The organism is Actinobacillus pleuropneumoniae, from assembly GCF_003290385.1.
Classification (GTDB): Bacteria; Pseudomonadota; Gammaproteobacteria; order Enterobacterales; family Pasteurellaceae; genus Actinobacillus; species Actinobacillus lignieresii.
Map to the genome: position 1 here is coordinate 519043 of NZ_CP030753.1, position 115343 is coordinate 634385.

A 115343-nucleotide genomic window follows, 5' to 3' on the forward strand; every position below is an offset into this window, starting at 1 on the left:
AATTACAGGATGCAGTAGTAAGTGCAGAAAGTGCGTTACAAGAAATTGTGACAACAGCTGATGGTAAAAAAGCTCAAACTGTTAAAAAAGGTAGTAATGAGGCTAACTTTGTTAGTGGTAAAAATATTACATTAACTCCATCTGATAAAGGCATTACAGTTGCAACTAAAGATGATGTTACTTTTACAACTGTTAATGCAACAACTGTAAATGGTGACACAATTAAATCAGGTAATGTGGTAATTAACAAAGATGGTATTAATGCCGGCGATAAGAAAATTACGCATGTAGCTGATGGTAATGTTACTAACGATAGTAAAGAAGCGGTCAATGGTAGCCAACTTTATGCAACTAACCAGAATGTAACTAATAATACTAACAATATTGCAAAAAATACGGCGGATATTGCTAAAGGTACGGTTTATGCCGGTGATTATGCTAAAGATGACTCGGTGAAAAATGAGTTTACTCAAGCATTAGGTAATCAAACCAATGTTGTAGGGGGCGCATCTAAGGATGATCTGTCAGACAAGAATATTGGTGTTGTATCGGATGGTGTAAATACTTTGACCGTGAAATTGGCGAAAACTTTAGAAGGTTTAACTAGCGCAACTTTCGGTAATGATGCGAATGATCACACCGTTATTAACAAAGATGGTGTGACCATTACGAACAGTACGGATCCAAATAAAACTGTGAGTTTAACTGACGGTGGTTTGAATAATGGCGGTAATAAAATTACTAATGTTGCGGAAGGTAAGGCTGGTACGGATGCGGTGAATGTAGATCAGCTAACTAAAGCGATTACAGATAGCGCATATAACTGGAATATTTCTGATGGTACGAATAACACAGCAGTACCGGATAGCGGTACGGTTGCGGTAAAAGGTTCAGCGAATGCGGATTCTGCAACTAAGAGCGGTATTGTCACTAATCTTATAGGTACGGATATTACAGTTGATTTAAGTGAGAAAGCTAAACAAGAGCTTGAAAATGGTCAAAAACATAGTTCTGTTAGAGGTGACGCGAATGTAGTAGTTACTCAAACAACTACAAATACCGAAGGCGGTAAACAGTTCGATGTAAAATTGGCTGATACGGTTGTGATTGGTAAAGATAAAGTTGATGGTAAACCGGTCACTATTGACGGTACAACTGGTGAAATTAGCGGTTTAACCAATACGACTTGGAATCCTAATGAAACTTATACCGGTGGTAAATCGGCAACTCAAGAACAGTTAAAAGCCGTTTCAGATGTTGCGTATTTAGGTTGGAATGTTCAAACTAATGATACACCTGCCAGCAAAGTAGCACCGGGTGAAACTGTTAAATTTGTTGATGGCAAAAATATCAAAGTTACTAGCAATGGTAAAGAGATTACTATTGCAACCGCAGACAATGTAGTCACAACCGATACGGATAAATACGTAACGGGTGGTAAAGTTGCTTACGATAATCAAGGTAACGGTACAACCACTTTAACATTAAAAGATGGGACTGAAGCGCAAGTTACAGGTGCAAAAAATAACTTTGTAACAAGTGCGACAACCGATGCGAACGGTAAAAAAGCGACCTTAACACGTAATGACGGCGGTACGGTTGATATTGATTTAACCAATACGGTAAATCAAGCGGTAACCGAAGCGACGGATAAAGGTACCAAGTATGCTGGTGATAGAGCAACTGATGCTACTACAGCAAACGAGTTCGGTCGTAAATTGGGTGAAACCACTAATGTGAAAGGCGGTGCGCAAGGTGAATTGTCTGATAACAATATCGGTGTCGTATCAAACGGTGTTGATACCTTAACGGTTAAATTAGCGAAAGCGTTATCAGGTTTAACCAGTGCGACTTTCGGTAGCGATGCAACAGACCAAACTGTTATCAATAAAGACGGCGTAACGATTAATAGCACGACTCCAGATAAAACTGTGAGCTTAACCGAAACCGGCTTAAATAACGGCGGTAATAAAATTACCAATGTGAAAGAAGGTGAAGCGGGTACGGATGCAGTGAATGTGAATCAATTGAATCAAGCGATCACAAATAACGCATATAACTGGAATATTTCTGATGGTACGAATAACACAGCGGTACCGGATAGCGGTACGGTTGCGGTAAAAGGTTCAGCGAATGCGGATTCTGCAAATACCGTCGGCGTTGTGACAGAACTTGAAGGAACCAACGTTAAAGTTGATTTAAGCCAAAAAGCGAAAGACGATATCGCAAATGGTCAAAAACACAGTTCCGTAGCGGGTGATACTAATTTTGTAGTTACTCAAACAACTACAAATCCGGAAGGTGGTAAACAGTACGACATTAAATTAGCGGATAAAGTGGTAATTGGTAAAGATAAACCGGTCACAATTGACGGTACTAACGGTACGGTAAGCGGTTTAACCAATACGACTTGGGATCCAAATACAACTTATACCGGTGGTCAAGCGGCAACACAAGAACAGTTAAAATCTGTTTCGGATGTTGTGCAAAACGGTTGGAATATCCAAGCCAATACGGATACGGCAACCAAAGTGGCTCCGGGAGATACGGTTAAATTTATTGATGGCGAAAACATTAAAATTACCCGTGCAGGTAATGATATTACCGTTGCTACGGCAAAAGACGTGAAATTTGATAGTGTGAAGGTAGGCGACAAAGTCAGTATTAATAACGATGGTATTAATGCCGGTGACACCAAAGTAACGAATGTGACGAACGGAACGTTAGCGGCGGATAGTAAAGATGCGGTAAACGGTAGCCAACTTTATGCAACAAATCAAAATGTCACGAACAACGCGGCTAATATTACGAAGAATGCGGACAATATTGCGAAAGGCACCGTGTATGCGGGTGACCGATTAGACGCAACGGTAACGGGTAAAACCAATAACTTTACTCGTGCTTAGGTGAGCAAACGAATGTAGTAGGTGGCGCAACAGGCGAACTTTCGGACAATAACCTAGCGGTTATCTCGAATGGTACGGATACCTTAACGGTGAAATTAGCGAAATCGTTAACGGATTTAACGAATGCGACATTTGGTAGTACCGATACGGATAAAACGGTTATCAATAAGGACGGCGTGACGGTTTCATCAGATAAACCTGAGAAAGAAGTTAGCTTAACGGATAAAGGCTTAAACAACGGTAATAACCAAATTACTAATGTGACAAGCGGCTTAGTTAAACGTGACGGTAATCCGGTTGAGTTATCGAAAGCGGAAGGTGATGTATTAACTAATGCAGTTAATGTCGGTGACTTGAAAACAACCGTAACCAACCTTACCGAAGAAGGTAAAGGCGGCGGATTCGGTTTAACGGCGGAAGATAATAAAGACGTTAAAGCGGATTTAGGTAAAACGGTGAAAGTACAAGGTGACGGCAGCGTAAAAACCACTGTCGTAGAGAAAGACGGTCAAAGCGCGCTTCAAGTTGGCTTAACAGAAAATGTGACTGTAGGCGGCCAAGACAAACCGGGTACGATTACCGTTAAAGGTGAGAACGGCAAAGACGGCGTATCGATTAACGGCAAAGACGGTTCAATCGGTTTAACCGGTGCACCGGGCAAAGACGGTCAAGATGCACAAGCGACGATTAAAGTGGTCGATGGCACGAAAGGTCTGGACGGTAATAACGGTAAAGACGGTGAATCAAAAACTCGTATCGTTTACGAAAAACCGAACGGCGGCGGCACGGAAGAAATCGCAACGCTTAACGACGGCTTAAACTTTGTCGGCGATAAAGGTCAAGTTATTCAGAAAAAACTGAACGAAACGTTAGCGATTAAAGGTAACTTAGATGCAGCGGCAGTTGTTACGGATAAGAACTTGCGCGTGGATAACGATAAAGACAAAAATGGTGAGTTAATCATCAAGATGGCGAAGTCTTTAACCGATTTAACCAACGCCACCTTCAGTTCGGATGATAGCAATACGGTGATTGGCGGTAACGGCTTAACGATTACGCCTAAAGCCGGCGATGAAGTCAGCCTAACCGATAAAGGTTTAAACAACGGTAACAACACGATTATAAACGTGGCGCCGGGTGTAAACGGCACGGATGCAGTGAATAAAGACCAATTGGATGGCGTGAATGCGACAGCCAATGCGGGTTGGAACCTCACCACAAACGGCGACAACACTAACGCATCGAATGTTGCGCCGAACAGCACGGTTGATTTAGCGAATACGGACGGCAATATCGTTATCACGAAAGCGGGTAATAACGTTACGTTTGACCTAAATAACAACTTAACCGTAGGCGGTCCGGGTAAAGACGGAAAAGACGGTGTGGACGGACAGCTTGGCGTACAAGGTAAAGACGGTAAAACCGGCGTGACCTTAAACGGCAAAGACGGTTCAATCGGTTTAACCGGTCCTAAAGGTGCTGACGGCAAAGACGGAGCGAATGCGACTATCTCTGTGGTTAATGGTCCGGTAGGTGTAGACGGTACGGACGGTAAAGATGGCAAAGACGGCATGACCCGAATTGTTTATACCGACCCGAAAGGTACGACACACAATGTCTCTACCTTGAACGACGGCTTAAACTTTGCCGGTAACCAAGGCGATACTATTGTTAAGAAACTGAATGAAACCTTAACTGTGAAAGGCGCATTGGCAAATACTGCGGACGCAAGTTCAGAGAACTTACGTGTGGATAGCCAAGACGGTGCATTAGTGGTGAAATTAGCGCAGAACTTAGCAAACTTAACGACTGCGACATTCGGTAATACTGATACGGATAAGACGGTGGTAAGCAAAGACGGCGTGACCATTTCAAACGGTAGCGATAAAGATAAAACCGTCAGCTTAACCGATAAAGGCTTAAACAACGGTAATAACCAAATTACCAATGTGACAAGCGGTTTAACCGACAGTACAGGTCAAAAATCCGATTTAGCGAATGCAACGACGACAAATGCAGTGAATGTGGGTGACTTAAAAGACACCGTAAACAACCTCACTAACGCAACCACCGGCGGCTTTGGCTTGAAAGACGATAATAATACCGAAGTGAAACAAGACTTAGGTAAGACTATCCAAATTAAAGGTAAAGACGGCGTTACGGTAACATCAAATGTTGCGGATAAGTCATTAGAAGTTGCTTTACAAGGTGATGTCACGGTAAACGGTAAGGACGGTAAAGACGGTTCAATCGGCGTGAAAGGCGCAGATGGTAAGGACGGCACTAAAATTACTAAAGATGCGGTGGTGTTTAACGGTGTAGATGGCAAAGACGGTAAAGACGGTCAAGTGTCAATCAAAGTTGAACAAGGCGAGAAAGGCATTGCCGGCAACGATGGTGCAAATGGCACAACTAAAACCCGTATCGTTTACGAAAAACCGAATGGTGATAAAGAGCAAGTGGCAACGCTTAACGACGGCTTAAACTTTGTTGGAGATAAAGGTCAAGTTATTCAGAAAAAACTGAACGAAACGTTAGCGATTAAAGGTAACTTAGATGCGAATGCAACGGTGACTGATAAGAACTTACGCGTGGATAATGACAAAGACCAAAATGGTGAGTTAATCATCAAGATGGCAAAATCTTTAACCGATTTAACCAACGCTACTTTCAGTTCAGGTGATATTAATGCGACTATCGGCGGTAACGGTTTAACGATTACCCCTAAAGGTGGCGATGTTGTTAGCTTAACCGATAAAGGTTTAAACAACGGTAATAACACCATTACGAATGTGGCACCGGGTGTGAACGGTACGGATGCGGTGAATAAAGACCAATTGGATGGCGTAAATGCGACAGCCAATGCGGGTTGGAATCTCACGACAAACGGTGATAACACTAACGCCTCGAATGTTGCACCGAACAGCACAGTTGATTTAGCGAATACGGACGGCAACATCGTTATCACGAAAGCGGGTAATAACGTCACATTTGACTTAAATAACAACTTAACCGTAGGCGGTCCGGGTAAAGACGGAAAAGACGGTGTGGACGGACAGCTTGGCGTACAAGGTAAAGACGGTAAAACCGGCGTGACCTTAAACGGCAAAGACGGCGCAATCGGCATCAACGGTAAAGACGGCTCTAACGGCTCTATCACGGTTAAACAAGGTAAACCGGGTGTAGATGGTAAAGACGGCGAAACGAAAACGCGTATCGTATATGAAACCAAAGACGAAACCGGCAAACCGACAACTGAAGAAGTGGCAACCCTTAACGACGGCTTAAAATTCGTAGGTAATGACGGCAAAGTTGTTACTAAGGAATTGAACGAAACTCTAGCGATTAAAGGCGGTATTAACACTGAAGCGGGTTTAACTGCAGCATCCGATCGTAATGTGGGTGTTCGTGAAAACGAGAAAGGTTTAAATATCGTTATCGCAGAACGTCCGACTTTCTCCGGTATTACTGTAGATGGTAAAGACGGCAAGGATGCAGAAGTTAAATTTGCGAAAGACGGTAAAGACGGTATGTCTATCGTTGGCACTCGTGGTGCAGACGGTCAAAACGGTTTAACGTTGAAAGGTGCAAACGGTAAAGACGGCGTATCATTTAAAGAAGATGGTCGTATTACTAACGTAGCTGATGGTAAAGACGGCAAAGATGCTGTGAATAAAGACCAATTAGAGCGTGTAAATGCAACTGCAAACGCAGGTTGGAAATTAACCATTAATAACGGTAACAACCAAACTACGGTAACACCAAATGCAACTGTAGATTTAGCAAATACAGATGGCAACATCGTTATCACTAAAGTGGGTAATAATGTAAACTTCGGTTTAAATAACACCTTAACGGTAGGTAACGATAACAAGCCGGGTACAATGACTGTTAAAGGCGAAAACGGCAAAGACGGCGTTTCTATCAGCGGTAAAGATGGTATCAGCATTAAAGGCGAAAATGGCCAAGATGCAGTATCAATCAATGGTAAAGACGGTAACGGTGCAATTGCAGTTAACGGTAAAGACGGTAAAACCGGTGTTGGTTTAGATGGTGCGAACGGCACAATCGGTATCAACGGTAAAGACGGTTCTAACGGCACCATTACTTTAGCTAAAGGTGAACCGGGTGTTGATGGCAAGGATGGCAAAACCCGTATCGTTTATGAGACTAAAACTCCGGACGGTAAAACGGTGACCGAAGAAGTTGCAACCCTTAAAGATGGCTTAAAATTCGTAGGTAACGACGGTAAAGTAATTACTAAGGAACTTAACGAAACGTTAACCATTAAAGGTAACTTAAGCACTGCGGCAGCAGTTACTGATAAGAACTTACGTGTTGATAACGTAGATGGCGCACTCATCATTAAGATGGCAAGAACGTTAACGGATTTAACGAACGCAACATTTACTAACGCAGGTGGTGATAAATCAGTAGTTGACGGTAACGGCTTAACGATTACTCCGATAAACGGCGGTAAGACAGTAAGCTTAACCACTAAAGGCTTAGATAACGGCGGTAACAAAGTTATTAACGTAGCTGCTGGTGATGTGAATGCAACAAGTACTGATGCAGTAAACGGTAGCCAATTGTATGCGGTCAGCGAAGTGGCGAATAAAGGTTGGAACATTCAAACTAACGGTAGCAATACAACCAACGTTAAACCGGGCGACACTGTAAACTTTGCAAACGGTAAGAACATCGAAATTAATAACGATGGTACAAACGTAACTGTTGGCTTAGCGAAAGATGTTGACTTAGGTAAAGACGGTAGCATTAAAGCTGGCGACACTATCATGAACAATGAGGGTGTGAAAGTTGGTGATAACGTGAGTTTAACCAAAGACGGTTTAAAAGCTGGTAATGTGACCATTTCAGCAACAACCGGCATCAATGCGGGCGACAAACAAATCACCAACGTAGCAAGCGGTTTAGGCGGTAAGAAACTGTCGGAAGCTAAGGGTGATACTTTAACCAATGCGGCGAATATCGGCGACTTACAAACGGCGGTGTCTAGCGTAACGGATGCCTCACAAGGCGGCGGTTTTGGATTAGCGGATGACAAAGGTCAAGAAGTGAAACAAAACTTAGGTAAGACTATCCCTGTGAAAGGTGACGGTAAGAACATCAGTACGGTGGTAAAAGGTGGTGCCTTAACCGTGAACTTGAACAAGGATGTGGACTTGGGTAAAGACGGTAGTCTTACTATCAGTAATACCACTATCAATAGTGATCAAGTGAAAGTAGGTGATGTTACCGTTTCATCAAACGGTAAAGTGAGCGGCGTAGCTGACGGTGATATTTCACCGAATAGTACGGAAGCAATCAATGGTTCGCAGCTTTATGATGCAAACCAAAACATTGCTAACTACTTAGGCGGCGGTTCTAAACTTGATGATAAGGGTAATGTAATTGCTCCGACTTATACGATTACCAAAGTTGATGGCAATACGACAACTGCAAATAATGTCGGTGATGCAATTACCAACTTAAATAATGAAGTGGTTAAACCGCTGACCTTTGAAGGTGATACGGGTGTTGCTTCCAAGCGTAAACTTGGTTCTACCGTAACAATTAAGGGCGGTGTACAAGATTCATCTAAACTCTCTGAAAATAATATCGGGGTAGTTTCTGATGGTAAAGGTACGCTTGCTGTTAAATTGGCTAAAGATATCAAAGTTGATTCTGTGGAAGCGAAAACTGTAAATGCAAATACAGTAAACGCTAATACTGTAAAAGCGGGTGATACGACGATTAATTCTGATGGTGTAACTATCAAAGACGGTCCAAGCGTAACTAAATCGGGTATTAACGCTGCAGGTAATCGAATTACTAACGTTAAAGCTGGTCAAGCCGATACGGATGCTGTGAATGTATCTCAATTAAAAGGTGCGGTTGGTCATGTAAATCAACGTATCAATAAAGTGAACAAAGATTTACGTGCAGGTATTGCGGGTGCGAATGCAGCGGCAGGCTTACCTCAAGCTTATATGCCTGGTAAATCAATGATGGCTGTTGCGGCGGGTACTTATAAGAACGAAAGTGCATTAGCGGTAGGTTATTCACGTTCAAGTGATAACGGAAAAGTTATCTTGAAACTTCAAGGTAACGCTAATACACGAGGCGACTTGGGTGGTTCTGTCGGTGTAGGTTATCAGTGGTAATTAATCGGCTCTTGTAGCTTAACTTAATAAAAATGCAGTCTTCGGACTGCATTTTTTTATGCTCTTTTTCGGTTGAATTTTTTATAATGAAATATACGACAATAGATATTCATTAAATAATAGAGAGAAGTCGATATTGCTTTGATCGGAATGAACTAAACAGAAAAGAAATTAAGAGAAAAATATATGATAATGAAGAAAGGGGATAATGAAATTGAATAGGTTATTTGTAATAAAGGCATAGTAGACAAAAAGGTTGGTAAAAAGTGGGTTAAAGCCTTATAGTACAAGGCTTTAACCCACCTTTTTGAAATATGAATAAAAACTTGCCCTTTTTGTCAATCTTCCAAAACACAAAAGTATGGCTTTAAAAATAAGCTTCAACGTTATAAATGTTCAGCTTGCAATAAAATATTTACCTTAACATCTAAATTAAATTCGACCCAAATTTGGTTGGATTATTCTGTTGGAAAACAAACATATCAACAACTCGCTAATAAATATCAGTGTTCAGTAAGAACGATTCAACGATATTTAGAAAAGGCTCCTAAAGCCTTCTTAAAAGCCCCTCAAAATAAATATTTAAACTTAATTATTGATACTACTTTCTTTCATCGTGATTTTGGCGTGATGGTTTTTATTGATAGCCTTTCAACCAAAGTGGTTTATCACCAAATTGTGAAAACGGAAAAAGATATTTATTACAAGAAAGCCATCAATCATTTAAGAGAAAAAGGCTATATCATTCAATCAATTACCTGTGATGGCAGGCGTGGCTTATTGAAAGATTTAATGAATACGCGCACGCAAATGTGCCAATTTCATTTAGTAGCAATCGTGATGAGAGCATTAAGAAAAAAGCATCAATCGCACGCAGGAAGAGAATTAAAAACGATAATAAAGACGTTAAAAGCCAGTTCAAAAAATGAGTTTTATTTAAAAATACATCACTGGAAAATAAAACATAAAGCCTTTTTAGAGGAACGGTCAGATAAACCGAATGAAAAAGGAAAATATCCTTATAAACATCGTAATGTGAGAAGTGCTTATACAAGTATAAAACGTTATATGGATTATATTTTTACGTATGAAAAGTATCCTGAGTTAAATATTGAAAAGACGACAAATCGAATAGAAGGATTATTTAAAGAATTAAAAGACAAATTACGCCCACATAGCGGATTAACGAGAAAGCATAAGATATTGTTTATACAGGACTTTTTAAATAAAAAGAGTCGGTAAAAATTTCTAAACATAATCATTACCAACCCTTTTGTCCAATAGAGGCATAGTTCGACAAAATACCAACCTTTTTGTCTACTATGCCGTAATAAATAAACGGTCTGATTTGCAAAAAATTTAACAAATCAGACCGCTTGTCATTTATCTCAGTAATGGGATAACTAATTATAGATCGTCAATCACAACGTAGATTTTAGATACCGGACCGTGTACGCCGACCACTTTGATTAATTCAATATCGGCGGTTGCACTCGGACCTGAAATGATATTTACGCAAGACGGCATACGTTCGCCGGCTTGAGCTTTCTCATGTAGAATTTGCGCAAGCTGTGCTACGCGAGGTAATACGGTGCTTTTGCGTACGATGACGATAGATGTTGTTGGTAGTAAGCTGGTTGAACGACCGTTATCTTTAGAGGCGAATAATACGATACCGCCCGATTCCGCTAAACCGTATTCGCCATAGACGATACCGATATTAGCTTGTTCCGAACGAGAAATATTTTCTTCACGATTGGTAAAATCCCAGATATAGCTATCGAATTTCGCTTTTACCGCATCGGTAATGCCTAAAGTTTCAAGGCGAGCATCGTTATTTAATACGATATTTCCACCGCCGTATTTTTCACAAACTTCTAATACGGCTTGTGCTACGTCAGCTTCTTTGGTTTCAACCACATCGACCAATAACACTTTTGCGAAATTCATAAATTCGTTGCAAAGTTCTTGTTGAGAAAGATGGGTTAAACGTGTAGTCGGGTGATTATTTACCGGTGCTTCCATTTGGTCAGGGACTAATTTACGTTCTCTGCCCATACGTTGTGCCAGTTTATTTAAAAAGTTTTCACGATTCTGTAAGTCCATTGTGTTGTCCTAGTTTTGCCACATTATTAATCTTTACTCATATAATAAGCGGTTAGAATTTATTGAATTTTTGCAAACTTTTATCTAAAAATAACCGCTTATTTGCAGAGGCTGTGGTTCAAGTCAAATTATTTACGATTTTTAAACCATTCACGGAAACTTTCACCGTCCGCAGTCGGTAAGTCACGCGCTTTTGTCCACTCGGCTAATGCACCGACTTGAATTGGAGCTTTACCGTTTTTAATGAATTTACCGGCGATCTTCGCCCCGACTTTAACCCCCATATTCCAGACTGACGGATTTGAGTTGGCAAAGGTGAAACCTTTAATTGAAAGACGTTCCGAGAACGGCGTTAAACCGGCTTCGGCAATTTTTTCACGGTGTTTGAGGATCAATTGCGCCAAAGGAATTTTTACTGGACATACGCTGTTACACGCAGTGCATAATGAACACGCATACGGTAATTCTTTAAATTCCTCATAACCGCCAAGTAACGGCGAAATAACCGAACCAATCGGACCCGGATAGATGGAGCCGTAGCCGTGACCGCCGATTTGACGATAAGCAGGACAAGTATTTAAGCACGCACCACAACGAATGCAGCGTAAAACTTCCGAGAATTCGCTTTCTAAAATTTTTGAACGACCGTTATCGACAATAACAAGATGGAAATCTTCCGGACCGTCTGTTTCGCCTTCAAGACGAGGACCGGTCAGCCAAGTGTTATAAGCGGTTAATTTTGCACCTACCGCACTACGACATAACATAGTAATCAGTGCGTCCACTTCTTTGAAAGTCGGAGCGATACGTTCCATCCCCATTACCGCAATATGTGTTTTCGGTAGGGTTGTGGCTAAACGTAAGTTACCTTCATTAGTCACTAAGCAAACGGAACCGGTTTCCGGCACGGCGAAGTTACAACCTGAAATGCCGATATCGGCGGCTAAGAAGTCTTTGCGTAGCGTTTTACGTACGAAAGCGTTCATTTCTTCCGGTTGCTCGGTTCCCTCATAACCTAATACCTCGTGTAATTCTTTGCGGATACGATGACGATCTTTGTGGATCGCCGGTACGACGATGTGAGAAGGTTTATCGCCCACGATTTGAAGCAAGTATTCGCCGAGGTCGGTTTCCACCACTTTCATGCCTTCCGCTTCCAATACGTGGTTCAAGCCGATCTCTTCGGTTACCATTGATTTGGATTTAACGATGGTTTTTGCATTTTTCTCAAGCGCAACTTTACGGATATAAGCGGTCGCTTCTTCAGCGGTTTCTGCAAAAAATACGTGACCGCCGTTTTGGGTGACTTTTTCGCTTAATTGATATAAATAAGCGTCTAAATTGGCTAAAACGTGATTACGGAATTGCTTTGAAAGATCACGCCATTCTTCCCAATTTCCAAGTTCATCCACCATTTTTTGACGGTTTGCGCCGATGGTTTCTTGTGCTTTTACCACCGCCTTGCGCATGATGTCGTTATGAACTTGCTGTTCTACACGTTGCTTAAAGGGTAGGGTACTGGTTTGTAAATGTGACATAGGGCTTCCTTACTCTTGCATTAATACTTCTGCGATGTGCATAACTTTTACGTTTTTACCTTCACGGTTTAAACGACCGGCAATGTTAATTAAGCAACTAACATCCGCTCCAACCAGATATTCAGGTTCCACTTCGGTAATATTAACCACTTTTTCGGTAACCATTTCACCTGAGATTTCAGCCATTTTTACCGAGAACGTGCCGCCGAAACCGCAACAGGTTTGTTGGTTGTGAATCGGAAGTAATTCTAAGCCTTTAACATTTTTTAAAAGGGTGAGAGGTTCGTCCACAATGCCAAGTTTACGACTTAAGCTGCAAGACGGGTGGTAAACCGCTTTACCGGTGAGGCTTGCGCCGACATCCGTTCTTTTTAATACGTTTACGATAAAATCGGTTAAATCGTATAGACGTGCGGCAATTTTTTCCGCACGTTTCGCCCATTCCGGTTCGCCGAAACGGTTTAAGTATTCCGCATAGTTTTTGATTGCATAGACGCATGAACCTGCCGGTGCAACGATAGGGTAGTCGTTTACCTCAAAAGTTTCGATAAGGTTTTTCATACCCGGAATCGCTTGTTTCGCATAGCCGCTGTTCATTGCCGGTTGTCCGCAACAGCCTTGTTTCTCTAAGAAAACAACGTTACAACCCAATTTTTCGAGTAAAAGTACGCTGTTTTTTGCTACGCCGGCTTTGACAATGTCGGCAATACAGGTCACATAGAAATTTACGTTCATAAAGAATTCCCACTTAAATAAAAATAAGAAACAATCGTATTTAAAATGCCAAAAATGACAAAAGGAAGTCAGCTGACTTCCTTTTACTTAATATAGGTAGAAAAAGTTTAAATTTAACCGCTTGTTAGTGTATCACGTCTTTTAGAAATCTTTCTCTACCACTTTGTTATTACACGTTAAAGAAGATTGGAATAATCGTTAAAGCAACGATTGCCGCAATCACGCCGTAGATAAACATCGGTAAGACAGTTTTCTTAAGGATTGCGCCTTCTTGATTTTGAATATTTAATACTGAGTTTACCGCTACGATATTGTTAATACATACCATGTTACCCATTGCGCCGCCTACGGATTGTAATGCAAGCACTAATGAAGTGGATAAGCCGGTAATTTCTGCGGTTGATAACTGTACGCTACCGAAAGTTAAGTTAGATACCGTGTTAGAACCGGAGAAGAACGCACCTACCGCACCTAAGTATGAAGCGAAGATTGTCCAATATTCGCCGGTTGCCGCTGCAAAGCTCTTACCAATGATTTTCACCATTGAACCGTCGTTACCGACTAACATTAAATTCACCATGATTAACGCACCGACTAATGCGATAAATGGGTTTTTGGTTTGTTTAAAGCTACCTGCAAATACGTCTTTTACTTTTGAACCGCTTAACGCAAATAACGGGATACAAATTAATACGGTAATTACAAACGGGATTAATGCCGGCACATAAAGTAATTTATAGTTTGCACTTACCGTCGTACCGAAGATATTTTTTAAACTGAATACTAAACCTTGGCTGATTTCAAATTGACCTAATGAACCTAATTGAGTGCTGATCCAAGCGGTCGTGTTGTTCATCATCGCTTTAAACGGTAACTGTTGGATACGCGTTACGATTAAGAAGCCGATTAGTAAGCCGGTAGGAAGTAATGCTTTTGCGACTTCTTTTGCCGTTACTGACGAGTTATCTAATGTATTTTCAACTTTCGCTAAACCTACACCTTTATTTGCAAGGAAAATCGAAATAAACATACCGATTGCGCCGCCGACTAACGACGGGAATTCGTAGTTTACTTGTGCAAGGAAGAAATAAGGAATAACGCAAGCAAATACGCTTAAATAAACGAATACGATATTTTGACGGATTTCTTTCCAAGTGACGATAAAGCTTAGAGCAATTACTGGAATCACTAATGCGGCAAAAGCATGAATTAATGCGGTCATTGAACCGATTTTAAGAATTTGCGCTTCCGCTAAGTTTAGCGAACCGAAACCGAACCAAGTCGGCGTACCTACCGCACCGAATGATACCGGCACTGAGTTCATAATTAATGCAAGGATCGCCACTTTAATCGGGTTAAAGCCTAAACCGACTAAAATCGGTGCGGCAATTGCCGCCGGCGTACCGAAACCGCTCGCACCTTCAATCATAAATGCGAACGCCCAACCGATGATCATAAGTTGCGCCACCGGATTCGGGTTAATCGTACCTAACCATTTGCGTAATGTATTGGTTACGCCTGACGCTTCGGAGAAGCGGTTGAATAAAATCGCACCGAAGATAACGGTAATCGGAGTAAATACCGACATAATAGCCGATGAGATATTTGCACTGATAATGGTAATATCGGTTGCAAAGAAAAGCAGATGGATAATCAGTACGACTACCGCAACCCACGGTAATGCAATATAGGATGGTAATGCGTTACGTTTTACCATTAAATAAATGAGTAAAACGATTGGGAAAATACTAAGGAATAACGCCATAAAAAGCCTCGTAATGCAATTTAATAATGAATGGTTAAAATAATGTTAAATAGGTAACTGCATTGTATGTAAGATTTTTCAAAAAAATAGAGGGGATGTGTAAATTTATGATGAAGATCACACTTTTTTATAATGATTGATTAAAAAATAACCATTAAAATTAGTGGAGTTTTTACTATTTTTTTGTTTTAACTCTAATGAGTTAGGTAATAAATAGTTATTATGGAAGCACACAAAATTTTGTAGGAAGATGATTTAATTCCTAAACTATGTAATATGAAATGTAGAAATTAATAGGCTTTATTTAAAAATGTAGCATTATAAGTGATGGGGAATATTAAGCGTTAGTCTTTGATATTATAGAGAAATAATTATTGGTTATTTAAAAGATTAATATTGTATAAATTAAGTAAAATAAAAAAACGGGATTAATATTATATTAGTCCCGTTTTTTATGATGAAAAATTATATAGCAAAAGATGCTAAACTTTTACCTTCATCCAGTGCTTTTTGAATCGGGCGAGGCGTACGTCCTTGTCCCGTCCAAGTTTTTTCATTGCCGTTTTCATCAACATATTTGTATTTTGCAGGACGAGGTGCGCGAGGCTCACGTTTCTTGTGTTCCGTGGCATTATTCAATAATGCTACGAGTTCTTCTGCCGAGATTCCGTCCTGTGCTAATAACTCCTTATATTTCTTTAGTCCTTCCATGACTTTCGCTTGCTCAAGTTCTTGCGCTTTTACTAATTCACGCTTTTCTTCAACGACAATCGATACTTTCTCAAGTAAAGATTCCATTTGTTCTAAGGTTGAATCTTTCGCAAGCGCTCTTAGATTACGGATATTTGATAACGTTTTTAAAATTTCTGACATTTTTTATCTCCAAATAAAGACCATATAAAATAATAGAAAATAGTATAATTATTGTGACATTTCAGAATGATAATTATCCTGAAAATATATTTTATATATTAACGGAATAGTTATTTAAGGTAAAGTAAGCGAGTCATTATTTTTTAATTTTATGAAATGGAATAATTTATTATTCGTCTGGTTATTCGCGAAATGTTAATAAAAATATAGCGTTTAGCTATTGGCAATCGAGGCAGATTAAGGTAATCTTACAAAGTCCTACAAATCGTAGAGGTGCAAATCCGATAAGTACTTTTTCTGAGTGGAGAACGAGGAGGAAAAAGGAAAGGCGTATTTGCCGAAATCAGTTAAGCGTCATCTTAATTGGTTGGGGTCGTTACCGAAAGGGACGACACTGTCGTAATCCTTGTATTACGGAGTGCTACTGCTAGGGTCGGTTCTATTCTTATTATTTCAGATTGCCTACCTCATCTTATGCGTTGCATAAATTCTCTCAGTAGATCCTCTTCTTTGTTTGGCTAGTATTTCATTACAAAGTAACTTTTTTAGAGGTTTTATGAATTTAATTGATTATTCAAGTTCGTTGCTGTCGATTATACCGGCATCGCTTGCTTTACTATTAGCTATGGTTACTCGACGAGTATTGCTGTCTTTAAGTGTCGGTATCTTAGTCGGTGCCTTTATGCTTTCGGCAAAATTTGTGGACGGTTTCGTTTATTTAAAAAATATTGCTATCGGTTTGGTTTATGCTGACGGTGAATATTCGTTCGGAAAAGTACAGATCTTAATTTTCTTACTTTTATTAGGCGTGTTTACCTCTTTATTAACTTATTCGGGCAGTAATCAGGCTTTTGCCAATTGGGCGAAGAAACATATTAAAGGGCGCCGCGGTGCGAAATTATTAACCGCCTGTTTAGTTTTCGTGACGTTTATCGACGACTATTTCCATAGTCTGGCTGTTGGGGCGATTGCTCGACCGGTAACGGATAAATTTAAAGTTTCGCGTGCAAAATTAGCTTATATTCTTGATTCGACCGCCGCACCGATGTGCGTGCTTATGCCGGTTTCCAGCTGGGGAGCTTCAATTATCGCAACAATCGGCGGTTTATTGGCGACTTATAATATTACCGAATATACGGCGATCAGCGCATTCGCTTCAATGAGTTTGATGAACTACTATGCGTTATTTGCCTTAATTATGGTGTTTATCGTAGCTTATTTCTCATTTGATATCGGTTCAATGAGTCGTTTTGAAAGAAAAGCGTTGGCTTCGGAAACACATACGAATGAAGATGCGGATGTCGAATCCAAAGGTCGAGTATATGCTTTAATCGTACCGATTCTTGTGTTGATTGTAACCACCGTTACTTCTATGATTTATACCGGAGCGCAGGCATTGGAAGCCTTTAGCTTATTGGGTGCGTTTGAAAATACCAATGTCAATCTCTCTTTAGTTATCGGCGGATCGGCGGGGGTATTGGCAGTAATGCTTTGTACGCTCGGTTTAATTAAAGCGGAAGATTATCCGAAAGCGATTTGGGTAGGTTGCAAATCTATGTTCGGTGCGATTTTAATTTTAACGCTTGCTTGGTTAATCAGTAGTGTCGTAAAAGATATGCATACCGGTGATTATTTATCTACGCTTGTTGCCGGCAATATTAATCCGGCCTTTTTACCTGCTATTTTATTTGTGCTTGCGACCGTTATGGCATTTGCAACCGGTACAAGCTGGGGGACATTTGGGATTATGCTACCGATTGCCGCAGCAATGGCGATTAATGTGGATGCAAGCCTTTTAATTCCGTGTATGTCTGCGGTTATGGCAGGGGCGGTATGTGGCGATCACTGTTCTCCGATTTCTGATACGACGATCCTATCTTCAACCGGCGCACAATGTAACCATATCGATCACGTAACTTCACAGTTACCTTATGCGTTACTTGTTGCGGTTGCTTCCATTATCGGATATTTAGTGCTTGGCTTTACCGGATCCGCCGTATCCGGATTTATTACCACGGCTGTTGTGATGATGGTATTGATTTTTATCTTTAGATCTAAAAAAATGACGGCTTAAGGTTTAATGCAATCCTTTTTGACAAGCGGTGAAATTTGTAAGAATTTTTGCAAATTTCACCGCTTGTTTTTTATTGTTGCTTATTCGTAATGATTTCTGAAATGTGTGAATTATCTCACATTATTTCCCTATTTAATTGTGTACTATCTTTTATATAGTAGTTCTAATTTAAAAGTCTTATTGATAATCTTGAGGGGGGAATAATATGAAAAAATTAGCAATATGTTCATTAGCCGTCGGGATAAGTTTGTCTTCTTCCGTTATCGCTCAAGATACGCTGGGTGTGAGCTTATATCAGTACGACGATAATTTTATTCGATTAATGCATGATGAATTAATCTCATATACGTCAGAAAATCCTTCTCTTTCTCTATTAATGAATGATGCGCAAAATTCGCAATTTGTGCAAAATAACCAAGTACAAACTTTAGTTAATCATAAAGTAGATGTGCTTGCAGTAAATTTAGTTGATCCGAATGCATGGGCAACAGTGATCGGTAAGGCTAAAGATGCGAACTTACCGATTATCTTGTTCAATAAAGATCCGGGTGCGAAAGCAATCAATAGTTATAAAAAGGTTTATTATGTCGGGTCTAATCCGGAAGAAGCAGGAAAAGCACAGGCTAAGATGATTGCCAATCATTGGAAAAGCAGTGAAGCGTTAGATTTAAATCACGACGGCAAAATGCAATATGCGTTATTAAAAGGGGAAGTAGGGCACCCGGATGCGGAAAAACGTACTAAAGCCGTAATTGAAGAATTAAAAACACAGGGTATTAAGACGGAACAATTGGCATTAGAATCCGCCGTATGGAATAAAGAAATTGCGAAAACTAAAGTAAACGCTTGGTTATCGACACCGCAAAATAATATTGAAGTGATTATTTCTAATAACGATAGTATGGCGATAGGTGCGTTAGAGGTGGTAACCGAAAAAAATAAAGCATTGCCTATTTACGGTGTGGATGCGACCCCAGAAGCACTTAATTTAATCAGAAAAGGAAAATTAGCCGGTACGGTCACCAACGATTGGCGTTCTCAAAGTAGAGCGATTATTGATTTTTCTCGCTTACTTGCAAAAGGGGAATTACCGGAAAACAGTCAATGGAAACTTGAGAACAGAGTGTTGCGGATTCCGGCAATGTCTATTGATAGAAGCAATATTAGCGATTTTTAATACTATCTAAAAGATATTAAGGACTGAGGGATGGGATATTTATCGCAACTCAGTCCTTTCGTTTGAACTCAATTGCGGTCATCTTATCATTTTTGCAAATCATTATGAAAAAACGACCGATTATTGAACGAGATTTATTTGTGCAGCAATTCTCTTAATGCGCTACCGATTTCGGCAAGACTTCTCACCGTTTTCACGCCGGCATTCTCTAATGTTTTAAATTTTTCATCTGCCGTGCCTTTACCGCCGCTAATGATTGCACCTGCGTGTCCCATTCGTTTTCCTTTCGGTGCGGTAACGCCGGCGATATAACTGACAACAGGCTTTGTTACGTGCATTTTGATAAATTCGGCCGCTTCTTCTTCGGCGCTACCTCCGATTTCACCAATCATTACGATCGCTTCGGTTTCAGGGTCGGCTTGGAAGAGTTTCAAGATGTCGATAAAACTTGAGCCTGGAATCGGATCACCACCGATACCGACACAGGTAGATTGCCCGAATCCTTCATCCGTGGTTTGTTTTACCGCTTCATAAGTAAGCGTGCCGGAACGAGAAACAATACCGATTTTACCTTTCTTATGAATATGCGCCGGCATAATGCCGATTTTACACTCGTCAGGGGTAATGATTCCCGGACAGTTCGGACCAATCATTCGTACACCGCTTTCTTTTAATTTCTGTTTGACACAAATCATATCTAACGTAGGAATACCTTCGGTAATACAAACGATAAGCTGGATACCTGCATCAATCGCTTCCAAAATCGCATCTTTACAGCCGGGAGCGGGAACGTAAATTACACTTGCAGTCGCACCGGTTTTTTCGACCGCTTCACGTACGGTATCAAATACCGGTAAACCTAAATGCGTTGTACCGCCTTTGTTCGGCGAAACGCCACCGACAAGTTTCGTACCGTATGCTAAAGCCTGTTCGCTATGAAATGTGCCTTGTCCGCCGGTAAAACCTTGGCAAATCACTTTAGTATTCTTATCAATTAAAATCGCCATGTTTATTTTCCTTCCGCTGCTTTGACTGCAAGTTGTGCCGCTTGTGTTAATGTATTTGCCGCAATGAAACGTAAGCCGCTGTTTGCTAAAATTTCACGACCTAATTCCGCATTAGTACCTTCTAAACGCACGATGACCGGAATGTTTATCCCGACTTCATTAACCGCCGCAATAATACCTTCCGCAATTAAATCGCATCTGACGATGCCGCCGAAAATATTGACTAAGACGGCTTTAACATTCTGATCGGAAAGAATCAGTTTAAAGGCTTCCGAAACACGTTCTTTCGTTGCGCCGCCGCCGACATCTAAAAAGTTTGCCGGACGACCACCGTGTAGTTTCACGATATCCATGGTTCCCATGGCTAAGCCTGCACCATTAACCATACAACCGATATTGCCGTCTAATGCGACATAGTTAAGATCCCATTTTGCCGCATCGGCTTCTCGCGCATCTTCTTGGCTTGGATCTTGTAGGGCTTTTAGCTCCGGATGGCGATAAAGCGCATTACTGTCAATTACCATTTTGGCATCTAAACAAAGTAATTGACCTTGTTTGGTCAATACGAGCGGATTTACTTCGAGTAAGGCAAGATCTTTTTCAATAAATAATTTGGCAAGTTGTACAAAAAGATGAGCGAATTGTTTGATTTGATCGCCGGACAGACCGAGTTTAAAAGCTAATTCACGACCCTGAAAAGCTTGCGCACCGGTAAGCGGATCAATGGTTGCTTTATGGATAAGCTCCGGTGTTTGTGCGGCGACATCTTCAATATTCATACCGCCGGCATTTGATGCCATAAAAACAATTTTTTGTGAAGAACGATCAATTACTGCGCCCAAATATAATTCACGTTCTATTAGGCACGTTTCTTCGAGATAAATCGTATTTACCAGTTGTCCGTTTTTATCGGTTTGAAAAGTGACTAAACGCTGTCCCAACCATTGATTACAAAACTCACGAATTTCCGCTTCACTGCGCACTAATTTTATTCCGCCCGCTTTGCCTCTACCGCCGGCGTGAACTTGGCATTTCGCCGCCCAAGTGTCGCCTGCTAATGTGTGAATGGCTGAAACGGCGTCATCGAGAGAATGACAAACAATACCTTTACTTACGGGAAGTCGATATTGTGCAAAAATTTGTTTTGCTTGATATTCGTGTAGATTCATAAGCTTTCCTGTATAGGATAATGATTAGGATAATGTTCAAGAATTTAATCCATCTACTATAAAAAAGCAAACGTTAAAATAGGAGGAGATAGGCAAAAAATCAAAGAAAAAAGACCGCTTGTAAAACGGTCTGTTATTTATGGCTATGAAGACGGCGGTAACGGAAATGTTTGCTGAATGACGTCCGCTAATTTGTCTAACATTTCAAAGCGTTTACGATACATAGAACGTTTTTTACTCGGTACGTCCGTCAAGTCTTTGTTTAAAGCAAGCGGTAATTGCCAGTATTCTTGCAGTAACCCGCCCGATTCGCTGAATAAAGTATCATAATTGACGGTATAACGTTTGCTTTGAATAAAGCGCGACTTATTTTGGTATTTGTGCGGAATACCTAATAACTGGTAGCCGAGCGTATGAGCGAGTAACTTCATGACTTCGATTAATAAATATGCGGGACGTAAGCCGTGACATTGTTTGGTTAAAAACTTAACTAAATCTTTGGCGTTTTCCGTATTGGCGCCTTGAATCGCTCCGATAAGCAGTGATTGTTCTATTTTGCCGAATGTTAATAAATAAACGAGCCGGCGGCTGCTTTTTTGGCGTAATTCCAACGCCCAAAAACCTTCCATCGCTTGATATTCGTTTATATTTAAGCGGATTTCAAAATCAGGAATAAATTCGCCGAAGCTGATCGGTTTAACCCAAAGCGGAGGAAGATGGTACTGCGCAAATTGTTGAGGTAAAAAAGTAAGGTTATCACACACAATTTCCAAGCGTCGTTCCGCATTGAAACGCTTATCCAAAAAACGATGAATGACCGGATAACTATAATTAGGGTAAGCTTTAAGCAACTCGGAAAGTTCAGGGTGTCGGTTTGCAAACCGACTAAATTTTTTGACTTGTGAAGCATGTAAGACGGAACGCAACCAAAAGCGAAAGCGTTTTAGTCGGTAAGACTTATGAGGTTGATCGGGATAAACGTTATTTGCCGTCGGGTAATAATAGGTCATAAATTTCAGTCTAAGTAAGCGTTCTATACATTTACTATAACATAAGTTTACATATCTTACAAATTTCGGTGAATATTACTTTCTTGCAAAAAATAACCGCTTGTTTAAGTACAAGCGGTTAAAAATGAGTGTAAAACGGCAATTAGATTTCAAGTAGTAAACGGGTCGGGTCTTCTAATAAATCTTTGACCGCAACTAAGAAACCAACAGATTCACGTCCATCAATTAAGCGGTGGTCATAAGACAAGGCAAGATACATCATTGGACGAATCACCACTTGGCCGTTTACTGCGACAGGGCGATCTTTAATCGCATGCATACCTAAAATCGCACTTTGCGGCGGATTGATAATCGGAGTGGACATTAACGAACCGAATACGCCGCCGTTAGTAATGGTAAAGTTACCGCCGGTTAGGTCTTCTACGGTTAGTTTACCGTCACGTCCTTTTTCGGCAAGTGCTTTAATGGTTTTCTCAATATCCGCCATCGATAATTTATCGCAGTTACGAATCACCGGCGTGACTAATCCGCGCGGAGTGGATACCGCAATACTAATATCGAAGTAGTTGTGATATACCACATCATCGCCGTCAATCGAAGCATTGATTTCCGGATAACGTTTTAACGCTTCTACCACCGCTTTAATATAGAACGACATAAAGCCTAAACGCACGCCGTGTTGTTTTTCAAATTTCTCACCGTAAGTTTTACGCAATGTCATAATCGGCTGCATATCCACTTCATTGAATGTGGTTAGCATTGCGGTGGTATTTTTTGCTTCTAACAAACGTTCGGCAATACGTTTACGTAAACGTGTCATCGGAACACGTTTTTCGCTACGTGCCGAATAAGCCACGGTACTTACCGTATTGTGTTCGCTTGCCATCGCTTGTTTGGTTTCTTGAGCCTGACGTTGTGCAAGATAGTGTTCGATATCTTCACGGGTAATACGACCGCCGACACCGGTACCTTTGACTAAATGCGCTTCGATATTATGTTCCGCTAATAAACGCCGAATTGCCGGACCTTGAGATTCGGCATCCGAGTGATCATATTCGATGGCGGCGGATTTACGATCGGCGGGAGTCGCTTCGTTAGCTTGTTTGATAGTTTCTTGCGTAAAATCTCCCGCTTGAACGGTTGAGATTTTCCCAAGTAACTGTTTAGAAGTAACGGTTGCGCCTTGCTCTTGGCTGATTTCCGCTAATACGCCGTCATTCGGTGCCGGCACTTCTAAAACGACTTTATCCGTTTCAATTTCAACAAGTACTTCGTCACGTTTAACCGTATCGCCTACTTTTTTGTGCCAAGTCGCAACGGTAGCATCCGCGACGGATTCGGGTAGCACGGGAGTTAAAATTTCAATAGTCATGGTTTGGTTCCTTTCTTAATTTGCCGGTATAGGTTTTACCTAAACCGATAATTGAGTAAGCGGTCGTTTTCGTAAGATTTTTTGCAAAAGTTTATTAAAAATCGACCGCTTATTTATGCTTAAAGTGTTAAGGCGTCATCGACAAGTTGTTTTTGTTGCTGAGCATGTAAAGAGGTATAACCTACCGCCGGTGAAGCCGAAGCAGGACGACCCGCATAGGTTAATTTCGCTTTTTCAGGAATCGAAGCCTCAAAATTATGTTTACTGCAATACCATGCGCCTTGGTTTTGCGGTTCTTCTTGACACCAAACGAAATCTTTCACGTGTACGTAAGGTTCTAATACTTTTTTCATATCCTCGTATGGGAACGGATAAAGTTGCTCAATACGAATAATCGCCACATCAGTTTGTTCGTTTTGACGACGTTGTTCGAGTAAGTCGTAATAAACTTTGCCGGAACACATCACCACACGTTTTACTTTTTTCGCCGTAATATTGCTATCGATTTCACCAATTACATTTTGGAATTCTCCCTCGGTCAGTTCTTCGAGAGATGATACCGCCAGCGGATGACGTAACAGAGATTTCGGTGTAATTGCCACTAACGGACGACGCATTTTACGAATCGCTTGGCGACGTAACATATGGTAAGCCTGTGCCGGCGTGCTCGGTACGCACACTTGCATATTTTGTTGTGCGCAAAGCTGTAAATAACGTTCCAATCTTGCCGAAGAATGTTCCGGACCTTGTCCTTCATAACCGTGCGGCAACAACATCACTAGCCCGCACATTCTGCCCCATTTTTGTTCGCCGGAGCTGATAAATTGGTCGATTACGATTTGCGCACCGTTGGCAAAGTCACCGAATTGCGCTTCCCAAATGGTTAATGTTTTCGGATCGGTTGTCGCATAGCCGTATTCAAACGCTAAGACCGCCTCTTCGGAAAGTACCGAGTCCCATACTTCAAAACGTCCTTGATTAGCGTGTAAATGCGCAAGCGGAACATAGCCCGTACCGTCATTTTGGTTATGTACAACCGCATGTCGGTGGAAGAACGTACCGCGACCGGCATCCTCGCCCGATAAACGTACGTGCGTGCCTTCGTCTAATAGAGTTGCGTACGCCATGGTTTCCGCCATACCCCAATCCAGCAATTTTTTGCCCTCGTACATCTCTTTACGGTCACTATAGATTTTTTCGACACGAGAATGCGGGCGTAAACTTTCAGGGTATTCGCACACACGTTTAGCTAAGGTGTAGAAACGATCTTGCGGGAATTTGCTCTCATAAGGTGCTGTCCAGTCATAATTGAGATATTGCAACCAATCCACCGCCGCCATATCCATTTCGCGCCATTCCGGTACGACACGATCGCCGTTATCCAACGCATCACGGTAGTTGTTCATGATTTCGGTCGCTTGGTCTTGATTTAATACGCCTTCGGCAACCAAACGATCCGCATAGACCTTGCGAGGTGTCGGGTGTTTTTTGATGATACTGTACATCATCGGCTGAGTAGCTAACGGTTCGTCCGCTTCATTGTGACCGTGGCGACGATAAGAAATCAAATCGATAAAAATATCACGTTTGAATAAGGTGCGATATTCGACAGCCATACGAGCGGCAAAAGCGACCGCTTCCGGATCATCACCGTTTACATGGATGATCGGTGCCTGAATCATTTTGGCAATATCGGTACAGAATTCGGTTGAACGAGTGTCGTTCGGGTTAGAGGTGGTAAAACCGATTTGGTTGTTGATCACAATTCGAATAGTACCACCGACTTTATAACCGCGAGCATTCGACATATTTAAAGTTTCTTGTACTACGCCTTGGCCTGCTACCGCAGAATCACCGTGTACCGTGACCGCTAGGACTTTATTATGTTCGGTATCGCGAATACGTTCTTGGCGTGCACGCACCGAGCCGATAACCACCGGACTCACAATTTCCAAATGCGACGGGTTAAAAGCAAGAGTTAAATGCACACGTTCGCCGTCCACATCGAAATCAGACGAGAAGCCTTGGTGATATTTGACGTCGCCGGTACGATTATCATCAGCGTGTTTACCTGCAAACTCATCAAACAGTTCCGCCGGACGTTTACCGAGTACGTTTACCAACATATTTAAACGACCGCGATGCGCCATACCCATTACTACGTCTTTCATACCTTGACGACCGGCATGGCGAATAATCTCTTTCATCATTGGAATAAACGCATCGCTACCTTCTAATGAGAAGCGTTTTGCACCGGGGAATTTCGCACCGAGATAACGCTCAAGCCCGTCGGCAGCAGTTAATTCAGTCAGTAAATTAACTTTTTCGGTATGCGTAAATAACGGTTTATTTAAAGTACTTTCGATTTTAGCTTGTAACCAGTTACGTTGCTCCATATCTTGCACGTGCATAAACTCTAAACCGATTGTGCCTAAATAGGTTTGTTTTAACGCATCGGCGAGCTCACCGAACTTCATGGTTTCTTTGCCGTAAACATATTTGCCGATCGTTACCGTTTCGTTCAAATCCGCCTCGGTAAAACCGTGATGGCGATAATCCAGCTCAGGCACGACGGATATTTTCCAACGATAATAGTTGATTGGGTCAAGTTTGGCTTCTAAATAACCGCGGAAACGATGAGCATTAATCCATTGTAATAGACGAACTTGTTTTGCGCTGGCTTCCGGATCAATCACGGTAACGGATTCGGGGACGTTTTCACGGGCGAGTTTACGGAAATAATCACGTACTTGAGAATGGGGCTGTTCTACGACTTGCGTTTTCGGAAGGGTATCAAAAATGACACGCCAACTAGCATCGACATTTGCCGGATTTTCTAGATATTGTTCGTAGATTTCTTCAACATAAGTCTGGTTGGAACCTCCGAACGGAGAAGACGCTAACCAATCTTCAAAATTTTTATGCTGCATATAGACCTAACCTTGTATTGATGTGTTTACGAGTTATGGGCGTCATTATATACGCTAATGCGAATAAATTGGATTAAAACTCCGTGTAATTAATCAATTTATAAAGCGATATTTATATTATGCCTTAAAATAAAAGAAAAGAATGTGAGCTAAGTCTTGTTTTTAACAAATTGATAACAAAACGGTTAAATTTTGCGTTCTTTTACAAATAATTTTAAAAATTTAACCGCTTGGAAGAAGGACTAATGTTGGCATTCGCATTGACCGCTACATACGTCGCCGTGCAAATTATGATGGTGGTTGTGGTGATGTGAATAAAACGCCACATTTTTAGCGAATTGGTCGCCAAAGAAATGAATAAAATGCGGATCGTTAGTGACCATTTCCGGCGTACCGGCACAACAAATATGTTTATTGACGCATAAAACTTCGTCGGTATTCGCCATTACGATATTCAAATCATGCGAAACCATCAAAATTGCGCAATTTAACCACGAACGAGTATTATTTAATAGTTGATAGAGTTCGGTTTGCCCTGTAATATCCACACCTTGCATCGGCTCGTCCAAAACCAGTAAATGCGGTTTATTTAGTACCGCTCTGGCGAGTAATACGCGTTGAAGTTCGCCGCCCGAGAGTTTTTGCATACTGTTTTGCGCTAAATGCGTAATAGAGAATAGCGAAAGCGCCTCTTGAATCGCTTGCGTCGTAGCGTCAGGTTTCAAGGATAGAAATTTCCAAACGGTGATCGGCATGGAATGATCAAGATGCAATTTTTGCGGTACATAGCCGATTTTTAAGCCTTTTTGGTGAATAACTTTACCGCTGTCAGGCGTAAGTAATTTTAATAATACTTTTAATAAAGTGGATTTACCTCCGCCGTTAGGACCGACAATGGTCGTAATGGAATTAGCATAAATCGCTAAATTGATATTGTGCAGAACCTTTTGCTCGTTAAAGGATACTTCGATTTGTTGAAGCTGAACTAGCGGATGACCTTTGGATTTTTCTTTAGGGACGGGCGTAAGTCGTTTAATTTGCATTATCTAAAAATTTTAGGGATATAATAAATAAGTGACAAATTAGCGGATTTTTTAGATTCTGACAAGAATGAATTTTAAGAAAGAAATTTTGTCGGATTCTCCTGTAAGAAATAAATGATACGATAGGACATATTTTGCAACACGTTATATTGGCAAGAGATCGACGTCGGAAAAAATCTCGGTTAAAAGGTTTGGTTTTTTTGATGGCGATCTTATCAATTTTTATTGGTATTGTACTTGCGTTAAAAAATCAACCTTCTATAAATACAACGGCGAATTACGAACAATACGTTGTATTGGACGAGCAACAAGCGGATCAAAAAGATGATCCGGAACAACCGGAAGAGACGACACAATTAACATCCGCAGAAGATCAGAAACAAGCGGCGGATAAGACATCTACTAATCATGTAAATACGGAAGCTAATGAAGAAGTTTCCGAAGACGAGAAAAATTCGGAATTAACCGCAGAAGATAATTCCGCAACCTCTTATGATGATCTTTTAGCTGAAGATGATGAGGTTGAAGGGCAAGAGGGTGAGATCTCTAAAGTCGAAAATAAAGAGAATGAAGAAAAGTTGCCTCAAGAGGCCGAGAAAGTCTTAAACGATATTTTAGACGTCGCGGACGAAGCGTTACGCATTCAGGATCAATTCAGTTATACCGTCGGTCGCGGTGATAAGCTCAAAGATGTTTTGGAGCAGTCCGGTTTAGGTGCAAGTGATGCCAGAGCTATGATTAAACGTTTTCCGGAATTGGCTAATTTAGACGGCGGTCAGCAATTCTACTGGATTTTGGATAACCACGGCGAGTTGGAATATATGAACTGGTTGGTATCTGAAAAAGAAGAACGTATTTATGAGCGTAAAGATAACGGTAAATGGGTCTTTCAAAAAATAGAGAAGAAAGGCGAATGGCGACAAGATGTGGTACGTGGTGTAATTAGCGGTTCTTTTTCTTCAAGTCTTAAAGAAGTGGGGCTTTCGGAACGGCAAGTAAATCAGTTGGCGGTCGGATTGCAGTCACAAATTGCAACTAATAAACTGAAAAAAGGTGATCGTTTCGCTATCTTGGTAAAACGTGAATACATCAACGGTACGGTAACGGAAGTCGGCAACGTAGAAGGCATCCTGATTGTCAGCGGCAAGAAACGTTATTATGCGATTCAAGCGGATAACGGACGTTATTACAGTAGCCACGGTGAAACCCTCAGCAGAGGATTTGCCCGTATTCCTTTGTTATTTAATGCAAGGGTATCATCGCACTATAATCCTAGACGTTTACATCCGGTCACGCGCAGAGTCAGACCGCATAACGGGGTGGATTTCGGCATACCGACGGGAACGCCGATTATCGCACCGTCGGACGGTGTGGTTGAACATATCGCTTATCAGGCAAAAGGTGCGGGGCGTTATATTAAAATTCGTCACGGTCACATTACCACGGTTTATATGCACTTAAGTAAAACGTTGGTGAGAGTCGGACAAAGTGTGAAAAAAGGTGAGCGTATTGCGTTATCGGGAAATACGGGAGCTTCTACGGGACCTCATTTACACTATGAATTCCATCTTAACGGAAGACCGGTTAATCCGATGACGGTGAAATTACCCGGTTCAAATTCGGGTATGGCGGATAAAGAACGTAAGAAGTTCTTAACGCGTGCTAAATATGTTGAAGCAAAATTAAAATTTTAATTTATAGGATATTTAATCATGAAAAAAAATGTAACGGCATTATTTTCCGTTTCTTTAATGGGCTTATGCGTATCTCCCGTGATGGCTGATGATATGAGCTTGGTAAAAACGTTAGAAGGGATGGGGGCAACGAATGTAAAAATCAGTGATTCGGCGCTGCCCGGTTTTAGAACCGCCGTTTCAAATGAAGGCGTGGTACAAATCAGTGAAAACGGACGTTTTGTGATCCAAGGGCAAATTTTTGAACTGAAAAACGGCAAAGCGGTTAATATTACTAACAAATCATTGTTAGCGGATTTAAATGCATTGGAAAAAGAGATGATTATTTATCCGGCAAAAAATGAGAAGCACGTAGTTACCGTATTTATGGATATTACCTGTCATTATTGCCATTTAATGTTCCAACGTATTAAAGAGTATAACGATTTGGGTATTACCATTCGTTTCCTCGCTTTCCCTCGCGGCGGAATGAATACACAAACCGCAAAACAAATGGAAGCGATTTGGACATCGGCGGATAAAGTGAAAGCATTAACCGATGCGGAAAACGGTACTTTACCGAAAGAAGTAAAAACACCGAATATCGTGAAAAAACACTATGAACTCGGCATTAAATTCGGCGTAACAGGTACCCCGAATATGGTCGATAGCACCGGTCAATTGATAGCCGGTTATGTAGAACCTAAAGAATTACTTAAAATGTTAAGCGAATAGCATTAAGTCCTTGAATACAAGCGGTCTGATTTTGTAAAATTTTTGCAAAATGATACCGCTTGTTTTATTTATAACGAAAAGAAGAAAAATAGTGCAAAAGCTAATCAAACAACGACCGCCATTAACTTCGGTCACTCTATCTGAAAATCCTTTATTAAATCGCTTATACCAAAGCAGAGGTATTAATTCCGTTCAGGAATTGGAACGTTCTTTACAATATTTATATCGTCCGCAGCAACTTGCGAATATAGAACAGGCGGTCAGCCTTTTGATTGATGCATTTAAACAACAATCCCGCATTGTAATTGTCGGAGATTTTGATGCGGACGGAGCAACCAGTACGGCATTGACGATTTTGGCATTGCGCCAATTAGGGTTTAAAAATGTAGATTATTTAATTCCGGATCGTTTCTCTCAGGGATACGGCTTAAGTGTCGCCGTAGCCGAGATGGTATTGGCAAAAGGTGCGGATTTGGTCATTACCGTGGATAACGGTATTTCTTCTTTTGAAGGAATTGCATTATTAAAGTTGCATCATATAAAAGTATTGGTTACTGATCATCATTTACCAGCGGAAACGTTACCGAATGCGGATGCGATGGTCAATCCGAATTTAGCCGATTGTTCTTTTCCTTCCAAATCACTGGCCGGCGTGGGGGTTGCTTTTTATGTCATGTTGGCATTACGCAGTCAAATGCGTGAAGCACAATTATTTTCTTTAAAAGAGCCGAACTTAGCCGAGCTTCTGGATCTTGTCGCATTAGGAACGGTCGCGGATGTGGTTCCGCTTGATCACAATAACCGAATTCTAGTACATCAAGGATTAACTCGAATTCGTTCGGGACATTGCCGAGCGGGTATTCGTGCATTAGCGGAAGTATCTAAACGAGAGTTGTCTTCTTTACAAGCCGGCGATTTAGGTTTTGCTATCGCACCTCGTTTAAATGCGGCGGGGCGTTTGGAAAATATGTCGCTTGGAGTGGAATTATTAATTGCGGAAAATATGGAGATTGCCCGTCAGCTGGCTTTTGAGTTGGACAGCTTAAATCAGACCCGTAAAGAATTTGAGCAAGAGATGAAAACCGAGGCGTTGGCGATTTGCGCAAATTTACCTTCGTTAATGCAAAAAGATCAAGCACACGGTATCGCATTATATCAGGCCGATTGGCATCAGGGCGTCATTGGTATTCTAGCTTCGCGTATTAAAGATCAATTTCATCGACCGGTCATTGCATTTGCGCAAGAGAGCGAAAATAGCGAATATTTAAAAGGATCGGCGCGTTCGATTGCCGGCTTGCATATGCGTGATTTATTAGAACGTATTGATGTGAAACATCCGAATTTAATCGTGAAATTCGGCGGTCATGCGATGGCAGCGGGGCTAACGATTCATCAAAATAACTTTCTTAAATTTCAGCATATATTTGATGAAGTGATTGACGAAATAATTGCGCCGGAACAATTACAGGGCGTAATTTATACTGACGGTGAATTGTCTTCGAACGAATTGAATATTCATATTGCGGAATTATTACAAAAAGCCGGACCTTGGGGACAAAGTTTTCCCGAACCGCTCTTTGAAGGAGAGTTTAAAATACTGCAACAAAGAATATTAGGCGGCAAACATTTGAAACTGATGGTAGAGCAGCCTTTCGGCGGCTTATTTGATGCGATTTGGTTTAATGCGGATTTGCGTATTTTTCCGGATCTATCAATTAAATCGGCTCGACTTATTTATAAACTGGATATTAATGAGTTTAAAGGAAATAAAAATTTACAATTAAGAATAGAAAATATCGTTATTTAATTAGTTTCGTCAATTTAGTGCTAGAATAAAACATTATTGTATTGTAGAATTAATTATAATCTATATGCCGTATTCAGGTATTTAGCATTATATAAAATGAATGAAGTTTTTAATCTATAAAGGACATCTTACGATGAAAAATACGACTGTTTTTCGCGGATTATTATTATCGGGTATCGCTTTAGCAGTAACGGCTTGCGGTAATTTAAGTAACGTAACCGATGAAGGTACCACAGAGAATCCGGTATTCCCTAAAATTTCAGAATCAGAGTTTAATCATGACGGTTCTCAATTCGGTTCATGGCCTAATTGGGAAAACGTACGTCAAATTGAACGCGGTATGAATAAAGATCAATTATATAATCTAATCGGTCGTCCGCATTTTGAAGAAGGTTTATACGGTGTGCGTGAGTGGGATTATGCATTTAATTACCGTGAAAACGGTGTGCATAAAATTTGTCAATTCAAAGTATTATTTGACAAAGATATGAATGCGCAAAGTTTTTTTTGGTATCCGAACGGTTGTAATGGTAATGCATCATTTAACTTAAGCGGCGACTTCTTATTCGACTTTGATAAAGATACATTAACCGCAAAAGGTAAAGAAGTTGTGGATAATGTTGCGGCTCAATTAAAATCTTCTAAAGCGGAACAAGTTAAAGTTGCAGGTTATACAGACCGCTTAGGTTCTGAAAAATATAACTTGGATTTATCACAACGTCGCGCAAATATGGTTAAAGCGCGTTTAGTTCAACAAGGCGTGACTGCAAATATTAATGCTGTCGGTTACGGTAAAGCTCAACAAGTGAAAGCTTGTGACGGTATTCCGCACGGTCAAGAATTAAAAGACTGTTTACGTCCAAATCGTCGAGTTGAAGTAACTGCGAACGGTGGAGTATTAAAACAAAATGAGGGTGGTAATGTGGCAGGTCCTAACGGTCCGGCTCCGTTATATCAAACACCGGCATATAACTCCGGCAAATAATTTACAGTTTCTCTTTAACTGGAGTAAAATAGGGGCTACTTTATAAAGTAGCCTTTTTTACGTTTATGCAGGAGAAAATTTATGACCTATCAAGCTATTGCTTTCGATCTCGACGGAACCCTTCTTAATCCCCGCGCAACCATTCTCGAATCCAGTAAACAAGCGATCAAAAAGGCACGTGAAAAAGGTATAAAAGTTTTCTTCGTAACGGGACGTCATCATACGGCCGTTCGCCCGTATTATGCGGAAATCGGGTTAGATACGCCGGTAGTGTGTTGTAACGGTACTTATTTATATGATTTTCAGCATGATAAGGTGCTATCCGGTAAACCGCTAACGGCGGAGCAAGCCTCTCATCTGATTAATGATGCTAAATCGCAAGGAATTCATACCGCCGTTTATTTTCGCGATGCAATGACTTACGAACAACTAAATCCGCATTTTGCAAAATTACAGCAATGGGTTGCTTCTTGCCCAGAATCCGTTCGTCCTAACGTTTATCAATTGGAAAGTTTTCAGCAAGAAATCGATAAGGGAACGACGGTTTGGAAAGTGCTGATTAGTGATCCGAATTTGGAAAAAATGCAAAATTTCGTTAAAAAGTTACCGCTTGATCAATTTAGTCCGGAATGGTCTTGGGTGGATAGAGTGGATATTACCAGTGTAGGTAATAGTAAAGGCGCAATGTTAGCGGAATTACTGAAAATGGAAGGTCTCGAACCGCAAAATGTGATTGCCTTCGGTGATAATTTTAACGATATTTCGATGCTGGAGCTTGTCGGACTCGGCATTGCAATGGGGGATTCGGAAGAAGAAGTCAAGCAGCGCGCCGATAAAACCATCGGTTCCAATAGTGAAGACAGTATTGCGAAAACATTAACGGAATTACTTAATTTATAATGAATAAACCGGTTAATTATTCTAAATATTCCATCGCTCGTCGTATCGGATTCTATTTTCTGGTGATGATTGCTTTTGCCTCTTTAATCAGCGGCATTTCACTCAGTATTATGTGGAGTAATAAATCGGATGCGGGGCTGATTAATGTCTCCGGTTCGTTGCGAATGCAGAGTTACCGTTTTCTTTATGAAATGGAACATCATCCGCAATCTATTCCGGCTCGTCTAGCCGAATATCGCCAAAGTTTAAATTCGCCGGAGATTCAAGACTCTTTAGAACATAAGTGTTTATTGCCGAAAGAGGTTACGGAGGCTTATGCCAAGTTGCAAAAAAACTGGCTGGAAATGGAGTCTTTTATCGTTAAGCGGGATAGAAACGCCTATGAAGCCAACATAGAAGGCTATGCGAATCAAGTGAATAATTTTGTTTGGCAGTTACAGGAATTTGTCGAACTGAAATTAAAAGTGGCAATCGGCGTAATTGCCGTGTCGATGTTACTGATTATTGCGTTAGCCTATTTCGGCGTATGGTACACCCGTAAACGTATTATTACTCCGCTTAATCAATTGGTCACGGCAAGCCGACAAGTGAAAAACGAAGATTTTGATCATATCCGATTGGCGGTGGACGATCCTAACGAACTCGGTCTTCTTTCGTCCGCTTTTACGCAGATGGCAAGCGAGCTGGCTAAACTTTACGCTTCTTTGGAAGAAAAAGTGGAAGATAAAACGCGACGTTTAATGGCGGTTAATCGCTCGTTATTGGTACTTTTCCAATGTTCTCAATTACTAACCGCCAAACCGGTCAATCAAAGCGTACTATTTAAAGTATTACAAACGATTTTGGATAACGAACAATTACGCGGTATCGAAATTCAGGTCTATGGTGCGGATTATTGGAACGTAACCATTGATAATGCGCCGGAACAAGATTGGCAGTTTAATGAAATTGCGATTGAAAATGAAAAGCTGGCTTTATTGCGTTGGAAACCGTCACTTTTATGTCCGGATGAGCGTTTAATCCAAAACGTATCGGAAATGATAGGGCGCAGTCTTTACGTACTGCAGGTACAAAAGCAACAACAGCAGTTGTTATTAATGGAAGAGCGTTCGATTATTGCGAGAGAACTGCATGATTCGTTGGCGCAGTCGCTGACGTTTTTTAAAATTCAAGTCAGCTTATTAAAGCGTAACGGCGAAGTTAAACAAGATTGGGACAAACAGAAAGTCATTTTAAACGATTTTGAAAAGGCTCTGAACGAAGCCTATAGTCAATTGCGCGAATTGCTTTCGACATTCCGTTTAACGATAGAAGAAGCTAATCTTACGCATGCATTGGAACGAGTGTTGGACTCATTAAGAATCCGAACATCGGCTCAGATTCGTTTGAATTGCAAACTCCCTTCGCAAATTTTTAGTGCGCAGCAGCAAGTGCATGCACTGCAAATTGTACGTGAAGCGGTGATTAATGCGATTAAACATGCTAATGCGAGCGAAATCGATGTGATTGCCGAAACTAATGCGGACGGCGAGCATTGCTTAATTATTCGTGACAACGGCAAGGGGATTGCAAGCGATATTGAGCCGGAAGGGCATTACGGGCTGACAATCATGAAAGAACGCGCGGCAGAATTAAAAGGCGAATTCAGTATTAAAAACCGTCCGGAAGGCGGTGTTGAAGTAGTGGTCGTATTACCGAATATGATTACCGCATAATTTTTATAAAGGAAGGCACTAAATGCAGATTCGAAAATCGACGGAAGCGGATTTCGAAACCATTTTAAATATTTACAATCAAGCGATTCCGACTCATCAAATTACGGCGGATTTGGAATTGGCGACCCCGATTAATCGTCGAGCTTGGTTTGATTTTCATTTAACCAGCGAACAATACCCGATTTGGACGGTAGAAGATGAAAACGGCATTGCCGGCTGGTTTAGCTTTTCGCCGTTTTACGAGCGACCGGCGTTTGTGCATACCTCTGAAATTAGTATTTATTTAGACGGTAGTGCTAAAGGTAAAGGCTACGGTTCGAAGATCATCAAGTTTATGCAAGCGGAAATGTTGAAACATAATATTCATACTCTGATGGCATACGTGTTCGAATTGAATCAAATCAGCCAAAATCTAATGCGTAAGCACGGTTTTGAACAGTGGGGCAGATTTCCGCATATTGCCAATATGGGCAAAGATGAACAAGGGCAGGACAAATGGCGTACGTTATTGATGATGTCTTATCAAAAAGGCATTGAATAAGCGGTCATTTTTTATCAAATTTTTGCAAAAGGATCATTAAATGGAACGAACTAAAGTCGTATTAGCCACAGGCAATAAAGGTAAAGTCAAAGAAATGGCGGATGTATTAGCGCAATTTGGCTTTGATGTGGTGGCGCAAAGTGAATTCGGTATCGAATCACCGGAAGAAACCGGTTTAACTTTTGTCGAAAATGCGTTGTTAAAAGCACGTTATGCTTCAAAAATGACCGGATTACCGGCAATTGCGGACGATTCGGGCTTAGCGGTAGATGCGCTTGGCGGTGCACCGGGGCTTTATTCCGCCCGTTATGCGGAGGAAGACAGTAATGATGAGGCGAATCGCCAAAAATTATTAGCCGAACTGCAAAATGTTGCAGATGAAAAACGTGGGGCGAAATTTGTAAGTTGTATCGTTTTTCTGCAACACGAAACTGATCCGACACCGAAAATTGCCTTAGGCGAATGTTTCGGTGAAATTTTACGTGAAGAACGCGGTCAAAACGGTTTTGGTTATGATTCGCTGTTTTTCTACCCGCCTAAAAATTGTAGTTTTGCCGAGTTGGAAACCAGCGAGAAAAAGCAAATTTCACACCGTGCGATTGCATTGGATGTATTAAAACAACAGTTACTAAAGTAAGCGAAGTCACGTTTACGAGGAGAAAATATGATTATTACCACCACACCAACAATTGATGGTCATCAAATCACTGAATATAAAGGTTTAGTGTTTGGCGAAGTGGTTTCCGGTGCGAATTTTATTCGTGATTTTTTTGCGAGTATTACCGATGTGATTGGCGGGCGTTCGGGCGCTTACGAAAGCAAGTTAAATAGTGCCAGACAAGAAGCGTTAGCCGAATTGGAAAAAGAAGCGAAACGTGTCGGTGCCAATGCACTGGTGGGTGTTTCAATGGAATATCAATCAATGGGCGGCGATAAAGGTATGTTTATTGTGGTCGCAACCGGCACTGCAGTCGTGATTCGTTAAATCTGACAGATTGCACGCATCCAAGCGGTCATTTTTCACTGCTTTTTTGCAAATTATCCTATAAAAAATCCCCGCATTTGGCGGGGATTTTTGTAAGCGTTATGGTTAGAATAAACCGGTAATCAAACCGTTTTCATCCACATCAATACGATTTGCCGCCGGCACTTTCGGTAAGCCCGGCATACGCATAATGCTACCGCAAATCGCAACGATAAAGCCGGCACCGGCAGAGACGCTAATACTACGTACGGTAACGGTAAAACCGCTTGGGCAACCGAGTAATTTGGCATTATCGCTTAATGAATATTGTGTTTTCGCCATACAAATCGGTAATTTATCTAAACCTAATTTTTCCAGATTTTTAATTTCCGCTAAGGCTTCGGCACTAAAATTCACATCATCCGCACCATAGATTTTTTGTGCGATCGCTTTGATCTTGTTTTGCACGCTTTCATTTACGTCATAGACGAAATTAAAACGGTTCTCTTGTTCATCAATCGCTTTTAACACTTTTTGTGCTAAGTCCACACCACCGGCGCCGCCTTTACCCCAAACTTCAGTGAGCGATACTTCCACGCCTTGTTTCGCACAAGCGGTCTGAATTAGGGCTAATTCTGCATCAGTATCTGACACAAAGCGGTTTAATGCGACCACAACCGGTAAGCCGAATACATTTTTGAGGTTACTGATATGTTTAAGCAGATTCGGTAAACCTTGTTGTAAAGCGGTTAAATTTTCTTCAGCTAAATTCGCTTTTTCAACACCGCCGTTATATTTCAGCGCTTTTACCGTGGCAACGACCACAGCTACATCCGGTTTAAGATCAGCTAAACGGCATTTAATATCACAGAATTTTTCTGCACCTAAGTCCGCACCGAAACCGGCTTCTGTTACTGCATAATCACCTAAATGTAATGCTAAACGTGTTGCGGTAACCGAGTTACAACCGTGAGCGATATTGGCAAACGGGCCACCGTGAATAAAGGCAGGGCTGCCTTCAATCGTTTGTACTAAATTCGGTTTAATCGCATCTTTTAATAATGCCGCCATTGCCCCATGCGCATTTAAATCTTTCGCATAAACCGGCTGTTTATCTTTAGTGTAAGCGACTAAGATATTACCTAAACGCGTTTTTAAATCAGCAAGATCTTTCGCTAAACAGAAAATTGCCATCACTTCTGAAGCTACGGTAATATCGAAACCGTCCGGACGAATCACGCCATCGGTCGGATTGCCTAAACCCCCCAATACGTTACGTAATTGACGATCATTCATATCAATAACACGTCGCCATAACACACGTTTGGTATCAATATTTAACGCATTGCCTTGGTAGATATGGTTATCCAATAACGCTGCTAAGAGGTTATTGGCACTGGTAATGGCGTGGAAATCGCCGGTAAAGTGTAGGTTGATATCTTCCATTGGCAATACTTGTGCATAACCGCCGCCGGCCGCACCGCCTTTCACGCCGAATACCGGACCTAACGACGGCTCACGTGCCGCAACCACAGCATTTTTACCAAGTTGATTTAACGCATCGGTTAAACCGATAGTGACGGTCGTTTTGCCTTCGCCTGCCGGCGTCGGGTTAATCGCAGTCACTAAAATTAATTTACCGTTTTTAGCCGGTAATTTAAACGCATCTGTAGGGTTAATTTTTGCTTTATATTTGCCGTATTGTTCAATTTGATCGGCATTTAAACCTAGCTTTTCAGCAATTTTGTGAATCGGCTGCATAGTCGCCGCCTGAGCAATTTCTACATCGCTTTTCATGCGTTCCTCCAAAAAAATAAGCGCAAACGTTTGCTTTTTTAAAACCCCGCTAGAATATGCTAAAATACATTTAAAATAAAGAACTGTAACGGCTATTTAACAAAAAAAGATGACGAATCAATTAACCCCGAACTTTTGGCAGACAAAAAGCCTACTTGAAATGAATGATGCGGAATGGGAAGCATTGTGTGACGGTTGTGGAAAATGTTGTTACCGCAAATATATTCAAGGCAGAGGAAAGCGAGAGCGTTTGTATTATACTTCGGTCGCTTGTAATTTACTGGACGTGGATAACGGACGTTGTACCAATTATCCGAATCGTTTCAAAATTGAACGGGATTGTACCAAATTAACCAAGAAAAATTTGCCTGATTTCGGTTGGTTGCCGAAAACTTGTGCTTATCGTTTACTTTATGAAGGTAAGCCGTTATTTGATTGGCATCCGTTGATCTCTAACGATCCGCAATCGGTAAAAAAAGCGAATATTCTCATTCCAAACGGCATTCACGAAAAAGATGTGATAGATTGGTTTGAATTTGTGATTGATGAGGTTTAAGCTAACAAGCGGTTGTATTTTGTGAAAAATTTGCAAAATATGACCGCTTGTTATTTATATGATTTAAAAATGATAAGAGGACAAACACAATGAAAACAGCATTAGTGACCGGTGCAACGGCAGGATTCGGTTTAGCAATTTGTAAATTATTGATTCAATCAGGTTATAAAGTGATTGGTACCGGCAGACGTAAGGAACGCCTTGACGAATTACATTCACAATTTGGCAATAATTTTTTACCGCTTGCGTTTGATGTCAGTGATGATGCGGCAACCACTCAGGCGTTAAATAACCGTCCGGCAGGCTGGCAAGCGGTCGATTTATTAGTCAATAACGCCGGATTGGCATTAGGGTTGGAACCGGCTTATAAAACCGATTTAAAAGATTGGTATCAAATGATCGACACTAATATTAAAGGGCTTGTGACGGTTACTCGCTTGATTTTACCGGAAATGGTTGAACGTAATAGCGGACATATTATCAATTTAGGTTCAATCGCCGGTAATTATCCTTATCCGGGCGGTAACGTTTATGGCGGTACTAAAGCTTTCGTGAAACAATTTAGCCTCAATTTACGTGCGGATTTAGCCGGTACGAAAATACGTGTAACCAATGTAGAACCTGGTTTATGCGGCGGTACGGAATTTTCGAACGTACGCTTTAAAGGCGATGACGACAAAGCCGCAAAAGTATATGAAAACGTGAACTATGTCGCACCGGAAGATATTGCCAATATTGTGTTATGGCTAAACCAACAACCGGAACACGTTAATATTAACCGTATTGAAGTGATGCCGACCGCACAAACTTTCTCACCACTTGCGGTGGCAAGAGGTTAATTTCTAACTTGTTACCCCTCTTTGCTAAAGAGGGGAGTTTATAACTCATTGAGTTATAAGGTTTCAAACCGTTCTTACACCAATATTTCTCTTCTTTAATTCATCATCATAAATTTTTACTTGCATATCGTGAAGTTATGTACTATTTTAATAGTACATAATATTTATTATAGAGAGAACACGTTATGTCAGACACACTTCTTAATCCTTATTTCGGCGAATTTGGCGGAATGTATGTTCCGGAAATTCTCGTACCGGTCTTAAAACAACTCGAAGAGGCATTTGTTGCTGCGCAAAATGATCCGCTTTTCCAAGCGGAATTTACCGACTTACTGAAAAACTACGCCGGTCGTCCGACCGCATTAACGCTTTGCCGTAATCTCACCAAAGGAAGTAAAACCAAACTTTATCTTAAACGTGAAGATCTGTTACATGGCGGCGCACATAAAACTAACCAAGTATTAGGGCAAGCCCTGTTAGCAAAGCGTATGGGCAAAACTCGTATTATTGCGGAAACCGGTGCTGGGCAACACGGGGTGGCGACCGCATTGGCGTGTGCAATGTTAGATTTACCTTGTGTCATTTATATGGGGGCGAAAGATGTGGAACGCCAATCACCGAATGTATTCCGTATGCGTTTGATGTGTGCAGAAGTGATTCCGGTACAAAAAGGCTCTTGTTCATTAAAAGATGCCTGCTGTGAAGCAATGCGTGACTGGGCGGCAAACTATGAAACGACACATTATTTAATCGGTACGGCGGCAGGCCCGCACCCGTTCCCGACCATGGTGCGTGAATTTCAGAAAATGATCGGCGAAGAAACCAAACGACAAATATTAGAAAAAGAGAACCGCTTACCGGATGCGGTGATTGCTGCGGTTGGCGGTGGCTCGAATGCCATCGGTATGTTTGCGGATTTTATTGAGGAAAAAAGCGTGCAGCTAATCGGTGTAGAACCGGCTGGCAAAGGCATTGAAACCGGCGAACACGGCGCACCGCTTAAACATGGTACCACCGGCATTTATTTCGGAATGAAATCGCCAATTATGCAAACTAAGGACGGACAAATCGAGGAATCTTATTCGATCTCGGCAGGTTTAGATTTCCCGTCAGTCGGACCGCAACATGCTTACCTCAATTCAATTGGACGAGCAGAGTATGTCTCAATTACCGACCAAGAAGCGTTAGATGCTTTCCAAGCATTAGCACAACATGAAGGTATTATTCCGGCATTAGAAAGTTCACATGCATTGGCTTATGCGCTGAAATTAATTGCACAGAATCCGGATAAAGAACAACTGTTAGTCGTCAATCTTTCCGGTCGTGGCGATAAAGATATTTTTACCGTAGATAAAATTTTAAATGGGGGAAACTAATATGAGCCGTTTTGATACTTTGTTTGCTAATTTAAAAGCGAAAAACGAAGGGGCATTTGTGCCGTTTGTTACCCTGTGTGATCCGGATTTTGATCGTTCGTTTGAAATTATCGAAACATTGATAGCCAACGGTGCGGATGCGTTAGAACTTGGTTTTCCATTTTCTGATCCTTTGTTAGACGGGTCGGTGATTCAAGCCGCAAATAAACGTGCATTAGACGGTGGTTACAGCACCGATGCCTGTTTTGAAATGATTGCCAAAATTCGCTCAAAATATCCTGAAATTCCAATCGGCTTGCTACTTTGTGCTAATTTAGTTTTCGTACCAACTCAAGGCGTATTTTTTAACCGTTGTGCCGAAAGCGGCGTTGATGCAGTGTTAATTGCTGATGTGCCGGTACTTGCCTCCGAAGAATTTACTCAAGCAGCGAAAAAACACGGCATTCAATCAGTCTTTATTTGTCCGCCGAATGCGGATCAGGCAACGATTGAACGTATTGCACGTTTAACTGAAGGCTATACCTATTTGGTTTCTCGTGCCGGTGTAACCAGTGCCGAGAACCAAGCTCACGCCAAAAATTTAGATAACCTTATTGAAAGCCTCAAGCGGTCAAATTCCGCCCCGATTTTGCAAGGCTTTGGAATTGCTAAACCTGAACAAGTCAAAGAAGCATTAGCGCTTGGCTGTGACGGTGCGATTTCCGGATCGGCGATTGTGAAAATTATTGAACGGAATTTAGATAGCCAAACTCAATTACTTAGTGAATTAGCGAAATTTGTTAGCGTGATGAAAACGGCAACAAAATCTTAACTAAAATATCTCAATGACAAGCGGTTAAATTCTCCGAAAAATTTGCAAAATTTAAAGGGGATTTAACCGCTTGTGTTTAAGCTGAATTATGTAATTTGGCGAGATCTTCTTGAATCTTTTCATTAGCTAACATTCGTTTTTCAGACTCAACGAAACGGGTTAGGATTTGTTTGATTAGAGGTTGATAGCCTAGCCCGTGAAGTTGGGCGATATCTTTGAGATCTTGAATTAATCCCTTAGATAAGCGAATTGAGATTGGCTGTAAAGCCAATAATTCGTCTAGCATTTCCGGTGTTGTATGAGTTGAACGTTGTACAAATTTTTCATCTTGCCCAAGTTCTCTGTTCTCCCACTTTTCAATATTTTGCATACTTACCTCTATTTATATTTTTCGTAAATTCGAATTTCTTCCGCATTTGGGCGATAGGCTGTTCGAATGTAAATATCATTATTTTTTCGAATAAAACAGACTTTGAGTTTTATTCCCCTATTGGTTTCGGCAATAAACCATTCTGTTGGCGGTTCGCTCAAATGTTCTTCACGTGTGTCGATTAGAAATTGTCCGTTTATATTTGAAAATGCTTCGAGAATTTCTGTTTCCGGATCAGAAAGTCTATGCTTTTGAATCAATTTTAAATAAATTTGATGTGAGATTATCAGCATTTTTTACCTTTGTATATACAAATTTAAATCAGATAAATTGAGAATAGGTTTTTCCTTTTATTCTTCAATCGGCAAAAACGATTTTTTCGATATAACTCGAAAAGTTGTCGATTTCTTCAGATTTAAGTAGAAAAATCCGCTATAATCACAGCAATTCTCACTTCTAGAATAAAGGTTAAAATGGCTACAATTGCTCAAAATCCGCTCGTTCTTGTGGACGGTTCTTCTTATCTTTATCGTGCGTTTCATGCGTTTCCGCCGCTGACTAATAAAAACGGTGAGCCGACAGGGGCGATGTACGGTGTGTTAAATATGCTGAAAAGTTTGGTTGCCCAGGTTGAGCCGAGTCATATTGCAGTGGTTTTTGATGCGAAGGGGAAAACCTTCCGTGACGAGTTGTTCGAACAATATAAATCGCACCGTCCGCCGATGCCGGATGATTTGCGTGCGCAAGTGCAACCGTTACATACGATTATTAAAGCGTTAGGTATCCCGTTGATTTCAATTGAAGGTGTGGAAGCGGATGACGTGATCGGTACGCTTGCGGTGCAGGCGGCGAATGCCGGTAAAAATGTGTTAATCAGTACCGGCGATAAAGACATGGCACAATTGGTGAACGATCATATCATGCTGATTAATACGATGAACAATACTTTGCTTGATCGTGAAGGTGTGATTGATAAGTACGGTATTCCACCGGAGCTGATTATTGATTATTTAGCATTGCAAGGCGACGCTTCGGATAATATTCCCGGAGTAAAAGGCGTCGGTGAGAAAACCGCATTAGGTTTGTTGCAAGGAATCGGCTCATTAAAAGAGATTTATGCGAATTTGGATCAAGTGGCTACGCTTTCGTTCCGTGGCGCTAAAACACTTGCACCGAAATTAGAAGCGGAGAAAGACGCGGCGGCTCTATCTTATTTGCTTGCCACGATTAAGACCGATGTTGAATTGGAAGTCACCCATGAACAATTAGTGGTGCAACCGCAAAAGCGTGACGAATTAGTTGAGCTGTTCGGGCGTTATGAATTCAAACGTTGGCTGAATGAAGTGATGAATGACGCTAACCCCGTCACGCAGAATTCAGAGGAAAAAATCCCTAACAATTATCAAGCGACTGCTTCAGTACCACAAGCGGTCGAAACCGAGCAAACTTTTGCAAAAGTGGAGATTGATCGTAGCCGATATGAAACGGTAACGACAATGGAACAGTTACAGTCTTGGATTGAAAAGATCAACCAAGTAAAATTAGTGGCGGTGGATACTGAAACCGATAATTTAGATTCTATGTCGGCAAATTTAGTTGGGGTTTCATTCGGTTTGGCTAACGGGGATGCCTGCTATATTCCGCTAACGCACAAAGAACAGGTAACGCTTGAGCCTCAGCAAAGTGATCTGTTCGCCGAGCAGGCAGAAGCAGAAACCACCACAAGTTTTGAACTTGCAAAAAAGCAGCTAAATTTGACCGCTTGTTTAACCGAACTTAAGCCGCTATTAGAAAATGCGGACGTGAAAAAGATCGGGCAAAACATTAAATATGACCTGACCATTTTTGCGAATCACGGCGTGCAGGTGGCAGGTGTTGCATTTGATACGATGCTGGAATCTTATACGCTAAATAGCACAGGTCGTCATAATATGGACGAATTGGCGGATCGTTATTTAGGGCATAAGACGATTGAGTTTGAAGAAATTGCCGGTAAAGGTAAAAATCAGCTGACATTCGATAAAATTGCGATTGATGTCGCTTCACAATATGCGGCGGAAGATGCGGATGTGACGATGAAATTACATCAAGTGCTTGCGCCGGAATTAGAGAAAGCGCCGACATTGGTTAAATTGTTTAATGAAATTGAAATGCCGTTGGTTGAAGTGCTTTCTCGCATTGAGCGTAACGGTGTATTGATTGATCCGGAAAAATTACTTGCACAATCGGTAGAAATTGAACAACGCTTGAGCGAGTTGGAACAGTTAGTGCATAGTGAAGCGGGCGAAGTCTTTAATCTTGCTTCTACTAAACAATTACAGGAAATTTTATTTACTAAACTTGGTTTGCCTGTCTTGAAAAAAACACCGAAAGGTGCGCCTTCTACCAATGAAGAAGTGTTGGATGAATTAGCGGGGCAAGGGCATTTAGTGCCGAAATTACTAATGGAACATCGTGGTTTAAGTAAGTTGAAATCGACTTATACCGATAAGTTACCGTTAATGATTAATCAAAAAACGGGTCGAGTGCATACTTCTTATCATCAGGCGGTAACGGCAACCGGTCGTCTTTCGTCAAGCGATCCGAATTTACAAAATATTCCGATCCGTAATGAGGAAGGCAGACGTATTCGTCAGGCATTTATTGCTCGCGACGGTTATAAAATTGTTGCCGCCGACTATTCGCAAATCGAGTTGCGTATTATGGCACATTTGGCGAATGATGAAGGTATGATTACCGCTTTCGCCGAAGGCAAAGATATTCACCGTGCAACGGCAGCGGAAATTTTCGGTTTAGCGTTGGATCAAGTAACCAGTGAGCAACGCCGTAGTGCTAAGGCGATTAATTTCGGTTTAATTTACGGTATGTCGGAATTCGGTTTATCAAACCAGCTAGGCATTTCACGTGCCGATGCGAAAAAATATATGGAACTTTATTTCCAACGTTATCCGGCGGTGCAACAATTTATGACCGATATTCGTGAAAGTGCGAGTAAAAAAGGTTATGTAGAAACGCTTTTCGGCAGACGTTTATATTTACCGGAAATTAAGTCCAGTAATGCAATGCGCCGTAAAGCGGCGGAACGTGTGGCGATCAATGCACCAATGCAAGGCACTGCGGCGGATATTATTAAAGTCGCAATGATTGGCATTGATAAAGCGATTCGAGGTGATGAAAATATCAAAATGATTATGCAAGTGCATGATGAATTGGTGTTTGAAGTGAAAGAAGAGTTGGTGGAACATTACAGCCAATTAATTAAAGCGGAAATGGAAAAAGCGATTCAGCTTAAAGTGCCGTTAATTGCCGAAGTCGGTGTGGGAGATAATTGGGACGAAGCGCATTAATTTTGTGAAAAATAATTAATCAATAAAATAAAAGCCGAATGCTTCTTGGTGTTTGGCTTATTTTATTGTATCGTTATGCTAGTACGAGCTTTGTGAAACTTTTACAGAATAGGTTGTCAAAGAGGCACTTGATTCTCTTTGATAGAAGGAACAAAAAATGAAAAAATTAATTAAGCAATCATTATTAGGTTTTGCCTTAGTTTCTATGACTGGCGCAGCTTTTGCTGATGCGCAGTCAGTTGCCGAATTACAACGACGTTTAGAGCAAGTTAGCCAATATAGTGCGGATTTTGATCAAACGGTGCGTTCAAGCAAAGGTAAACAAATTCAATCGGGTAAAGGTAAATTCCAAGTAAAACGCCCGAATTTGTTCCGTATGGATACTAAATCGCCACAGGAAAATTTAATTGTTTCGGACGGTGCGAATTTATGGTTTTACGACCCGTTTGTTTCACAAGTGACGGTGAATACGGTGCAAGATGCGGTAAATAATACGCCGTTCGTGTTATTAACCAGTAGCGATAAAAGCCACTGGGATCAATATGATGTGACGCAAAATGCAGATACGTTTGTGTTAAAACCGAAATCGAAAAAAAGTAATTTAAAGCAGTTTGATGTGCGTATTGATCAAAGCGGTATGTTAAAAGGTTTCAGTACCATTGAACGAGACGGACAGAGCAATTTATACGTATTACGTAATATTACCGGTGGTGGCGTATCGTCTGATTTGTTCAAATTTAGCGTACCGAAAGGCACTGAGTTAGATGACCAACGTGGCGGTAAAAAATCTAAGAAATAATTTATTTTACTAGCGGTTTTATTTTCGCAAAATTTTGCCAAAATCAGACCGCTTTCCTTATTTTGGAGGTTCAATGAAAATTCTTTATAGTCAACGTGATCCGCAAGAGTGGCAACAGTTTATGGTTTTATTGCAACAGGCGGTGGCAGAAGATAAATTAGAACAGTTTTTTACCTCGTTTTTAACGGCAGATGAACGTAACTCTTTAGGTCTACGTGTGCAAATTGTTGCAGAGTTATTAAAAGGTGAAGTGCCGCAAAGAGAAATTCAGCAAAACTTGAACACTAGTGCCGCAACCATTACGCGCGCTTCTAATATGCTGAAAACATTGGAGCCGCAATTTATTGAGTGGTTAAACGAGAAACTTAATGGCAAAGCGTAAACGAAAACGCAAAAAGAAGTCAGTCACCATGTTTAGTTTGATCAAATGCTTATGCCGTAAAATTCTCAAGTTTTTTATTCCGCAGGAGATTGGCTCGAAAGCCGGTTGGTTGTGGTTCGGCTCAAGCCGTTTAGGGGCGGGGCTTGGTGGTGCTTTCGTTACGTTTTTGATGATTTTTTCGGTATTACCCGTGCCATTTTCCGCTTATATGGCGCAGAAAAAAGTTGAGCATTTGATTGCCGGTGATAATTATAAAATCCAATATGATTGGGTCAGTTTAGATAAAATCGCTTGGCAAATGCAGATGGCGGTGATTGCTTCGGAAGATCAAAAATTCGAAAGTCATTTCGGCATTGATTTACAAGCGATTGAAATTGCATTACAGCGCAATGCCAAGTCGAAAAAAGTACGAGGTGCTTCCACCATTTCTCAGCAAACTGTTAAAAATATGTTTTTATGGCACGGACAAAGTTGGTTGCGAAAAGGTATTGAATTACCGCTCACTTTCGTGATGGAAAATGCTTGGGGCAAACGCCGTATTCTGGAAGTGTACTTAAATATCGCTGAATTCGGCGACGGTATCTTTGGCGTAGAAGCGGCAGCGAAGCACTTCTTTAAAAAACGTGCGAAAGATCTGACTTTACAAGAGTCGGCTTTATTAGCCGCTTCGTTACCTAATCCGTTAGTGTTTCGGGTGAATAAACCGGGGCCGACCATGCGTAAACGGCAAGCGTGGATTATGCGTCAAGTTAGTGCATTAGGCGGGCGTAGCTATTTAGAAAAACTATAGAAAAGCGGTGGAATTTGCAAAAGAATTTGTAAACTTCACCGCTTTTATTTGGGGGATTCAATATTAAATTAACGTTGGGTTTCTACCGCTTCAAAAGCTCTTAACGCATAAGCGTAAGCCGCGCCTGCATTAGTTTCGATAGCAGTCGCTAACGCACCAGCAATTTCCTTGTCGGTTGCGCCTGCTTTAATTGCCGCTTCTGCATGAACGCTAATACAGCTTTCACAGCGTGTAGTAATAGCAACGGCAAGCGCAATTAATTCGCGAGTTTTCGCGTCCAGCCCTTCTTCTGCCGATGCCGCATTTAAAGCACCCATTGCTTGTAACATTTTCGGATGAGCTTGCGCCATTTTACCGAATGCTTGTTTGGTAATTTGTGTTTGTTCTTTCCAGTTAGTAAACATAATTTGCTCCTTGTATTTGCATTGAGTTAATCGGGTTGGAAAACGCTACCGTTAATTATTTCCCGCAACGTTCTCACAGTTAGATAAGTGATAATAAGTGTGCTGATAATCAGCATAACCGAACCGATAATACGGTAATAAAGTGCCGTTTCTATATTCGCTAAACCGCTCATCTCAAGGCTGGCGATACTGAATGCCGCCAGCGGGAAAGAGTAGCCCCATGCCGAGAGGAAGAACGGCGTATTTAAAAACACACGTACTTTCAGAGCTAAAAATAGCGTCCAAAACATCGCAAAGAAGTACAATATTTGACCGAACGGCACGAGTTCACCCACCAATTTGGTATAGCTGATAAAACCGACCGCGGGCGGTGCGATTAAAACGAACAGGGTCGGATTCAGTTTAGTCGGTAGCGGATCAGCGAAGAACATTCGATGTAATACGAGAGTCAGCAATACAATCCAGAACAGAAAACCGATACTGAAAAAGAACCAGTTTACATCGCTAGGTGCGTAATTAACCCCCACTACCGGCACGATAATATTACCGACGACCGGAATAAACCACGCCGGTGTTATTTGCGCCAATTTAAATTGGCTTTTGAAAATCCAGCGATCCACTACAAAGAAAGTAAAACCTAAATGTAAGATAGCTCCGACCATCCATAAACTTTGCGAAACCGCTATTGAAGCCGGCTTCCATGCCACCGACAATAACAGTAAGCCGATAGAAATGGCGGTTAAAAAGTTCATTTTGATCGGATGCATACTGTCCGCTTTAACTTGTTGCGGAAAGCGAATGCCTTTAAACAGATAGATAACGAACAGTAGCAGCCAAATCAACGTGGTGAGATAACGCAAACCGTCACTGATCTCACTAGGTAAATTTAGGACTTCATGCCCCTTATACCAAGCAATCGTCAGTCCGCTGAGTCCCATCACACTGGCAAAAAGGGGACGGGGAAATTCGCCAATTTTTGACCGCTTGTCGGATTTTCCGCCGATGGTGCCGGATTTACTTCGTTTAACATAGTTCCTTCTTTGTTTAGTTTTTAAATAGCCAACCTTTAACGGTGTAATACAGTACGGCAAAACCGAAGAAATTCACCGCATAGGTACCGAGCAATGCGAAAGCATCGATAGGCGCGCCGATATCGGATAAGCCGGATTGGGTCAGCCAAAACAGCACGAGAACGCCGATAAAGCCGCCGACTAAACCGACGACCTCCGCTTGTACTAAGCGTTTGAGATGAAAGCCTTTTTCTTTGATAAGCAAAATGACTAAAGCCACGGTTAATATTACGGCTAAAATTAATAACGGGTAAAATGCCCATGCCAACATTTCTTGTACGACGGCAATTACCATCGTTAATTCTAAACTGTTCATTTTCCGCTCCTTAAGCTTTACCGCGTAACATACTGAGATAAGTCGGTTTTAAACCGATATTTCGAGCAACCAGCTTGTCCACGAATCTTCTAACGGATGGATAATTCCCGGGAAAGACGGTTGCAAATTGTTGTTATAATCAAATTCGACTAACATCGCTCGTCCGACTTCGGTGATCAATGGACAAGAGGTGTAACCGTTGTAAATCAATTGGCTTTCTTTGCCTTGTAACTCACAGATTAAGTGATCGACCGCAACCGGCACTTGCCATTTTACACTGGCGGCGGTTTTGCCTTTCGGTACGCCGGCAATATCGCCTACCCCGAATACATTCGGATAACGGACATGGCGTAGCGTACTTTTCGATACTTCCATCCAACCTTCGTTTTTCCATGGACCGGTTTGCCATGCCAACGGTGAATTTCGAACGGCATCAGGTGCGACTTGCGGCGGAATAACATTGATAAAATCGTACGGCAGTTCTACTTTACCTTCGTCTTTACTTTCAAAGGTAGCAATACGTTTGGCAGGATCAATCGCTTTTAAAATACGATGATAGTGGTAGTGAATATCGCGCGCTTCGAACATCATACGTACTTTTTCAGAAACAATCGGCACACTGAAGAACGAGCCGTTATTACTGTTGTAGCTGATATGCGATTTAGCCAATGTACCGCGACGGTGGAGATAATCACGCACAATAAAAGTATATTTTAGCGGCGCACCGGAACATTTCATTTCGGTATTCGGACGGAGCAATACGGCATTTCCGCCTTTACGGCTAAACTCATCGAGCAATTTCCAAGTTTTTTCCGCACCGACGGCTATGATAGATACTGCCTAAACCGTTAGTACCGATTAATTTGGTATCCATTCCTTCGATGGCGTCATAATCCAGTTTTAGACCGGTGGTTACGAACAGATAGTCGTAGTTTAAATTTTCACCGTTAGATAAGCGCACTTGGTTCGCATCAGGGTTAAATTCTTCCACTTTAGCTTCAATCCATTTCACTTGAGGCGGAAGATAGTCACCGGTATCGGATACCGAATAATCGGCAGGTTTTAATCCTGCAGCAATTAGGGTAAAGCCCGGTTGATAGATATGGTGTTTGTTCGGCTCGATTACGATGATTTCGGCTTTTTCATCCAATCGTTCGGCTAAACGAGAGGCGGTGGCAAGTCCGGCTGCACCGCCGCCGGCAATAACAATTTTTATCGCTGCCGATACTTTAGGTTCGGCTAGAGCAGATTTCGGTAATAATAGACTGCTTGCTGTCGCAGTTAGGCCTAATGCGCTACTTTGTAAGAATAAACGACGGGTAAGATCAAAATTTTGGATGTTATCAGACATATCTGCTCCTTATTATTGAGCTTATACAGCTTCAAGCTTTTTAGTTATTTCTTTTTGAACGGACAAACAGGGTAGTTTTGGGCGGTATTAATACCCAGTAGTGAATACAAGCCGCAACGGGAAAAAAGACCGGTTAATAGTATGATTACGCCTAAATAACCCCAAATCCCGATTGTGCCTGTTGCGGCGAGTACGGTCAGTAATGCGCCGATCACAATACGTAAGACTTTATCAATTCCACCGACATTCGCTTTCATAGGATACTCCTTATATGTACATTGGTTGATATAATTATTTATTTATATAATGATTTTTTTATATAATATTTTTGTGATTGAATTCTGTCAATAAATTTTTTAAAATTAACGATAGATTTTTTTAACCCTTATTGAGCATAAAACAGGAAGTAAAATGAGTAAGATATTTGAAAAGGCGGGTGAAGCGAGCAATTTTCTAAAATTATTGGCAAACCCGAATAGATTGGCGATTTTATGTTGCTTATTAGAAAAGGATTGCAATGTAAGCGAACTATGCCAAGCTATCGGTATGCCGCAAGCGGCAACCTCCAATCAATTGGCAATTTTAAGAGCGGCAGGTGTGATTGTTGCCGAAGTGAAACATCGGGAACGTGTTTATCGAGTGGAAGATGAAAAAGTGAGAGCGATTTTAGCCGTTTTACACCAATTTTATTGCGAATAGTTTGATTTTTACGTCACTGCCACATAAGATTGAAAAAACGTGTAATGTCGGACGTTTATTTTATCGGAGGCAATATGATGAGCAAACCAACCTTAGAAACGATACTTTCGCATCGTTCTATTCGTAAATTTACCGAACAACCTATCTCGGAAGATCTATTCCAAACCTTAATCCAAGCCGGGCAACAAGCCTCAACCTCCAATCATTTGCAATGCGTGAGCGTGATTCGTGTCAAAGATCAAACCATACGCCAAGCATTGCGTGAGGTATCGGGTATGGCATATGTGACCGAATGTGCGGAGTTCCTAGTTTTTTGCATTGATTTTCATAAACATAAGCAGCTTGTGCCGGATTCGCAATTGGATTGGGCGGAAGTCAGCGTAATCGGTGCGGTGGATACCGGAATTTTTGCCCAAAATGTTTTGCTGGCTGCGGAATCGGTCGGCTTAGGCGGAGTATATATCGGGGCATTACGTAATGATGTGGCGAAAGTGGCGGAAGTATTAGGGTTACCGCAATATTGTGTGCCGTTAGTAGGAATGTGTTTGGGTTATCCGGCACAGGATCCCACACTAAAACCGCGTTTGCCTATAAGTTTGGTCTGTTACGAAGATCAATATCAGCCGTTGGATCAAACGGAACTTGCAAAATATAACGAAATTTTGACCGCTTATTATCAGGCGAGAACCGGTGAAGGACAGCAGTGGCAAGTGGCGATTGATAAAACCTTAAATAAAGCGGTGCGTCCGCATATGTTACCGTTTTTCCAACAACAAGGATTGTTGAAGCGATGAAATTTTTAATGTTGTGTCGTGAGCCTCGTTTATACAGTTGCCAACGTTTACAACAGGCTTGTGAGCAACGGGGAATTAGCTTAGATATTCTCGACCCGAATCGAATGTTAATAAAATTAGCGGTGGAGCAAGGTCAATCCGTATTGCGGCTCTATTACCAAACAGGGGAAATTTACGATAAAAACCGACCGCTTCCGCAATTATTACCCGATTATGATGCGGTGTTGCCTCGTTTCGGCACAACCAGTACGGAAATGGGATGTCGAGTTTTGCGTTATTTTGAAGCGAAACGGGTAAAAGTATTAAATGATTCGACCGCTTTCGCTTTGGCACGGGATAAATGGCTAAGTTTACAAGTTTTAGTTGCCGCACAAATTGCAGTGCCGGCAAGTTCGTTAGCCGGAGAACTGTGTTCGATGGACGGACATTTAGCCCAACATCAGTTCCCGTTGATAACGAAAACCTTATCCGGTTCGCAAGGTGTAGGGGTTATGTTAGCCGAGAGCAAACAAACCGCCCAAAGTGTCTTAGGGGTTTTACAGCAAGCGAAATTAACTTATTTGCTGCAAGATTTCGTAGCGGAGTCAAAAGGGCAGGATATTCGAGCGTTTGTCATCGGAGATCGTGTCGTGGCGGCGATGCAACGTTCAAGTAATGAGGGCGAATTTCGTGCAAATATCCATTTAGGCGGTAAAGCACAACTGATAGCATTAACTGAAGCGGAACAGCAGCTTGCGGTAAAAGCGGCAAACGCCATCGGACTTAGTGTGGCGGGTGTTGATCTGATTCGTTCCGATAGCGGATTGTTGGTATTGGAAGTAAATGCCAGCCCGGGGCTGGAAGGGATTGAACAGGCAAGCGGTATTGATATTGCCGGTTTGATGATCGAACATCTGATTCATTCACTTTAGTACAAAGCCCTCAAACGGGGCTTTATTATGCTAATTATCCGATCAGTTTTTCTTTCCAAGAACCAATCCACTCTTTAAGTGCAATGCTACTGTTCTGTAAGGCTTGTGCTTGCGGAATAAAGGGTAAAATACCGATATCAAGCGCTTGATGAGCGGTGGTACCGGCGGCAAGTACGTTAAATCCCTCTCGTTCAAATAACATTTTTGTGCGTTTCATATGCCACTGATTCGTAACTAAGATAATGCGATCGATACTTTCCTGCTTAAGCATCGCTTTACTTAATATGGCATTTTGTTCAGTCGTATTGGATGCTGATTCGACCCATTTTACCGAAACATTAAAGAAATCGTGTAATTCTTGCGCCATAATTTTCGCTTCCGGTTCTCTGCCTTCAGGGCTTCCGCCGGTCACTAAAATCGGTAAACCGGTCTGTTTATGTAAATAAGCCGCATAACGCATACGTTCTAACGGTGCGGCGGCAATCGTATAACGACCGAATAATTCGTGACTGTTACGTACCCCTCCACCCAACACTACAATCGCTTGCGCCTTTTTATAATCCTCAATGGTAAGTTTTTCACTAAAAGTGACCGCTTGAATTAATTGATGAGAGAAATACGGCGTACTACAAATATAGAGAATCGTCATACCTAATGCTGTACAAAAATAGCTCAGCTTTTTGAATTGTAATTTATGGAGAAATAAAGAAAAAATCCATAAAATCAAAGCGTTAAATGGCGGTAGAATAATAGCGGTAATGAGTTTGGTCAGTAATAGCATAATTTTGAACATAAATACGTATTTGTTTTATCATCTTGAATGAGTAAAGCCAAAGAATCAAGCCGGAAAACAACTTACCGATAATTTCTACCTAATTAGAGTAATTTTTTGAGTAAGGTCGAGTATAAACTTTGCCAAGTCTTATCGTTTTTTGTTATCTTTAAGAAAATGTTAAAAATTAGATCTAAATCACACAAAAACAATAACTTTTACAGTACAATTCGACCGTTTTATTTGTAGCATAAGAAGCGTATGAAATAATGTGCTACGGATAAAGATAAAGAAAATACACATCATCAAAAATCTTATTTATGTTAAGGATGTATCCATGAGCGATTTAAAACAACAAGCATTAGACTTCCACGAATTTCCGGTACCGGGCAAAATTTCGGTTACGCCGACTAAATCACTTGCAACGCAACATGATTTAGCCTTAGCGTATTCTCCGGGCGTTGCCGAACCTTGCTTGGCAATTGAGAAGGAACCCGCTGCTGCTCGTCGTTATACCGCTCGTGGTAACTTAGTAGCGGTTATTTCAAACGGTACTGCGGTACTCGGTTTAGGTAATATCGGTGCGTTGGCGTCTAAACCGGTAATGGAAGGTAAAGGCGTATTATTCAAAAAATTTGCCGGCGTTGATGTTTTTGATATCGAAATTAACGAACACGATCCGGATAAATTAGTCGATATTATCGCATCGTTAGAACCGACTTTCGGCGGAATCAACTTAGAAGATATCAAAGCACCGGAATGTTTCTATATCGAGAAAAAATTACGTGAGCGTATGGGTATTCCTGTATTCCACGACGACCAACACGGCACGGCAATTATCGTAGGTGCGGCGGCAGTAAACGGTTTACAAATCGTAGGTAAAGATATTGGCGAAGTGCGTTTAGTGGTAAACGGTGCGGGTGCGTCTGCGATTGCGTGTACCAACTTATTGCGTTCTTTAGGTTTCAAAAAAGAAAATATTACTATGTGCGATTCTAAAGGGGTAATTTACCAAGGTCGCGGCGATAATATGGACGAAACCAAACAATTCTATGCGATTGAAGATAACGGTTGGCGTACCCTTGCGGATGCGGTCGCGGGAGCGGACGTATTCTTAGGTTGTTCTAAAGCGGGCGCATTAACTCAAGATATGATCAAAACCATGGCGAAAGATCCGTTAATTCTTGCGTTAGCCAACCCTGTGCCGGAAACTACGCCACACGAAGCGAAAGCCGTGCGCGCGGATGCGATCGTATGTACCGGTCGTTCGGATTATCCGAACCAAGTAAATAACGTACTTTGCTTCCCGTATTTATTCCGCGGTGCGTTAGACGTAGGTGCAACCACGATTAATGAAGAAATGAAAATGGCGGCGGCACACGCAATTGCAGATTTAGCAAAAGAGCCGGTTCCGTTTGAAGTATTATCAACTTACGGCGAATTATCGTTCGGTCCGGATTATGTAATCCCAACACCATTTGACCCTCGTTTAATTGTGGCGGTTTCATCAGCGGTTGCAAAAGCGGCAATGGATTCAGGCGTTGCGACTCGCCCGATTACCGATTGGGATGCGTATGCAAAACAAGTGAAAGCGCTTATCGCTTAACGGTTTAAAATAATTGAAAGAGGCGAGATTATTCGCCTCTTTTTGTTTTGCATTTTGGTAAAAAAGTGCGTAGAATATGCACTCGGCTTTTTCAGCCGAAATTATTTTGTGAAATAGCTGGGTCGCCTGCTATTTTTTATATTCACGGAACGTTATGTTCCTTTTTACTTTAAGAGAATCAAACAATGTCATTCAAATTTGAAGCTGAAGTTCGTTCTGCGCAAGGTAAGGGTGCGAGCCGCCGCCTGCGTCACAATGGTCAAGTTCCTGCGATCATCTACGGTGGTAACGCAGAGCCTGTATCAATCATCTTAGATCACGATAAAGTGAACAACGCACAAGCACACGATGCGTTCTATAACGAAGTATTAACTATCGTTGTAGCGGGTAAGGAAGAGCAAGTTAAAGTACAAGCGATTCAACGTCACCCGACCAAACCAAAATTAGTTCACTTAGACTTCAAACGTATTTAATCTAGGATTGCCAACGATTAAACGTTGAAAAACGTTCCGAAACTTTTATGATTTTTGGTGGTTATTTATGCAAATAAAATCAATATTTTATAAAATAGTTTCGGAACGGATTTTAAGTGATTTAAAGGCTCTTTTGTATAGTACAAAAGGGCTTTTTCATTATGTAATTTCATCAGTTGGTTTGAGTAATTTATCTTTTCTAATATAATGCTGGGTCATTCGTTTTGATGTATGTCCAAGCTGTTTTTGTGCCTGTTCATCGGTTGCAGTTAATGAAATATCTGTTGCTGCTTTGGCTCGCATATCTCGCATTTGAACCTTCCCGATTTCATCAGCTAGTTCAGGATATGCATTCATTGCTTTTTCTCTAATCTCTTTAAAGTGATTTCCTAGGATTCTCCTTTCTAATTTTCTTCCCCATTTATTTGTGAATATAAAATCGCTTCCATCTTGTAGCCTACGGTCTAAAATCTCTTTAAGCCTACCACTAATTTCAAACCTGACTTTTTTACCCGTTTTTTGCTGTGTGATATGTAAAATACCGTTATAAATATGTGAGCGGTGGATATTGCAAATATCAATAGGACGCTGCCCAAGTAAGTAGGCTGTTTCGATAATATCCGCCATTCGCTCATCGGCAAATTCGTAGATTTTTTCAAGTATATAATCTTCGACATAGATTTCTCGGTATTTCGTTGGGAATTTTTTTACACCTTGTGATGGACTGGATAGAGTGGTGTAACCCCACTCCCTCGCACTATTCCAAATAGTGTTGAATAATCCAACCTCGATATTAGCCACTGCCGGCGTATCTTTGCGCCATTGTAGATATTGCTTGATGTGCTGAGGTTCAATTCTTTCAAGTTGAATTGGCGGATCTCCGAAGAATTTACAGAGCCAGCCAATCGCCTGTAAATTGGATTGGCGTGTGTTTTTTGCTTTTTTCGTGGGAACGACTTCCACTTCATACCGCTTTGCCACATCAATGAATAAAACAACTTCGCCCTTTTTCTGAAATTCAAAATTGAGTTTGGCGGCTTCCAATACGGCTTCGTATTTGTTTGTGCCGAGGGATTTTTCTTTGCCGTCCGCCATTACATAGTAAAAGTATTCAACAATTTGGCCACTTGCTCGTTTCCGTCGTCGGCAAAGTAGATTTTGCGGCAAACCGTTATTTTCTCGTTTACGTGGTCGAGCCATACTAACTCCTTATGCTGTTCTGAGAACATTTGGAATCCAATCATGTTCATTAGCAGATTCTTGTCTTTTGTTTTTTGTCCGAGAAGCATAATCTCTCCGTACAATAGGGAAGCCATTACCATTTTTCACAAACGGAATACCCATTTTGTTGAGCTGTTCAATGATCATTTTTTCTGCTTCCGCCCAGTAAGAAACTGTAATTCTTCAAGGGCGAGAAAATCTTGATAAATATTCATCTTATTTCTCCATTAATCACTTTACCATCTTGGTGTTTTTCGTAGAATATCCGGTACTTCAACGATTTGTAACTGTTCCGGTTTCACGTTTTTATATTTCACCCAATATTGGCAAATTTCTAATGCTTCGCCTTGAGTGACGGTTTTTCTTGTTTCTCTCAAAACTGTCCACTCATTCTTAAATTCTGCTTCAAGCACGATATATCGCTTACCATCCATTACTTGTACTTCGTTTCTAAACATATCGTCCCCGCTCAATTAGCCAAAGCCTAATGCGCATGATCATCAAGTCGTCGTCACGCTCTCGTGCGCGCAGAGTGTGTAACAGCCAAACTATACGCACCAGGGATAATTCAGCTATTAATAACCATAGATTTGTATCGTTCATTAGTCACCTTTCTTACTAAAATTCTTGTCTTTAATGAACGCAATCCAATGTGTATTCGATTGCTTTCCGGATTTGTGTCCAATAAGCGGAAAATAGTCGGTCAAGTCTAAAATCTCACTCACTTTGATCTGTGTTTCATTCCACTTAAAAATCAGAATTCTGTGTTTATCTAACACTCGAAAGCATTCGCTGAATCCTTGTCTAAGCTGACTTTGCCAATCAGTATTTAATTTTCCGTACTTTTTAACTAACCAAGAATTGCTTCCGCCTTGTTTCAAATGTGGCGGATCAAAGATAACGCACTTAAACGAATTGTCTGGATAAGGCATGTTTGTAAAGTCGTGGATAACATCAGGTTTTACAACAAGGTGTCGCTCTTTATCTCTATCTTTAAAAGTAGTCCGCAACTCTCGATTATCTGCAAATAAAACAAGAGGGTTCTGCTTGTCGAAGTGAAACATTCGACTGCCACAGCAGGCATCTAAAATTATTTTGTCCATAAAAAATACCCTACAAAAAAAGCCCATCTTGCGACAGGCTTTGAATGTTTGATTTAAGTGTTTTTTCGACATTGGCATAAATGTCTAAGATAAGTTGTATAGGTATATTTGACCGCTCATTGTAACTTTTCGAAAACTCTCTCCAATCTTTATCAGCTTTGATAGATTTATCACAACGTAGATTTAAGTTAATGTTACTTTTAAATCTAGTTGGCTTACGGAGTGGGTATCCGTAATTGTTATAATAAGTCAAATTCTCAAACGGGATTTTAAAATTCAAAATGTCGGCGATGTAATGCCAAATTCTGCTACTTGCCGGATTCTCGATTACATAGATGGACGGTTGGTATCGTTTGATAATCTCAATTGTATTGTAGATACACAATTCGCCATTAATGCGATTTAAAAATGATCGCTCATACTTAAACTGGACGTGAGGTAATTCATAATCGACGTTATTTCGGATGGTGAATTTTGATAATTCACGACCGTTGCCACTCTCTTGCTTCCAGCTAGCATTACCTCCCCACATAGCACTAGCTACTGACCAACTTTCACAGGGTGGGCTAGCGATTATTAAATCAGGTTGTGGCAGTTTATCAAGCGTATCAAACAAAGTGTTGTCGCCAAACATTCGTCCATAATCAGCTAAATTAAGATTAATAAAATGACTATTTTTACTCTCAGTATCAATGCCAATCGGATAAATCTCAATAGAGTAGCCTGGCATTGCATTGCATTGCATTGCAGCTTGAGTATAGCAGCCGTTTCCGCTGTCGAACAAAGCCCAAACAATCATTAGTTCATCCTTAAATAAGAAACGCACTTTTATAGTGCGTCATATGTTAATCTTGCGGTGGCTTCGTAAGTGGTTGCCAGTGTGTGATTTCATCTTGGTAGTCTAAGAAACCGCCTAAATCTTCATCATATTGTAATATCTCATAAGGATTTTCCCAATATGGACTATAACCTAGGTAATACCCTTGTTCAGTAGGTAATTGTTCTTTTACTTGAATCCAATCATGATTGTTTATTTCCCCAGGGAACATTCCGATAATGTCATATCTATATTCAAGCATTTCTCCATCACTACTAATACGGTTCCATTGTCCATTTGCTCCCCAATGAATTGGAGTTTCAGTACCATCATCAAAAAAATGAACACCAATAATGCTATCACTTTCTACGAGAGGATTTGTTGCTTGATAAAGACAATAAGCTGTATCTCCATTTCTTAGCTGACATTTCAATCTATGTCTAATAGCTAAATCTGCGTCAAATGGTATTAATTTTTTCAGGTTATGTTGTTTTGAATTGTTCATCATTACCTCCATAAAACAAAACCGCTTGAACTTACGAACAAGCGGTCTGTTTTTAGTAAAATTTTTCGATTACGCTAAGTACCCTTCATAGAACTCTACATCAGGAATATTTGATTTCAGATTTTCAATCGTAGTATTGAACGCATCCTCGATCACTTTTTCAGGATTGATAAGTTCATACCATAAGGTTAATAAACCATCTTTAATACGATAACGAATGCGAGCCTTAATTTGGTAGTAATCGCCATTATGGAATGGTTGTAAACCTAACGAGATTTCTTCCGGTAAACGTGTTTTACCGCCACCGCTTTTTTCGTCTGTGAAAGCAAATGTCATTGTGCCGTCTTGTAGGCGTTGTACCGATTTAAACTCTGACTTACGAGTTTCTTCAAATGCTAGAACCATTGCTAATAATTCCGCACCGCTTACTGTATTACCTTCACTTGCCACACAGTGAATGTTATTTTCAATGAATTGAGCAAATTCAATTTGACTCATTGCTGACTTATTTTTAGCAGTCCACGCTTTCCAGTCTTTGGAATGTGGGCAAGTGTAGCTTGCTGTATGATCACCCCAACGAGCTTCTTGCGGATTTGCGTGGTAATCAAAGATAGTTTTCACGCTCAGTGAATCCAAGTCGCAGAAAATAGCTGTACCGGCAATTTTAAATTTATTTGTGTAATCAATAAGAGATTGTGCAGTAGAGACCGTAACTGCTTGGCGGATACGATTTGGTGTCGGTTGTAAATGTTCTAATGATTTGATTTCGAAATCATCACGGGCAAGAATTGCAGGAGTACCAGCTAATGCGCCAACATTTAAACCATTTGAAGCTAGGCTTGCGATTTCTTTGATAATTTTTTCCATATAATGGGATCCTTCTTATATAAAGTTAGTTATGTTATGTAATGATTATGCTGCGGCAGTTGCTAAAACTTTTAAGCTACCTTTCGGTTTTTCTTCAACGGCTTTTAATTCCATTTTGAGCTGATTTGGGTCATCAAATAACACATCGCCGCTTGCTGTTGAGAAGACAATGCTTTCTTCACGATCAAGTTCAGGGACTTTACGGCTGACTTTTGGTGTGATTTTGATTGAATCTTCGGTACGAGTATTCAACATCGCAACATTCAGAGTTAGTGTAATTGAACCTTGTTTACGAGTTGTGCGGACGGCTTTGACGACTTCAGCGAGTACATCTGTTAATTCATCGTTAAGTTCTCCACGGTTAAGTTTAGATAATGTTTGATCAAATGGGGTTAAGTTGCTCATGTTGTTTCTCCATGTTTGATTGGTTGTTAATTTAGTTAATAAAAAACCGCTTAGTTAGCGGTTTATTTGTTGTCATTTCTAGTATTGAGTGTCGAACCTGTAATTTCCGTTATTGCAGGTTGTGCCGGTGTAAATAGGTTGCCACCTAATAATGCATAGCCGGCAATATCTTGCCAGTTATCTTGATGATTTGCTCCGTTATTTAAAATTCTGGCAATTTTGAATAGCATCATTTCAACGGCTGTTTGTTGTTGCCAAGTTAATTTTTCAGCGTGCTTGTCACTTACTTTTCGTAAACCGCCGTAGATTTCGCAAAAGCTCTCATAGCTACCGTGCTGTGCTTGGCGTTCGTTTAAAATTTCTTGTGTTGATTTCATTATTTACTTTTTTAATGTTGGATTAGTTAAGATCATTCAACTTCAGCGTTTGATAAACGCATCTATGATGCTTGCCGAATGTGCCATCAATCTTTTTGACATGACCGTAAATTTTAAACTCTACGCCGTCTGGCAAAATGCGGTTAATGGCAATATTGAATACTTTGATTTCGCTTTTACCAAACGGCACAAGCTCGCCAATTTTTACTGGTGAAATTGTAGGCACGGAGTCAATCTGTAATTTCTCGACATATTTAAACTGGCGATCAAGTTCTTTTCGTGCTTCGATTAGTTGCAGCAGAGTATTTTTAGCGTTCATGTTTTTTCCCTTTTGGCGTTTTAAGTGTTGGTGGCGGAGGCGGTTCTTTGTAATGTACCCAAGCATAAACACGTTCCGCACTTTGACGCTCTTTCATTCGAGCGTCAAAACCAAATTCATGATTCATTGCGTCATAATTACTGAGCGTCACTAGTCGATTTATACCTAGTGATTCGTTATTGACGGTCACAACTACAAGATAGTTGCCACTCTTAATCGGTCGTTTCTGCGGATATAAATTCCAGTCATCTATAGCCATGTTAAGTCCTTAGTTATTTACAAATTCGATCGGTGTTGCTTGTGGGTATTGGCATTTGAGGGTTTTTACAAATGCGTGACTATGCACCCATTCCATCGTGCAGCTTTTCTGTTGGCAATGAATTGAATCGACTAATTCTTTGCCGTCTAAGTCGTTTGTTGTTGCGATTTGCCCTCCGAGTAGCATTGCTGCGCCGATAGCTAGGAGGGAGATTGATAAATTACTCATAGTATTGTCCTCGGGGGATAAATTTTGTTAAAAAAAAGCCCCAATCCAATAACTAGAGAGGGGCGAGGAGGTCTTACCTAAGGAAATGAATATCGGTCGTTTTAAAGTTTCAGCCGATCAACTTGCCATTTAGAACCGATCTAACTCGGGCAGAGTGCAAACAAGAAAGAACCCGAGTGGAAACTCTAGAGCGGTTTTAAATAGAGCCTGTTTTACCCAAACAGGCAAGGGGAACTTACAAATCAATCAAAACAGAGATAAATGATTTACATACCATCCTCCTTATTCAACTTACATACATACGCATTTAAAACAATGAACGGCAATCCATAACCATTCATTAGAAAGCGCACTAAAGGAGTTTTACAAGCACTTTGACAACGACAATAACGGAGTACCTCCAGTGCGCTTTCTGATAAATACCGCCACCGTGAATGGCGGTATGCTTATCGGATATAAATGTCAAATTACGGTGTTCCCACCTATAAGCACACTCAAAGAATATGCTTATAGGTGGCGACTGCAGAGGGATTCGAACCCTCATCCCACCGCTTAGAAGGCGGTTGCTCTATCCATTGAGCTATGCGATCGTTGGTGCTAGGCGTGGGAATCGAACCCACATTACATCAGTTATCTGCTGATTGCTTTACGAAAGTATAAGCTCCGTCCTATGGCCAATATTAGCAAGCCTAGCATTGGTGACTGTGATTATTTATACTTGCCACAGTCAGCAAGTAGAGCCTTACATACATTTGGGGTAATCAGTCCCAATTTAATACTTCTCCTGAAGTCGCTCACTTGTGATTAAATCAAGAGCCACTTTCAAATCCTGTGAAAGTGCCGTAGGATGCTTGTCTCTCCAAGCTGTCACGCCTTTAGCTAACGTTTGCTGTCTGTTGCTTTCCCATTTTTTACCAACTGGAAAACAGACCAAACGGTGTGGTTCTGTCGCCCGCCCAGCTTTGCCATACTGTCGGGTGCCGCTTATATCCGTATCCGATTATCGGAATGTGATTGCTTAGAACATTGAATACCAGTGTTGCGCGTTTAGCTCTTTACACCTTGCGAGTGCACTGCCTAAACATTCATTCCCTCTATGAATGAAGCGTTGAAGTTTACTTCTTGCGGTCTAAATATTCGTTCGCATAAGCACCAAATTGTTAAAGAGCGTTGCCTTTCGGCTAGGGTAGAACCCTTATTCAAGCCCTCCGACTGAGGGCTTAGTAAAGATTCTTAGCAGAGATACATATTCCAAAGCTGTTCGGCTTTTTCAGCGTTCATTTTTTCGCTTTGGCTCCACTCAATCAGCTTACCGTTTCTAAACATTGCTCTTTCAACGACAAACTCATTTGTTTCTTCATTTTCGTATGCTTCGAAAATTTGAATAAATCCGTTGCCACGTTTCTCTTTACGTCTGCATAAGATGAAATCTTTATTGTTGAATACGCTTTGAGTGTCCATTTTGTTTCTCCGTTTTGCTGTACTGCGTTTTGATGTGGTTATTATGTACTTTTGGTTCATTGAACGCAAGAACTAAAAGTACATTAATTTTGATTTGATATACTTTTAGTTCATAACCAATTGATTTATAAAGAATTTGAAAATGTTTGATTGATTGTTTTTTAATCAATAAAGAGATAAAAATAGAGAAATTTGGTCAAATTTGTTGTATTTTAAAAGCGGTGTGATATATTTATGTCACATTAATTAAGTGGCGTTATACTTATGATAAAGAGTTTCAAACACAAAGGCTTAAAACAATATTTTGAAAAGGGCATTACTAAAGGCATTCAGCTTAATCATCAGCGCAAAATAGATGGTATTCTTGATTTAGTGGATTCAGCAGAGAGTGTTGATGAACTTATGCCGTTTTATCAATGCCACGAACTTAAAGGAGATAGAAAAGGGATTTATTCTATGACAGTTAACGGCAATTGGAGGATTACGTTTGAATTTATTAACGGAGATGCCTATATTTTGAATTATGAAGATTATCATTAAGGAGTAGTTATGCGTAAACCGGCACATCCAGGACAAATTTTACTTGATGGTTTTATTGAACCAAATAATATTAAAATTACTGCGCTTGCAGCGCATTTAGGCTTTTCTCGTGAAACGTTATCTCGAGTGTTACATGGAAAAAGCCCTATGACGGCAAACTTGGCATTAAGTTTAGAAGAAGCAGGGATTAGCACGGCAAGATTGTGGCTAAACTTACAGACAAAATATGATTTGTGGGAGCTTAAACAACACCGCTCATACGCTGTAATGCCTTTTCATTTATCGCATAGTTATGCTTAAAATAGCTTATGGAACTACAAGATTTTGATATGGTGGAACATTTAAGAAGTGAAGAAAAAATTCAACTTTACTTGAATGAGGTGCTGAAAGAGGATGATATGGACTTAATTCTTTCCGCATTAGGCGATATTGCCAAAGCACGCAATATGAGCCAGTTGCGAGAGAAGTGGGCGTGAGCCGTGAGGGGTTGTATAAAGCCTTTTCCGGAAAAGGGAACCCGACTTTTTCTACTGTATTGAAAGTAATGAAAGCACTAAACTTAACATTAGAAGTAAAACAAGCGGCACACGCATAATTAAGCTCTCTTTGGAGGGGGTTCTTTTGCAAAAAAAATTACAAATGTAAAAGGAAACCGCCACGAGGACGGTTATAAAACAAGATTATGGCTATAAATAACAATTTCTGTTGCTTTCATTTTTTTGTTGGCCGAATAATTTAAAGAGTATTCACTTTGTCTGTATTGCTGATAGATAGCCTTGATATTGGAATTGTTATCATAAGATACAAGCCAAGGTGTTTTTACATTGTCCAACTTTTCTTGAATCGCTTGGTGGTCTTTATGTTGGTAATAATTCCTATAAAGCCCCTGACCTTTTTCATAATATGGCGGGTCAAGATAAATTAACGAATTAGTTGGTACAAGTTTATCTATTATTGGTAGCCAAGTTTCTGTATCAAAATTGGTTACATGGATATGTTTGCTCATATCACCAATTTTCTCAATACGCTTGATTAAATCTATCTTATTAAAACGACAATCGAGCTTGTAATTTCCCATCTGATTTAATCCGCCAATCACGCCGGCTTTTAGAATACCTGAACGATTAGTACGATTAAGAAAGAAGGCTGCAAAACCATGTTCTAATGAAGAAAGATCTTCTCTTTTGAGTAATATCTTTTGTTTGTGCCATTCTTCAATCGTGATGGGGGTGTCGCTGATCAGACGAATAAAATCTTCGGTTTGCTCAGTAATAGCTTTCCAAAAATGATAGATGGCCAAGTCTAAATCATTGATATGAATATCTGTACAATAGCCGCTAAAGAGTAAATCTAATGCGACACCCGCTCCACCAGCGTAGGGCTCTACATAGTGTCCTTTGAGATTGTTTTTTTCCATAATCTGTTTGATTACGGGAACAAATTTAGCTTTTCCACCTGGATAACGTAAGGGGGTACGTAACATTTTTCTCACCAATACTCTTAGAATTGAGATATTTTATCATAAAACTAGAAGCGTGGCCAGCGCGCTGAGTGGATGCCATAATAATCTGATAGATTATGGAACAGTATATTTAAATCTTTAATAAATTCTTTCATCTCTTTACTATCCCAATTCCGAAGAATCCAATCTTTCAGCACTATAGTAAAAAAAGGATGATAATTTATATCGGTAAATAATTTCTTAGCATTTTCTCTGTCATAGGAAGATACTAAAGCAGAAGATTGTGGATGAATATTATCGTTAGCCCATTCAAAAGAGTAACCTTCTTGTTGAATGTATTCATTACACCAAAAGTCGTTATAACTTTTATTAGAGAGTAATTTATCTAGATGTTGGAATGTAATCTTTTCAGGACTGTTTTGTCCAGGTAAGCTAATGATATTATGTTTAAGTTCATGTGTTCTGCTATCACCATCCAAAATACAAATAGCTTTTAATGTATTGGCGGTTAATACTCTATCTTTAAATAAAGTTTTTAAATTTTCACATCCTGATTTCATTTGAACTAAATGGAAGTAATGACGAATAGATGCAAATTGTTGATCATTCTCACTAAGTGTATCAAAGATAATATTAATCATTATCCTCGCTTCATCATCCTCAGAAAAGATAGGTAGTTTTTTATCTTTATATAAATCTTGCCTTGTTTCGCTATTTAAATGCATTTCAATTTTAAAAATATCAGGATTTTGCATAAGTGAAACTGAATTATTGGCAGATTTCATTAAGTAAATAATGTTATCTCTATTTTTTAATGCTTTGTCAATCAAGTATAAACTATGAGTTGTAAATATAATTTGTATATTAAAGTTCCTCGAAAACTCTCTTAGCAGATTTAGTAATCTAAATTGTAATGATGGATGTAATCCAGCATCTATTTCATCGATAAGTATTATACTCGGTCTCTTATTTGTTACAGATGAATAATATTTTGCAGAGTATAAGGCATTTAATATAACAAATAAATTATCCTCGCCCACAGAAATTGTATTTGAATCGATACCTTCTAGATCCGTTTCAAATTCTCCACGTCTCTTTAGACCTGTAATCTCGTGTGTTGAAATATTTTTTATTGGAATACCTGTTAATTCATTATATTTTTGGATTATCTCATTTTGATAATCTTCTGGAAGTGATTTTCGAATATTTGCATAAACATCCATTAACTCACCAATAGGAATTAAGCGAGTAAGTCCTAGATAAATGACAGGAGATTCAGGCAATGATTCGCCAGGTGTCGCATATTTAGGTTTAAGCGAGAATCGAGATGTACTCCTTGCATTATGTCTTCTAAAGCCTAAGATAGAACCGTTATTGTATTGAACTTTATAGAGTTCTCCTTTTTTTCCTGGGGCTGGATCATTGTATCTATTATCTCCTTTTGTTAGGTTATTTATTTTAGGGTTTATTGATTGATTTATTCTGGTAATAATTGATAAACATTCTCTTAGCCCTTCATCATCTGAATTTACCCCTTGAAATGAATTGCTAATAATATGCAAGATTGAGCTTTTACAAGTCCCGTTTGTTCCTGATATTAAATTTATTCCTGGGGTAAATGATAATGTTATATTTCTTAATTTCCGATAATGGTCAATGTCAAGATTCGTGATCATTATATATTTCCCTATAAATCTGCTGCTAAATTCTCTTTGTTATATGGACAAACATCGTGATTATGCATTATCTCTTTCTACGATAAATACGATGTTCTACCATTGTTCCGATAATTCGGATTTCTTGTTTAAGTGATGACATACTATGCCAATCGGGGTTAAGCGGCACTAATTCAAAGTGTTGTCTGCCATATTCATCTAAATCTTCTAGTGGGCGATATTTTTTAAATGTGGCTTCATAATCACCATTGATGGCGGCAACAAATTCGCCGGCGTGCGGTTCTACTTTCGGATCTATAATCACTATGTCGCCTGCAATAAATTCCGGTTCCATTGAATCACCTTCGATTTTTAATGCGAAGGCATCGCCGGATACATCAAGATCAGTCAAGATATATTCATAATCTCCGCAAGTTTCCCGGAAATCGTCAATGCCGGTCCATGCTCCTGCTTGAACATAACTGATTAGAGGCACTTTAGTTGTTCCAATCGCAGCGGGTATTACATTACCTATTCCATAAGTTAGCCATTCTGGCGTTACTGCGAGAAACTTAGCAAGAAGGTATATATTTGCTGTTGAAGGCATAGTTTCCGCATTTAGCCATTTACTTACTGCTTTGGGTGTTACTTTACAAACAGAAGCTAATTGCGTACCTCTTCCTTTTTCGGGTAAACCCTTTTGTTTACACGCAATATCTAATCGTTTTGCGAAATCCACTCTAATTTTTTCATCTGTAAGCATACTAGCCACCTTTTAAATATGAACCTTTAGTACGCATTATAAATAAAACTTGATGTACTTTCAGTTCTGATTTAATATGTACTTATAGTACAATATGAAAGAAGTGTTATGAAAGCAATCAAAAAAGCTGCCAAATTGATTGGCGGTCAAGCTGAATTAGCGAAGCACTTTGGTATTTCTATGCGAGCCGTATCTAAATGGGGTTCGAATAGAGTGCCAGCAGAGCATTGCCCAGAGATTGAGCGATTAACAAATGGAGAAGTGACTTGTGAACAGTTACGTCCGGATGTGAATTGGGCAGTTTTACGAAATTCAGGCAAATAAAAACCGCCGTTGGTGCGGCGGTTAGTTTCATTGAAGGAAAATTAACAAGAGTTAATTTATGAATCTATTATTAAACATTTCAGAGCAAAACTCAAGCACACTCACAATGAGTAGCCGTGAGATTGCCCGTTTATGTGAAAAGCAGCATGGTCATGTCTGCCGTGATATTGAAAACCTTAATCACACCTATGCAGAAATGGGCTTATCCAAAATTGGAGAGGGGTATTTTACCCATCCAAGCACAGGTAATCAGCAACACCGAGAATTTTTACTTACTCGTGAACAATGTATTGATTTGATTACTGGGTATCGTGCTGATGTGCGTATTCGTATTAATCGCCGTTGGACTGAGCTAGAAAGTAAACAAGGTATTCCGAAAACATTTTCACAGGCCCTTCGCTTGGCGGCAGAGCAACAAGAAGTAATTGAACAACAAAATCACCAATTAGCCATTCAAGCCCCTAAAGTAGCATTTGTGGAACATTACGTTGAGGTAGGTACAACCAAATCATTAAGAGAAACCGCCAAGATTCTTAATTTTCCTGAAAAGCGGTTAATCGAATGTTTAGAACGTGATCGAGTGCTTTATCGACAATCAGGAAATTTACTGCCTTATCAAGATAAACAAGCTAAGCAACTTTTTGCGGTTAAAACCGGTACGGCTGAACATGGACATAATTTTACTCAAACACGAGTAACGGCAAAAGGCATTGAATGGATTGCGCAACGTTACGCATCGGAGTTAGGACAATGAGATTCACATCAACAATAAATAATGTTCGCTTGGCGGAATGGGGGATCAACCTTACCCAAGGCGCATTAGTCGATTTAATTAATCAAGCATCAAGTTGGGCAAAAGCTGTCGTGATTGATGGTGTGACTTATTACTGGATGTCGTTTGGCAAGGTTTGTGAAGAGCTACCGGCAGTATTTAGCAAAGAAGATACTGTTTATCGTCAATACAAAGTACTGAAAGAGAAGGGCATTATTGAACACTTCAAAATGGACGGTAAAGACTATGTCAGACTGACTGAAAAAGGTTGTGAATGGAATAAATTTGAGTCCATCCGAGAGTCGGAAAAAAATCCGAGAAAGCTCGGAAAAAAATCCGACAGATAATAATACTAATTATAAAAATAATAATGATAAAGATAACCCCCTTAATCCCCCTGAGGGGGAAACACAGCTCGAAAGCGTTGCTGTGTTAAATCATTTAAATGACCGCTTGGCGGAATTAAGCGATGTGGTGGGAATCAAATTGCCAAAATTCAAAACCTCGGGTAATTCGCTAAAACTGGCGACGGCTCGCTTGAAGGATTCTACCCGTCAAGAGTGCGAACTTGTGATTGATTACCTAGTTGCGAAATGGGGTCGAGATGGGAAAATGCGTGAATATCTTGCGCCTAAAACGATTTTCCGATCTTCGAACTTTGAAGATTACTTGCCGAAAGCGACCGCTTGGGCTGAGTCCGGAAAACCTGTAGCGGTAAATGGCAAGTGGGTGAGCGAAGCGGAAGCAAACCGTAAAGCACAAATTGAGGATATGCCATCGGTGGATGAGGTACGAGGCGTTTATCAGCGTTATCTAAGTACGCCGACATTATTCAACCGTACAGATTTCAGCGATCTACGCAAAAAAATCGTGTACTACTGTGTTATCAAAACAAAAAACGCACACCCGACCGAACATAATATTAATTCTGTGATTGCCGGCAATATCAAGGCCGTGGCGGAGCAAATTCACGATTTACCGATCCCGACATTAGGAGCTTAGCAATGACTGATTTTGACAAAAACACTTGGCAGACACCGCCGGAATGCGCAAATTATGTGAAACGCCGTTGGGCTATTAAGTGGGACGGCGCGGCGACAGTAGAAAATAAAATTTGTGATTATTTTATTACGCCCGAAATTGATTTTTTGAACTTCGAAAGCATTGACAGGATTATCGAAAACAATGCACGCATTTTCATTAATCCACCCTACGGTCGTGGTTACGTTGAAAAATTTGTAAAGCAAGCGGTTCGCTTGATGAATGAAAAACGTTGTTTTGTCGTAATGCTGTTAAACGCAGATAAATCGACAGAGTGGTTTAAATTGATTCGAGAGCACGCAACCGAAGTTATCGATATTGTTGGCAAGCGAGTAGCATTTATTAACCCTATTACTAAAAAGCCAGTTGAGGATAACCCGAAATGGCAGATGTTTGCAGTATTTGATCCATACGCAGAGGGATTTGTAACAAGTTATGTTAGCTATGACAAAATCAAACAGGTTGGGACCAATGATAACAACGCATAAATGCCCTAAATGTAACGCTCCGCTGACAGATTGGTATGTGCCGGATTTACCGGCTCTTTGTAGCGAGATGAGCGATGACCGATTCCAATGTGAGGGACACCTAATTGAGCCGAAGCCATTCCCACAAGCAAGCGATGGCTGCTCACTGAATCGAACGAAGAGCTGCGGTTATTTCGGTATATGGGAATTAACAAATGACTGAAGCATTATTACTCAAACCATACTTTCAGACCGAAGCCGGGATTGTGTTCTATCGGATTCCGCCCACGGTAAATAAGCTAGCGTTCGGAGAACGTACGATTTTAATGCCGGCGACAGATCACTTAAAAACGCAACCGTCCGGCAAGATAGAAATTGCAAAAAATTTGCAGAATTCGACCGCTTGTCCACAACTAGCTGACTTTGCGAAATCGGAATTAGTACGCAAAGCAGCGGGCGGAGAAGCTGAATTATCCAAATGGGTACGCAAAATTGCAATTTGTCAGTGTAGAGACGGCGCTTATTGCCATAAAGAAATGACGGTTACACGCACGAAAACAGGTTTTATCCGCACTTGTTGGCACCATGACGGCATAGCGCACCGTGGCGAAGCAAGTGAGGACGAGTTAAACGCATTGGCGGAAGCAAATTGGGTGCAGTTTATCGGTTATAAAATCCGCCAAGATCTACAGATGAAGGCAGATGAATCACTAAATTTAGGGTGCTTGTTAGCTTGGGCGATTGCAAAAAATTGTGTAAGTGCAATTGATGAATCTGATTTGCGTAGATTGCTGAATTTGCCACAAAAAGAAGTGCCAGACCACCGAGAATCTACGACTTACGCAGCGGAGCAAGCAGACCCGTATAAGATTTTTAAAACACTAGCGCAGCCGATTTTAAAGCTAAAAGCAGATCCTGAACCGCCGGCAAGTTTTATGGCGAAGCCGAAAGAAAAGCGATTTGAATCAAGCAAGTGGTTGCAGTTTGTGAAATCACAACCGTGTGTTTGTTGCGGTAAACGAGCTGATGACCCACATCACATTATCGGGCAAGGGCGAGGAAAAATGGGAAGTAAAGAACATGATTTGTTTGTCATTCCGCTCTGCCGAGTACATCACAATGAGCTACATTGTAATGCTCAGTTATTTGAACAAAATTATGGTAAGCAAACGGATTTATTATTTCGATTTTTAGATAAAGCATTGAGCTTGGAGGCGTTGAGTGTTAATGACAGATAAAGATATTTTTATTGGCGGTTGTTTTTTAGTAAGTGTGTTTTGTGCGTTGATCAGTATTACGTGGGGTAAAAATGAGTGATTATTTAGATATCGCATTGCCATATCCGCCGTCAGTTAATCATTATTGGCGGCATACCAAAGCTGGTACACATTACATCAGCAGAGAGGGGAAAGCGTTTCGGGAACAAGTTTATCGGATTTGTCGAGCGATTGATGCAACCTTTTCAGGCAAAATCGCGGTGCAGATTGCGGTGTTTCCGCCTGATAATCGCCGGCGTGATATTGATAATATTTTGAAGGCGTTATTGGACGGTTTAGTTCACGGTAAGCTGATTGAAGATGATAGTTTGATTATGCGGTTGCATATTGAGAAGTTTGAGCCGAGAAAAGACGGTTTGGTAGTGGTTAAGATTAAGGAATGGGCAAATGCAGATTGATATTAAAGGATTATTGCGTTTTTGGGGATATTCCGCCAATGGTCGATTAGGCACGGAATTTCCCTGTGTGGCGGCAGGTATGAAACAAGCCTTGCCAACCAGTAATTATCGAATTTTACGGCTAAGTGATGAATCCATTTTTGAAATTGATCGTTGTGTTAAACAACTTAAGGAGCAAGATTTACAACAATATGAAATCTTACTTGGACGATATGCTGCAAGAGTATCAGATAAACAAATTGAACAAGTATTAGGAATTAGCCACGCTACATTGTTACGTGATTTAGCCCAAGCTGAACAGTTCGTATTGGGTGTGGTGGTTGCTTTAAAGTTATCGTTGGTGTGTTAAAATAATTGACGATAACATTGACACTTAGAGTTATAAAAGTACTCCTATATAATATGTAAATAATATATTTAACACTTGCTTAAAATTCTCTTTAAGATATTATTGATATAGGATTAGTGACAGTAATCTTATTTGTTCTTTTAACTTTATAAGGCAACAATTAGCGACGAACTTTCAGTCGCTTTTTTAGTCTAAATCTACAACGGAGGAAACAAATATGATGAAATTTAATGAAGGTTGGGATTTCTAATGATTGAAGGCTGGGACGGTTTTTAATGGAAGAAACAGCTAAACTTCTAGGCGAAAGTTATGGCTTTTGGGTGCAAACTGGAGCTATTGTTGTTTCTGCACTATTTGCTGGATTTCAATTAAGATCACTAAAAGCTCAAAATCTTAGTAATGATTTACAATGGAAGCAAAGAGCAACCATTGACGCTGTAATGTCTGATCGCAAAGATATCGGTCTAATACACTCACGCAAAGTGTATGCAAAGATGAAAAGCGATAAAGAAAATTTTGATGCTTTAGGCTCTAGTCCTTTATTGGACAATGAAGAGAAAAATCACGCAATTTTAGATATTCTCAATAATTACGAGTTTATGGCTTCTGGGATACAGGAAGGTGCTTTTGATGAAGAAATTTATAAGCGAATGAAGCGTTCTTTAATTATCCAAGATTGGGAAATCTTAGATATTTACATCCAAGCATTACGTAAACGTGAACAAAGACCTAAGCTATTCTGCGAATTTGAATGGCTTGCTAAAAAATGGAAAGATGAAAACTAAGCCTGCCCCCTTGCAGGCTTTTTTATTGTTTTGTGATCGTGATCACTACATATTATTATAAAATCAGGTAAATTAAAATTTTCTTACCTATGGGGATTTTAAAATGAAAAAATTATTATTAGTAGGTTTGTTTAGCGTGATATTAACCGGATGTTCAGTTACATTACCTGTGTCATCTTATGTACCACAAAACTATACAAGATTTAATGGTAATGTTGAAATAGGGGAATTTACATACCAACCATTTCAGCAAGGTAAAGTAAAAAGCAATCAAATGCAAAATACAGCCGGTGGGCAAATATTTACGTCATCAAATATTGCGGATCTAGCAAAAAGAGGAACCGCATTAGAATTAGAGAAGACAGGGATTCGATTAGTAGATTCAAATGTTAAGCTGAGCGGTGCTGTTAAAGAATTTAAAATGGATGACTTAGGCTATAGTGTGGATTGGACCTATATTATCAATTATACACTAACAAGCACTAATACATCGGCAGTATTGTTAAATAAAGATTATGTAGCAGATCCGAGAAAAACCGGTAAATTCGGATTGCCGATTGATTATGCGAATGCGGCTAATGATATGATCTTATCTGGTTACAATAAATTTATTACTGACCCGGAAGTTAGAAAAATCTTAGAAAAAAATAATAGCATTCTTAAGGGCCTCTTGGTTTCAAGGGGCTTTTTTATTATTGTTTTGTGATCGTGGTCACGGTAGATAAGAATATAATCAGATAAATTATAGTTTCCTACCTATGGAGATAAAAAATGAACCAAAATATATTTAAAGAAAAAGTATTATCGCATATTCAGCACGTTATTAAGGTTGGTACACATTGCAGTACGGAAGAAACAACTAAGCAAGCATTGATTTTGCCACTGTTAGATATTTTAGGTTTTAGTCCTTACGACCCGACTAAGGTTCGAGCCGAATATGGTGCTGATTTCCCAGGTGTAAAAAATGGAGAACGGGTTGATTATGCTTTGTTTTGTCATGATGTGCCGGTCATGTTTATTGAAGCTAAATCCTATAATGAAAATTTATCTAATCATGCGCCACAATTAGCAAGATATTTTAATGCAACACCGGAAGTAACTGTTGCAGCAGTAACAAATGGGCGAGAATGGCGATTCTTTACCGATTTGAAAGATAAAAATATTATGGATGAATCTCCGTTTTTACGTATTAATTTCGAAAATGTCGATGATTCTAAGATCAATCAGTTAAGCCAATTTTGCCATGATCGTTTTCAACCGGAAGCCCTCAGAACTTTGGCGGAAGAAAGTGTATATTTATCTGCATTCACGAAAACAATAAGTGAGAGTTTGAAAGATGTTGATGCTGAGTTCGTGAGATATGTAGCAGGTCGTTCTAACGTGGGCAGACAACTGAATCAACGCTTTATTGATGCAATTACTCCGATTGTAAAACAAGCTGTTGAAAAAGCAGTAAGTGCTATGGTGGTATCAGGTTTATCAAGACAAGCACAAGAAGATATTGAAGAAGTTGAGGAACAAGTTCCGGCAATTGATGAAAAAGCCCCAATAGTAGATACGGAAAATAGCAAAATTGTTACCACATATGCGGAAAGACAATTGTTTGACTACGTTGTATTAATATTAGGAGAATCTGTTGGGTTAGTTTCTAAAGATACAGAGAGTTATTTCAGTATCTTATACCAAGGTAAATCTAATCGTTGGATACTACGTTATTTTGATAATAAACAACATCCTTGTATTAATGTACCATTAGAGCTACTTGATATTCATCGAGCAGAAATTCAACGAGCAGGATTAGATATTAGTGGAAACAATATCATTATAGATCGACCGGAGAATGTTTTAAGGATTAGTGGTTTAATTCGTGATTGCTTAGAGTATTGTCAGAATGATGAGAATTTTGCTAGAAAAAAATAGTTTTTATTAAAACTTTCTAAGCCCCTTGACCCTGAGGGGCTTTTTTATTAATATTTGGATATGGGTGTCGAAACCGCTAAGTAAGCGGTAATCCGCAACCGAAATCCTATGCGGTTTTTTTGTACCTAAAATTTGAATGGTCTTGACCTTGCCATTATCAAGCTCATTCATTAGGCAAAAAACGGAACAAATTTAATCAATGGTCGAGAGGGCGAGGAATACAACACCTTCGGGGAATAACTCCAGCCGTCTTACTCGGTTTTCGAACCTCTCGACCGCCCAAATTTTGGGTTTTCATTTCGAAAATTAAGTAAGGACTTCAAAATGTCAAATCTCACTATTCTTTCCCAATCTGTACGCAAACTTGATAGTCTCTATTCATTGAATGATCTTCATTCCATTAGTGGTGGGCAATCAAAGCATCGTCCAAGTCTCTTTATCCGTTTAGATACAACACAAGAACTCATCACAGAAATTCAACAGGAAATTAAAAGCACAGATCTGATCTTTAAAACAACTGGCGGTCGATGCTTACGTGGAACTTGGGCTTGTGAAGAATTAGCCCTTGCTTACGCAACGTGGATTTCGCCAAAATTCCACCTTGTTGTACTCCGAGCTTTCATCGCAATGCACAAAGGCGAACATTTGCAAAACTCAACTGAAATCGCTCCGGTTGTCGATCCACTCAAAGAAATCATTTCTCGTGAAATGCCGCTTGAGCATTTACTACGTTTTGTTAGTCTTTGGTTTCGCCTTTACGATTGTAATAAAGTGATGGATCACCTCAAAGCACCACTCGAACAACTTGGCTCAAAACACGCGGCTCATGTTTATAGCTGCGCTGTGGAAGACAAAATCACGCTAGGCATTTTAAAACGTATTCTTGAACCTATGCTCAATGGAATTGAAGTGCCGGAACACGAACGCCACTATCGCCGAGCATTAGAAGAGTTACGCAACTACAAACCCACCGGCATTGGCAAATTAGCCACAATCTAATTGCAAAAATTTAACCAAATCCGACCGCTTGTGAAAAACCAAGTGGCGGATTCTTACACTTAAAATTCAGCTGAGGTTATTATGTGGAAATATGCTTTTATCGGTTTATTGATTGTTGGCGGTTATTCTTTAGACTTAGATAAGGATTGCGACGGTCGTACTTGTTCTGTTGAAATTCAATTGCTTAAAAATTGATTGACAAGTTGCAACTAAAATCATAGTATTTGTGAAATCCTTGCGATTGGTGCAAGCGCATCACGCAACTACAAATTTTATAGCCCTGATTGGTTTTCCAGTCGGGGCTTTTTAGTATTAATTTTTGTTTCGTAAATTTTTATATTTATACATAAAACTCAGTTTTTTATATTTCTGTTTAGGTTTAGCTAATAATTCTAATTGTTTGATTGCGATTGAAAAAAGGCTTAATCCAAACATATTACATATTACTTTAACAAATAGTAAATCTTCTTTTGCTACTTCGCCTGTTATGAACTTGACATCATCATAACCGAGTCCGCCTATCGTGATAAGTAGGCCTGAACATGTTAATGCTACGATATAAAAGAAAGCCTCATCTTTCATTTTTAATGCTCTTTTACAAGCTATTGCAACGGGAATTGCTATCACACAAGAAAGAAATAACCAAAGATGACCGAACAAAATCATTGATGATAGATAAATGGCACTCAATATTAAGAAAATACAATTCTTGCAATTTTCTTTTATGAACAAAAACATTCTGAACCTCTGCTAATTTATTTTTTGGAAAACTATATTTTAGCAGAATATTTAACCAAGCTCAGTCTTAACAGACTGGGCTTTTTTATTACCTCGAAAATGCGAGGTGGAGTATGAGATATATGCCAGAGAAAAATCCAGATGTATGGGGGCAAATATGGAATTTCATTGCTGTCCATTTGGTTAATCATAATCAATTAATTTGCGGTGTCGTTATCGCAATGTTCACCTCAGTCACGAAATCATTTCTTTATGGTAAGACTGACACGGCTAAAAGGGTGTTGGCTGAAGCAGTGTTGTGCGGTGTGTTGGCGGGAGTTTCTCGTCCGATACTTGAGGTGAGTGGTTTAAGTATTGATTTAATTACACCTATTGGGGCAATGATTGGACTGGCTGGAACAAGTGCTATTAGGCAGCTTATTCTGAAATTTATTAATCGGAAAATAGATGGAGTAGATAATAATGCGAATTAGCGACAAAGGGATTCAGTTCATTGTTAAAGAGGAAGGTGAACGTTTGACTGCTTATCAAGATAGTGTAGGTATTTGGACTATTGGCGTAGGGCATACTGGCTGGGTAGATAATAAGCCAGTGACTAAAAATATGACCATCACCAAAGAACAGTCTCGAGAGGTTCTTAGAGTCGATTTACGTCGCTTCGAGAAAGTAATCAATGAGTCCGTCATTATGCCTTTAACACAACATCAATTTGATGCATTAGTCAGTTTAGCATTTAATATTGGCAATGGAGCTTTCCGTCGCTCGACGTTGCTCAAGTTGCTTAATCGTAGTGATTATAAGGGAGCTAGCGCACAATTCCTTGTCTGGAAAAATGCGGGAGGTCGCCCGATTTTATTAAATCGCCGTAAACGTGAAAAACGCTTATTTGACGAAGGTAAATATGCTTAGTCGGGTAAATCAAATAATTATTAGCGGACTCGCTATTGTGATTTTGGGCTTGGGTATGTGGTTATGGAACCAGTCACAGATGATAGATAGCTTAAGGGCCGAAAACCAAACTCAAGCCCAAACCATTGAACAGCAGCAAATTGCTAATCAACGACTTGCTGACACGTTAGAGCAAGAGCGACAAGCGGTCGAAAAAAGCCATAGAATTGCAAATGAACTACGAAATAAAGTGGAGATTGCACAAAGTGAGATTAAATCAATACTGGCTAAAGATAGTTGTGCTAAAACTAATTTGCCCAATGGTATTGCCGATAGCCTTAAGCGGTTGTACCAACAGAACGGAAACAAGCACTGAGTATTTATATCCGCCACAAACCTATTTGGTTACGTGTGAGAGAACAGAATTTAGAGGCGTAACTTACGGTGATGTGATCGAACATCTCATCAAAGTTACTGGTGAGCGTGACTTGTGTGCTAGTCAAATAGAGGGCATAAAAGAATGGGTAGCGAAGGTTAAAGGCGGTTTGAAATAACATTGCGAATAGCAGCTAGGATTTATGGGAGTGTCGGTAAAGCACTCCTTTTTTATTTTTTGTGTAAATCAAATGTTACATTATTTAAATGTTGTTTCGGTATTAAGCAAAACCTGAGAAAACATCTTAATAATGTAAAAAGGTACTCCTGAGGGGACTCCCCTTTCCACGGGGTTGGGGGCTCGCGGTTTTCGGCAGTTTTTTCGATTTCTAGGCATCATCATCTTTTGGCGATGTTCTGATTTTTTAGGTGGTTTTGATTTTTAGGATTTTAGCAAAATGGAAAATTTACACGAACTAAAATTAAACATCAATCAGATCGCCGAAGTGACAGGATTACATCGTCAGACTGTTTCGCAACGAGTAGCAGGATTAACCCCTGCAATGGGAAGTAATAGCAAATTAAAGCTGTATTTGTTGCGTGATTTATTGCTTGCCGGGCTATCTGAAAAAATGTCGGCAGATGTTGATAGTTTAAGTCCTAACGATCGCCGAGCATTTTGGCAAGCGGAGAATGAACGCCTTAAATATGAAGAGAAAACGGGTGAGTTAATACCCGCAAGCGAAGTTGCTCTCGAAATGGGAGCAATGGCGAAAGCAGTAGTACAAACTCTTGAAACATTACCTGATATTTTAGAACGAGATTGCGGATTACAACCTAAAGATCTCATTCGAGTGCAACAAGTGATTGATGACGTGCGAGATCAAATGGCGTTACATATTCAGCAAGCAGCAAGTGAACAAGGAGAAGATGAATAATGTTTGCTAGTGCTAAAGAAATCCGGAAGGATATGGCGAACGCCATCAAAGCCCCACGCCGAATGAAAGTCTCTGAAGCTGTAGCCGAATATATGAGAGTTCCGGTAGGTGGTGGAAATTCGGTCAGATGGGATAAGCATACCGCAGCCTATATGCTTGAGCCGATGGACTGTCTCAACAGCCGAGAGTACGACGCGGTGATCTTTGTTGGGCCAGCTCGAACCGGTAAAACTATCGGATTGATCGACGGTTGGATAACTTATTCAATCATCTGCGACCCGTCTGATTTTCTATTGGTGCAACTCACCCAAGAAAAAGCAAGCGAACATAGCCGTAAAAGATTAGACCGAGCTTTCCGCTGCTCGCCCGAAATTGCTAAGCGGTTAAGCCCACGCAAAAATGACAACAACGTCCACGACAAGTATTTCCGAGCTGGTAACTTGCTCAAAATCGGTTGGCCGTCTATCAATGTGTTGTCCTCATCGGATTACAAATTCGTGGCTTTAACCGACTACGACCGCTGGCCGGAAGATGTGGACGGTGAGGGAGACGGGTTCTCGCTTGCATCTAAGCGTACCACCACTTTTATGAGTGCAGGTATGACATTGGTTGAAAGCTCACCCGGTAAAGATATTGTTGATCTCAAACATATCCCGAAAAGCACTCACGAGGCACCTCCGACTACAGGCATTTTAAGTCTGTACAACCGTGGCGACCGTCGTAGGTTTTACTGGCAATGTCCGAGCTGCTCAGAATACTTCGAACCATCAATGGCAAATATGGTTGGCTACCGTGAAGAAAATGATTTTGTCAAAGCAAGCGAAAATGCTCGTTTGCAATGCCCCCACTGTCAATCACGTATTGCTCCCGAACTCAAACGAGAGCTAAATATCAATGGTGTTTGGCTTAAAGAAGGACAGAAAATCGATGCAAGCGGTCAAATCACCGGAGAAAGTCGAAAATCCCGTATTGCCTCCTTTTGGCTAGAAGGACCTGCGGCAGCGTACCAAACTTGGTCGCAACTCACCTACAAACTGCTCAATGCCGAACACGAGTATGAAATGACTGGCAGCGAGGAAACTCTCAAAGCAGTAACAAATACCGACTGGGGCTTGCCCTACCTGCCTCGCTCCGCATTAGAGCAACGCCGAGCCGATGAGTTGATGGAACGCCGTGAATATGTGGACAAAGACAATAAAACCATACCGCCACAATGCCGTTTTTTAATTGCAGCGGTGGACGTACAAGGTGGTAAAAATCGTCGATTTGTAGTGCAGATTGTCGGATATGGCGAGAATGGTGAACGTTGGCTGATTGATCGCTACAACATTTCGCAAACCTTACCCGATGAAGACGGGGTATTCGAAAAAATTGACCCACGCAATCCGGATAACTGGCAAATTTTAGTTTCCGATGTGTTAGAAAAACGCTACCCACTGGCCCATAATGCCAACCATTTTATGCCAATCCTTGCAATGGCGGTGGATAGCGGTGGTGAGGATGGTGTAACCGACAATGCCTATAAATTTTGGCGGAAATGCCGCCGAGACGGCTATGCGAAACGGGTTTATCTGGTCAAGGGCGACAGCACCAAACGGCAAAAGCTGATTACCAAAACTTATCCAGATAATACTGCCCGAAGCGACCGCCATTCGTCGGCTCGTGGCGATGTGCCACTGTACTTGTTACAAACGGACTACCTCAAAGATCGCATTAACAACGCCCTTACCCGAAATACAGAGGGAGCGAACTACATTCACTTTCCTGATTGGCTTGGCGAATGGTTTTTCAATGAGCTGACCTACGAAGAGCGAGGACCGGACGGCAAATGGCGGAAACCCGGCAAAGGTAACAATGAAGCCTTTGACCTGTTCTGCTACGCTCACGCCATTGCTATTTTGCGAGGTTATGAACGGATCAGGTGGGGTGACGAAAAAGATGTGCCGATTTGGGCAAAACTGCCAGACATCAACCCTAACATCATTAGAGAAACCCCAATACATACCGAACAAGCGGTAGAAATCGAGGAAAAAACGGCAAAATCGAATCCTAACCCCACTAAAGCGAAAAACAGTTGGTTAAGTGGAGGCGGACGAAAAACAGGAGGCTGGTTATGAGTATTTACACGATTGACGAACTCAAACTAAAGATCCGTATGCTTGATGAGAAAATCGAAACTGCCCAAAGCCAAGTAAGCTTTAATGGGCGGTCTGTTTCATATCAGGTAGTGGAATTAACGAAACAACGTGATCGCTATCAAACAATGTTGGACGAACGGCTCGCTCAAAGTGGGCAACGAACCAAACAGCACCGAATTAAGTATGCGAGGTTTATTTGATGAACCTACTCGAAAAAACGATAGCTACCCTTTCCCCCAAATGGGCAGCAGAACGCTCTCGAAACCGCTATGTGCTGAATGCTTATGAGGCAGCGTTACCGAGCCGAACACACAAGGCTCAGCGAGAAGGTAAAGGTGCAAATACCGCCATTCGCCAAAGTGCGGTGAGCCTACGGGAACAGGCTCGATCCTTAGACCAAAATCACGACATTGTGATCGGCATCTTGGACAAAATGGAAGAGCGGGTAATTGGTTCAAAAGGCATTCACATTGAACCGCAACCGCTGACATTAACAGGTGATGTTCACGAAGAGCTGGCAGAGCAAATCCGCAAACTGTGGGCGGAATGGTCGGTGAAACCTGATGTGACGGGCTTATATACTCGTCCCCTACTTGAACGAATGCTACTGCGAACGTGGCTACGAGACGGCGAAGTCTTTGTTCAGCTAGTGAAAGGCAAAGTGGCAGGTTTGGAACACGGCTCACAAGTGGCGTTTTCGCTTGAAGCCTTAGAGCCGGATTTTGTGCCAATGCAGACGGACGAAGCCAAAAATGGCTTGGTGCAAGGCGTATTTCTCAATGCGTGGCGGAAACCAACCGCTTACCAAGTCTATTTAGACAATCCACAAGAAAGTACCGCAATGTACGGCAAAATCAAAACCGTACCGGCGGAAAATATGTTGCACCTTGCTTTTCGCAAGCGGTTACATCAAATCCGTGGTGTAAGTATGTTACACGGCGTAATTGTGCGCTTGGCGGATCTCAAAGAATATGAGGAAAGCGAACGAGTCGCGGCACGTATTGCTGCGGCGATGACGATGTACATCAAAAAAGGTGATGCAGCTCTTTATGATGATGAAAGCAATAATGATGGTGAACGCCTGTTTGATATTGCTCCTGGAGCGGTCATTGATGACTTGAAACCTGGCGAAGATGTCGGTTTAATCAACTCAAACCGCCCAAATGTAAATTTGGAAACCTTCCGCAACGGGCAACTTAGGGCGACTGCCGCCGGTACTCGTTCAAGCTATTCAAGTATTGCCCGAGATTACAACGGCACTTACTCCGCACAACGGCAAGAACTTGTTGAAAGTTTTGAAGGCTATGCCGTATTACAAGATGCCTTTGTCGCCGCAATCAGTCGCCCGATTTACCGAGAATGGTTGAAAATGGCAATTGCCTCACAAGCAATCGACATTCCGCCGGATATTGATGAAAAGTCGCTATTTAATGCGGTTTATTCAGGTCCTGTAATGCCGTGGATTGACCCAATCAAAGAAGCCAATGCTTGGAAAGAACGGATTAAAGGCGGTTTAGCTACCGAAGGGCAAGCAATCCGAGCCAGTGGCAACAACCCAGCCGAAGTCAAACGGCAACGGATTGTCGAGATCAAAGAGAATGCTCGTGAGGGCTTGAAGTTTGATACCGATTTAACTAACACGCAAATTATGTCTGAACTGCCCAAACAGAAAGCAGAACAGAGCGAAAACAATAATGAACCCGACTAGAAATGGTCGGTTTTTTTATGGAGAATAATCAATGAACTGGTACAAAATCCAAGCCAAAGCCAACGATACTGCCGAAATCTCTATTTATGACGAAATAGGCTTCTGGGGTGTCACCGCACAACAGTTTGCCAAAGACTTAAAAGCCCTTGGCAACAATCTCAAACAAATCAATCTGCATATCCATTCGCCCGGCGGCGATGTATTTGATGGCATTGCTATCTACAATTTACTGAAAAATCACCCTGCTAACAAGACCGTCTATATCGACGGTCTTGCTGCATCTATGGCAAGCGTGATTGCAATGGCTGGGAATGAAATCATTATGCCTGAAAACGCAATGATGATGATCCACAAGCCGTGGGGCATTCAAGGTGGTGATGCCGATGATATGCGGAAATATGCGGACTTGCTTGATAAAGTCGAAAGTACGCTGATTATGGCGTATGTCGCCAAAACAGGTAAATCCGAATCAGATTTAGCAGAAATGCTAAAAGTAGAAACTTGGCTCACAGGCAAAGAATGCGTAGAGCAAGGTTTCGCCGATAAACTAGCCGATCCCCTTGTGGCGATGGCTTGTATCCAATCCAAAAAACTAGAGGACTATACAAATATGCCTGAAACAATCAAAAATATGTTGTTAAATCCACAAGGCAATGCAGGTGCAAATCGAAAACCTGAACAACCACAAACCCCACCACAAGCGGGTGAAAATTCACAAAATATTGCAAAACCGGACGTGATGGCGGTACTCGCACAACGCAATGCGACGATCAAAGCCACCTTTGCTGCTTTCGGTAATCAGTTTGACGGTTTACTAGCGGACTGCTTGGCAGATGTATCAATGACCGCAGATCAGGCAAAAGACAAGCTCCTTGCCAAACTGGGCGAAAATACCACCCCAAGCGTACCACAAAATCATATTCACGCTGGTAACGGCAATGTTGTCGGTGACAGCGTGAAACAATCCCTAATGGCTCGTGCCGGTCAAGATACCGACAAAGCCAATGCTAAAGACAATGCTTACAGCGCAATGACCCTGCGTGAATTAGCCCGTGCGTCGTTAGTTGATCGTGGTGTCAGTATTTCAGGCTACACACCAATGCAAATGGTCGGACTAGCCTTTACTCACTCAAGTTCTGATTTCGGTCAAATCTTAATTGATGTAGCACATAAATCCTTGCTAAAAGGCTGGGAAGTATCAAACGAAAATTACGAACAATTTACCTCACGCGGTATTTTAACCGACTTCCGTCCGGCTAAACGTGTTGGCTTAGGGGAATTTGGCTACTTACCAACCGTGGGTGAGGGTGAAGAATACACCTATGGTACACTCGGTGATGAAGGCGCATCTATCGCACTCGCTACCTACGGGCAATTATTTAGCATTACCCGTCAGGCGATCATCAATGATGATATGCACCTCTTGACCACCATTCCTCAAAAAATGGGGCAAGCGGCACGTGCAACCATCGCAAAATTGGTATTTGCCTTGATTACAGGTAATGCAACTGCTCAAGATGGCAAAAAATTGTTTGACGCAAGTCATAAAAACAGCCTCACAGGGGCAAAATTGGACGTTGAACATATCGATAAAGCGGTGCAATTGATGAATGGTTTTGTAAACAGCCGTGGTGAACCATTAGCGATTGAGCCAGAATTTATGTTGCTCCCAACCTCGCTACATACCAAAGCGAAGCAGATCTTAGGCTCATCAAGTGTCGAAGGAGCAGACATCAACAGCGGTATCATTAACCCAATCCGTGATATTGTTAGCCCGATTAAATCGCCACGTTTACAGATTGCCGATGCGAAATCGTGGTATCTCATCAACAAAGAAGCTATTGAAGTTTCTTATCTTGATGGTGTAGATAGCCCGTATATCGAACAGCAACAAGGCTTCTCGGTAGATGGTGTTACCACAAAAGTTCGCATTGATGCCGGCGTAAATGTGATTGATTATCGTGGTATTGTGAAAGTCACAAACCAGTAACTAGCAAATAACTTATAGACCGTACTTTAATCAATAAGGTACGGTTTTTTATTATCTGAAAAAGGAAAACCTTATGGCTAAAAACTATATTCAGGATGGTAATACCGTCCGCTTAACCGCAGCAAAAGCAATTGTTTCAGGGGATGTTTTAGTGAGCGGCGATCTTATTGCGATCGCTGTTACCGATGCTGCAAAAAATGATGCGGTTGTCGGTTTAACGACAGGTGTGTTCAACGTGAAAGCCAAACAAGCGGACGACATCAAGCAAGGTGCAGTGCTCTACTGGTCTGAAACCGAAGGGGCAACCTTAACGGCAGGTGGTAATAAACGCCTAGGTATTGCGTGGCGAGACAGTGGCACATCTTCTGATGAAGTAGATGTGAAAATCAATGTGTAGCCCTTTTGAACAGGCAATGAAACAAGCAGATCAAGTCATTATGGCAACGATGATGAGTGAATGGCAGTTCCAAGGGCAACCTTACCCTGCCGTTTACGATGAAGCCCCCAAAGTGTTTGAGGGGCTACATTTTAACGAAGATACCGCAATCAATGGCACCTCTCGTACTTTAACGCTATATCGTTCAAGTGGTTACAAGCCACGAACAGGCGATGAAGCGGTGCGAGAAGGTAAAGTGTTCTTCGTGAAATCATATTACTACCAAGACAATCTGCTTATTCTTCGTTTGGAGTAGTAATGAGCGTAAAAATTGATGGAATGGCGGAGATTTCCGCCAATATCGCCAAACTGACCAAGCAAAAGCTCCCCCAAGCCGCTAAAAAGTCGCTTAATACTTTAGCTCGGCGTGCGATGAAAGGAGCTACACAAACGGTAGCAAAAGAGATTGGCGTACCGCACAAAACCATTCGCAACCGAGCCAAATTAACCAAACCTGCGGAAAAAACACGGCTGGAGGCACGGATAAAGGTTATTCGTTCCAATATGCCAGCTATTCGCCTGTTTGAAAACCGTTCTACTAAAATGTGGGTCGGACGTGGTGGCATTGTAGTAGGTAAATATGCGATTAAACGAGGATTTAAACAAACGCTAAAAAATGGTCGAACACACCTAATGCAGCGTCAAGGTAAAGCTCGTTACAGCATTGATGTAGTAAAAATTCCACTTTCACAACCATTAACACAGGCTTTCTCTCATGAATTGAAGGATTACCAACAAGATATTCAAAAAGAACTGACTAAGCAATTAAGTGAGGTATTTAAATGATTATTCATAGCCAAATTCGAGAAGAAATTCTCGAATGTTTAAAACAAGCCTTACCCAATGAAATTAACTGGTATAACGGCAGACCATCCTTTATCGATATTGATGAAGAACAGTCTGCCGTTGCTGTTTTTATTGATGAGGCAAATTGTACACCAGTAACAACTTGCCAAGAAGAATGGGAAGCAAAACTTAACATTGTGCTATATCAAAAGGCACTAAACGATGCAGAAACACGTTTAGATAAAACGGCTCAAAATGTTGTAGATGTATTACAAGAGGTTGAATTTAAAAATCTTTCTGCAATGCAATTATCCGGATATACCTATGACCAAGATGAACAACATTCGACTTGGCATATTGCAATTATTATCCAATTTGAAATTAACTATGAACGTACAACAGGAGCTGATTAATGGCAACACAAACCACCCCATTCCAACAAACTAAATTCCGATATCAAGTTGGTAAGGAAGCAGGTAAAGCAATTACCGCTGTTGATATCAGTAAAGGCATTTTAACCATTGCAACATCAGGCTTTGTCAAAGGCGACATGATCGAAATCGAAGGTTTAGGTGCTTTAAACGGTTTATATCCAGTTGCTTCAGTATCGTCAGATAAAGTTACGCTTTCAGATGATTACCGTAATGCGCAAATTGCTTATATGTTGGCGGTGGTTAATAGCGCCAAAGATGCAAAACCTGAATTGAACGACTTTATGCCGTTTTTTAGGAATGAGCGTGAAGAAGAGGAAGAGGAAGATGACGGTGTGGCGGATTATTTGGCGAAAAGGTAGCAAAATCATTTGAAATTTTAATTTTTTGCCTATATATAGAAAGTATGATTTTATATAAGGAGAATATATATGATTGCAACAATGAAAGATATTATCGCTACATTTAAATGGGGATTAAAAGGAATGTTTGCAATGGCTTTGCTAATTTGTAGCAGCGTAGCCATTCTCTTTTCTATTATTTATGTTTCTACACATTATAATATCCCTCATCCGTTTCCTGCTGGGTTATCGAAATTAGAAGCTGCTTTTTATAGTTTAGGGATTGGCATTATTGTTTATTTTGCGTTATTAGCTATAACTAAGTCATTTGTAAGAGTTTTGGAATTTTTTGAGCGTTTATTTCGTTAAATTCAAATAGTTTATTTTTAGAAGCCTGCTTGATGCAGGCTTTTTTTATGGGGAGTTGCAATGAGTTCTTTGGGTTCATTAAATATCCAGCTATCGCTTGATACGGTTAAATTCCAGCAAGCTTTATCCAAATCAGACCATCAAACCCAGAGATTCGTGAGAAATTTTACGGTAGATATGGATAAAGCGAGACATTCTGCTCGTCAGTTTGCTGATCGCACAACAACATATCTCAACAACATTGAGAAAGCAGCTAACAACATCAATAGAAATAGTAATTTTCAGTTTTGGGATACGATTGGCGGTTATGCTCAAACAGCAGGGCGTGAATTTATTCAGCTTGCGGATAAAAGTACCGAGCTTTCTAATAAACTTAAATTGGTTACTGATGATGAAATTCAGCACGCCCGAGCGATGGCATCGGTCTATGATATTTCGATGAAAACCGCTCAATCTACCCAAGCGGTTTCTGCTATCTACGCTTCTTTTTCCCAAAATGCCAAAGAGTTAGGTATCAATCAGCAGCAAGCCGCCAGTGTTACTGAAACCATCTCAAAAGCCGTATTAATTTCAGGGGCAAGTGCGTCAGAAGCTCAAAATGCCCTTACCCAATTTAGCCAAACTTTGTTAATGGGTAAAATGCGAGCCCAAGAATACAACTCGATTATGACCCAAACGCCAGCGGTAATGCAGGCAATCGCTCGTGGTTTAGGGGTAACAATGGGTGAGCTAAAACAGATGTCAGATGATGGCAAACTGACTTCTGACAAGATGATCCAAGCCTTAGAAAAATCGAAAGCCTCAGTGGATGAGTTGTACAGCAAAACGGCAACCACAGTCAGTGGGGCAATGCAGAATTTACAAACTGCTACACAGAAATGGGTTGGAGAACTAGAAAACTCTATTGGAGTATCTAAAATTACTGCGGAGGTTATCAGTGCAGTAGCGAATAATTTAGATCTTGTTGCAACCTCTGCTAAAGTAGCAGCGGCTGGGTATGCAGCATATTATCTGAGTCAAACTCAACATCGCTTAAATGCGAACAAAACCAAATTAACTGCTGAGACAGCGGAATTAGTAGCCGTAGAACGACAAACAACGGCTTTATATCATCAAGCAACGGCTGAGGCGAATGTAGCTAAAAATGTTCTTCAAACTGCGACCGCTGAACGTACTAAAATTGCTCAACAAATTGCTGGCAATTCTCATCAGTTGAAGTTGATGACAACCGAAGAGGGCAGAAATCGCCTTAAAGTTCAAGCCATTACGCTTGCTCGACAAGAACAAATCGCTATTGATAATTTAACAGCTGCTCAACTTCGTTATAATGTTGCCAAACAAGGTGCAGTCACCGCATTTAATTCAATGAATGTAGCAGCAACAAGTGCAAGGACTGCAATAGCTGCCGCAGCTAGTTCAGCCAATTTACTTAGTGTTGGCTTCAATGCTGCAAAAGGGGCTGGTTCAGCTTTATTTGGATTTTTAGCAGCAAACCCATTGATGATTGTTGGTGCGGTTGGAATGGGGATTTATGAATGGTATAACAATATAGAGCAATCACGACAAAAAGCCCTAGAATTTGCTAATAATCTTGAAGTCGTCAAAGAGCAAATTAAATCAATGAATAGTATCTCATTGACGGCAATGAACGATAAGTTAGCCGTATCTGCGGAAGAACTTGAAAGACAGCTAAGTAAAGCCCAACGAAAAATTCAGGATTTGAAAAAAGAGATCGAAAACACGCCTAAATTTATCATAATTGAAGACGATCACAGTTTTGAAACTCGAATTGATAATACCCGAAGAATCACGCAGCTTACTCGAGAATTAAATGCAGCAAGAGAGGAAGAGCAAAGTATTCAACAAAAACTTACTAATGTAAATCAAACGGCTGCTGATACAGCTCAACGTTTAGCGACTATTGTTGATAATGAACTTCGTACCGCTGCTGATAATCTAGGCATTACCCTATTTGATACTGACGGTAAAACCCGAGATTTTGACAGTTCGATGTTGTTAGCGGCAAATACCGCTGCTAATGCCCAAAGTCCTCTAATGACAATGGCGGATAAAATTTTTAATGTGGGAGCAGAAGCTCGCAGTAGTGCCAAAGATCTCTATGTTTTTTCGCATGCTGCACGAGATGCAATGGCGTTAAAAAATACACCTATGGTATTAGCTCCACAAATGGATGAAAAAACGCAGAAATTTTATGAACGCTTAAAAGATGATAATGCAATGGTTACTGCTCGTAACAAAGGAGATATTAAAGGACAAGCGGAAATTTATCTTAAACAGCAAGGTTTTAATAGTTCTACCGTCGGTTATGATGAGCTAATGAAACAAGCTGAAATTATGTTTGGAAATAAAGACAGTAAATCTAATGGTGGTAAACCGAAGAAAATATCTAAGGATAAATCGGCAGTATCTGCAAAAAAAGAAGCTAGTGATGCTCAGAAAAATCGTGAAGATTATTTAGATCAAGTAACGAATATGTCGCAGAAATTGGCTGGATTAAAAGCAGAAACAGCGGATATTGCTCTTTTCGGTCAAACGTCACAATATCAAGAGGTTAAGAAATTAACGGAAGATATTGCGGAAAACGCAGAAAAATATAGTGCTTACGGTACTGACGGCGTTAAAAAATTACAAGAAATGGCAGCGCAGATTGATGAAGCTCAACAAAAAGTAGCAATTGCACAATTTAGCTTCAGTAATGGTGAGAAACTCAAAGCAATGGAGTTTGAATTAACCTTGCTCGGTAAAACCCGCCAAGAGCAAGAGTTAATACAGTATAACCACGAGTTAGATCTTGAGGCTGCACGTCTTAAGGTTGGTATGTCTAAGGAGAATATTGCCTTATTAGAGAAAGAAATTGAAGCACTTAAAAAACGCCGAGCAGAAATTCAGGCTCAGGCAGAAGAAGCTAGAGGTAGCTGGGAAGAGGGAATTAAACAAGGTTGGAATAATATTGAAGCCGATGTCAGCAATGTCGCTGCCAATGTCGCCAATATTACAGAAAATGCGTTTAACGGAATGGCAGATGCAATGACTGATTTTGTGATGACCGGTAAAGCGGATTTTAAATCTATGGCTGAATCAATCATTCGTGATATTTCGAATATGATTATCAAGATGACATTATTCAAGGCTCTTGAAAACTCTCTTAGAGGCACGTCGTTCGGTAATTTTCTTGGTATCCCGGTATCTTCTGCAGCTCAAGGTGGTTTAATTGGGTCAGTTGGTATGCCGAAAGTGATGTTAGGTGGATTTAGTCGAGGTGGTTACACAGGTGATGGCGGTAAATACGTTCCAGCAGGATTAGTACATCGCGGGGAATACGTTATCACTAAAGAGGCCACTGCTCGACTAGGTTTAGATTTCCTTAATCATCTTAACTACGGCAAGCGTGGATTTTCTAGCGGTGGCGGTGTAGCAGTTCCTCGTTTACCAAGTGTGCCAACGCAGATATCAGCACAAAAGCAGTCCTCAAGTATTCAACTTACTCAGCATTATACCATTGACGCTCGTGGTGCTGATCATGGAGTGGAACAACGTATTTCTGATTTACTGAAGCAAAATAAAAGAGAAACTATTGCTGAAATTCGAAACCAAATTAGACGAGGTGGGCAATTCGGCAAAGATTTTGGAGTTGCATAATGGCAAAAATTATTAAATTTCCTGAAAACATTCGCCCAAAGTCAGCGAGTTTTTTCTTAAAGGCTCATACAACAACATTTACTAATCCGTTTTCAAATACCACTCAGACCCAAGAAATGCCAGGTGCTGTTTGGACATTTAAAGCGGATTTTTATTTAAATAATGAGGATAAAAAGAGAATTTTTAGAGCTTTTATAGCAAAATTACGTGGTTCAGCAGGCAGATTTTATTTTCCTGCTGAGTTTTGCCCTAAGTTTATACCAAGCTTTGGCGAATCAGAAACACCACGAATTGTTGATTTATCCGTAACAGCAGATGAAGATGATTGGTTTTCAACATCACTAGATATTACTGCCGATTCGGAACATCAATATCGAATATCTCCATTAAGAACCTTATCAGTTGTTAATCCTACTACTCTTAAAGTTGAATCGAATAAGTCTTTTGGTGAATTAGTGTTAAAAGCTGGTCAATATATCTCTTTTGATTTAACAAATGGTTACCGATATTTAGGGATTGTCACAGACGATTGTTTTTCATTGTCGGATAATACCGTTCAAATTTCCATTGAGCCACCATTGCGCGATATATCGATTGATAATGCTCCGATTCATACCGCACGCCCAAGTGCAGTTTTTATGTTATCTGACGATGAGCAAGGACGCATTTCGAATCTATTGTATAAAAAAGGAGAAGTATCGATCGAAGCAATTCAAGCTAGACCATTAAGGATTGATTAATGAGAGATTTAGATAGTGTTTCAAAAGCTGAGAGCAAAAAGGATCTACTTAGACCTTTTTCAGCCGTTGAATTGGACTATCCGGACGGGATAGTTCGTTTATCATTCCTGCCTTTTGATGTGGTTATTGATGGGTATACTTTTACCGGTGCCGGTGAACTGGGTGCTATGAGTATGATTACTGAAGGTGCTGAGCAGAAAAGCTATGGTATCACGATCGCTATAAGCGGTATCCCTAGTGTGAAAACGGATTATTTGCTCAAGCAAGATATCCAAGGCAGAATAGCAAAAATTTGGATGGGTTTTTTAAATGAAAATCATCAACTAATCGGGAAACCTATTGTTATTTTTGTGGGAAGAATGGATACACAATTACTGAAAGTTGGAAAAACTACAGAGATTGAATTAGCGGTAGAGAGTTTATTCATTGACTGGCAAAGAGCAAAAGTTAGGCGTTTTACAAATGAGGATCAGGTGGCGGAATATCCTAATGATAGAGGTTTTGAGTTTGTTTCTGCTGTTGCCGATATGGAATTAATATGGGGACGAGGATAATGCGGTATTTAGATTGGGAGAAAAGGCTGGTGGATGTTATCGAAAGACATCAAAACCAGCCTTTTTTATTAGGTACTTTGGATTGTTGTCAATTCGCAAGAAATTGTCTTGTCGCATTAAGCATCGAAAATATTCCGGAAATTCCGAACTACAATTCATTAAGAGATGCACTCTCTGTCTTGCGTGAGTTAGGGGGTATTTCCGGTGTTGCTCAATATCTAACGGGCAAGCAGTCTGTGTCTGTCCTTAAAGCGAAGAGAGGAGATTTACTAATGATTAAAAGTGATGATCCTGTTTTTAATTATCAAGCTTTAGCTATTTGCGTGGGTAATGTAGCGTTAGCTACAGGCAAGAATGGGCCTGTTCCTGTCAATAGAGATAAGTGGCTAAAATGTTGGGAGATTTAATATGCCAGCGGTAATTCCTGTTATTGCGGCTGTTGCTGCGGCATCTATTGCTACTTCGGCGGCTGTTATTGCCGCAATTGGTGTAATAGGTGCTACAACTCTTGGGATGGTTGCTGCTTTTGCTATTACGACGGTAGGCAATAAATTAACACAGGCAAAACCGCCCAGCATACCACAACAAGAACTCAAGCGAACCATAAAAGAATCAGCGTCCGCTCGGCGAATTATTTATGGGACAGTGCGTTCAAGTGGAGCTTTGTTATATGCCTCTGTGTCAGATAAAGAGAATAAATATCTAGATATGATTATCGCATTAGCACACGGTAGGATTCACGAGATTGATTCTATTTTTTGGATTAATGACGATAAGACCGACGATCCTAAATTTGATGGATTGGTATCTATGTATTACCGGAAGGGATATAAAGAGCAATCGGCAATGTTGGGATTAGTTAATAAGAAAAACGGCGAATGGACGGAAGCACATACGTTAAATGGCGTATCTTATGCCTATGTCAGACTTAAATATGATTCTGAGGTTTTTCAAAGCGGTGTACCTAACATCTCGTTCTTGATTAAAGGTCGCCCAGTCTATGATCCTCGAATCAGACAAATGGTTCACTCCAACAATCCGGCGTTATGTATTTTAGATTGGTTAAGATCAAAAGAAGGAAAGGATGTGCCCAATGACCTGATCGATTTTGATTCTTTCATCACCGCAGCAAACATATGCGATGAAGAAGTGCCTAGTAAGGATGGCAGATATGAGCTGAATGGGAAAGCAGGGTTCGTAAAACGATATACCCTTGATGGCGTTATTGATATGTCTGCGGCACCATCGAAAATTATTGAAGAAATGCAGTTATCTTGTCATGGTAATTTAGTATTTTCGCAAGGAAAATACCGGTTTTATGCAGGTGCGTATGATTATCCATCATTAACAATTACTTCGGAAATGTTACGTGAAGCTCCAACGGTAAGAATGAAGCCGAGTCGAAACGAGTTATTCAATATTGTATCAGGTTCGTATATTGATCCTGCGCATAATTGGAACGAAACGGATTTTCCGCCGCAAAGAGATGATAGTTATATCAAACGGTATCAAGGGGAGGAAATTAAGCAAGATATCAAACTACCTTACACAACGAATGGCGCAATAGCTCAGCGTTTAGCGAAAATTAAGTTAGTAAAAGGGAATAATACAATTACAGTAAATTTAAATTGCAATTGGGCTGCACTATCCATCAGATTGTGGGATGTTGTAGAGTTGAATATTCCTGAAATATTTCAAGTTGGCACAACATTTAGAGTCACTGAGTTTTCTTTCGCCGAAGGTGGAGGTATTGATTTAACTCTCAGCTCTGAGCGACCGGAGTTTTATTATTGGGATCACAATGAAGATGAAAAATTAATTGAACCGACTAAAAAACCAATATCGGACGATGGTAAGCCCGAACCGGTTAAAAATCTAGTCATCAGCGGCGAACCTAAATATAGCAAGCCTTATTTGTCTATAAAATGGGAGAAACCAGAAAACGAGAGAATCACTTATTATTACAAAGTGATCGTTGAAAGAAGGAATAAGAATAGTACGTCTTATCAGACTTTTCGAAGTTTTAAAACCACAGAAACGGAATTAAGCCAAGAATTAAACTCAGAAGATGTGCCTTATCTATATCGAGTGAAAGTTTCAAAGTATCTAGGGTTTTATAGTTCTGATCAAATCACAAGTGATTTGGTTGAGATCAAGACAATCTCAACTCCGCCAGAACCTCCGACTTATATCAGCGTATCCAACAATGCTGGAGAAGCAGTACTGCGTTGGCGCGCCCCAACTAATCATGATTTTAATCATAATATCATTTATCGGAGCGCAGAGAATGATGCTGAACAAGCAGTGGAGGTAGTAAAAATCAAAGTAGATAAGGGGAGTTATAACTCTCATTCGGATGTTATAGAAAGTACGTCATACTACTGGATATCATCAGTAGATACGGCAGGGAACGAATCAGATAGAATCTTCGCTGGTTCCGTCATTATTTAATTTAACACAGGCACTCGAAAGAGTGCTTTTTTATTGGAATTTTTATGGCTATTGCAGAACAACATTTAGTAAACATTGGACGATATGCCAATGATGGAAAAGGTGATTCAGCCCGAGTCGCTTTTGAGAAATTGAATAAGTTAATTATTCAATTAGATAGCAATATTAAAAGCGGGGCTATTGGGTACTTAGATTACTCATCAATGCAATTGGATCAGAGTAAACCTGACGGCACAATTGCTCAACTGACTAATGGTGACCTTTATATTCGATTAAATGGAGAGTGGGTTAAATCTATCGATAAAACAGAAGCGCAATCGGCGGAATTTGATAAAAAATTAGCAGATGTTGCGCGGTCAGTGGTCAATGTTAATTTATATGAAAGCCAGATATCTTTAGCTCAGGCGTGGACGGATAACAAAGATAAAATTGCCATTGGCATAACGGAACGAGGGGATTTCTACCAACCATCAGCCGAACAACGTGAGTCAGGTTTTCCTGGGTGGGGAGTCACTGATAATCAAGATCGATTGTTGATGGGGTTCAATACCGCAACGGCGGAATTTGTTGCCTCGGATAAACGAGAAGGGTTTACATCTACACAGGCATTTGTCCAGACCGACAGTAATTATAAAGTTTCCGAGCAATCATTAGTTACGGGTGAAAAATATGTACCTGCTGGCATTGTTTCTGACGCTGGCATCTGCTTTTTACAGAATGGTGATGTATATCTACAAAAAGGTTCCGTTACTACGCAAATTACACAACGTGGTGATGTGGTTGCTTGCGAGATGTCAGGTTCAGCGGTGCGTTATGTTGCTCCACGCCGTGGCTTATTCCTAACATACGAATGGCGTGATGGCGAGACATCACAAGTCTTTGAGCCTTGCGATATTGACGGATACTTCTTAACTGGGCAATCACTTGCTGTAAGCATGAATAATCCAGCAATAAACACTGCCGCAATACCAGAAAATGCCTTTACAATTTCCACCGGTCCTATGTGGCATAAAGAGTGGTCGGAGAATATACGAGGCATTATTAAACTTCAAGAGCGATATTATGAAACAATAATGTCTAATTTTGGTAAAGCAGTGCTAGAGAAAAAAGATAAACCTATTATTGTCTTCGGATCGGGAAAAGGCGGGCGTAACTATGCTTCATTGATTAAAGGTGGTGAAAGCGGAGCTTATGAAAAAGTAATAACAGCTATGCAGTTTATACAAAATACTCCGTACAAGACAAGTTATAAAGCTATGCTTGTAATTCATGGTGAACAAGATGGTAAAGAGCGAAATACAAACTACGATAAAAACCTAGCGGATTGGTTAGATAGTTATACAAAAGAAATTCAGACGATCACAGGACAAAATGAAAAGCCGGTCATGCTGATGTGTCAGACTGCAGGTGCCGCTAATTATTATCCTAATTTATCAGAACGGCATTTATATACAACGCCATTCTTACAACTTAAAGCAAGTGCCGAACATCCGCGTATTTTCGCAGTAACACCTAAATATATGTTTAACTGTACAGATGGTATTCATATCGACGGCAAGTCTGCTGATATTCTTGGCGACTATTACGCCAAGGTAAAACATTTAGTGGTAGATAAGGGGGAGGATTGGCTCGGGCTACGTCCAATCAAATGCCATAAAAGTGGAACGAGAACGGTAGATATTACGTTTAATGTGCCAAATCCGCCGTTAGTATTTGACACAATAAAAGTAACAGAACCAGGCAATTACGGTTTCTATCTTTATAACGGAAATGGAGTCACTATTTCTAAAGTGGCATTAGACGCAGAAAATAATAAGGTTGTCATCACAACAAGTGATGATATCCCTGATGGGGCTTCCATTACTTATGCGTTTGATAACGGTATTGGAGGCAATTCAGGACCGACAAAAGGTGCGAGAGGTTGTCTACGAGATAGTTGTACAGACTTATCAACTGACGGAACGTGGATGCTACATAACTGGTGTTTTGCGTTCGAAGAAAAATTAACTAACTAAATGGAGAATATAAAATGGGACATATCATTAGACTTAACACAGTTTTTTCAAATAAAAACTTACCAGCTATTGTAGATCGGGACACTGAATCTTTAGAATCTATTATTCTAAATCATCCAAACTTACAAGGTTTTTGGGATTTTTCAGATCTTAGAACATTAACACTTGTTGGCTCTAGCATTACAAAAGTGACAGACAAATCAAAGAATAAAATCTCTCTAGTTGCGCCAGCGGATACCGCACCAGAATTAGATTCTCTGACATTAAAAAATATGGCTTCCGGCTATTTTAATGGTAATAAATTCATGACGTCGGAAGACATTGTTTTTAAAAACAATTGGAAAGAAAACACGATCGTGATTTTCGCTCAAAAACCAATTGTGACTCAAAATCCAGAAATTACAATTTTGGTATCTCGTAAAAAAACATCATCATACACAGTATATGTGGATAATAGATCAATTGCTCTTAATGCCGGTAGAGCTAGAATTATCGGTGATAACGTTATTACTGGAAAACCGTTAAATATCATTGCATCGACAGTATTTGAAACAAACGAATCACATTTACGAACCCCAAATGCGTATAATGCAAATGCTAGACCTGCTTTAACTGCCGCCGATGATCATGTATTTGTTGGTCGTTGGTGGGATGATTACGATGCAAAAACAGCATCGAATTGGAATGGTTATATTGGTCATGTGATGATTTTTGATAAAAATCTCGAAAAAGAACCTATTTTTATGGATTTATTGCTTGAATATAGTAGACGTAAATACGGTACTCCATTATGGGATAAGTAAAACAAAGAATTGCATCAGGGGCTGAAAAACGCCCCTAAAAATATTAATTCGTGCTGTCATCAACACGATCGTGATTATGGCGTAAACGGAAAAGTCAGTAGAGCGGAAGCAGATAAGCGGTTAAGGGATTGTTTGATTGCGCAAGGTCGCCCTGTTTTTGCTTGGCTAGCTTGGGTGGTGGTGAGATTGCTTGGTTGGTATTTTTGGAATGAGAAAAAAGGAAAATAGCTTGTTTTATAATCTGATTAAAATTTGAGTTTCGGAAAAATGTATATAGTTTCGGAAATAGAAAGGAAATTGATTAAATAACCCTTTGAAATTATTGTAATAAAATAGAGAAACCAAAATTAGTTCACTTAGACTTCAAACGCGCTTAATTTAGCTCGTGATGTGAATTAGTAAGAGGATTAAGTTTTTCGGAACTTAATCCTTTTTTATTTGCCAATAATTAGCCGAACAAGCGGTTAAATATTGGCAAAACTTTGCAAATCCGCTATACTCGCTATTCTGAGTTGGTTAGACAATCGCTGGTTTATTGAAGCCCTTAATTGTTCGCAAGAACGACCTAGCGGGACAAGTAAACGAGAGGAAAGTCCGAGCTACACAGGGCAGAGTGCCAGATAACGTCTGGGCGGTGTGAACCGACGACCAGTGCAACAGAGAGCAAACCGCCGATGTGCATTAGCGCAGGTAAGGGTGAAAGGGTGCGGTAAGAGCGCACCGCGTGGGTGGCAACATTCCACGGCACGGTAAACTCCACTCGTAGCAAGACCAAATAGGAACTCAATGGATGGCCCGTCCAGAGTTCGGGTAGGTTGCTTGAGCTTGTGTGTGAATGCAAGCCTAGAGGAATGATTGTCCGCGACAGAACTCGGCTTATCGACCAACTCACTTTATTTTTTAGGAAAGCGAACAGGGTAACTTGTTCGCTTTTTGTTTTTTATAAGGAGAATTAATGAAATTAATTAAATTTGCGTTTCTTTGTTTCATTGCATTTTTGTCAGCACAGGTGGCTGCACATCCCCATTCCTTTCTCGATCTTAAAAATAAAATTCTAGTAGAAGGAACGAACCTGAAAGGTTTTCAAATGGAATGGACGATGGACGAGATCGCTTCGGCGGAGCTGATTTATGAAGTAAAAAGCAGTTCGGATAAAGAGGCGACTAAAAAATCCATTACGGCGGAAATGGTACAAACTGCAATAGAAAATCATTATTTTAGTTATTTATACAATGCTAAAGACGAACCGCTAAAATTTACGACAAAACCGTCAAATACGACCTTTAGAATAGCCGGAAATAAAGTCATTTTTTATGTTACCTTTTATTTAAGCCGACCTTATGATCTAAAAAACAATCCGATTCGCCTTTATACCTATGAACCGAGTTACTATATGGCAATGGAATATAATAACAAAGCGGATTTGACTATCAGTAATTCGGCATGTAAAGCAACGCTTGAACAACCTAAAGTGAATAGCGAGTTACGTTTATACGCTTCAAGTTTGGATAAAACGCAAACACCTGATATGCCTGAAGGCGAAGATAATACACTGGGGGCGCAATTTGCTCAAAAGGTGGTAGCGGTATGCGAGTAAAGCACATTATATGGATAGCGGTCTGTTTTTTATTATTTTTTACCGTTTATAACAATTATTCCCTATTTCTTTTCAAAGTATTGGAGTGGCAGAAAAGTTTCAATCAGCAGATTTCCGCGGCGATGACCGGTCTGAGTGAGAATCGTCAGCAAGCCGGTATTACCTTGCTGATTATCAGCTTTTTATACGGTGTATTTCATGCGGTCGGTCCGGGACACGGTAAGTTTATTTTAACCGGTTACCTATCGCTCGAAAAAACGAAATTGAATCAGGCGATGAAAATCAGCTTTCTGTCGGCATTGGCGCAAGGTTTTGTGGCAATTGCACTGGTTTCGATTATCGTCGTCGCTTTTACCCTTTCACGCAGCTACTTTAATCTCACCTTAAAATGGGTGGAACGAGGCAGTTTTGTTTTGATGATCTTATTTGGCATCTATTGGTGTTACCAAGCCTTAAAAGCGTTTAAGCGCAAATCCGATACCATTCCTAAAATTCAGCGAATTTCCGCGATAAACTTGCAAAAAAATAGCAAAATCACACCGCTTATCAGACCTCAAAAACATTTTCATACCGAGTATTGCGGTTGCGGACATCAGCACTTGCCGTCTTCAACCCAAATACACCAAGCAAAAGATTGGAAAGCTCAATCGATGATAATCTTAAGTATCGGTGCCAGACCGTGTTCCGGTGCAATTCTTGTATTATTTCTCGCCTATACCTTAGATATTTATGTTTGGGGAATGCTATCCGCATTAGCGATGGCAATAGGTACCGGTATGACACTAACGCTCTTTGCATGGTTAGTGATTATCGCACGTAACAGGGCGATACGTTTAAGCACGTGGTATATATCAGAGCAGACCAGTCGGCAAGCGATGCTAATTTTAAAAATTCTCGTTGGTATGATATTGGTCATCTTTGGTGTTACCTTGTTCCATAGTAGTTTTATCGAAACATCCGGCGGAGCGGGTTTATTCAAACGATAGATTTTACTAATGGAAAGATTAAAGATCTTTTCAAAAGTTAAAAAATCATTAAAATGCAAACGTTTTCGTTTTTATTTTTCATACTATAAGAGGTCTTTGATGGATTTTATTGTTTCGGGTTTTGAAAATGTCCTGACATGGATTGTGAATACGATTGACGGTCCGCTTTGGGACATCACTATTTTAATCCTTTTAGGAACGGGGCTGTTTTTTACGATTACCACCGGCTTTGTTCAACTGCGTTTATTACCTCGTAGTTTACGTGAAATGTGGGGCGGACGTTCAGCGGAAGGGAAATCTTTAACGCCTTTCCAAGCGTTTACAACCGGTTTAGCCAGCCGTGTCGGTGTCGGTAATATCGGTGGGGTGGCAACCGCTATCGCCTTAGGCGGTCCGGGTGCGGTATTCTGGATGTGGATTACCGCTTTAATGGGAATGAGTTCTGCATTTGCGGAATCTTCGCTTGCCCAACTATATAAAACGCGTGATCCGAACGGTATGTTCCGCGGCGGCCCTGCATACTATATTACGCGCGGTTTGAAATTTAAACCGATGGCGATTGCATTTGCGATTGCATTAATTTTTACCTTCGGTTTTGCTTTTAATGCGGTGCAATCCAACTCGATTGTGGCGGCGACCAGTAAAGCATGGGAATGGGACGGACAATATATCGGTTTAATATTGGTAATTGTAACCGGTATTATTATTTCCGGCGGGGTAAAACTTATCGGGCAAGTTTCCGCTAAAATCGTGCCGATGATGGCATTATTTTATCTGATCATTGCGGTCATTATTTTAGGTATGAATATCGAACGTGTTCCGGCGGTATTCGGATTAATTATTGACAGTGCGTTTGACTTTTCAGCGGCTGCAGGCGGTATGTTCGGTGCTTTAGTGTCGAAAACGATGTTGATGGGGATTAAGCGCGGTTTATTCTCAAATGAAGCCGGTATGGGTTCCGCACCGAATTCAGCGGCGACGTCCGATGCAAAACATCCGGCAAGCCAAGGTTTAATCCAAATGTTAGGCGTATTTGTCGATACTATGGTGGTTTGTACCTGTACGGCAGTCATTATTTTAATGTCTGATAATTATGGCGGTGATTCTTTAAAAGGCGTTGAACTCACTCAGACCGCGTTACAATACCATTTAGGCGAGTTCGGCGTACATTTCTTAGCGTTTATTTTGTTATTATTCTGCTACACCTCAATCATCGGTAACTATGCTTATGCGGAAACCAATATTCGTTATATCAAAAACAAACCTTGGTTTGTGTGGGCTTTCCGTGCGGTTGTGTTGTTCTTCGTCTATTTCGGTGCGGTGCGTGACGGCGGTATCGTTTGGGCGTTTGCCGATACGGTAATGGCTTCCATGGCGGTGATTAACTTAATTGCAATCTTGATTCTTGCGCCAATCGTATGGCGTTTATTAAAAGATTATGTGCGTCAAGCCAAAGCGGGACAAGAGCCGGTCTTTAAGATTGAAGAACATCAAGATTTAATTCATCGCGGTGTGGATCCGTTAATTTGGAAGTCTAAAGAAGATTAATAAATAACCTATTAGCATTAGCTAAAGAAGCGATAATATCTTATGGTGTTATCGCTTTTTTATATCCGGCGATAAGTCCGGATTTTGTTAATTTTGAATAAAATTAGACCGCTTGCCGATTAAATCTGTGAGATTTCTCTCATTTTTTTAAGCAAACGGTTGGCTTTTTTCGGTAATTTCTTTAAACTGATAATAATTTTTAGTCGGGGTGCTTCTTAAGAAGCTGAGATTAAACCCGTGAACCTGATACAGTTAGTACTGACGTAGGAAACTAATATGCTTATTTTCATTTCAATTATTCCAATCTTTTTTTCATTAAGTTCATCTCATTCAATTCATTTTAGCCGTTAATTAGCGGTCGTTTTTCATACCCATTTTTCGAGGTATTCAATGAATTGTATCGAAATTCATCAGTTGCATTTTGCATTCAAACAGCAGGTTATTTTTAATAACTTCGACTTCGTATTGCCGAAAGGTAAATGGTGCGCTTTACTCGGTGCATCTGGGATCGGAAAATCAACCTTACTGCGTTTAATTGCCGGATTGGAAACAACGTCAATCGGTTCAATCGAACTAGCTCCTGATACGAAAATTGCGTGGCTGGCTCAGCAAGATTCCTTATTTCCTGGCTATCGGTATTGGATAACGTGCAATTAGCCGCTCATTTGCAAGGTAAGAAAAATGCGGAAACCTTAGCTAAGGCAGAACAATTGTTAGCGGCGGTAAAAATGTCGGAGCATAAAAATAAGCCCTGTTACCAACTTTCCGGCGGACAACGTCAACGAGTGGCTTTAGCTCGTACCTTGATGCAAGATGCGGATCTTATTCTGATGGATGAACCGTTTTCCGCCTTGGATGCGGTTACACGTTTGCAGTTACAACAACTGGCGGCACAGCTTTTAGCCGATAAAACCGTATTGTTAATCACTCATGATCCGTAAGAAGCGATTCGTCTTGCCGATCAAATCTATATTCTTAAACATCAACCGGCACAATTATCGAATGTGATTGAACCGTCAAACAACGCACCTCGTTTTGGTTCAGATGCCGAACAATGGCAATTAGAACAGCAACTCTTGAATATGCTCTCTAATCAGTGTGTGGAGGGCGAGAATGTTTAAACGTCTATTCAAAATCGGCGGTTTGAGCTTATTACTGATTTTGTTATGGCAGGCGGTCGTCACCGGGTTTGCTTTACCGCATTATATGTTACCTGCTCCGCTTACGGTGTTTGAACAAATCGTCAATCAATTTCCGTTACTTTGGCAGCACGGCCAAGTTACCTTTATTGAAATTATTGCCGGTCTAAGCCTAGGTTTCTTACTCGGTGTAATGTCCGCCTTAGCACTTTCGCTTTCCAAATGGTTAAACGGTTTCTTATTACCGTTATTAGTTATTTCTCAAGCTATTCCGGTTTTTGCTATCGCCCCTTTATTAGTGCTTTGGCTTGGATACGGTATGGCTTCCAAAATTGCGATGACCGTATTGATCATTTATTTTCCTGTGACGGCTGCTTGTTATGACGGACTGCGTAATACGCCCAAAGCCTATTTGGAATTGGCAAAAACCTTAGAAATCAAACCGCTTGCTATGTTGCTTCTGGTTCGTCTGCCGGCGGCGTTACCGGCGTTGGCTTCCGGATTACGTATTGCAGTTTCGGTTGCACCTATCGGAGCGGTTGTCGGGGAGTGGGTCGGTTCTTCACAAGGGCTAGGCTATTTGATGTTACACGCCAATGCTCGAATGCAAACCGATTTGTTATTTGCCGCTTTAACCGTGTTATTACTAATGACACTTTGTTTGTACTTTATTACCGACAGGCTACTACGCCGTTGGCTGCCGTGGGTTCAATATATGCGATAGTGCAAGCGGTTGATTTTCTAAGATTTTTTACTAAGAGATTGTTATGAGTTTATCTGATCAAGATTTCCTGCGTTATAGCCGCCAAATTCTGTTGGAGGAATGCGGCATTGAAGAGCAGCAAAAGTTAGCCAAAAGTCGAGTATTGGTAGTGGGCTGCGGCGGACTCGGTTCGCCGGTTGCACAATATCTCGCATCCGCCGGTGTCGGAAAACTTTATTTAGCCGACTTTGATAAGGTGGATTTAACCAATTTACAACGCCAAACATTGTTCGGCATGAAAGATTTGAATAAGCCGAAAAGCGAGCAGGCTCGGCTAAATTTACAAGCGATTAATCCGTCGGTTGAAGTTGTCGCTATCAATAAACAATTAACTACCGACAATTTGACGTATTGGGTAAATAAAGTCAATGTAGTGTTGGATTGCTCGGACAATATGGCAACACGTCACGCAGTTAATAAAGTGTGTGTGGAAAACCAAATTCCGCTGATTTCCGGTTCGGCGGTCGGTATGGACGGGCAATTATTGGGCGTGTTTCCGCCTTATCAACACGGCTGCTACGCCTGCCTCTTTCCCGATACTGAGATCGGTAATCTAAATTGTCGCACCGCCGGTGTTTTAGCACCGATTGTCGGTATTATCGGCAGTTTACAGGCATTAGAAACGCTGAAATTTTTATTGGGATTGGCGGTTTCCTGTGACGGAAAGTTCTATGTTTTTGACGGAAGAACCTTGATGTGGCAGTAGCTTGATATAGATAAGGAAAAAATATGACAGATCTTCTTAAAATTGGTGATACCGAATTTCACTCCCGTCTTTTTACCGGTACGGGCAAATTTTCAAACCCTAAAGTGATGCAACAAAGTATTGTCACATCAGGTTCCCAGCTTGCAACAATGGCGATGAAACGGGTGGATTTAGCACAGGAACAAGACGATATTTTAACGCCGTTGATTCAGAGCGGCGTAAAACTGTTACCGAATACCTCGGGGGCGAAAACGGCGGAAGAAGCGGTCTTTGCGGCAAAACTGGCACGAGAAGCATTACAGACGAACTGGATCAAACTTGAAATTCACCCTGATGTTCGTTATTTGCTGCCGGATCCGATTGAAACGCTAAAAGGTGCGGAAATGTTGGTGAAAGAAGGTTTTATCGTATTGCCTTATTGCGGTGCGGATCCGGTGTTATGTAAACGCTTGGAGGAAGTCGGTTGTGCGGCGGTGATGCCGTTAGGGGCGCCGATTGGAACCAACCAAGGGCTAAAAACTCAAGATTTTTTACGCATTATTATTGAACAAAGCCGAGTGCCGGTAGTAGTGGATGCCGGTATCGGCGCACCGAGCCACGCAGCACAAGCAATGGAAATGGGTGCGGATGCGGTATTAGTTAATACGGCAATGGCGGTAGCCCGTGATCCGATTCAAATTGCACAAGCCTTTAAATTAGCGGTGGAAGCGGGGCGTTTAGGTTATTTGGCAGGGCTTGGCAAAGTAAGTCAAACTGCACAGGCAACCAGCCCATTAACCGGCTTTTTAGGCTAGGGAGTTGCAATGAAAACAAATCAGTTTGCGCATTTTAGCGATTATTGGCAAACGCTCGATTGGGGACATCTCGCTTTATCGTTAAGAGCAAAAACTTCAGCGGACGTAGAGAATGCGTTGCAAAGTTCAAACCGAGATTTAAATGACTTTATGGCATTAATCTCGCCGGCGGCGGAAGCCTATTTAGAACCGATGGCACAGCTGGCTCAACAGCTTACTCGTCAGCGTTTCGGTAATACGGTCGGCTTTTATCTACCGCTTTATCTCTCTAATGTATGTACCAATGACTGTACTTATTGCGGTTTTTCAATGAGTAACCGCATTAAGCGTAAGATTCTTGACGAGCAAGAAATTCTCAAAGAAATCAAAGCGATTAAGTCGATGGGCTACGAGCATTTATTGTTGGTGACCGGCGAACACGAAACCAAAGTCGGTATGGCTTACTTTCGGGAAAAATTAAAGCTGATTCGCCCGCATTTTTCCGCATTATTAATGGAAGTACAACCGCTTCAATCTGAGGAATATGCCGAATTAAAAACACTTGGCTTGGATGGCGTACTGGTTTATCAAGAAACTTATAACGCCGCCGAATATGCCAAACACCATTTACGCGGTCAGAAGCAAGATTTTATTTATCGCTTGGACAGTCAAGATCGTTTAGGTCAAGCAGGTATTGATAAAATCGGTTTGGGTGCATTAATCGGACTTTCAAACGACTGGCGTACTGATATTTACTTTGTCGGCGAGCATTTAAATTATCTGCAAAATAAATATTGGCAAAGCCGTTATTCAATCTCATTTCCTCGTTTACGACCTTGTGTCGGAGGATTACAGCCGGCTTCGCAAATGAGCGATAAACAACTATTACAAATTATTTGTGCATTCCGTCTTTGTTTCCCGGAAGTAGAACTTTCGCTTTCGACTCGTGAAAGTGCCAATTTCCGCAATAACGTGATTCCGATTGCGATTAATACCATCAGCGCAGGCTCGAAAACACAGCCGGGCGGCTATGCGGAAGAAGACGATAAACATCTCGAACAATTCTCACCGGATGATGAGCGTCCTCCACAAATTATTGCTGCCGAATTGGTTAAACGGGGCTTACAACCGGTTTGGAAAGATTGGGAACCGTATTTAGGTAGAACGTTATCTTAAATGATATGATTAAAAAAGGAGAAAAAATGACCGCTATTCAGCAATTTATCGAAAATGCAGAACCTTACTGGCGTACATATACCGAACATCTTTTTGTGCAAAAAATGGCGGACGGTAGCTTGCCGAAAAGTAGCTTTCAGCATTATTTGAAACAAGATTATCTGTATCTTTATCAATATTGCCGAGCATTATCGCTCGGTGTTTATAAAGCGGAAAATTTTGACCAAATGCGTTACGCATTGGATGCGACACAAGCCATCTTGAACGAAGTGGAACTGCACTTGCAGTTTTGCCGTGAATGGGGGATTGAGGAACAAGAGGTGCGTAAAACGCCGGAAAGCTCGGCGTGTGTCGCTTATACGCGTTATGTACTCGATTGCGGTATGCGAGGCGGATTAGCCGATCTATTTATGGCGATAGCACCTTGTGCAATCGGTTATGCGGAAATCGGTAAGAAATTAGCGCAGACTGCGGTGGAAAATACGCCGTATCAAGCGTGGATTGATACCTATGCGGCTCCCGAATATCAAGCGGCAGTAGCAAAACTGGCGGATTTCCTTAATCAGCTTTGTGAAAACTTATCGCTAGAACAGCTCACAAAACTCCAAGAAATCTTTACTACTGCTACACGTATGGAAGTTGCTTTTTGGCAAATGAGACTTGATCAGACTATGTAATCTTTCTTAAAAGGAGAAAAGGATGAAATATGTAAAAAAATTGGCTTTTTTGACCGCTTTTAGCTTGGCAGTACAAGCTCACGCCGGCGAGAAAATGACCGTCTTATTAGATTGGTTCGTTAATCCGGATCACGCTGCGATTATTGTGGCGCAACAGAAAGGTTATTTTAAGCAAAACGGCTTGGAAGTTGAACTAGTAGAGCCGGCGGATCCGTCTATGCCGCCCAAACCGGTTGCGGCAGGGCAGGCGGATATTGCGGTGGATTATCAGCCGCAATTACAACTACAAGTTGATCAAGGTTTGCCGTTGGTCCGTTTCGGTACGCTGGTTCCTACACCCTTGAATAGCTTAATTGTTTTGAAAAACGGCTCGGTAAAAAATATCGCCGATTTAAAAGGTAAGAAAATCGGTTATTCGGTAAGCGGTTTTGAAGATGCATTACTGAATACCATGCTGGCGAATTCAGGTGTCTCAGCGAAAGATGTGGAATTGGTTAATGTAAATTGGTCGCTTTCTCCAAGTTTGATTAGCGGTCAAGTTGATGCGATTATCGGCGGCTTTCGTAATTTTGAATTAAACCAGATGCAGTTGGAAAAACAGGAAGGTAAAGCGTTCTTTGCGGAAGATTTCGGCGTACCGGTTTATGAAGAATTAATTCTTGTCGCGCATAAAGATAAAGCGAACGATGCAAAATTTTCCGCATTTTTGACCTCTTTAGAACAAGCTACGCAATATTTAAAACAGTCGCCGGATGAAGCGTGGAATAGTTTTGTTAGTTATAAACCGAAAGAATTGGATACGGCGTTAAATCGTCTTGCATGGCGTGATACGCTGCCGAAATTAGCAGATGAACCACGCAAATTAGATCGTGAAAAATATCAAAAATTCAGTGAGTTTATGCAAAAGAACGATTTGACGAAAACTGTACCGGAGTTAAAAGTATATACGGTTGAATTGAAACCATAGAGAAGACTTACTAGAGAGAAATATATGGAAAAGATAGCACAGGCTTTAACTGTCGCCGGTTCGGATAGCGGTGGCGGAGCGGGGATTCAGGCGGATTTCAAAACCTTCCAAATGCGAGGCGTTTTCGGCACATCGGTACTGACCGCAATTACCGCGTAAAATACGTTGGGCGTTTTTGATATTCATAGCGTGCCGCTCAGTACGATTGAATCGCAACTTAAAGCAATCGCAGTAGACTTTCAGATCTCCGCTTTTAAAATCGGTATGTTAGGCACGGCGGAAGTGATTGAATGTGTGGCAAATGCGTTACGTCAGTATAATTTCGGTAAATTAGTACTTGATCCGGTAATGATCGCCAAAGGCGGTGCGCCGTTATTACAACAAAATGCGATTAACGCCTTAAAGACGCATTTATTACCGCTCGCAGATGTGATTACGCTGAATTTACCCGAAGCGGAAGCCTTAACCGGTGTGAAAATTATCGATGATATGACCGCTTATCAGGCGGCAAAAAAATTGCAAGATTTAGGTGTTAAGACGGTAGTGATTAAGGGCGGGCATTTGGCGGATTCGCAAAGTGCGCATTGCCGTGATTGGGTATTTACCCCAACGGAACATTTTACATTGGAATGTCCACGTTTCCCAACCCGTCATACGCACGGTACCGGCTGTACGTTTTCCGCTTGTATTACTGCGGAATTAGCCAAAGGACAAGCGGTAGAAAATGCGATAAAAGTTGCAAAAGAGTATATCAGTGCGGCGATTTCGCATCCGCTGAATATCGGGCAAGGGCATGGGTCGACAAACCATTGGGCGTATCAGGAACTGTCAAAATAAGGAAATGATAATGTACGATATTCGACAAATGCTCCAACTTTATTTTATTGCCGGCACGCAAGATTGTCCGAATCCGACCGAAGATCGAAGCCAAAATCTCTTGTTGATTTTAGAACAGGCATTGCAAGCGGGGATTACTTGCTTTCAATTTCGTGATAAAAGCAAAAACTCGCTGGAAGATCAGCCGAATGCGCAAAAAGCATTAGCGATTGAGATTGATGCGGACGGTGTACATGTCGGACAAAAAGATATGTCACCGATAATGATTCGTCAGATGACCGATAAACCTTTGATTATCGGCTTATCGAATAATACCTTAGAAGATCTTTGGCGTTCCGAGCAAATGATTGAAGTGGATTATTGCGGATTAGGTCCGGTCTTCCCGACCAATTCCAAAGAAAAACATAATCCGCCGATTGGTTTGGATTTTGTTAAAAAAGCCCGTGAAGCTGGGATTCGTAAGCCGATTGTTTCTATCGGCGGAGTGAAAGCCGAACACGTGGCAACCTTGAAACAAAACGGAGCGGACGGCATCGCGGTTATCACTGCGATTAGTTTAGCTTCTGATGTTTCTCAAGCAGTCAAACGATTATTATAATTTTTTACTTATACAAGCGGTCTTTTTTCAAGATTTTTTTGCAAAATTTCTTGGAAAAACGACCGCTTGCTTTTTTGTGCTTTTCCTTTCCAAAATAGCGGATTTAAAGTAGAATTGGTCGGTTAATTTTCCCTTTAATAAATTTATTACAACACAGGACATTTATTGCCCGATGAAAATGCAAAATATTCGTAACTTTTCAATTATTGCCCACATTGACCACGGTAAATCAACCTTATCCGACCGTTTAATCCAAACTTGCGGCGGCTTATCGGATCGTGAAATGGAAGCGCAAGTTTTAGACTCGATGGATTTAGAACGCGAACGTGGAATCACGATCAAAGCACAGAGCGTAACGCTTAATTATAAAGCGAAAGACGGCGAAACTTATCAATTAAACTTTATCGACACGCCGGGACACGTGGACTTCTCTTATGAAGTTTCTCGTTCGCTTGCCGCTTGTGAAGGGGCGTTATTAGTGGTGGATGCCGGTCAGGGTGTGGAAGCGCAAACATTGGCAAACTGCTATACCGCAATTGAAATGGATCTCGAAGTTGTGCCGATTCTGAATAAAATCGACTTACCGGCGGCAGAACCGGAACGAGTGGCGGAAGAGATTGAAGACATCGTCGGGATTGATGCGATGGATGCGGTGCGCTGTTCGGCAAAAACCGGTTTAGGTATTGAAGACGTGTTGGAAGACATCGTGAAAAAAATTCCGGCACCGGAAGGCGATCCCGATGCACCGTTACAAGCGCTGATTATCGACTCGTGGTTCGATAACTATTTAGGTGTCGTGTCTTTAGTGCGTGTGAAGAACGGTACAATCAAAAAAGGCGATAAAATTAAAGTGATGAGTACCGGCCAATCGTATAACGTTGATCGTTTAGGTATTTTCACACCGAAACAAGTGGATACCGCAGAACTTAAAACCGGCGAAGTAGGCTGGGTGGTCTGTGCGATTAAAGATATTTTAGGCGCACCGGTGGGCGATACCTTAACCCATCATCATAATTCGGCGACGGAAGTGTTACCGGGCTTTAAAAAAGTTAAACCGCAGGTCTATGCCGGTTTATTCCCGATTAGCTCGGACGATTATGAAGCGTTCCGCGACGCATTAGGTAAATTAAGCCTGAATGACGCCTCGCTTTTCTATGAACCGGAAAATTCGACCGCATTGGGTTTCGGTTTCCGTTGCGGCTTCTTAGGCTTATTACACATGGAGATCATTCAAGAGCGTTTAGAACGCGAATATGATCTCGACTTAATTACCACCGCACCGACGGTAGTTTACGAAGTGGTACAAACCAACGGCGAAACCATTTATGTGGACAGCCCGTCAAAATTACCTCCGATCAGTAATATTGCGGAAATTCGCGAACCGATTGCCGAATGTAATATGTTAGTGCCGCAAGAGTATTTAGGTAACGTAATTACCCTTTGTGTGGAAAAACGCGGCGTACAAACCAATATGGTTTACCACGGTAACCAAATCGCACTTACGTACGAGATTCCGATGGGCGAAGTGGTGTTAGATTTCTTCGATCGCTTAAAATCGACTTCTCGCGGTTATGCGTCTTTGGATTACGGTTTCAAACGTTTCCAAACGGCGGATATGGTGCGTGTCGATATTATGATCAACGGTGATCGTGTCGATGCGTTGGCATTAATCGTACATAAAGATAATGCGCCTTACCGTGGACGTGAGTTAGTGGAAAAAATGAAAGAATTGATTCCGCGCCAACAATTCGATATTGCGATTCAAGCGGCAATCGGCAACCATATTATTGCTCGTTCGACCGTAAAACAGTTACGTAAAAACGTATTGGCGAAATGTTACGGCGGTGACGTGAGTCGTAAGAAAAAACTGCTACAAAAACAAAAAGAGGGTAAAAAACGAATGAAATCCCTCGGTAACGTAGATGTACCGCAAGAAGCGTTCTTAGCGATTCTTCATGTAGGTAAAGACTAGTTGTTACGCATACACGGAATATAAGCGGTCAAATTTTGTGAAAATGTTGCAAAACCGACCGCATATTCCGTGTTTTCCGTAATCAATAAACTAAGGAGAAAACAATGGCGCAAATTATGCCGATTATTTTTATCGCAATTTTATATGGTGTTTGGAAAACATTGGATTCAATGCAGTTACCGAACACCATTTCTATATTATTGGTTGCATTAGTCGTTATTTGCGGCGGTTTTTGGGCATTCTATAAATTTAGTGCGGATCCTCGTCGTAATGCGGCAATTGCCAGAGAAGAAAAACGTTTAAACCGTCCTTTAACCGAAGAAGAAAAAGCGGAAATTCAACCTCGTTCCGCTATCGGTGATTTCTTCGCTTCGCTTTTCGGCGTATTGTTTTTTGTCACGGTGCTACGCTCGTTTATTTTTGAACCGTTTCAAATCCCGAGCGGTTCGATGGAACCGACGTTACGAGTCGGCGATTTTCTAGTCGTAAACAAGTTTAGCTACGGTATTAAAGATCCGATTTGGCAAAATACCTTAATTGAAACCGGTCATCCGGAACGTGGCGATGTGATTGTATTTAAAGCACCGAAACAAGCGCATGTCGATTATATTAAACGTGTAGTAGGCGTTGGCGGTGATCGAGTGAAATACGATTCGCATACACAGCAATTAACCGTTACTCACGAAGATGGTAAACAAACGGTATTTGAATACGGCGAAGGTAAGCCGAATGCGGATTTCTTCTATCACGGCGAAATGCAAATTGAACGTACCGAGAAAGGCGACGTTACTCACCAAATCTTAAATAACCCGTTTGCATTTAATTATGAACCGTACTTATTTGCACAAGAAGGTATGCCTTCGGGCGAATGGATTGTACCGGAAGGACATTACTTTGTAATGGGCGATAACCGTGATAACAGTGAAGACAGCCGCTTCTGGGGATTCGTACCGGAACAAAACGTAGTCGGTAAAGCGACATTTATTTGGTTAAGTTTAGATAAAAAACCGAATGAATATCCAAGCGGTTTACGTTTTGACAGAATGTTTACTTCAATCAATTAATATTTGAGCGAAGTACATCATACAAGCGGGTCTTTTTTGTCAAAAATCGGCAAAATACGACCGCTTGTATTTTTGCTTTGTTTTAGAATGAATAATATGCAACTCGAAAGATTACAGAAAAAATTAGGTTATCAGTTTACTAACTTGGATTATCTATTACAGGCTTTAACTCACCGAAGCGCAGGGGCAAAAAATAACGAACGCTTAGAATTTTTAGGCGATTCGATTTTAAATTTTGCGATCGGTAAAGCGTTATTTGAGAAGTTTCCTAAGGCTAATGAAGGCGAATTAAGCCGTATGCGCGCAACATTAGTGCGCGAACAAACGTTAGCGATTTTAGCGCGTCAATTCGGCTTAGGCGAATATATGAAATTAGGTGCGGGCGAATTAAAAAGCGGCGGTTATCGCCGTGAATCGATTCTTTCCGACTGTGTCGAAGCGATTATTGCCGCTATTTACTTAGATGCGGGCATGGATAAGGCGATTGAACAAGTTCATCTGTGGTATCAGGATTTACTAGCCGAGATGAAACCGGGCGATGCGCAAAAAGATCCGAAAACACGCTTACAAGAATTTTTACAAGGCCGTAAATTGCCGTTACCAACTTACGAAGTGTTGGATATTAAAGGTGAAGCGCATAATCAAACCTTTAAAGTGACTTGCAAAATTGAAATGTTGGAAGAAATCTTTATCGGCATCGGTACCAGCCGCCGTAAAGCGGAACAAAATGCAGCCGAACAAGTATTGGCTAAACTAACGACGAAATAGAAGAAACCACAGAAATATACACTGATACCGTATTTTGTTGGTATCTCTGTGGAAAATAAAGGATAAAAAATGGCAGAACAAAATCAACAACCTAAAACCTATTGTGGCTTTATCGCCATTGTCGGTCGCCCGAATGTCGGCAAATCGACCTTATTAAATAAAATTTTAGGTCAAAAAATTTCAATTACTTCTCGTAAAGCGCAGACAACTCGCCACCGTATTGTTGGTATTCATACCGAAGATCAATATCAAGCGATTTACGTGGATACGCCGGGGTTACATATCGAAGAAAAACGAGCAATTAACCGTTTAATGAACCGCGCGGCAAGCTCGGCAATCGGCGATGTGGATTTAATTATTTTCGTGGTGGAAGGCACAAAGTGGACCGACGATGACGAAATGGTGTTAAATAAATTGCGTGCGGCCAAAGCGCCGGTGGTATTAGCGATTAATAAAGTTGATAACATTAAAGAAAAAGACGAACTTTTACCGCATATTACCGAGTTATCGAAAAAATTTGATTTCGCAGAAATTTTACCGATCTCGGCACAACGTGGTAAAAACGTGCATATCCTGCAAAAAATCGTGCGTAAATCCTTACGTGAAGGGGGGCACCATTTCCCTGAAGAATATGTTACCGACCGTAGCCAACGCTTTATGGCATCGGAAATTATTCGTGAAAAATTAATGCGTTTCACCGGTGAAGAATTGCCGTATTCGGTTACGGTAGAAATCGAACAATTTAAACTGAACGAACGCGGTACTTATGAAATCAACGGTTTGATTTTGGTTGAGCGTGAAGGTCAGAAAAAAATGGTGATCGGCGCAAAAGGGCAAAAAATCAAAACGATTGGAATGGAAGCGCGTGCCGATATGGAACGCTTGTTTGATAACAAAGTTTACTTGGAATTATGGGTGAAAGTGAAAGCCGGCTGGGCGGATGACGAACGTGCATTACGCAGCTTAGGCTATATGGACGAGTAAATTTTCAAATAATGATTGAAAACTGGCATCGAGGTTTTGTTCTTCACCGTCGCGAATATAGCGAAACAAGTCTATTAGTCGATTTCTTTACCGAAGAACACGGAAGAATCACACTGCTTGCCAAAGGTGCAAGACGACCTCGTTCGCCGCTGAAAGCCGTATTACAACCATTCACGCCTTTATTGTTACGTTGGAGCGGTAAGGGCGATCTAAAAACTTTGACTAAAGCGGAACCTGCGTCATTAACTTTACCGATGCAAACCTTAGCCTTATATAGCGGGTTCTATGTCAATGAAGTGCTTGCAAGAGTGCTGGAAAATCAGACCGCTTACCCGGAATTGTTTCAGCACTATTTGCAATGTATGACACGCCTTGCTACCCAGCCGAAGCAGATTGAACCGATTTTACGCACATTTGAATTTCAAATGCTTAAAGCATTGGGCTATGGTGTGAATTTCTCT

General features: G+C 40.8%; 114 protein-coding genes, 2 tRNA genes, 1 other RNA gene, 5 pseudogenes and 2 riboswitches (2 of these 124 only partly in view). Of the genes and pseudogenes, 83 read left to right on the forward strand and 39 right to left on the reverse strand.

The genetic code is table 11. The features are described 5' to 3' along the window. From DRF63_RS11205 to DRF63_RS02375, 3 genes and pseudogenes are all read left to right on the forward strand, one after another. Positions 1–2906, forward strand: the 3' end of a protein-coding gene (locus tag DRF63_RS11205) for an ESPR-type extended signal peptide-containing protein (protein WP_005596525.1). 3499 nt of this gene lie to the left of the window's left edge; 2906 of the gene's 6405 nt are visible here — the last part of the coding sequence; its start codon lies beyond the left edge, outside the window; it ends in the stop codon at positions 2904–2906. 530 nt (positions 2907–3436) lie between these two features. Continuing rightward, a pseudogene (locus tag DRF63_RS11210) lies at positions 3437–9070 on the forward strand (YadA-like family protein); the annotation flags it as partial. Positions 9071–9388: 318 nt separating this feature from the next. After that, positions 9389–10312, forward strand: coding sequence for an IS256 family transposase, variant Zn-binding type (locus DRF63_RS02375; RefSeq protein ID WP_420313770.1), 924 nt, complete (start codon positions 9389–9391; stop codon positions 10310–10312). Positions 10313–10477: 165 nt separating this feature from the next. Here DRF63_RS02375 and DRF63_RS02380 read toward each other — a convergent pair whose 3' ends face one another. The 5 genes from DRF63_RS02380 to DRF63_RS02400 all read right to left on the reverse strand — a co-directional run bounded on the left by DRF63_RS02380 (position 10478) and on the right by DRF63_RS02400 (position 16087). Beyond that, positions 10478–11176: a LutC/YkgG family protein gene (locus DRF63_RS02380; RefSeq protein ID WP_005596547.1), complete on the reverse strand. Its 699-nt coding sequence runs from the start codon at positions 11174–11176 to the stop codon at positions 10478–10480. Positions 11177–11304: 128 nt separating this feature from the next. Further along, positions 11305–12714 (reverse strand): LutB/LldF family L-lactate oxidation iron-sulfur protein, encoded by a 1410-nt coding sequence (locus tag DRF63_RS02385; RefSeq protein WP_005596550.1) that lies wholly within the window; start codon positions 12712–12714, stop codon positions 11305–11307. A 9-nt stretch (positions 12715–12723) separates the two neighbouring features. Then, a complete protein-coding gene (locus tag DRF63_RS02390; protein ID WP_005596552.1) occupies positions 12724–13449 on the reverse strand; it encodes a (Fe-S)-binding protein in 726 nt (241 codons plus the stop codon). Positions 13450–13618: 169 nt separating this feature from the next. Next, positions 13619–15214 (reverse strand): L-lactate permease, encoded by a 1596-nt coding sequence (locus DRF63_RS02395; protein ID WP_005596554.1) that lies wholly within the window; start codon positions 15212–15214, stop codon positions 13619–13621. A 465-nt stretch (positions 15215–15679) separates the two neighbouring features. After that, positions 15680–16087, reverse strand: coding sequence for an H-NS family histone-like protein (locus tag DRF63_RS02400; protein WP_005596557.1), 408 nt, complete (start codon positions 16085–16087; stop codon positions 15680–15682). Between the two features lie 260 nt (positions 16088–16347). Further along, a riboswitch (Lysine riboswitch) is annotated at positions 16348–16519 on the forward strand. A 124-nt stretch (positions 16520–16643) separates the two neighbouring features. On the opposite strand from DRF63_RS02400, the gene DRF63_RS02405 reads away from it, so the two are divergent. Next, a complete protein-coding gene (locus DRF63_RS02405; RefSeq protein WP_005596560.1) occupies positions 16644–18161 on the forward strand; it encodes a Na+/H+ antiporter NhaC family protein in 1518 nt (505 codons plus the stop codon). A 205-nt stretch (positions 18162–18366) separates the two neighbouring features. Further along, positions 18367–19338: a substrate-binding domain-containing protein gene (locus DRF63_RS02410; RefSeq protein ID WP_005596562.1), complete on the forward strand. Its 972-nt coding sequence runs from the start codon at positions 18367–18369 to the stop codon at positions 19336–19338. Between the two features lie 134 nt (positions 19339–19472). On the opposite strand, the gene sucD is transcribed toward DRF63_RS02410, so the two are convergent. From sucD to znuC, 6 genes are all read right to left on the reverse strand, one after another. Beyond that, positions 19473–20345, reverse strand: coding sequence for a succinate--CoA ligase subunit alpha (sucD, locus tag DRF63_RS02415; protein ID WP_005596564.1), 873 nt, complete (start codon positions 20343–20345; stop codon positions 19473–19475). Between the two features lie 2 nt (positions 20346–20347). Next, the gene (sucC, locus tag DRF63_RS02420) at positions 20348–21514 is read right to left on the reverse strand and encodes an ADP-forming succinate--CoA ligase subunit beta (RefSeq protein WP_005596567.1); all 1167 of its coding nucleotides are present in this window, start codon (positions 21512–21514) and stop codon (positions 20348–20350) included. Between the two features lie 143 nt (positions 21515–21657). After that, complete coding sequence (locus tag DRF63_RS02425) at positions 21658–22524, reverse strand: VirK/YbjX family protein (RefSeq protein ID WP_005596568.1); 867 nt, start codon at positions 22522–22524, stop codon at positions 21658–21660. A 142-nt stretch (positions 22525–22666) separates the two neighbouring features. After that, on the reverse strand, positions 22667–23896 hold the full coding sequence (gene odhB / locus DRF63_RS02430) for a 2-oxoglutarate dehydrogenase complex dihydrolipoyllysine-residue succinyltransferase (RefSeq protein WP_005596570.1): 1230 nt from the start codon (positions 23894–23896) through the stop codon (positions 22667–22669). Positions 23897–24015: 119 nt separating this feature from the next. Beyond that, positions 24016–26826 carry a 2-oxoglutarate dehydrogenase E1 component gene (sucA, locus tag DRF63_RS02435; protein WP_005596572.1) on the reverse strand — a complete coding sequence of 937 codons (2811 nt, stop codon included), beginning with the start codon at positions 26824–26826 and terminating at the stop codon, positions 24016–24018. Positions 26827–27068: 242 nt separating this feature from the next. Beyond that, positions 27069–27869, reverse strand: coding sequence for a zinc ABC transporter ATP-binding protein ZnuC (gene znuC, locus DRF63_RS02440; protein WP_005596575.1), 801 nt, complete (start codon positions 27867–27869; stop codon positions 27069–27071). 203 nt (positions 27870–28072) lie between these two features. Here znuC and mepM point away from each other — a divergent pair, with 203 nt between their 5' ends. The 9 genes from mepM (at position 28073) to DRF63_RS02485 (ending at position 37210) form a co-directional block, all read left to right on the forward strand. After that, on the forward strand, positions 28073–29563 hold the full coding sequence (gene mepM / locus DRF63_RS02445) for a murein DD-endopeptidase MepM (RefSeq protein ID WP_005596577.1): 1491 nt from the start codon (positions 28073–28075) through the stop codon (positions 29561–29563). An 18-nt stretch (positions 29564–29581) separates the two neighbouring features. After that, positions 29582–30277, forward strand: coding sequence for a bifunctional protein-disulfide isomerase/oxidoreductase DsbC (dsbC, locus tag DRF63_RS02450; protein ID WP_005596579.1), 696 nt, complete (start codon positions 29582–29584; stop codon positions 30275–30277). Between the two features lie 91 nt (positions 30278–30368). Beyond that, positions 30369–32084 carry a single-stranded-DNA-specific exonuclease RecJ gene (gene recJ / locus DRF63_RS02455; protein WP_005596581.1) on the forward strand — a complete coding sequence of 572 codons (1716 nt, stop codon included), beginning with the start codon at positions 30369–30371 and terminating at the stop codon, positions 32082–32084. 133 nt (positions 32085–32217) lie between these two features. Continuing rightward, positions 32218–33069, forward strand: a complete 852-nt coding sequence (locus DRF63_RS02460; protein ID WP_005596583.1) for an OmpA family protein — start codon at positions 32218–32220, stop codon at positions 33067–33069. Positions 33070–33150: 81 nt separating this feature from the next. Next, positions 33151–33969, forward strand: a complete 819-nt coding sequence (locus DRF63_RS02465) for a pyridoxal phosphatase (protein WP_005596585.1) — start codon at positions 33151–33153, stop codon at positions 33967–33969. Next, on the forward strand, positions 33969–35684 hold the full coding sequence (gene narQ, locus DRF63_RS02470) for a nitrate/nitrite two-component system sensor histidine kinase NarQ (RefSeq protein WP_005596587.1): 1716 nt from the start codon (positions 33969–33971) through the stop codon (positions 35682–35684). The genes DRF63_RS02465 and narQ overlap by 1 nt, the downstream gene beginning before the upstream one ends. A gap of 22 nt (positions 35685–35706) precedes the next feature. Next, the gene (locus tag DRF63_RS02475; RefSeq protein WP_005596590.1) at positions 35707–36225 is read left to right on the forward strand and encodes a GNAT family N-acetyltransferase; all 519 of its coding nucleotides are present in this window, start codon (positions 35707–35709) and stop codon (positions 36223–36225) included. Positions 36226–36265: 40 nt separating this feature from the next. Next, positions 36266–36862, forward strand: coding sequence for an RdgB/HAM1 family non-canonical purine NTP pyrophosphatase (rdgB, locus tag DRF63_RS02480; RefSeq protein WP_005596592.1), 597 nt, complete (start codon positions 36266–36268; stop codon positions 36860–36862). A 27-nt stretch (positions 36863–36889) separates the two neighbouring features. Then, complete coding sequence (locus tag DRF63_RS02485) at positions 36890–37210, forward strand: YbjQ family protein (protein ID WP_005596594.1); 321 nt, start codon at positions 36890–36892, stop codon at positions 37208–37210. Positions 37211–37315: 105 nt separating this feature from the next. Here the strand turns inward: DRF63_RS02485 and DRF63_RS02490 are convergent, their stop codons facing one another. After that, positions 37316–38986 (reverse strand): formate--tetrahydrofolate ligase, encoded by a 1671-nt coding sequence (locus DRF63_RS02490; protein WP_005596596.1) that lies wholly within the window; start codon positions 38984–38986, stop codon positions 37316–37318. 109 nt (positions 38987–39095) lie between these two features. Here DRF63_RS02490 and DRF63_RS02495 point away from each other — a divergent pair, with 109 nt between their 5' ends. The 4 genes from DRF63_RS02495 to trpA all read left to right on the forward strand — a co-directional run bounded on the left by DRF63_RS02495 (position 39096) and on the right by trpA (position 42568). Continuing rightward, positions 39096–39542, forward strand: a complete 447-nt coding sequence (locus DRF63_RS02495) for a YcgN family cysteine cluster protein (RefSeq protein ID WP_005596597.1) — start codon at positions 39096–39098, stop codon at positions 39540–39542. A gap of 89 nt (positions 39543–39631) precedes the next feature. Further along, complete coding sequence (locus DRF63_RS02500) at positions 39632–40381, forward strand: SDR family oxidoreductase (RefSeq protein WP_005596598.1); 750 nt, start codon at positions 39632–39634, stop codon at positions 40379–40381. Between the two features lie 185 nt (positions 40382–40566). Further along, complete coding sequence (trpB, locus tag DRF63_RS02505) at positions 40567–41757, forward strand: tryptophan synthase subunit beta (protein ID WP_005596599.1); 1191 nt, start codon at positions 40567–40569, stop codon at positions 41755–41757. Between the two features lies 1 nt (position 41758). Further along, complete coding sequence (gene trpA, locus DRF63_RS02510) at positions 41759–42568, forward strand: tryptophan synthase subunit alpha (RefSeq protein ID WP_005596600.1); 810 nt, start codon at positions 41759–41761, stop codon at positions 42566–42568. Between the two features lie 76 nt (positions 42569–42644). Here the strand turns inward: trpA and DRF63_RS02515 are convergent, their stop codons facing one another. Together DRF63_RS02515 and DRF63_RS11215 are read right to left on the reverse strand one after the other, a co-directional pair. Beyond that, a complete protein-coding gene (locus tag DRF63_RS02515; protein WP_005596601.1) occupies positions 42645–42938 on the reverse strand; it encodes a hypothetical protein in 294 nt (97 codons plus the stop codon). Between the two features lie 8 nt (positions 42939–42946). Next, positions 42947–43231, reverse strand: coding sequence for a BrnT family toxin (locus tag DRF63_RS11215; RefSeq protein WP_005609858.1), 285 nt, complete (start codon positions 43229–43231; stop codon positions 42947–42949). A 180-nt stretch (positions 43232–43411) separates the two neighbouring features. On the opposite strand from DRF63_RS11215, the gene polA reads away from it, so the two are divergent. The 4 genes from polA (at position 43412) to mtgA (ending at position 48256) form a co-directional block, all read left to right on the forward strand. Further along, positions 43412–46285: a DNA polymerase I gene (gene polA / locus DRF63_RS02525; protein WP_005596603.1), complete on the forward strand. Its 2874-nt coding sequence runs from the start codon at positions 43412–43414 to the stop codon at positions 46283–46285. Positions 46286–46442: 157 nt separating this feature from the next. Then, on the forward strand, positions 46443–47084 hold the full coding sequence (lolA, locus tag DRF63_RS02530; RefSeq protein WP_005596604.1) for an outer membrane lipoprotein periplasmic chaperone LolA: 642 nt from the start codon (positions 46443–46445) through the stop codon (positions 47082–47084). A gap of 73 nt (positions 47085–47157) precedes the next feature. Then, on the forward strand, positions 47158–47466 hold the full coding sequence (trpR, locus tag DRF63_RS02535; RefSeq protein WP_005596606.1) for a trp operon repressor: 309 nt from the start codon (positions 47158–47160) through the stop codon (positions 47464–47466). Between the two features lie 28 nt (positions 47467–47494). Next, positions 47495–48256, forward strand: a complete 762-nt coding sequence (gene mtgA / locus DRF63_RS02540) for a monofunctional biosynthetic peptidoglycan transglycosylase (protein ID WP_005596607.1) — start codon at positions 47495–47497, stop codon at positions 48254–48256. Positions 48257–48324: 68 nt separating this feature from the next. Here mtgA and DRF63_RS02545 read toward each other — a convergent pair whose 3' ends face one another. From DRF63_RS02545 to DRF63_RS02565, 5 genes and pseudogenes are all read right to left on the reverse strand, one after another. Beyond that, complete coding sequence (locus DRF63_RS02545) at positions 48325–48660, reverse strand: carboxymuconolactone decarboxylase family protein (protein WP_005596608.1); 336 nt, start codon at positions 48658–48660, stop codon at positions 48325–48327. 26 nt (positions 48661–48686) lie between these two features. After that, entirely contained in the window at positions 48687–49598 is a 912-nt protein-coding gene (locus DRF63_RS02550; protein ID WP_005596609.1) for an SLAC1 anion channel family protein, read from the reverse strand. Between the two features lie 106 nt (positions 49599–49704). After that, entirely contained in the window at positions 49705–50046 is a 342-nt protein-coding gene (locus DRF63_RS02555) for a DUF5368 family protein (RefSeq protein WP_005596610.1), read from the reverse strand. 10 nt (positions 50047–50056) lie between these two features. Further along, positions 50057–51397 (reverse strand): annotated as a pseudogene (locus tag DRF63_RS11395) (NAD(P)/FAD-dependent oxidoreductase). A 44-nt stretch (positions 51398–51441) separates the two neighbouring features. Further along, a complete protein-coding gene (locus tag DRF63_RS02565; protein ID WP_005596613.1) occupies positions 51442–51654 on the reverse strand; it encodes a YgaP family membrane protein in 213 nt (70 codons plus the stop codon). 154 nt (positions 51655–51808) lie between these two features. On the opposite strand from DRF63_RS02565, the gene DRF63_RS02570 reads away from it, so the two are divergent. From DRF63_RS02570 to DRF63_RS02580, 3 genes are all read left to right on the forward strand, one after another. Beyond that, entirely contained in the window at positions 51809–52096 is a 288-nt protein-coding gene (locus DRF63_RS02570; protein ID WP_005596615.1) for an ArsR/SmtB family transcription factor, read from the forward strand. A gap of 74 nt (positions 52097–52170) precedes the next feature. Beyond that, on the forward strand, positions 52171–52890 hold the full coding sequence (gene nfsA, locus DRF63_RS02575) for an oxygen-insensitive NADPH nitroreductase (protein WP_043991763.1): 720 nt from the start codon (positions 52171–52173) through the stop codon (positions 52888–52890). After that, positions 52887–53801, forward strand: coding sequence for an ATP-grasp domain-containing protein (locus DRF63_RS02580; protein ID WP_005596618.1), 915 nt, complete (start codon positions 52887–52889; stop codon positions 53799–53801). Before nfsA ends, DRF63_RS02580 begins: the two co-directional genes overlap by 4 nt. A 34-nt stretch (positions 53802–53835) precedes the next feature. Here the strand turns inward: DRF63_RS02580 and DRF63_RS02585 are convergent, their stop codons facing one another. Further along, positions 53836–54594, reverse strand: coding sequence for a YdcF family protein (locus DRF63_RS02585; protein ID WP_005596619.1), 759 nt, complete (start codon positions 54592–54594; stop codon positions 53836–53838). Between the two features lie 316 nt (positions 54595–54910). Here DRF63_RS02585 and DRF63_RS02590 point away from each other — a divergent pair, with 316 nt between their 5' ends. Further along, positions 54911–56179 (forward strand): malic enzyme, encoded by a 1269-nt coding sequence (locus DRF63_RS02590; RefSeq protein ID WP_005596620.1) that lies wholly within the window; start codon positions 54911–54913, stop codon positions 56177–56179. Between the two features lie 185 nt (positions 56180–56364). Next, complete coding sequence (rplY, locus tag DRF63_RS02595; RefSeq protein WP_005596621.1) at positions 56365–56652, forward strand: 50S ribosomal protein L25; 288 nt, start codon at positions 56365–56367, stop codon at positions 56650–56652. A gap of 159 nt (positions 56653–56811) precedes the next feature. On the opposite strand, the gene DRF63_RS02600 is transcribed toward rplY, so the two are convergent. From DRF63_RS02600 to DRF63_RS02665, 15 genes are all read right to left on the reverse strand, one after another. Beyond that, positions 56812–57852, reverse strand: a complete 1041-nt coding sequence (locus DRF63_RS02600) for a tyrosine-type recombinase/integrase (RefSeq protein ID WP_043991764.1) — start codon at positions 57850–57852, stop codon at positions 56812–56814. Between the two features lie 9 nt (positions 57853–57861). Then, positions 57862–58020 carry a DUF4224 domain-containing protein gene (locus DRF63_RS02605; RefSeq protein ID WP_233432342.1) on the reverse strand — a complete coding sequence of 53 codons (159 nt, stop codon included), beginning with the start codon at positions 58018–58020 and terminating at the stop codon, positions 57862–57864. A gap of 89 nt (positions 58021–58109) precedes the next feature. Further along, positions 58110–58331, reverse strand: a complete 222-nt coding sequence (locus tag DRF63_RS02610) for a hypothetical protein (RefSeq protein ID WP_005609876.1) — start codon at positions 58329–58331, stop codon at positions 58110–58112. A gap of 144 nt (positions 58332–58475) precedes the next feature. Next, positions 58476–59003, reverse strand: a complete 528-nt coding sequence (locus DRF63_RS02615; protein ID WP_005596624.1) for a class I SAM-dependent methyltransferase — start codon at positions 59001–59003, stop codon at positions 58476–58478. Continuing rightward, a complete protein-coding gene (locus DRF63_RS02620) occupies positions 58987–59775 on the reverse strand; it encodes a class I SAM-dependent methyltransferase (protein ID WP_043991767.1) in 789 nt (262 codons plus the stop codon). The genes DRF63_RS02615 and DRF63_RS02620 overlap by 17 nt, the downstream gene beginning before the upstream one ends. 46 nt (positions 59776–59821) lie before the next feature. Continuing rightward, entirely contained in the window at positions 59822–60298 is a 477-nt protein-coding gene (locus DRF63_RS11230; RefSeq protein WP_233432343.1) for a DUF551 domain-containing protein, read from the reverse strand. 69 nt (positions 60299–60367) lie between these two features. Beyond that, entirely contained in the window at positions 60368–61165 is a 798-nt protein-coding gene (locus DRF63_RS02630) for a YfdQ family protein (protein WP_005596630.1), read from the reverse strand. A gap of 45 nt (positions 61166–61210) precedes the next feature. Then, positions 61211–61570 (reverse strand): hypothetical protein, encoded by a 360-nt coding sequence (locus DRF63_RS02635; protein WP_005596631.1) that lies wholly within the window; start codon positions 61568–61570, stop codon positions 61211–61213. 62 nt (positions 61571–61632) lie between these two features. After that, a complete protein-coding gene (locus DRF63_RS02640; RefSeq protein ID WP_005596633.1) occupies positions 61633–61947 on the reverse strand; it encodes a DUF6378 domain-containing protein in 315 nt (104 codons plus the stop codon). 22 nt (positions 61948–61969) lie between these two features. Next, a complete protein-coding gene (locus DRF63_RS02645; RefSeq protein ID WP_005596635.1) occupies positions 61970–62266 on the reverse strand; it encodes a hypothetical protein in 297 nt (98 codons plus the stop codon). Further along, on the reverse strand, positions 62256–62525 hold the full coding sequence (locus DRF63_RS02650; RefSeq protein WP_043991768.1) for a hypothetical protein: 270 nt from the start codon (positions 62523–62525) through the stop codon (positions 62256–62258). Before DRF63_RS02650 ends, DRF63_RS02645 begins: the two co-directional genes overlap by 11 nt. 9 nt (positions 62526–62534) lie before the next feature. Continuing rightward, on the reverse strand, positions 62535–62753 hold the full coding sequence (locus tag DRF63_RS02655; RefSeq protein WP_043991770.1) for a hypothetical protein: 219 nt from the start codon (positions 62751–62753) through the stop codon (positions 62535–62537). 514 nt (positions 62754–63267) lie between these two features. After that, positions 63268–63343 (reverse strand) — tRNA-Arg (locus DRF63_RS02660). Between the two features lie 2 nt (positions 63344–63345). Continuing rightward, positions 63346–63447, reverse strand: a tRNA-Ile gene (locus DRF63_RS11110). A gap of 539 nt (positions 63448–63986) precedes the next feature. After that, a complete protein-coding gene (locus tag DRF63_RS02665; RefSeq protein WP_005596638.1) occupies positions 63987–64214 on the reverse strand; it encodes a hypothetical protein in 228 nt (75 codons plus the stop codon). Between the two features lie 264 nt (positions 64215–64478). Between DRF63_RS02665 and DRF63_RS02670 the strand changes: the two genes are divergently transcribed. The 3 genes and pseudogenes from DRF63_RS02670 (at position 64479) to DRF63_RS02680 (ending at position 65349) form a co-directional block, all read left to right on the forward strand. Continuing rightward, on the forward strand, positions 64479–64754 hold the full coding sequence (locus tag DRF63_RS02670) for a type II toxin-antitoxin system RelE/ParE family toxin (RefSeq protein WP_005596639.1): 276 nt from the start codon (positions 64479–64481) through the stop codon (positions 64752–64754). 9 nt (positions 64755–64763) lie between these two features. Beyond that, positions 64764–65054: a HigA family addiction module antitoxin gene (locus DRF63_RS02675; RefSeq protein WP_005596640.1), complete on the forward strand. Its 291-nt coding sequence runs from the start codon at positions 64764–64766 to the stop codon at positions 65052–65054. A gap of 8 nt (positions 65055–65062) precedes the next feature. Beyond that, positions 65063–65349, forward strand: a pseudogene (locus DRF63_RS02680) (addiction module antidote protein). A gap of 72 nt (positions 65350–65421) precedes the next feature. Here the strand turns inward: DRF63_RS02680 and DRF63_RS02685 are convergent. The 3 genes from DRF63_RS02685 to DRF63_RS02695 all read right to left on the reverse strand — a co-directional run bounded on the left by DRF63_RS02685 (position 65422) and on the right by DRF63_RS02695 (position 68634). Further along, positions 65422–66237: a DNA adenine methylase gene (locus DRF63_RS02685; RefSeq protein WP_005596643.1), complete on the reverse strand. Its 816-nt coding sequence runs from the start codon at positions 66235–66237 to the stop codon at positions 65422–65424. 44 nt (positions 66238–66281) lie between these two features. Beyond that, positions 66282–67892 carry an ATP-dependent nuclease gene (locus tag DRF63_RS02690; RefSeq protein WP_005596645.1) on the reverse strand — a complete coding sequence of 537 codons (1611 nt, stop codon included), beginning with the start codon at positions 67890–67892 and terminating at the stop codon, positions 66282–66284. A 67-nt stretch (positions 67893–67959) separates the two neighbouring features. Further along, a complete protein-coding gene (locus DRF63_RS02695; RefSeq protein WP_005596647.1) occupies positions 67960–68634 on the reverse strand; it encodes a LexA family protein in 675 nt (224 codons plus the stop codon). Between the two features lie 108 nt (positions 68635–68742). On the opposite strand from DRF63_RS02695, the gene DRF63_RS02700 reads away from it, so the two are divergent. From DRF63_RS02700 to DRF63_RS02755, 12 genes are all read left to right on the forward strand, one after another. Then, positions 68743–68958, forward strand: a complete 216-nt coding sequence (locus tag DRF63_RS02700; protein ID WP_005596650.1) for a transcriptional regulator — start codon at positions 68743–68745, stop codon at positions 68956–68958. Between the two features lie 58 nt (positions 68959–69016). After that, entirely contained in the window at positions 69017–69712 is a 696-nt protein-coding gene (locus tag DRF63_RS02705) for a phage antirepressor KilAC domain-containing protein (protein WP_043991773.1), read from the forward strand. Then, on the forward strand, positions 69709–70077 hold the full coding sequence (locus tag DRF63_RS02710; protein ID WP_233432344.1) for a hypothetical protein: 369 nt from the start codon (positions 69709–69711) through the stop codon (positions 70075–70077). The genes DRF63_RS02705 and DRF63_RS02710 overlap by 4 nt, the downstream gene beginning before the upstream one ends. Before the next feature lie 82 nt (positions 70078–70159). Continuing rightward, positions 70160–70732, forward strand: coding sequence for a conserved phage C-terminal domain-containing protein (locus DRF63_RS02715; RefSeq protein ID WP_005596653.1), 573 nt, complete (start codon positions 70160–70162; stop codon positions 70730–70732). Between the two features lie 2 nt (positions 70733–70734). Next, positions 70735–71259: a DNA N-6-adenine-methyltransferase gene (locus DRF63_RS02720; RefSeq protein ID WP_005596654.1), complete on the forward strand. Its 525-nt coding sequence runs from the start codon at positions 70735–70737 to the stop codon at positions 71257–71259. Between the two features lie 194 nt (positions 71260–71453). Further along, positions 71454–72476 (forward strand): DUF968 domain-containing protein, encoded by a 1023-nt coding sequence (locus DRF63_RS02725; protein ID WP_005596657.1) that lies wholly within the window; start codon positions 71454–71456, stop codon positions 72474–72476. A gap of 71 nt (positions 72477–72547) precedes the next feature. Then, positions 72548–72913 (forward strand): RusA family crossover junction endodeoxyribonuclease, encoded by a 366-nt coding sequence (locus DRF63_RS02730; RefSeq protein ID WP_005596658.1) that lies wholly within the window; start codon positions 72548–72550, stop codon positions 72911–72913. Beyond that, positions 72903–73262 carry an antiterminator Q family protein gene (locus DRF63_RS02735; protein WP_005596659.1) on the forward strand — a complete coding sequence of 120 codons (360 nt, stop codon included), beginning with the start codon at positions 72903–72905 and terminating at the stop codon, positions 73260–73262. Before DRF63_RS02730 ends, DRF63_RS02735 begins: the two co-directional genes overlap by 11 nt. Positions 73263–73537: 275 nt before the next feature. After that, the gene (locus DRF63_RS02740; protein ID WP_005596660.1) at positions 73538–74047 is read left to right on the forward strand and encodes a DUF4760 domain-containing protein; all 510 of its coding nucleotides are present in this window, start codon (positions 73538–73540) and stop codon (positions 74045–74047) included. Between the two features lie 103 nt (positions 74048–74150). Beyond that, on the forward strand, positions 74151–74753 hold the full coding sequence (locus DRF63_RS02745) for a hypothetical protein (RefSeq protein ID WP_005596661.1): 603 nt from the start codon (positions 74151–74153) through the stop codon (positions 74751–74753). Between the two features lie 65 nt (positions 74754–74818). Beyond that, positions 74819–75967: a type I restriction endonuclease gene (locus tag DRF63_RS02750; protein ID WP_005596662.1), complete on the forward strand. Its 1149-nt coding sequence runs from the start codon at positions 74819–74821 to the stop codon at positions 75965–75967. 324 nt (positions 75968–76291) lie between these two features. Then, complete coding sequence (locus DRF63_RS02755; RefSeq protein WP_080550253.1) at positions 76292–76966, forward strand: KilA-N domain-containing protein; 675 nt, start codon at positions 76292–76294, stop codon at positions 76964–76966. 312 nt (positions 76967–77278) lie between these two features. On the opposite strand, the gene DRF63_RS02760 is transcribed toward DRF63_RS02755, so the two are convergent. After that, complete coding sequence (locus tag DRF63_RS02760) at positions 77279–77548, reverse strand: hypothetical protein (protein WP_233432345.1); 270 nt, start codon at positions 77546–77548, stop codon at positions 77279–77281. A 278-nt stretch (positions 77549–77826) separates the two neighbouring features. Here DRF63_RS02760 and DRF63_RS02765 point away from each other — a divergent pair, with 278 nt between their 5' ends. The 41 genes and pseudogenes from DRF63_RS02765 to recO all read left to right on the forward strand — a co-directional run. Next, on the forward strand, positions 77827–78177 hold the full coding sequence (locus tag DRF63_RS02765; RefSeq protein WP_043991789.1) for a phage holin, lambda family: 351 nt from the start codon (positions 77827–77829) through the stop codon (positions 78175–78177). Next, on the forward strand, positions 78167–78613 hold the full coding sequence (locus tag DRF63_RS02770; protein WP_192876862.1) for a lysozyme: 447 nt from the start codon (positions 78167–78169) through the stop codon (positions 78611–78613). The genes DRF63_RS02765 and DRF63_RS02770 overlap by 11 nt, the downstream gene beginning before the upstream one ends. Continuing rightward, positions 78606–78968, forward strand: a complete 363-nt coding sequence (locus DRF63_RS02775; protein WP_080550255.1) for a DUF2570 family protein — start codon at positions 78606–78608, stop codon at positions 78966–78968. The genes DRF63_RS02770 and DRF63_RS02775 overlap by 8 nt, the downstream gene beginning before the upstream one ends. Next, a complete protein-coding gene (gene lysC / locus DRF63_RS11440) occupies positions 78913–79146 on the forward strand; it encodes an Rz1-like lysis system protein LysC (protein WP_080550256.1) in 234 nt (77 codons plus the stop codon). Before DRF63_RS02775 ends, lysC begins: the two co-directional genes overlap by 56 nt. A gap of 279 nt (positions 79147–79425) precedes the next feature. Beyond that, the gene (locus tag DRF63_RS02785) at positions 79426–79905 is read left to right on the forward strand and encodes a DUF1441 family protein (protein ID WP_005596669.1); all 480 of its coding nucleotides are present in this window, start codon (positions 79426–79428) and stop codon (positions 79903–79905) included. After that, positions 79905–82022 carry a phage terminase large subunit family protein gene (locus tag DRF63_RS02790; RefSeq protein ID WP_043991774.1) on the forward strand — a complete coding sequence of 706 codons (2118 nt, stop codon included), beginning with the start codon at positions 79905–79907 and terminating at the stop codon, positions 82020–82022. Before DRF63_RS02785 ends, DRF63_RS02790 begins: the two co-directional genes overlap by 1 nt. Then, positions 82019–82243, forward strand: a complete 225-nt coding sequence (locus DRF63_RS02795; RefSeq protein ID WP_043991775.1) for a hypothetical protein — start codon at positions 82019–82021, stop codon at positions 82241–82243. The genes DRF63_RS02790 and DRF63_RS02795 overlap by 4 nt, the downstream gene beginning before the upstream one ends. Next, positions 82243–83751, forward strand: coding sequence for a phage portal protein (locus tag DRF63_RS02800; RefSeq protein WP_043991776.1), 1509 nt, complete (start codon positions 82243–82245; stop codon positions 83749–83751). The genes DRF63_RS02795 and DRF63_RS02800 overlap by 1 nt, the downstream gene beginning before the upstream one ends. A gap of 31 nt (positions 83752–83782) precedes the next feature. Further along, the gene (locus DRF63_RS02805) at positions 83783–85741 is read left to right on the forward strand and encodes a ClpP-like prohead protease/major capsid protein fusion protein (RefSeq protein WP_005596672.1); all 1959 of its coding nucleotides are present in this window, start codon (positions 83783–83785) and stop codon (positions 85739–85741) included. 73 nt (positions 85742–85814) lie between these two features. Then, complete coding sequence (locus DRF63_RS02810; protein WP_005596673.1) at positions 85815–86138, forward strand: DUF2190 family protein; 324 nt, start codon at positions 85815–85817, stop codon at positions 86136–86138. Next, positions 86131–86433, forward strand: coding sequence for a phage tail protein (locus DRF63_RS02815; RefSeq protein ID WP_005596674.1), 303 nt, complete (start codon positions 86131–86133; stop codon positions 86431–86433). The genes DRF63_RS02810 and DRF63_RS02815 overlap by 8 nt, the downstream gene beginning before the upstream one ends. A 2-nt stretch (positions 86434–86435) precedes the next feature. Next, the gene (locus DRF63_RS02820; protein ID WP_005596676.1) at positions 86436–86963 is read left to right on the forward strand and encodes a phage tail protein; all 528 of its coding nucleotides are present in this window, start codon (positions 86436–86438) and stop codon (positions 86961–86963) included. Beyond that, positions 86960–87376, forward strand: a complete 417-nt coding sequence (gpU, locus tag DRF63_RS02825) for a phage tail terminator protein (protein WP_005596678.1) — start codon at positions 86960–86962, stop codon at positions 87374–87376. Before DRF63_RS02820 ends, gpU begins: the two co-directional genes overlap by 4 nt. Then, positions 87376–87756, forward strand: a complete 381-nt coding sequence (locus DRF63_RS02830) for a phage tail assembly protein T (RefSeq protein ID WP_005596679.1) — start codon at positions 87376–87378, stop codon at positions 87754–87756. Before gpU ends, DRF63_RS02830 begins: the two co-directional genes overlap by 1 nt. A gap of 69 nt (positions 87757–87825) precedes the next feature. Continuing rightward, a complete protein-coding gene (locus tag DRF63_RS02835) occupies positions 87826–88104 on the forward strand; it encodes a hypothetical protein (protein WP_005596680.1) in 279 nt (92 codons plus the stop codon). A gap of 60 nt (positions 88105–88164) precedes the next feature. After that, the gene (locus DRF63_RS02840) at positions 88165–91764 is read left to right on the forward strand and encodes a phage tail tape measure protein (protein WP_233432346.1); all 3600 of its coding nucleotides are present in this window, start codon (positions 88165–88167) and stop codon (positions 91762–91764) included. Beyond that, the gene (locus tag DRF63_RS02845; protein WP_005596682.1) at positions 91764–92504 is read left to right on the forward strand and encodes a hypothetical protein; all 741 of its coding nucleotides are present in this window, start codon (positions 91764–91766) and stop codon (positions 92502–92504) included. The genes DRF63_RS02840 and DRF63_RS02845 overlap by 1 nt, the downstream gene beginning before the upstream one ends. Further along, positions 92504–93058 (forward strand): hypothetical protein, encoded by a 555-nt coding sequence (locus DRF63_RS02850; RefSeq protein WP_005596683.1) that lies wholly within the window; start codon positions 92504–92506, stop codon positions 93056–93058. Before DRF63_RS02845 ends, DRF63_RS02850 begins: the two co-directional genes overlap by 1 nt. Further along, the gene (locus DRF63_RS02855; RefSeq protein ID WP_125121632.1) at positions 93058–93465 is read left to right on the forward strand and encodes a DUF6950 family protein; all 408 of its coding nucleotides are present in this window, start codon (positions 93058–93060) and stop codon (positions 93463–93465) included. The genes DRF63_RS02850 and DRF63_RS02855 overlap by 1 nt, the downstream gene beginning before the upstream one ends. Before the next feature lies 1 nt (position 93466). After that, the gene (locus DRF63_RS02860; protein ID WP_005596685.1) at positions 93467–95509 is read left to right on the forward strand and encodes a phage tail protein; all 2043 of its coding nucleotides are present in this window, start codon (positions 93467–93469) and stop codon (positions 95507–95509) included. A 44-nt stretch (positions 95510–95553) separates the two neighbouring features. Then, positions 95554–97524: a sialate O-acetylesterase gene (locus DRF63_RS02865; protein WP_005596687.1), complete on the forward strand. Its 1971-nt coding sequence runs from the start codon at positions 95554–95556 to the stop codon at positions 97522–97524. Positions 97525–97538: 14 nt separating this feature from the next. Next, entirely contained in the window at positions 97539–98327 is a 789-nt protein-coding gene (locus DRF63_RS02870; RefSeq protein WP_005596688.1) for a hypothetical protein, read from the forward strand. 9 nt (positions 98328–98336) lie between these two features. Continuing rightward, positions 98337–98555 (forward strand): hypothetical protein, encoded by a 219-nt coding sequence (locus DRF63_RS11235; protein WP_005596689.1) that lies wholly within the window; start codon positions 98337–98339, stop codon positions 98553–98555. A 280-nt stretch (positions 98556–98835) separates the two neighbouring features. Continuing rightward, positions 98836–99222: RNase P RNA component class A (gene rnpB / locus DRF63_RS02880), an RNA gene on the forward strand. Positions 99223–99282: 60 nt separating this feature from the next. Continuing rightward, positions 99283–99924, forward strand: a complete 642-nt coding sequence (locus DRF63_RS02885; protein ID WP_005618850.1) for a DUF1007 family protein — start codon at positions 99283–99285, stop codon at positions 99922–99924. Further along, positions 99915–100910 (forward strand): nickel/cobalt transporter, encoded by a 996-nt coding sequence (locus DRF63_RS02890; RefSeq protein ID WP_043991779.1) that lies wholly within the window; start codon positions 99915–99917, stop codon positions 100908–100910. Before DRF63_RS02885 ends, DRF63_RS02890 begins: the two co-directional genes overlap by 10 nt. Positions 100911–101009: 99 nt before the next feature. After that, the gene (locus DRF63_RS02895) at positions 101010–102458 is read left to right on the forward strand and encodes an alanine/glycine:cation symporter family protein (protein WP_005596696.1); all 1449 of its coding nucleotides are present in this window, start codon (positions 101010–101012) and stop codon (positions 102456–102458) included. Positions 102459–102652: 194 nt separating this feature from the next. Beyond that, positions 102653–102745, forward strand: a riboswitch (TPP riboswitch). Between the two features lie 103 nt (positions 102746–102848). Continuing rightward, positions 102849–103579 (forward strand): annotated as a pseudogene (locus tag DRF63_RS11400) (ABC transporter ATP-binding protein). Continuing rightward, a complete protein-coding gene (locus DRF63_RS02915) occupies positions 103572–104321 on the forward strand; it encodes an ABC transporter permease (RefSeq protein ID WP_005596703.1) in 750 nt (249 codons plus the stop codon). The pseudogene DRF63_RS11400 and the gene DRF63_RS02915 overlap by 8 nt, the downstream one beginning before the upstream one ends. A 43-nt stretch (positions 104322–104364) precedes the next feature. Continuing rightward, positions 104365–105066, forward strand: a complete 702-nt coding sequence (locus tag DRF63_RS02920; protein WP_005596705.1) for a HesA/MoeB/ThiF family protein — start codon at positions 104365–104367, stop codon at positions 105064–105066. A gap of 23 nt (positions 105067–105089) precedes the next feature. Next, positions 105090–105860, forward strand: coding sequence for a thiazole synthase (locus tag DRF63_RS02925; RefSeq protein ID WP_005596707.1), 771 nt, complete (start codon positions 105090–105092; stop codon positions 105858–105860). 9 nt (positions 105861–105869) lie between these two features. After that, the gene (gene thiH / locus DRF63_RS02930; protein ID WP_005596710.1) at positions 105870–107015 is read left to right on the forward strand and encodes a 2-iminoacetate synthase ThiH; all 1146 of its coding nucleotides are present in this window, start codon (positions 105870–105872) and stop codon (positions 107013–107015) included. 5 nt (positions 107016–107020) lie between these two features. After that, positions 107021–107692 carry a thiaminase II gene (gene tenA / locus DRF63_RS02935; RefSeq protein ID WP_005596712.1) on the forward strand — a complete coding sequence of 224 codons (672 nt, stop codon included), beginning with the start codon at positions 107021–107023 and terminating at the stop codon, positions 107690–107692. A gap of 22 nt (positions 107693–107714) precedes the next feature. Further along, entirely contained in the window at positions 107715–108659 is a 945-nt protein-coding gene (locus DRF63_RS02940) for an ABC transporter substrate-binding protein (protein WP_005596714.1), read from the forward strand. A gap of 24 nt (positions 108660–108683) precedes the next feature. Continuing rightward, a pseudogene (thiD, locus tag DRF63_RS02945) lies at positions 108684–109496 on the forward strand (bifunctional hydroxymethylpyrimidine kinase/phosphomethylpyrimidine kinase). Positions 109497–109506: 10 nt separating this feature from the next. Next, entirely contained in the window at positions 109507–110094 is a 588-nt protein-coding gene (locus DRF63_RS02950; RefSeq protein WP_005609933.1) for a thiamine phosphate synthase, read from the forward strand. A 178-nt stretch (positions 110095–110272) separates the two neighbouring features. Beyond that, positions 110273–112066: a translation elongation factor 4 gene (gene lepA / locus DRF63_RS02955; RefSeq protein ID WP_026042289.1), complete on the forward strand. Its 1794-nt coding sequence runs from the start codon at positions 110273–110275 to the stop codon at positions 112064–112066. Between the two features lie 104 nt (positions 112067–112170). Then, positions 112171–113130, forward strand: a complete 960-nt coding sequence (gene lepB, locus DRF63_RS02960) for a signal peptidase I (protein WP_005596727.1) — start codon at positions 112171–112173, stop codon at positions 113128–113130. A gap of 96 nt (positions 113131–113226) precedes the next feature. Then, on the forward strand, positions 113227–113898 hold the full coding sequence (rnc, locus tag DRF63_RS02965; RefSeq protein WP_043991780.1) for a ribonuclease III: 672 nt from the start codon (positions 113227–113229) through the stop codon (positions 113896–113898). 69 nt (positions 113899–113967) lie between these two features. Next, positions 113968–114882, forward strand: a complete 915-nt coding sequence (gene era, locus DRF63_RS02970; protein WP_005596729.1) for a GTPase Era — start codon at positions 113968–113970, stop codon at positions 114880–114882. A gap of 11 nt (positions 114883–114893) precedes the next feature. Continuing rightward, on the forward strand, positions 114894–115343 hold the 5' portion of the coding sequence (recO, locus tag DRF63_RS02975; RefSeq protein ID WP_005596730.1) for a DNA repair protein RecO. Its footprint extends 273 nt past the window's final position; 450 of the gene's 723 nt are visible here — the first part of the coding sequence; the start codon lies at positions 114894–114896; its stop codon lies beyond the right edge, outside the window.

Bases quoted from the DNA above. Each gene is read 5' to 3' on its own strand.
- DRF63_RS02755 (WP_080550253.1), top strand. From the start codon at position 76,292: ATGTCAAATCTCACTATTCTTTCCCAATCTGTACGCAAACTTGATAGT.
- DRF63_RS02695 (WP_005596647.1), bottom strand. From the start codon at position 68,634: ATGCTTACAGATGAAAAAATTAGAGTGGATTTCGCAAAACGATTAGAT.
- DRF63_RS02405 (WP_005596560.1), top strand. From the start codon at position 16,644: ATGAATTTAATTGATTATTCAAGTTCGTTGCTGTCGATTATACCGGCA.
- DRF63_RS02630 (WP_005596630.1), bottom strand. From the start codon at position 61,165: ATGGAAAAAATTATCAAAGAAATCGCAAGCCTAGCTTCAAATGGTTTA.
- DRF63_RS02500 (WP_005596598.1), top strand. From the start codon at position 39,632: ATGAAAACAGCATTAGTGACCGGTGCAACGGCAGGATTCGGTTTAGCA.
- DRF63_RS02555 (WP_005596610.1), bottom strand. From the start codon at position 50,046: ATGAACAGTTTAGAATTAACGATGGTAATTGCCGTCGTACAAGAAATG.
- tenA (WP_005596712.1), top strand. From the start codon at position 107,021: ATGATTAAAAAAGGAGAAAAAATGACCGCTATTCAGCAATTTATCGAA.
- narQ (WP_005596587.1), top strand. From the start codon at position 33,969: ATGAATAAACCGGTTAATTATTCTAAATATTCCATCGCTCGTCGTATC.
- DRF63_RS02770 (WP_192876862.1), top strand. From the start codon at position 78,167: ATGCGAATTAGCGACAAAGGGATTCAGTTCATTGTTAAAGAGGAAGGT.
- DRF63_RS02745 (WP_005596661.1), top strand. From the start codon at position 74,151: ATGAAAAAATTATTATTAGTAGGTTTGTTTAGCGTGATATTAACCGGA.
- DRF63_RS02865 (WP_005596687.1), top strand. From the start codon at position 95,554: ATGGCTATTGCAGAACAACATTTAGTAAACATTGGACGATATGCCAAT.
- DRF63_RS02730 (WP_005596658.1), top strand. From the start codon at position 72,548: ATGAGTGATTATTTAGATATCGCATTGCCATATCCGCCGTCAGTTAAT.
- rplY (WP_005596621.1), top strand. From the start codon at position 56,365: ATGTCATTCAAATTTGAAGCTGAAGTTCGTTCTGCGCAAGGTAAGGGT.
- DRF63_RS02655 (WP_043991770.1), bottom strand. From the start codon at position 62,753: ATGAGTAATTTATCAATCTCCCTCCTAGCTATCGGCGCAGCAATGCTA.
- DRF63_RS02795 (WP_043991775.1), top strand. From the start codon at position 82,019: ATGAGTATTTACACGATTGACGAACTCAAACTAAAGATCCGTATGCTT.
- DRF63_RS02920 (WP_005596705.1), top strand. From the start codon at position 104,365: ATGAGTTTATCTGATCAAGATTTCCTGCGTTATAGCCGCCAAATTCTG.
- rnc (WP_043991780.1), top strand. From the start codon at position 113,227: ATGCAACTCGAAAGATTACAGAAAAAATTAGGTTATCAGTTTACTAAC.
- lepB (WP_005596727.1), top strand. From the start codon at position 112,171: ATGGCGCAAATTATGCCGATTATTTTTATCGCAATTTTATATGGTGTT.
- DRF63_RS02845 (WP_005596682.1), top strand. From the start codon at position 91,764: ATGGCAAAAATTATTAAATTTCCTGAAAACATTCGCCCAAAGTCAGCG.
- DRF63_RS02690 (WP_005596645.1), bottom strand. From the start codon at position 67,892: ATGATCACGAATCTTGACATTGACCATTATCGGAAATTAAGAAATATA.
- DRF63_RS02580 (WP_005596618.1), top strand. From the start codon at position 52,887: ATGAAATTTTTAATGTTGTGTCGTGAGCCTCGTTTATACAGTTGCCAA.
- DRF63_RS02915 (WP_005596703.1), top strand. From the start codon at position 103,572: ATGTTTAAACGTCTATTCAAAATCGGCGGTTTGAGCTTATTACTGATT.
- DRF63_RS02475 (WP_005596590.1), top strand. From the start codon at position 35,707: ATGCAGATTCGAAAATCGACGGAAGCGGATTTCGAAACCATTTTAAAT.
- DRF63_RS02385 (WP_005596550.1), bottom strand. From the start codon at position 12,714: ATGTCACATTTACAAACCAGTACCCTACCCTTTAAGCAACGTGTAGAA.
- DRF63_RS02940 (WP_005596714.1), top strand. From the start codon at position 107,715: ATGAAATATGTAAAAAAATTGGCTTTTTTGACCGCTTTTAGCTTGGCA.
- DRF63_RS02790 (WP_043991774.1), top strand. From the start codon at position 79,905: ATGTTTGCTAGTGCTAAAGAAATCCGGAAGGATATGGCGAACGCCATC.
- DRF63_RS02765 (WP_043991789.1), top strand. From the start codon at position 77,827: ATGCCAGAGAAAAATCCAGATGTATGGGGGCAAATATGGAATTTCATT.
- DRF63_RS02640 (WP_005596633.1), bottom strand. From the start codon at position 61,947: ATGAAATCAACACAAGAAATTTTAAACGAACGCCAAGCACAGCACGGT.
- DRF63_RS02840 (WP_233432346.1), top strand. From the start codon at position 88,165: ATGAGTTCTTTGGGTTCATTAAATATCCAGCTATCGCTTGATACGGTT.
- DRF63_RS02490 (WP_005596596.1), bottom strand. From the start codon at position 38,986: ATGAAAAGCGATGTAGAAATTGCTCAGGCGGCGACTATGCAGCCGATT.
- mtgA (WP_005596607.1), top strand. From the start codon at position 47,495: ATGTTTAGTTTGATCAAATGCTTATGCCGTAAAATTCTCAAGTTTTTT.
- DRF63_RS02400 (WP_005596557.1), bottom strand. From the start codon at position 16,087: ATGTCAGAAATTTTAAAAACGTTATCAAATATCCGTAATCTAAGAGCG.
- znuC (WP_005596575.1), bottom strand. From the start codon at position 27,869: ATGCAAATTAAACGACTTACGCCCGTCCCTAAAGAAAAATCCAAAGGT.
- DRF63_RS02725 (WP_005596657.1), top strand. From the start codon at position 71,454: ATGACTGAAGCATTATTACTCAAACCATACTTTCAGACCGAAGCCGGG.
- DRF63_RS02590 (WP_005596620.1), top strand. From the start codon at position 54,911: ATGAGCGATTTAAAACAACAAGCATTAGACTTCCACGAATTTCCGGTA.
- DRF63_RS02650 (WP_043991768.1), bottom strand. From the start codon at position 62,525: ATGGCTATAGATGACTGGAATTTATATCCGCAGAAACGACCGATTAAG.
- DRF63_RS02390 (WP_005596552.1), bottom strand. From the start codon at position 13,449: ATGAACGTAAATTTCTATGTGACCTGTATTGCCGACATTGTCAAAGCC.
- odhB (WP_005596570.1), bottom strand. From the start codon at position 23,896: ATGACTATTGAAATTTTAACTCCCGTGCTACCCGAATCCGTCGCGGAT.
- DRF63_RS11215 (WP_005609858.1), bottom strand. From the start codon at position 43,231: ATGCTGATAATCTCACATCAAATTTATTTAAAATTGATTCAAAAGCAT.
- DRF63_RS02735 (WP_005596659.1), top strand. From the start codon at position 72,903: ATGCAGATTGATATTAAAGGATTATTGCGTTTTTGGGGATATTCCGCC.
- DRF63_RS02670 (WP_005596639.1), top strand. From the start codon at position 64,479: ATGATAAAGAGTTTCAAACACAAAGGCTTAAAACAATATTTTGAAAAG.
- trpA (WP_005596600.1), top strand. From the start codon at position 41,759: ATGAGCCGTTTTGATACTTTGTTTGCTAATTTAAAAGCGAAAAACGAA.
- DRF63_RS02685 (WP_005596643.1), bottom strand. From the start codon at position 66,237: ATGTTACGTACCCCCTTACGTTATCCAGGTGGAAAAGCTAAATTTGTT.
- DRF63_RS02675 (WP_005596640.1), top strand. From the start codon at position 64,764: ATGCGTAAACCGGCACATCCAGGACAAATTTTACTTGATGGTTTTATT.
- lepA (WP_026042289.1), top strand. From the start codon at position 110,273: ATGCAAAATATTCGTAACTTTTCAATTATTGCCCACATTGACCACGGT.
- DRF63_RS02720 (WP_005596654.1), top strand. From the start codon at position 70,735: ATGACTGATTTTGACAAAAACACTTGGCAGACACCGCCGGAATGCGCA.
- DRF63_RS02750 (WP_005596662.1), top strand. From the start codon at position 74,819: ATGAACCAAAATATATTTAAAGAAAAAGTATTATCGCATATTCAGCAC.
- DRF63_RS02775 (WP_080550255.1), top strand. From the start codon at position 78,606: ATGCTTAGTCGGGTAAATCAAATAATTATTAGCGGACTCGCTATTGTG.
- polA (WP_005596603.1), top strand. From the start codon at position 43,412: ATGGCTACAATTGCTCAAAATCCGCTCGTTCTTGTGGACGGTTCTTCT.
- sucD (WP_005596564.1), bottom strand. From the start codon at position 20,345: ATGGCGATTTTAATTGATAAGAATACTAAAGTGATTTGCCAAGGTTTT.
- DRF63_RS02890 (WP_043991779.1), top strand. From the start codon at position 99,915: ATGCGAGTAAAGCACATTATATGGATAGCGGTCTGTTTTTTATTATTT.
- nfsA (WP_043991763.1), top strand. From the start codon at position 52,171: ATGATGAGCAAACCAACCTTAGAAACGATACTTTCGCATCGTTCTATT.
- mepM (WP_005596577.1), top strand. From the start codon at position 28,073: ATGGCGATCTTATCAATTTTTATTGGTATTGTACTTGCGTTAAAAAAT.
- era (WP_005596729.1), top strand. From the start codon at position 113,968: ATGGCAGAACAAAATCAACAACCTAAAACCTATTGTGGCTTTATCGCC.
- DRF63_RS02585 (WP_005596619.1), bottom strand. From the start codon at position 54,594: ATGTTCAAAATTATGCTATTACTGACCAAACTCATTACCGCTATTATT.
- DRF63_RS02815 (WP_005596674.1), top strand. From the start codon at position 86,131: ATGTGTAGCCCTTTTGAACAGGCAATGAAACAAGCAGATCAAGTCATT.
- DRF63_RS02850 (WP_005596683.1), top strand. From the start codon at position 92,504: ATGAGAGATTTAGATAGTGTTTCAAAAGCTGAGAGCAAAAAGGATCTA.
- DRF63_RS02425 (WP_005596568.1), bottom strand. From the start codon at position 22,524: ATGACCTATTATTACCCGACGGCAAATAACGTTTATCCCGATCAACCT.
- DRF63_RS02830 (WP_005596679.1), top strand. From the start codon at position 87,376: ATGGCAACACAAACCACCCCATTCCAACAAACTAAATTCCGATATCAA.
- DRF63_RS02855 (WP_125121632.1), top strand. From the start codon at position 93,058: ATGCGGTATTTAGATTGGGAGAAAAGGCTGGTGGATGTTATCGAAAGA.
- DRF63_RS02635 (WP_005596631.1), bottom strand. From the start codon at position 61,570: ATGAGCAACTTAACCCCATTTGATCAAACATTATCTAAACTTAACCGT.
- DRF63_RS02760 (WP_233432345.1), bottom strand. From the start codon at position 77,548: ATGAAAGATGAGGCTTTCTTTTATATCGTAGCATTAACATGTTCAGGC.
- dsbC (WP_005596579.1), top strand. From the start codon at position 29,582: ATGAAAAAAAATGTAACGGCATTATTTTCCGTTTCTTTAATGGGCTTA.
- DRF63_RS02600 (WP_043991764.1), bottom strand. From the start codon at position 57,852: ATGGCTCGACCACGTAAACGAGAAAATAACGGTTTGCCGCAAAATCTA.
- DRF63_RS02620 (WP_043991767.1), bottom strand. From the start codon at position 59,775: ATGATTGTTTGGGCTTTGTTCGACAGCGGAAACGGCTGCTATACTCAA.
- DRF63_RS02700 (WP_005596650.1), top strand. From the start codon at position 68,743: ATGAAAGCAATCAAAAAAGCTGCCAAATTGATTGGCGGTCAAGCTGAA.
- DRF63_RS02860 (WP_005596685.1), top strand. From the start codon at position 93,467: ATGCCAGCGGTAATTCCTGTTATTGCGGCTGTTGCTGCGGCATCTATT.
- sucA (WP_005596572.1), bottom strand. From the start codon at position 26,826: ATGCAGCATAAAAATTTTGAAGATTGGTTAGCGTCTTCTCCGTTCGGA.
- DRF63_RS02380 (WP_005596547.1), bottom strand. From the start codon at position 11,176: ATGGACTTACAGAATCGTGAAAACTTTTTAAATAAACTGGCACAACGT.
- DRF63_RS02895 (WP_005596696.1), top strand. From the start codon at position 101,010: ATGGATTTTATTGTTTCGGGTTTTGAAAATGTCCTGACATGGATTGTG.
- DRF63_RS02885 (WP_005618850.1), top strand. From the start codon at position 99,283: ATGAAATTAATTAAATTTGCGTTTCTTTGTTTCATTGCATTTTTGTCA.
- DRF63_RS02645 (WP_005596635.1), bottom strand. From the start codon at position 62,266: ATGAACGCTAAAAATACTCTGCTGCAACTAATCGAAGCACGAAAAGAA.
- DRF63_RS02495 (WP_005596597.1), top strand. From the start codon at position 39,096: ATGACGAATCAATTAACCCCGAACTTTTGGCAGACAAAAAGCCTACTT.
- DRF63_RS02605 (WP_233432342.1), bottom strand. From the start codon at position 58,020: ATGATCATTGAACAGCTCAACAAAATGGGTATTCCGTTTGTGAAAAAT.
- sucC (WP_005596567.1), bottom strand. From the start codon at position 21,514: ATGAATCTACACGAATATCAAGCAAAACAAATTTTTGCACAATATCGA.
- DRF63_RS02805 (WP_005596672.1), top strand. From the start codon at position 83,783: ATGAACTGGTACAAAATCCAAGCCAAAGCCAACGATACTGCCGAAATC.
- DRF63_RS02395 (WP_005596554.1), bottom strand. From the start codon at position 15,214: ATGGCGTTATTCCTTAGTATTTTCCCAATCGTTTTACTCATTTATTTA.
- DRF63_RS02465 (WP_005596585.1), top strand. From the start codon at position 33,151: ATGACCTATCAAGCTATTGCTTTCGATCTCGACGGAACCCTTCTTAAT.
- trpB (WP_005596599.1), top strand. From the start codon at position 40,567: ATGTCAGACACACTTCTTAATCCTTATTTCGGCGAATTTGGCGGAATG.
- lysC (WP_080550256.1), top strand. From the start codon at position 78,913: ATGGTATTGCCGATAGCCTTAAGCGGTTGTACCAACAGAACGGAAACA.
- DRF63_RS02835 (WP_005596680.1), top strand. From the start codon at position 87,826: ATGATTGCAACAATGAAAGATATTATCGCTACATTTAAATGGGGATTA.
- DRF63_RS02950 (WP_005609933.1), top strand. From the start codon at position 109,507: ATGTACGATATTCGACAAATGCTCCAACTTTATTTTATTGCCGGCACG.
- DRF63_RS02565 (WP_005596613.1), bottom strand. From the start codon at position 51,654: ATGAAAGCGAATGTCGGTGGAATTGATAAAGTCTTACGTATTGTGATC.
- DRF63_RS02925 (WP_005596707.1), top strand. From the start codon at position 105,090: ATGACAGATCTTCTTAAAATTGGTGATACCGAATTTCACTCCCGTCTT.
- DRF63_RS02705 (WP_043991773.1), top strand. From the start codon at position 69,017: ATGAATCTATTATTAAACATTTCAGAGCAAAACTCAAGCACACTCACA.
- DRF63_RS02570 (WP_005596615.1), top strand. From the start codon at position 51,809: ATGAGTAAGATATTTGAAAAGGCGGGTGAAGCGAGCAATTTTCTAAAA.
- DRF63_RS02665 (WP_005596638.1), bottom strand. From the start codon at position 64,214: ATGGACACTCAAAGCGTATTCAACAATAAAGATTTCATCTTATGCAGA.
- gpU (WP_005596678.1), top strand. From the start codon at position 86,960: ATGATTATTCATAGCCAAATTCGAGAAGAAATTCTCGAATGTTTAAAA.
- DRF63_RS02460 (WP_005596583.1), top strand. From the start codon at position 32,218: ATGAAAAATACGACTGTTTTTCGCGGATTATTATTATCGGGTATCGCT.
- DRF63_RS02800 (WP_043991776.1), top strand. From the start codon at position 82,243: ATGAACCTACTCGAAAAAACGATAGCTACCCTTTCCCCCAAATGGGCA.
- DRF63_RS02785 (WP_005596669.1), top strand. From the start codon at position 79,426: ATGGAAAATTTACACGAACTAAAATTAAACATCAATCAGATCGCCGAA.
- DRF63_RS02515 (WP_005596601.1), bottom strand. From the start codon at position 42,938: ATGCAAAATATTGAAAAGTGGGAGAACAGAGAACTTGGGCAAGATGAA.
- lolA (WP_005596604.1), top strand. From the start codon at position 46,443: ATGAAAAAATTAATTAAGCAATCATTATTAGGTTTTGCCTTAGTTTCT.
- rdgB (WP_005596592.1), top strand. From the start codon at position 36,266: ATGGAACGAACTAAAGTCGTATTAGCCACAGGCAATAAAGGTAAAGTC.
- DRF63_RS02610 (WP_005609876.1), bottom strand. From the start codon at position 58,331: ATGTTTAGAAACGAAGTACAAGTAATGGATGGTAAGCGATATATCGTG.
- DRF63_RS11230 (WP_233432343.1), bottom strand. From the start codon at position 60,298: ATGAACAATTCAAAACAACATAACCTGAAAAAATTAATACCATTTGAC.
- trpR (WP_005596606.1), top strand. From the start codon at position 47,158: ATGAAAATTCTTTATAGTCAACGTGATCCGCAAGAGTGGCAACAGTTT.
- DRF63_RS02545 (WP_005596608.1), bottom strand. From the start codon at position 48,660: ATGTTTACTAACTGGAAAGAACAAACACAAATTACCAAACAAGCATTC.
- DRF63_RS02550 (WP_005596609.1), bottom strand. From the start codon at position 49,598: ATGGGACTCAGCGGACTGACGATTGCTTGGTATAAGGGGCATGAAGTC.
- DRF63_RS02710 (WP_233432344.1), top strand. From the start codon at position 69,709: ATGAGATTCACATCAACAATAAATAATGTTCGCTTGGCGGAATGGGGG.
- DRF63_RS02740 (WP_005596660.1), top strand. From the start codon at position 73,538: ATGGAAGAAACAGCTAAACTTCTAGGCGAAAGTTATGGCTTTTGGGTG.
- DRF63_RS02820 (WP_005596676.1), top strand. From the start codon at position 86,436: ATGAGCGTAAAAATTGATGGAATGGCGGAGATTTCCGCCAATATCGCC.
- DRF63_RS02485 (WP_005596594.1), top strand. From the start codon at position 36,890: ATGATTATTACCACCACACCAACAATTGATGGTCATCAAATCACTGAA.
- DRF63_RS02810 (WP_005596673.1), top strand. From the start codon at position 85,815: ATGGCTAAAAACTATATTCAGGATGGTAATACCGTCCGCTTAACCGCA.
- DRF63_RS02615 (WP_005596624.1), bottom strand. From the start codon at position 59,003: ATGGGCTTTTTTTGTAGGGTATTTTTTATGGACAAAATAATTTTAGAT.
- thiH (WP_005596710.1), top strand. From the start codon at position 105,870: ATGAAAACAAATCAGTTTGCGCATTTTAGCGATTATTGGCAAACGCTC.
- DRF63_RS02870 (WP_005596688.1), top strand. From the start codon at position 97,539: ATGGGACATATCATTAGACTTAACACAGTTTTTTCAAATAAAAACTTA.
- DRF63_RS02410 (WP_005596562.1), top strand. From the start codon at position 18,367: ATGAAAAAATTAGCAATATGTTCATTAGCCGTCGGGATAAGTTTGTCT.